Here is a 115,343-nt window from a genome sequence, read left to right on the forward strand (position 1 = left end):
TGTAGGTCCTGTAGGTCCTGTAAATCCTGTAGGTCCTGTAGATCCTGTAGGTCCAGTATCTCCAGTAGGTCCTGTAGATCCTGTAGGTCCTGTAAATCCTGTAGATCCTGTAAATCCTGTAGGTCCTGTAGATCCTGTAGGTCCTGTAGATCCTGTAAATCCTGTAGGTCCTGTAGATCCTGTAGGTCCTGTAGGTCCAGTATCTCCAGTAGGTCCTGTAGATCCTGTAGGTCCTGTAAATCCTGTAGGTCCTGTAAATCCTGTAGGTTCTGAAGAGAATGTAGGACCTATTAAATTAGCATTTAAATTTGAAAAATTATTATTAAACATATGATAATCTCCATTCTAAAAAATATGATGTTTGTTATTGATATTTACAGGAGTAAAATCAGGATATTCGAGTAAAATTAAAATTTGCGATTTTTTAGTTTTAAGGTATTTTCATGTTTTAGCAGTGCAAAAAAGAAACACAGAATTCAATTCCTATGATTTCAAGTTATGAAAATTATAAAAAGAAGATAAAGTTTGTATTAACAAAAATATTGAAGAGAAGATAAGGAAATGGCTGTATATCCTATAACATAAAACTTAATGGAATATTGAAAAAACTAAATAAACAAATTATCGGAAGGAGAAAAATAAGTGGTAAGTGTCAATGGTAAGCGGTTTGGAATGGTTCAGCGATTTATGTTGATCCGTGAAAAGAGTATTAAGAGCCTGTTTATAGTCTCATACATATGTTAAGATGTATGCAAAAACAGGAGATGAGTGTATGTCTTATCCAAGTGATATCAGCCGTAAAAAATTCGAGATTATTCGTGAGGAACTAGAAACGTTTAGTAAACGTACAAGTCCGCGAAAGTATGACCTTTATGATGTGTTCAATGCACTACTCTATGTTCTGAGTACAGGCTGTCAGTGGCGTGCTTTACCAAAAGATTATCCAAAATGGCAAAATGTTTATCGCTACTATGCCAAATGGAGTAAATCCAATGCCGAAGGTAGCAGTCTATTAGAGACATTATTAAAAAAATTGTAACTGCTTAGTCTTTTAATATTGTTGATATTGATAAATTCATAGTTTAGCTTTTGTTAGTTTAGCCCATACTTCTCATAGGAATAGACGAAATGAGAGGTGAGCAGTGGTGACTATGGAACAAATTTGTCAGTCGTATCACATGGGTTTGGAAGCCATACAAAACCTTTTTATGGAGGAACATCTCAAATCAACCGTATACATCCAACAATTAGAAGCGGAAAACAAACAATTAAAGGAAACTGTTGCATCTTTGCAGATGGAAATTCAGAAATTACAAGCAACGTCTCAAAAAAATTCTTCAAATAGCCATAAACCACCTTCTACAGATAGCTGTAAAAAGCCCCTCAAGAAAAGTTTAAGGAAAAAAACAGGACGGAAATCAGGTGGACAAATCGGTCACAAAGGTTATAGGCTGGCACCTGTTGAAAATCCACATCATATTGTGACGCACCCTATTTTCCTATGTTCAAAATGTCAATCTTCTTTAGAACAGGAACAGATTGTCAGTCGAAAAAAACGACAAGTCTTCGACCTACCTTCTACAAAAATAGAGGTGACTCAATATGAATCCGAAGGAAAAGTGTGTTCGAATTGTTTGTCGTTCGAAGAAGGACTGTTTTTACCCCATGTCACCAAATCTGTACAATACAGTTCTCGTATCCAATCTTTAGTTGTTTATCTCATCAATTATCAGATGCTTTCGTATGCCCGTACAGCTGCCTATATTCGTGATCAATTCGGTCATACCATTAGTGAAGGAACACTTGTCCATATGAATCGTGTATTCGGAGAGCGTTTGGACGTATTTGAAGAAAAAGCAAAATCTCATTTGTTACAGTCTCGCATTGTTCATTTTGATGAGACTAGGATTCGTGTAAATCGAGAACGTCAGTGGCTCCATACCATGAGCACAAAAGACATAAACCTTCAAGTTGTACATACAAAACGTGGAAAAGAGGCAATGAATGAAATTGGTGTGTTACCCCGTTTCTCAGGAATTGCTGTTCATGATGGATGGGCCTCTTATTTTGGATATAAACAGTCCCAACATATTTTATGTAATGCTCATCTTTTACGAGATTTACAAGGGATTTTTGAGCAAACCGGTGAAACATGGGCAGAAAATATGAAAAAATTATTATGTGATGCCAAACAACGCAAAGAAGAACAAGAGGGAAAGCTTACATTATGGGATCTTCTAGAAATTGAGCAGGCATACGAAGCCATCCTGCAGGATGGAGTTGCATGTCATCCCCCTCAGGCAGAAAAGAATAAGTCCTAAAAGCGTTCTAAACAATCGCCATCCAAAAATTTATGGGACCGATTTGTCCGAGACAAAGATGCCATTTTAGGTTTTCTCACACATGCGGATATTCCATTTGATAATAACGAAGCGGAGCGAGATATTCGAATGGCAAAAGTAAAACAAAAAGTATCAGGTACGTTTCGTACCGAAGATGGAGCGCGAATATTTTGTTTAACGAGAAGCTTCATCCAAACCGCACAAAAACAAGGTAAACCTGTATTCCACACAATAGAACAACTAATTCGTGAAGGAACGATGGATATTGCCTTTATCAACTAATTGGAGGAGAAATGTATAACAGACATTTCTTCTCTTTATCTTGCCTTTTTAAGTAGGCTAAACAGTTACAAGACTTTTTCAAACTTACCTTATATAAAGTAGATAAAAACGTTTTTAAAATTGAACTCTTACTAAATCCACTTCCTAAACCTGTAATATTATTTATACATGGAATATTTAAAAGCCTACAAGCTAATCCTACGTATAAATTTGGTTTTATCGTATATGTCAATACAACATCTGGTTTTATTTCCTTCAATATTTTAATATAATGCGCGACTAGTTTAAAATCAGTTACTGGGTTTGTACCCCTTCGATCAACATTTGTTTCTACGAATTTACATCCCCATTCAACCATCTTATCTACTTTTTCATCTTTGGGTAAAGATATATATACTTCATAGCCTTGCCCCAACAATTCTTGAATTAGTTCTTTACGAAAATTGTATATTACAAACCCATGGTTACCTAATAATAGTACTTTTTTATTCATAATTTTATGTTCACCTAATTACATACTTATTTTTATAGAAGTTTCAAAATCAACAACGCAATAGTCAAACTTAGGATTTAATTTTTTATCATACGCCTTATTTCCTAATACCTTATTAACAACATTTATCTTTTTTGACATTATCTTTATGACTGGATTAAATGTTTTAATAAAGTGAACTTTCTTGTTCATGTTGATAGCCATAAGATTTATAATATCTTTCGTACTAACATATTCTTTATTTTGCGGGAAAAATATCCCAGCCAACTCTTTATCAATCACAATCTTTAAAAATTCACACAGGTTATCAATGAATATCATACTTCTTTCATTACTTATCTCAGGAAAAATTGGTGATTTTTCTGCTAGCGTTTTTAGCCTAGGAAAATTTCCCCTACAGTTTGGTCCATATACCATTGGTGTTCGCACCATAACCGTTTTAAAATTATTACTATTCATTTTTTGAATAGCTAAATCCGCTTCGAGCTTACTTCTCCCATAAAAATCAACAGGACTTGGCTCAGTTTCTGCAGTAATAATTTTAGATTCACCTAATTTTCCATCTGCACCGTAGATAATCATGCTACTCATGAAAATAAATTGCTTAACATTTTCTTTTTTGGCTTTTTCTGCGATATTAATTGCTAAGTCCCTATTAATTTTATAATACATTTCTTCCATTTTAGGATCAGCTGAAACATGTGCAATTCCAGCTACGTGCAAAACAACATCATATTTAGAAAAGTCCTTTTGTTTCCACCCATCATTTCTAACAGATATTTTTTCAACATCATATTGATTTGACCAATTATTAACCCATTTTTCAAAATTTGTTCCTATGTAACTTTCTTTTCCAGTTATTAAAATTCTTTTCTTATTCATTTATGAACTTGCCTCGTTTCTCTTTTCAGAGTTTCGTTCATTACTATTATTTTTCCCTTCCTTAACACCTTCAGATTTCAAGACACTCTTTATAGTCATAAAAAATACTTTCAAATCAAATAATGGTGATAATTTTTCTACGTATTCACCATCTAATTTTGCCTTTACATCAATAGGAAGTTCATCTCTTCCATTTATTTGTGCCCATCCTGTCAATCCTGGTATAACATCGTTTGCACCGTATTTATCACGTTCTTTAATTAAATCATATTGATTCCAGAGTGCAGGTCGAGGCCCAATTATACTCATTTCACCTTTAATAATATTTATTATTTGTGGAAGTTCATCTAAGCTTGTTTTTCGTAAAAACTTTCCGACTTTTGTTATATACATTTCAGGATCTTCCAAAAGATGAGTTGGCATATCTTTTGGGGTATCAATCCTCATCGTTCTAAACTTTAAAATATAAAATTCTTTTTTCCCTTTACCGATTCGTCGCTGTTTAAATAATACAGGACCTTTTGAATCCAGCTTTATACAAATTATTAATAATAAGAATAAAGGTGATGATACTACTAAACCTACAATTGCAAAAATACAATCTACTATTTGTTTCAAACCCTTTTTATATATCACTTTTATTACCACCTCAATTTTCCTAACATATGAATAAGTGTTCCAAAAACCAAATAACTGTTAATTTAAAACCTTAGTATTAGCAATCTCTAATAATCTTTCTCTTATATCCTCTTTACTCATTTCTTCAAAATCATTCATAAACTGCCTTAAAATTTCTTGCTCCATTAAGACAGCCTTCCCAATATGAATCTTAGGGAATATTTGTTCAGGATGAATTTCTCCTTCGTTTAGCAGCTCTTCATACATTTTTTCTCCTGGTCTTAGCCCAGTAAATTCGATTCCAATTTCTTCAATTGAATATCCTGAAAGAGTAATAAGATTTCTTGCCAGATCAACAATTTTCACTGGATCTCCCATATCAAGAACAAAAAGCTCTCCACCTTTAGCTAGCGTTCCAGCCTGAATAACTAATCGTGAAGCTTCTGGTATTGTCATAAAGTAACGAATCATATCAGGATGAGTAACTGTTACAGGTCCACCTTTTTGAATTTGCTTCTTAAATAGTGGGATTACACTTCCCCTACTTCCAAGAACATTACCAAATCGAACGGCAACGAACCTTGTATTAGTACTTACAGCTGCCAAATGCTGTACAAGCATTTCTGCAAATCGCTTTGTAGCCCCCATTACATTCGTAGGATTTACAGCTTTATCTGTAGAAACCATTACAAATGTATTTACTTTAAATGTATCCGCTGCTTCTGCAACATTTTTTGTACCAAAAATATTATTTTTCACAGCCTCTTCAGGATTACGTTCCATTAAAGGTACATGTTTATGTGCAGCCGCATGATAAACAATATACGGGCGATGCTTATCGATTATTTCAAAAATCTTATTTCGATCTTGTACATCTGCAATTTCTGTCATAATTTCAACTGTATCTTTATATGTAACTCTCATTTCCATTTCGATATTATAAATGCTGTTTTCACCATGTCCTAGAAGAACAATTTTACCCGGTTTGTACTTCATTACTTGACGGCAAATTTCGGATCCAATTGATCCACCCGCACCTGTTACTAAAATTGTTTTACCTGTAATCTTCTCTCCGATACCGGCATCATCTAATTGAATTGGTTCTCTACCCAATAAATCCTCTACTTGTACATCACGCACTTCATTGACAGAAACTGTACCATCTAGAAGATCCTCAAGCATCGGCACAATTTGTGTTTTTGCCTTCGTTTTTCTACACTTCTCAAAAATCTCGTTTATTTGTTTACGATTTAAAGAAGGAATAGCGATAATAATATGTTCTATATCATTATCTTCTACAACTTCTTTAATATGATTTGTTGTACCGATAACCGGCACATTATAAATTTCCAATTTTTGTTTATTTCTATCATCATCGACAAACGCAATTGGATATAAATCTGCTTCTTTATTATGTTGTAATTGACGCACTACCATCGTTCCTGCTGAACCCGCACCAATAATTAATGTTCGCTTTTTATCAGTAGCTTTTGTAATATATGTATCACGGAACATACGCCATACGAAGCGAGAACCACCAATTAATAATAAATGTAACATCCATGCGATTGCTAAAATTCGAACATAAATATCATGATTTATAATCTGTTGAACAATTGCTGTTACTAAAATTGATAGCGTAATCGCCTTAAATATTTGTTTTAATTCACCAATACTCGCATATTCCCACGCCTTATTATAAAGCTTATAAATAGCAGCAAAAACATGATGACTACACAATAATGTAATAGAACTAATAACTACTGTCGTAGGGATTTTGTTTAATACATTTGGATGTATAAACCAATAACTTAAATACACGGCAGTTAATACGATAAATGAATCTAATAAAATTAATAATGAGAGCCGTCTTCGATAACTCAATATACCTGTTCCCTTCTTTATATAATTCTTATCTTATTCATAATAAAAAAGGACATTCTATTATGAATGTACCTCTTCCTTTTTTACAAGTTCCTTCATATACTTCATTAACTCTACATTTAATTCTTTATTTTGTAGTGCCATTTCAATCGTTGTCTTAATAAATCCAAACTTTTCTCCAACGTCATAACGCGTACCTTCAAAGTCATAAGCAAATACACGTTGAACTTCATTTAATCGTTGAATGGCATCTGTTAATTGAATTTCACCGCCTGCACCTGTTTGTTGATTTTCAAGGAACATAAAGATTTCTGGCGTTAATACGTAACGTCCCATAATTGCTAAATTTGATGGTGCCGTTCCTTGAGCTGGCTTCTCCACAAATTGACGTACTTGATAACGACGATCGCTTTTTTCAATCGGATCAATAATACCGTAACGATGTGTTTCGTTTTCAGGCACTGTTTGTACACCAATAACTGACGACTGTGTACCTTCATATTGATCCATTAATTGGCGTAAACATGGTGTTTCTGCTTGCACAATATCATCACCAAGTAGTACCGCAAATGGTTCATTTCCAATAAATTTACGTGCACACCATACTGCGTGTCCTAAACCTTTTGGTTCCTTTTGTCTTATGTAATGAATATTAATTTTTGAAGAAGCTTGTACTTTTTCTAGCATCTCATGCTTCCCTTTTTCTAGTAAGCTTTGCTCTAATTCAAAGGAATGATCAAAATGATCTTCAATGGCACGTTTACCTTTTCCAGTAACAATAATAATATCTTCAATTCCTGATTCTATCGCTTCTTCTACTATGTATTGAATTGTTGGTTTATCAACAATTGGTAACATTTCTTTAGGCATTGCCTTTGTTGCTGGTAAAAACCTTGTCCCCAGTCCCGCAGCTGGAATAATTGCTTTTCTTACTTTTTTCAAATCTAGTACCCCAAACATATTATTATATCCATATGTAACAATAACAAAAACCCTACTTATAGAGTCGTCTTTACAACTCCATAAGTAGAGTTTCTAACATAAATAAATTATGGGCACCTAACCCATCCTCACGTCATACTCCCGACGACAAGCGTCTAAGGTAGGTTCGAAATAAAAATTTCTACCCACAGCACGACCGAGTGCCCCCGTTGATAACGGTTAGGAGACATCACCAACACTCTTCAATTAAAAGATACCAAATAATTTTTTACGACGAATTTGTTCTGGATCTTCTTTATAAATTGTTTTCCCGCTAATTACTAAGTACGGATTTTCTTTCAAATCACTCATAACATTCATTCCAAATTCTTTCTCAATTAGTTCATAGCTTTCTGCTAAATGAAATCCTCTCGATGTTGTGTTATGCGCATCTGATGCGATCATATGTGTTAAATTATGTTCCACAAGCTGTAATGAGAATTTTTTAATCTTTTTACCAAATTTCCCAAGCAAACTACCTGCTGTCACTTGTGTTAATGCACCTTTATTTACAATGTTATATAACTTATCTGGCCGCTCGATTAACTCGGCATTACGTTCCGGATGAACAATAATTGGAATCATTCCTTTTACACGTAATTCGTATAATAATTGTTCGGCATAACGTGGTACGTGATTCGATGGAAATTCAATGAATATGTATTTATTTGTTTCATTTAAAGTAACGATTTTACCAGCTTCATAGTCTTCTAATAAATCACCATATAATCTGACTTCTTGCCCAGGTAAAATGGTAAGTGGAATATTATGTTGTTGTAGTTCATCATTTAGTTGTTTTACGTGATGAATAATTGAGGTACGTTCATTTACATATTTTCCATTTTGATGATGTGGTGTAGCCACAATGGTATGTATTCCTTCTGAAACGGCTTGTTGCGCCATCACTAAACTATCTGTTACTGTCTGCGCACCATCGTCGATACCAGGTAAAATGTGACAATGTAAATCTATCATTTGTTTCATCCTCCCTCTCTCCTATAAAGATCTTTTTTCCCTTGAATATGAGATATCGCTCATATTCAAGGGAAAAAAGGAGATATGTTTCTACCATATCTCACTCTTTTAATTAGTTTGCACCGTAATAATAATATAAGCCTTCTTCACGTTCACGATCGTTCAGAACAACACCTAACAATTTACCTTTAGCCGATTCCAACAATCCTTTTGCTTTTACCGCTGTTTCTTTCTCTGTCGATTCACTACGAACAACAAGAATAGAAGCATCACATACATTTGCCATAATTTGCGCATCTGTTACAGCTAAAATAGGCGGCATATCAAAAATAACTAAGTCGTACATGCTGTATGCTTGTCCAAGAAGTTCTTTCATTGATTTTGAACCTAACAATTCGGCCGGGTTTGGCGGGATTGGGCCACAAGCTAAAAATTGTAGATTGTCTACAGATGTCGTTTGTACACATTTTTCTAAATGTTCACTATGTGTTAATACGTTCGTGAGTCCAAAAATATTATCTACTTGGAACATTTGATGCATTGCTGGTTTACGCATATCTGCATCAATTAATAACACTTTTTTTCCTTGTTGAGCAAAAACAACTGCCATATTCGCTGTCGTTGTCGTTTTCCCTTCACTTGGGTTTGCAGACGTAACCATTAATGAATGTAAATTCGTATCAATAGCTGCAAATTCAATATTCGTTCGAATATTACGATATTGTTCTGAAATTGGTGATTTCGGTTGTTGATGAGCAATTAATTGACGACGTTGACGATGATTTTTTTTCTTTTTAAATAAATTAAGAACCAATTGTTTGTCCCCTCACTTTTCTTGATGATGGAGCGTGTGATTTCACGTTCATTGTTTCTTCATCCATACGAGCTACAATACCTAACACTGGTAAGCCAAGTAGGTTTTCTACATCTTCTTCTTTTTTCACTGTGTTATCTAAGTACTCTAGTAAGAATGCAAGACCAACTGAAGCCATTAAACCAACAACGAAAGCGATTGCCACATTTAACATTGGACGTGGTTTAATTGGAGATAGATTTTCTGCAACTTCTGCTTTAGATAGCACTGTTACGTTATCAACGTTCATAATTTTTGCAACTTCACCTTTAAATACATCTGCAGTTGCATTCGCAATATCGCGAGCTAGTTTTGGATCTTTATCCTCAGCTGTTACAGAGATTACTTGTGAATCCTTTTCATTTGCAACATTAATCTTTCCTGTTAGCGCTTGAGATGTCATATTTAAATTTAATTTTTCATTCACTTGTTCTAAGATTACTGGACTTTTAATAATAACCTTATATGTATTCGTTAATTGAATATTCGTTTGAATTTCACCGGCTTGAATCATTGCCCCTTCTTGCTTCTTCTGATTAACAAGAATTTGCGTCGAAGATTGATAGATTGGTGTCATGAAGAAAAAGCTAATGATAGCACTTACAATAGCTGCACCAAAGGCGATTACGAGGATCATTGCTAAACGTTTTTTTAAGATATGAAATAACTCTTTTAGACTAATTGTTTCTTCCATAGGTTCCTCCAACTTTCTAAAATTTACACATAGGAAAAATTATAACATATAAATATTACATTTTTTATTTTTAATAATTCAGTTCTATATTTGTTCACAAGAAACAAGTTTAATCTTACAAAATAATCTTAAATATGACAACACATTCCAATGATTTCCCAAAAATTTTATCATATCATGCTTTTTACACTGTATAACTTGATAAATAATTTTCAGAAATCAAAAAAAGCCAACAAAATTTTTGTTGGCTTTTTCATATTTTAGTAATAACCATACTGCTCTTTTTCTTCTCTTTTATCGTTTAAAACGACACCGAGTATTTTGCCTGATGCTTTATCTAATATTTGTTTCGCTTTTACGATTTTATCTTTTTCCGTCTTTTCACTTCGTACAACGAGTACGATTCCATCACATTTGTTCGCTAGTATTTGTGCATCCGTAACCGCAAGCACAGGTGGTGTGTCGATTAATATAATATCAAACATATTATACGCTTCTAGCAACGCCTCGTCCATTGCCCGGCTCCCTAATAGTTCTGCTGGGTTTGGGGGGATTGGACCTGCTGCCATTAAGTATACGTTCTCTATATCTGTTTTTTGAATGCATTGCATAAGTTTCGCTTGTCCTGATAATAAGTTCGTTAACCCATTTGAACTATGAATGGCAAATAAGTTTTGTATCGTCGGCTTACGCAAGTCAGCTCCAATTAATAAAACTTTCTTTCCTTGTTGCCCGAAAACAACTGCTAAGTTTGAGATTGTTGTTGTTTTCCCATCACCTGGATCGGCTGAAGTAACAATAATAGAACGAACATGATTATCTACAGATGTAAACTCAATGTTCGTACGAATGTTACGGTATTGTTCTGTAATACGCGATTTAGGCTCTTTATGTGTAATTAATTGTCGTAATGGTTTTCTTCTCTTTCTCCCGAACATATTCATAATCTCCTTTTGTGAAATGTGACATTTCCCTTTTCTCTCTTTTATGCTCGATTTCATACGTCTAATTAATATTTTTGCTGATTTCCCCATATCTCATCATAATCAATAACATTCTACTTTGTCTTACTTAAGTACCTTAACAATATGACAATGCCTTTATTTCTTTATTACCTTTATCACTTATCCTGTTTTTTAGATAAATAATAAAGTAAGTATATGGTAATTACCATCTATTTACAAGATATTTTCTGATTAGTTTGTATATTATCGTTTTATCGTTATATAGCATAAATTTAAAAAATCCCCTTGTCTTTTTCACAAGGAGATTTTTTAGTACTATCTATTCTTTTTTATCACCAATTGCAAATGTAATTTCTGCCTCACATGCAACTTCACCATCTACTGTTGCGATTGCTTTTCCTTTTCCAATTGGGCCGCGTACGCGTGTCATTTCTACTTCTAGACGAAGCTGATCACCTGGGCGTACTTGTTTTTTGAAACGGCAATTGTCGATACCTGCAAAGAAAGCAAGTCTTCCGCGGTTTTCTTCTTTCTTTAATACTGCAACTGCTCCGACTTGTGCTAATGCTTCTACAATAAGTACACCAGGCATAACTGCATAGTCAGGGAAGTGTCCGTTAAAGAATTCTTCGTTTGCGGATACATTTTTAATCCCAACCGCTCTTTTGCCTTCATCTACTTCTAATATTTTATCAACAAGTAAAAATGGATAGCGGTGAGGAATGATTTCTTTAATTTGTTCTATATTTAGCATGTAACAATCGCCCCTTTTGTAATATTGGTCTTACCACTTGGACATATTGCTATTATCCCATTTTGTTTATTGTTTGTCATTACAAAGTAACATTTTATATTTAGCACAACTTCCTAAAAAAAAATGCACACACTCTATTCCATTAAAATAGTTGCACATTTTTGCAACTGACACGGAGGTGGAAAAGAGTGTATGCCCAAATTAGGGAAAGGCAATATGTATTGAAACATTATTTGCCTTAATGTCGTATTCGACTCATTATATTATAAACGTTTTCAATTAAGGAAATATTAAATTTAACCATATATATGAATATTTTACCTGTTTCCTTCACATTTCTCTATTTTCCTTCCATTTTCGCAAAAAATCAAAATAAAAAAATACAAAAACGAAAAAAAGAACTAAGGCGTCAGCCTTAGTTCTTTCAAATTATCTCAAAGCACGCTTTGGTAATCTGTCGATATTCTCTAACATAATGCCTGTACCAACCGCAACGCAGTGCATTGGATTTTCAGCAATTAATACTGGTACTTTTAGTTCTTCTGCTAGAAGCATGTCGATACCGTGTAGTAAAGCTCCACCGCCTGTTAGAATAACACCGCGGTCGATGATATCTGCAGATAGTTCTGGTGGTGTGCGCTCTAATACGCCTTTTGCAGCTTGTACAATAACAGCTGCATTTTCTTTTAATGCTTCTGTAATTTCTTCTGAGCATACTGTAATTGTACGTGGTAAGCCTGTTACCATGTCACGTCCGCGAATTTCAAGCTCTTCGCTACGTGCACCTGGGAATACTGTACCAACTTTAATTTTAATATCTTCTGAAGTACGTTCTCCGATTAATAGCTTATACTTACGTTTAATATAGTTTAAGATCTCCATATCAAACTTATCGCCAGCCATTTTGATAGAGGAAGAGGTAACAATATCACCCATAGATAGTACAGCGATATCTGTTGTACCTCCACCAATATCAACAACCATGTTACCGCTTGGTTGGAAGATTTCCATACCAGCACCAACTGCGGCTACTTTTGGTTCTTCTTCTAAAAATACTGTTTTACCACCTGAACGTTCAGCAGCTTCACGAATTGCTTTTTGTTCTACTGATGTAATATTTGTTGGACAACAAATTAAAATACGAGGTTTTGAAAAGAAGCTCTTTACGTCCAATTTGTTAATGAAATACTTTAACATTGCTTCTGTAATTTCGAAGTCTGCGATTACACCATCTTTAAGCGGACGAATTGCTACAATATTACCAGGCGTACGTCCCACCATGCTTCTCGCTTCTTCACCTACTGCTAATACTTTACCACTATTACGATCGATTGCCACAACAGATGGCTCATTTAATACAATACCCTTACCTTTAACATGAATTAATACGTTAGCCGTACCTAGGTCAATTCCGATATCTCGCGCAAACATTCCCGTTTTTTCCTCCTCGATATTCAAAATCAGGTTACACCCGAATTCTTTTCACCTAATTTCTGATTTTATCATAAATTTAACAGAAACGTAATATTCGCAAAAAGAATTCTTCTGAAAAATATTACCGAATGTGAACGGAATGTTTGCTACTGTAACATTATTGACGTACAGGCTTCTCTACATCTTCTTTTCTATACTTTTGCTTTGTTGCTTCTCCACCTCTTAAATGACGAATAGACTTATGATAATCAAGAATTTCTTTCACTTCATTTGCGAGCTCTGGATTAATTTCTGGTAGACGTTCTGTTAAATCTTTATGGACTGTACTCTTTGATACCCCAAATTCCTTTGCAATGACACGCACTGTCTTTCTTGTCTCCACGATATACTTACCAATCTTGATAGTTCTCTCTTTGATGTAATCGTGCACACCACTCGCCTCCCTAATTTGGATGTGAGAAGGGTGAAATGAGCCTCGCTGCATACGACTAAGAAGTAAGTGTGAGTGCTGTTTGTAAGCGTTAAACATTCTTGGATTTATAATGAAATGATTCACGATTTCTCACCTCAAACACTCTCTTTGCTTTGGTTTATACCATTGTATTGCCCGCACTACTGATATATGCTACATGTTCACTATTTTTGCGGACTAAGTTAAGAAAAATTACGTTTTTTTGTGAGAAATACGTTAACGGTGACTATTTTGACGAAAAAAAAATGACACCTTATATATAAGGCGTCATTCTTCTCTTTCAAACTCTTCTTCTAATAATTGATGGTGGGGAACCTCTTTCTTACCGGCAATATAATAATATAAGGTGAATAAAACAAACAATAAAATAATAGCAGTCGACAGAACAAATAAAAATGACACAGTATCCCCTCCCTTTTGTAATATATATTCGAGAATCTCGTCATTTTTCCTTGTTTTTGCAACTTTTTTCTCGAAATTGAGTATTTTTATATAAAAATAAAAAAATCAGCTCCCCTAGTGAGAACTGATTTTTTCACTTTCTTATTCTTGTGAAGAAGAATCGTTAGATGATTCTGTAGAACCATTTGTTGATTTTTCTTCTTTCTTCGGTTCTTCTTTTTTGTCACTAGTTGAACCGCTTGTTGATTTCTCTTCTTTTTGAGACTTGTCTTCTGTTTTACTTTCAGGTTTCGTGCTCGTTGACTTCTCTTCTTTTTGAGATTTGTCATCAGCTTTTTTACCAGAAGCATTCGTAGCCTTTGCAGCACCTGCATCAGCTTTAATTTCTGTTACTGATTTATTTAAGTAACGTTCAGGGTTCACAGCCACATTGTCTTTACGTACTTCAAAGTGAACGTGAGAGCCTGCCTCTTTATTCATTGCACTTAGACCGGATGTTCCTAATACTTCACCTTGTGCAACTCTTGCACCTTTTTCTACTTTCACACTGCCTAAGCTTTGATAAGATACCGCTACACCATTTCCACTATCAACTGTTACAACATAACCAAGAAGTGAATCTTTTTCAGCTTTCGTTACTGTACCACTTAAAGCAGCAGCAACATTGAATTCTTTTCCATTCTTCGCAGCAATGTCAATTCCTTTGTTTGGGGAATATGTGTTGTTATAAAAGACAAGTGCTTTTTCTTGTTCCGCCTCAGTTGCTGCATCTTCATAGAATTTCTTCTGTACGACTACTTCCGCATTCGCGGCAGCTGGCATTTTCACTACTTCTGAAGATTTCGTTACTGGCACTGCTGGATCTTCCGATTGTGTATACGGTGTTGCTTGATCCTGGTTTGGAGTCTTCTTCGGATTAGCTCCTTGGAACCATAGCGCAACCATTAAGATTACCGCTGCACAAGCAATGTATAGTGCCGGAAACACCCATCTTTTTTGAAATAAATGTACTACCTTTTGCGACTTTTTATTATTTCTTCCTCGCATTCCATCATCACCTCAGCAATCATTTTGAACAATATTCACGTATCCTATACAACGTATAACTAATTACTTTTCGACAAAATCTGTAAAAATATGTATAAGAACTGTAAAATTTCCGAGGAAATGATAGAAAAAAGAAAAAACTGAGCACTTTTAGCTCAGTTTTTAGTCTAATTGTTTCTTTTTGTACACAATAATACAAAGAATGATAAGGCATATAGTCCAAATTGTATTGTTTAAAATATGTTCTTGAATCGCAATAAATCCTTCTCCCTTTATAACTTTTTGCAATGCTTCCATAACATGATTTGTCGGAAGAAGCTTAACTACTTTTATAATAAACTCATTCTTAACCATTTCTTGTAGCATCGGCCCCATTATGAATATTATAAAAATCGGAAGCCCCAATATAGATGTTTGTGCTATATTTTGGGATAGTAAGCCAACTATAGTACCTAAAACGACACATAACAATGTTCCTATTAAAATAATAATAACTAGCATACTAATATTTCCTTTAAAAGTATCTAAAATCACTAAACTAATAAAACTAGATGCTAGTACAAAAAATACAGTTAATACACTTTTACCTAAAATAACTTCTATTGGACTTGCTGGAGACAACATCAATACTCGTAACGTGTGTTTTTCCTTCTCCTCTGCAATAATAATTGCTTGCACATAACTTCCCACCATGGTAATCGTCATTACAATAATAAAACCTGCAAAGAACTCTTTTATAGAATCCATATTACTATAAAATACAGCAAGTAGAATAGGTAATAGCGCCATTAATATAACTTGTGAGTTTTTACCTGCATCACTTATTTCTTTTCTTACAATAGCCGAAAACCGTTTCATTGAAAATGTCATTATAATCCCCTCCCAGTAACTTCAATAAAGATATCGCCTAGCGTTGGTTCGTATGAATGAATAGATAACAGTTCGCCCTTTTTCATCCATTCTGAAATACGATTTGCGCCTAATTCATCTTTTTGCACTACTTCTTTTCGTTTACCTTTTAATACGACCTCTATTTGATCCTTAGCGTATTGTAAGCGCAGGTTCTCTGGCGTATCGAGTGCTACAATTTCTCCGCCACAAAGGAAGGCAATGCGGTCACAAAGCGTTTCTGCTTCATCCATGTTGTGCGTCGTTAAGAAAATCGTCGTTCCTTCTTCATTTAAGTCTTTTAAGATTTTATGAATGTTTTGTACGTTTACTGGATCAAGTGCAGATGTTGGTTCATCTAAGAAGAGGATATCTGGTTTATGAAGGATTGCTCTTGCTAATGTGACGCGTTGCTTCATTCCCTTTGATAGTTTCTTTACTGGTGTTTTTTTATCATCTAATAAATTTACTTGTGCTAGTACTTCATCGATTCGTTCTTTTTTGCAATCGTATAAGTCACAAAATAATAATAAGTTATCATAAATGCTAAGTCTTTCATATAAACCGCTGTTATCTGTTAAAATACCAATTCGTTTGTAATCGATGCTACTTGGTCCTGTAATATCTTTCCCTAATACTCTTACCGTTCCAACACTATGAAGCAATTGAGAAGTTAAAATTTTTACTGTTGTCGTCTTACCAGATCCACTCGGTCCGAGGAATCCAAAAATCTCTCCTTGCTTCACCTCAATATTTACATTTCCAAGTGCCGTTTTTCCGTCGAAACTTTTCATTACATCTTTCATTTCAATTGCCAATGTCATTTCTTCATCTCCTTTGTTTTTCTTCTTTATAGATGAAAGTCGCTTTAGCGCTTTTCGTTCGTTTGTTTCGCTTTTCTTGACTCAATCATATGAAAAACAAAGGGATTACGCAGTAAAATACCGGTAAAAGGAGTATTTTTACCGGTGAATGAATCGCATGTTGAGCTTATTGGAGCACTTTTTATAGCCCAATCACACCTTTTAATTCATCCATGCGTCCTTTTGAAAGTGGAATTGAACTTTTTCTTTCGTCATCCAAAATTAAACTGAAACTGTTACGAGTCCATGTAATCACTTCTCGTACTCTTTGTAAATTTACAAGGTACGAGCGATGACATCTAAAGAAACCAAAACCTGTTAATCTCGCTTCTAGTTCACTTAATGTTAATGCACATACGAAATCGCCTTCACGAACGTGAATATGCGTTACTCCGTTTTGCGTTTCAATGAAATGGATTTCCATCGGATCAAGTAAAATGATTTTATCGTTCACTTTCGCAGGTATTCTTTCTAACTTCATTTGCGGAATCATTTGAATGACTTTTTCTTCACCGACTTCTTCCACTTCCTCTTGCTCAATTTCTATCTTTTTCACACCATCGTTGTTTAATATGTATACATCTTCCGTTAACGAAAGGGCATCCGATAGAAAAGATGACGTAATAAAAACCGCCTTTCCTTGCTCTTTCATTTTCATAATCGCTTTTCGAATAATAATCGTACTCTCTATATCTACATTTTGCTCTGGCTCTTCCAAAATGACTAAATCCGGATTATGAATCATCATTCGTCCAATATGAAGACGGCGTTTCTCTGAAAATGACAATTTTTCTATTTTAACGTTTAGTTTATCTAGGAGACCAACAGACTGCACAACTTCTTCTATACTTATCTTTGATTCATAAAGCCCTATTAAAAACTTAAAGTATTCTTTCACCTTCAAACGACCATATGCCTCATCTTTCAAAAAACAAAAACCGATGCGGGAATAATTTTTCTTTCCAATTGCTTCTCCTTCAAACAGTACATTGCCAGTCGAAGCTTCTTCTTCACCAATAATGATGCGGTGTAACACTTTAGCTGTATGATTATTGCATTGCAAAACAATACATTGTCCTTTTTCAACCTTTAGCTCAATTTCTGGTAACTGGTTCGTCTTCTCTAACTGTTTCAACTCCAGTAGCGCCATTTCGTCTCCTCCAAATATTTTTTATCCTATTATATCAAACAATTAATGGAAAATTATTCTATTCCAAACAAAAAAATAGGCGCCAGAGTTCTGACACCTATTTCTTCACCATCAATTTTCCTTCATAATCATTCATCGTCTTTATTTCAACGCCTTTATAGTAATGAGCGACGATATCTGTATATTTCTTTCCTTCTGCTGCCATGCCGTTCGCCCCGTATTGACTCATACCAACGCCGTGACCGAAGCCTTTCGTCGTAACGATGATTTTATCCCCTTGTTGTTTCCATGTGAAATCAGAAGAACGTAAATCTAACTTTTCACGAACTTCTTTTCCTGTTAATGTTTTTCCTTGAAAAGCTACATCCTTTACGCGCTTTCCTTCCGTAAGGTCTTTAATATTGCCAACCTTTCCGTCTGCTAGCACTTTCACACCGAGACGTTTTTGAAAATCAGCTACTGTAAATATTTGCTCGCTCGTAAACTTTGGAGAGGCTTGATCCCACGGACTATCTACACTTTTCAAGTACGGATAATCATTTCCCCAATAGTCAGCTGCATTTTCTGTTCGGCCATTACTCGTTGAAAAGAAGGATGCTGAAATTGGTTTTCCATCATACGTTAAAACTTGTCCTGCTGTTTTCGAAACGGCTTCTTCGATTTTCTTCAAATTATTTTCGTAGTTATTACCCCATTGCTTCTTCAATTCATCTTTGCTTTTGTACACTTGATCTTTCACCGTATCTGTCACGTCCGCATTATTTTTCTTTCCTCCGCTTAGCATCCGTTGTACTACAAATGTTCTCGCTGCTAATGCCTGCGCCTTTAGTGCCTCTATTTCAAAACTGGCATTCATCTCAGAAGCTACTACACCTGTCACATACTCCTCCACTGGTAATGTTTCTACCTTCTTCTGTTTTTCGCGATATACAGCAACTTGAACAGCTGTATCTACTTTTCCTGGAGCTGGTATGCTTTCTATCGCTGGAGGAGTTTTAGAGGCCGTTTCTTCCCCTACTTTTGCTTTCGCAAATGGAATAACAAGGGCTGCAGGTACAATGATAACGAGCGCTATTAAGAGCGCTACTGTAATAAAAAGTGGCTTTGAAAATTTCATCCTATTTCCCCCAATATAAAAGCTTTACTCCATTCATTCTTATGGAACAACTCTTTCTTTTAGAACATACTTAAGGGGAAGAGTATAAAACAGAAATTTTCTAAATATTTTTACTGGTACGTGCATAAGTATAGAATTTATTGACTATAACAGTAATAACCCAAAAAAATAGCCCCTATGTCAAAAGACATAGAGACTATTTCAATTAAGCGTGAAGATCAGAAACTTCTTGTTCTTTCACTTCTTCTACTTTTTCGTTTACACGTTCAATAGTTGCACCTAATGCAGCTAATTTCTTATGGAAGTTTACATAGCCACGGTCAAGATGTTTTAACTCAGTTACACGAGTATAACCTTCTGATACTAAACCAGCTAAGATTAATGCAGCTGCAGCACGTAAGTCAGTTGCTGCTACTTCAGCACCTTGTAAGCTGTTTGGACCGTTCATAATAACAGAACGACCTTCAATTTTAATATCAGCATTCATACGACGGAATTCTTCAACGTGCATAAAGCGGTTTTCGAATACCGTTTCTGTAATCATGCTTGTTCCATCAGCTTGTAGTAATAATGCCATCATTTGTGATTGCATGTCTGTTGGGAAACCTGGGTGAGGCATAGTTTTAATATCAACCGCTTTTAACTTATCTGGGCCGATAACACGTACACCTTCGTTTTCCTCAATAATTTTAACACCCATTTCTTCCATTTTCGCTGTAATTGAGCGTAAATGTTCAGGTACAGCATTTTCAATTAAGATGTCTCCACCAGTAATTGCTGCTGCAACCATGAATGTTCCCGCTTCAATACGGTCAGGAATAATAGAGTGGTTTGCACCATATAATTTATCAACGCCTTCGATACGAATCGTTCCAGTTCCAGCTCCGCGTACTTTCGCTCCCATCGCATTTAAGAAGTTAGCTAAGTCAACGATTTCTGGTTCTTTCGCTGCGTTTTCAAGAATTGTTGTCCCTTTTGCTAATGTAGCTGCAGACATAATGTTTTCTGTCGCGCCTACGCTTGGGAAGTCTAAGTAGATTTTAGCTCCTTTTAGTTCTCCCTCAACATATGCCTCAACAAAACCGTTACCAACCTGTACTTTTGCTCCCATTGCTTCGAAGCCTTTTAAATGTTGGTCAATTGGACGTGAACCAATTGCACATCCACCAGGAAGTGCAATACGAGCACGACCGTTACGTGCTAATAATGGTCCCATTACTTGAACAGATGCACGCATTTTACGTACATATTCAAATGGTGCTTCAATGTTTAGTTCTTTAGAAGAATCGATTGTTACTTGATTATTTTCAAATACGACTTCAGCATTTAAATGACGTAATACCTCATTAATTGTGTATACATCAGACAAAACTGGTACTTCAGATAGTACATTCTTTCCATCACTCGCTAATAGGGCTGCAGCGATTATAGGTAATACAGCATTTTTTGCGCCCTCAACACGCACTGTGCCGTTTAACCGCTTTCCGCCACGGACGATGATCTTTTCCAAATTATTCCCCTCCGTGTCCTTTTTTCAGTATCTATTCACTCAATACTCAGAAGTTATGATCGGTGTGCCAACCACAATTGTATCTTTGTTGTCTGTAGAACGTATTGCTATTTGCACATTTATTTTCTCTCTATTTGTTGAAAGAGCGTCATCCCACTTTTTATTGTATGCGGAGACTGACACAAATGCTCTTTCTTCTACTTGTTCGATCGCTCTTGCTGAAAGATCTTTCAAAACCTGATTGGTTTTATTTTGCAAAACACCTTCAATCTTATCATTCAGTACACCTTGAACACAAGTGTAAATTATAGGTTTTTCACTAAAAATTTTATTCATGTTTTGAACATACTTCGGGTCCCATTTCGCCCCACTTACTTCAAAGATAATGAAAGTGTTTTCTTTAGTATTTTCTTTACTCCAAGTTACTACTACTCGTTCTTCATAAGAAGAAAGCTTTTTATAGGATGTAGCTTTATATCCATCTGGAGATTGCTCTACTTCCCACTTTTGAATATTTGCCTTTTCCTTCACATCGTTTAACAACTTTTGAAACGTATGTATGTTAGAAATTGTTTTTGTTTCTCTCGCTAACCATGACCATTTTTCTACTTTAGCATCATTTTTCTCTAAAGCCTTGATCATGCTCTCCATTTTCTGTTCATCGCTTATCGGTTTCATCTCTCTATATCCAACCAAAAATAAAACAACACTAAGTGCAACAATAAGAATGGCTTTAAGCTTCAATTTCATCCCCTCCTATCCCCATTGTTAACGGAGATTTGAGGTTCTATACACTTACTTTACTAAATACGTTAAACTCTTCGAATAGCCTAAATAATCAAGGAAAAAGTTACTTACAGATGTCCCAATTGCAATTGTAATTAAGATGAGTAATACTCGCGTCTGCAGCACTTTTCCGGACTTCATTAAACGCTCAATGTGAATGCCTTGTAAGGCCCACCACGTAATGGTAATAAACAATAAATGCGAAACAATGGCAATCAGTGCTTGTTGCCCTAAAAGTTGTGCCAAAAAATCGACCCCTTTTTACTCAGCTACTACTTATGAAAGAATATAAAAACGATACCATAATAAGTAGGAGCTACACTTTTTCAAATGCACATAGACATCTTACATTTTACATCGTGATTTTCTTTCCAAAAACGTATATCTACATTACAAGTTAACACAAAATAAAAAGCGCAGAGTACTGACTCCACACCTTTTATTTTCACTATTGTACCACGTTCCCTAAGAAGAAGAAATCTTTCATTAATGGAAAATATTCATAAAAGAAATTGTACCCAATTATCGGCATAATCCCTAGTATTACAATCGAAATTGCACAAAGACTCATAACAACCTTTATATTTAACGGTAACCGTATTCTCTCTTCTGTCTCTCCGGTGCGGAAAAACATTTGTTGTAAAATACGGAAATAATATACGAATGAAACAACTGTCGTACCCATCATAATCGAAGCTAGTACGTAATGTGCTGGCTCTACATGAAGTGCGCCTAAAAAGATGTTAATCTTTCCAATGAATCCAGCCGTTCCTGGTATCCCAGCCAGCGATAAAATAAAAATTGTCATCATTATCGCTGTAAATGGCGACCTTTTATATAAACCTGTGAAAATTGTTATATTTTCCTCATCATTTTGTAAGATTAAGCCGTGGATAATGGCAAATGCGCCTATATTCATAAGCATGTATGCCAGCATATAAAACCACATGCTATCCATCGTAAATGGTGATAATGCCACAAGTGGAACGAGTAAATATCCTGCATGAGCAATGCCCGAATAAGCAAATAAACGCTTTATATTGTATTGTTTTAATGCGACTACATTCCCAACAATCATCGTAATACTTGCTAGCACTGCAATATATATACTCATATGCCCATATAAAGATTGCATATCTCCTTGTATTAATACACTTGCAAAGATCATAAGGAACAAACGAATAATGAGTAGGAACCCAGCAATTTTAGAAATCGTTCCAAGAAAAGCAGTAACAGGTGTAGTCGCTCCTTCATACACATCAGGTGCCCACATATGAAACGGCACTGTGGCAATTTTAAATGAGAGACCAACTAGCAATAAAAGAAATGCGAGAGCTAACAATAACTGAATACCACTAGCGAGCTCCCCAGTGAGTACCTTTTGCATATCTACAATGTTAGTTGAACCTGTAATACCGTATAAATAACTCATTCCGAAGAGCGTAATCGCCGTTCCAATTCCTCCGCTAATGACATATTTCATTGCCGCTTCATTTGATGCACGGCTCTTTTTTCGTATTCCTACTAAAATATAAGAAGAAAGTGAAAGTAACTCCAAACCAACGAAAAGGGTAATAAAATCAACACTAGAAGCCATGAACATCGCACCAAGAAGCGCCATTAAAAATAAGTAATAATATTCGCCCTTATCTTCGATTGGATTCTTCTTATCATCGCTCATCGCGGTGCATAAAATGAGAGCTGAGGCGCCTAATAGCAACGTTTTAAACCCTTTTGAAAATCCATCTAACACAAACGATCCATTTAAAATATCTCCTGCCGGTTCGCTATATAGAGTAATTAATGACACGATTGCTAATACGATGGCAGCAATCGCACCAAGAGCTACATATCTATGGTTCAGCTTAAAAAACAAATCACATATGGAAAGAAGGATGGCGGCGCCGAGAATAATAAATTCTGGCACCATTAGATGCCACGATAAGCTAAGTAACGTATTCATATCCATCCTACTTCACCCCCAATGTTTTCAATGTATTTTGAAGCGGATCTCCTAGTATCTCTGGCATAACTCCAATTGCAATAATACAAAAGATAAGTAGTAAAACAGGGACATACTCCCATCCGTGTATATCAGATTTTGCTTCCCACTCTTTCTTTCCAAATGTCACTTGAAGTGTCGCCCTTAATACATACACAGCGGTTAAAATGATGCCAATCACACCGACTGCAGCAATGACGGGCTCTCCTTGAAATAAACCGAGAAAGGCAAGAAATTCACTAACAAACCCAGACATCCCTGGTAATCCGAGCGATGCCATTCCTCCTGCTAAGAAGAAGCCGCTAAGTACTGGGACACTTTTTGCGAGTCCACCAAGCGCTGTAATGTCTGATGTTCCGAAACGTTGTTCTATAACACCGAGTAAGAAAAACAGCAAGGCTGCAATTAAACCGTGCGATACAACCTGGAATAACGCTCCTTGTGTACCAGGTGCATTAAGTGACGCAAGTCCCATTAACACAATTCCCATATGCGAAATACTAGAGTAAGCCAGTACTTTCCTAAAGTCTGTTTGGATGAGCGCTAAAAAGGCACCGTATAATAAATTAATTACGCCTAATATCGCAATTAGTGTTGCAACATCGTGAAAATATTCCGGGAATAGCCCTTTCCCGAAGCGAATAATACCGTACGCTCCAATCTTCAGCAAAACACCTGCATGAAGCATAACTACAGCTGGATGCGCTTCTATGTGTACATTGACCATCCAGCGGTGCAACGGAAAAACAGGTAGTTTAATTGCAAAAGCAATCATTATGGCAATAAATACACTAAGCTGCAAACTACTTGGGATGACGAGTGCTCCCTCTGCGTTTACGCTTCTTAATATCTCTTTCAGCTCCACAATATTTGTTGTACCTGTTTTCGCGAACAAAATTGAGAAAACAATGAGCAAAATAGCTGAGCCAATACCGTTATATATTAAATAACTATACGCAGCCTTTTCACTCGACAATTTTCCCCACTTTCCAATTAATAAGAACATTGGTGGCAACGTAATTTCAAAGAAGATAAAAAACAACATTAAGTTTTGAGCAGCAAAGACGCCGAGCATTCCTATTTCTAGCATGAGTAACAGCATATAAAATGCTTTTAAATTTCTTTTAATAGAAAAGGCTGCAATTGCTGCAAGCGTTGCTAGAAGAGCCGTCAGTACCATCATGACAAGCGACAAACCATCAATACCGAGCTCGTAATAAATAGAAAACCACCTTTTATCTACCGCTGTAAAATCGCTGAACTTAATCCATTTCATCTTTTCATCGAATAGTGACAAATTCTTTCCAGAAGCATATGTACAAGCGAGGACGATAGCGATTCCAAATGGAAGTGCCGTCCCAAATAAGCCAAGCGCTCGCACTGTACGCAATTCCTTTTTCGGTGTTAATACAAGCAATAAAATTCCTAAAAGCGGGGAAAAAATGAAGAACGTTAACAACAAATCATTCATCGTAAATCCCCTCCCGTATAGAGCAAAATAATGACGAGTACAGCGAGCGAAACCGCCGTTACAGTACCGTACACTTGTACATTCCCGTTTTGAAGTTTCGATCCAAGATTACTTGTGCCTTTCACTACACTTGCAATTAAAACTGCAATTCCTTCGACTACATACACTTCAAATAAGCGAAGCACATGAGCGATTCCTTTCGTAATAGGGATCACCGTCATGTTGTATAGTTCATCCACATAATATTTTTCTTTCAAAAGATTATAAAGCGATGTTTCCGTACCCCCAGCCCAATTCCTAGAAATTGATTTCTTCCTATATATGAAATATGCAAGAGCGATTCCCGCAAATGAAACGAGTGTCGCAACAATCATAATCCAAACTGGTCCATGCGTTTCTTCAACCTTAAACCCTACATCTTTCGTCAACCAATCTCCGAGAAACGTCCCAAACCATGGTGTATTTATATATCCTGCCACTACTGCGAGAACGCCGAGAACAATCATTGGATACGTCATAACGCGAGGCGATTCATGCACTTCTTCCTTCGTCTTCGTTTCTCCAGTAAAGACAAGAAAGTATAGGCGGAACATATAGAACGCTGTTAAAAACGCCGCAATTACCGCTAAAGTAAATAAAACGTAATTGCCATTCATCCACGTCGCCGCTAAAATTTCATCTTTGCTGAAAAAACCGGAAAGCAGCGGAACACCGCTAATGGCAAGGGTACCTATTAAAAATAGCGTACCAGTTACTTTCATCTTCTTCTGTAAACCGCCCATTTTATTAATGTTTTGCGTATGCACAGCATGAATTACACTTCCTGCCGCCAAAAATAGTAGTGCTTTAAAAAAAGCATGTGTCGTTAAATGGAATATACCAGCTACATAACCGGCAGAACCTAACGCGAGCATCATATACCCGAGCTGGCTAACTGTAGAATAAGCAAGCACCCTCTTTATATCTGTTTGCACAAGACCGATAGAGGCCGCAAAGATTGCAGTGAAAGCTCCAACGATTGCCACTGTCTGCATCGCCACTGTACTTGCTGAAAATAGAGGGAACATCGTCGCTACTAAATATACGCCAGCTGCGACCATCGTCGCCGCGTGAATAAGTGCCGAAACGGGCGTTGGCCCCTCCATTGCATCTGGCAACCACGTATGAAGCGGGAACTGACCTGATTTCCCCATCGCCCCGATAAAAATTAATATCGCTGTTATTGTAATCATGTAAGGAGGTAGATCCCCTGTATAAATCGCCCTAAATATTGCGTCATATTCAAAACTACCTGCGTACCAAAAAATTAAAATCATCCCGATAAATAAACCAACATCCCCAATACGGGTCATAATAAAAGCCTTTTTTGCAGCAGCCTTCGCTTCTTCTTTAAAGAAATAAAAACCGATAAGTAAAAATGAGCCAAGGCCGACTAATTCCCAAAATATATAAAGCTGTAATAAATTCGTTGATATAACAAGCCCTAACATCGCAAATGTAAAGAGTCCTAAATATGCGTAAAAGGTCGGTAATCGTTCATCACCTTTCATATAACCTTTCGAATACACATGTACAAGTAGACTCACAAGCGTCACGATAAATAACATTAAAGCTCCTAATGCAGTCACTTCAAAGCCGAATGATATATCCACATCTCCAGCTCTAAGCCACACCCACTTATGCTTCACGCTGGCTTCTGAAAACCTTTCTATTAACACAAGTACCGCAAGTATAAAGGAGAGAAAGACGAAAAAAATACTAAGTACGCTGCTTCCTTCTCTAATTTTCTTCCCGAATATAATAAGTAACAAAAACGAAACGAGTGGGAAAAGCGGTATGAGCCATGCATAATCGATCATTGTTTCCTTCCCCCTTTTTCGGTCACAATGCTATCCTTTGAGCGTATCCATTTCATCCACCTGAACTGTCGTACGATTACGATATAAAGCAATTAAAATAGCGAGTCCTACCGCCGCTTCCGCTGCCGCTACAGCCATCGTAAACAGTGAGAAAATTTGACCTGTGAAATTCGGAAATAAGCCTAATTTACTAAACGCCACTAAGTTTAAATTGGCAGCATTCAGCATTAATTCGATACAAACTAATACGATTACTGTATTCCGCTTTGTTAAAGCTCCAAATAGACCGATGCAAAACAAAATAATCGCAAGTGTTAAATATGCAGAAGCTGGAACGCTACTCATTGGAATCCTCCTCTTTCTCGTCCTTTTTCGCAAGTATAATTGCGCCAACGAGTGCTACAAGTAAAATAACTGAAGTTAGTTCAAATGGAATAATATATTTTGAATAGAGAAGCGTACCGATTTGAAGTGTGTTGTTTTCATGGAGAGGTAAACTTCCTTGTGTGCTTTCATTTGCAAAATCAACATTATTAACAGCGAAATACATAACCGCTCCAAATGCTACAACTGCAAAGAAGATAATCCATTTTCGAAGAGTAAGACGCGATTCATTTTCCGCGTTATGTTTCGTTAACATAATGCCGAAAATCATAATAATTGTGATTGCACCAGAGTAAAGTAAAATTTGTGCAACGCCTATAAATTCGGCTGACAAAAGAAAATACAAACCTGCAATGCTGAGAAATGTCAGAACGAGAGCTAGCATCATGTGCATAACTTTCGTTAAGTTCAACATAAGAACACCGCCGATAATTGCAGACAAGGATAGTATAAAGAATGCTACAAACTCGCCATTCATGCCTTATTCTCCTTCCTGACGTTTTCGTCGTTTTCGTCAAGCCACTGCAAATTTTTAAATAAGTCATCACGTGAATATTCCGCGAGTTCAAAGTTATTTGTCATGACAATTGCCTCTGTCGGACAAACTTCTGTACATAAATCACAAAGAATACAAATTTCAAAATTAATATCATACGTGTCGATAATTTTTCCTTTTTTCGTAGGATCCGGATGTTTCTTTCCTGTTAACTGAATACAGTCTGTCGGACAAATGTTAGAGCACTGATTACAAACAATACATTTCTCCGGATAAAATTTTTGAATCCCCCGAAAACGGTCTGGCAACGGCAACGGTTGATTTGGATAATCATACGTTACCTTCTTCTTGCTCAAATTACTTAATGTATATTTTAACCCTTTAAATAGTCCTTTCATCTCTTACTGGCACCCCCCTCATAGATTAGAAGAATAACTCCTTAATCAATGCCGTTAAGAAAATATTTGCAAGTGCAATCGGCAATAATACTTTCCATCCAAACTCCATTAACTGGTCACCTCTTATACGCGGGAACGTAACGCGGAACCAAATTAATAGAAAGACTACACTGCTAAATTTCAAAGCAAACCATACGGCACCTGGGATAAATCCAAGAAACATGACTGGATTCCATCCGCCTAAAAAGAGCACTGTAATTAACGATGCCATCCCGAAGAAATATACGTACTCTGAAAGCATGAAAAACGCCCAGCGAAAACCTGAGTATTCCGTATGATATCCAGAAACAAGTTCTGACTCCGCTTCCGGCAAATCGAATGGCGTCCTATTTAACTCTGCAACTGCTGCGATTAAGAAAACGACGAAGCCAATTGGCTGTACGAAAATGTACCAGACCTTCTCCTGCGCCGCTACAATCTCATTTAAATTCAGACTACCAGCTAGCAAAACGATACCAATTACACTCATTACGAGCGGAATCTCATAAGAAATCATTTGCGCCGCCGCACGCATCCCTCCTAAAAGGGAATATTTATTATTCGATGCCCATCCCCCAGTTACAACACCTATCGTCGTAATACCGGAAACAGCAATATAATAAAGTAGCCCGACTCCAATATCTGCAAATTGAAATTTATCAGTGAACGGGATAACCGCAAGCACCATAAATGCTGGTGCAAATGCAATGACAGGCGCTAATATAAACAACGGTTTATCTGCTGCTTTCGGAATACTATCTTCTTTCAATAATAGTTTTAAAACATCAGCTACCGTTTGCAGTAAACCGAATCGGCCTCCAACCTGGTTTGGTCCAATCCGCCCTTGCATAAATCCCATCACTTTCCGTTCTGCCAAGATTCCATATGTAACGAAGCCAAGGACTGCAAATAGTAGAAGTACCGCTAATCCGAAAAAAATGAAGAAATTCGTCCAGCTTGAAGGTGATTGTAAGAGCGTCTCAATCATTAGCCATCAACCTCCCCAAGTACAATATCAACTCCACCTAAAATCGTAATTAAATTAGCGATGTTTTCACCTTTCAATAACTTCGGTAAAATTTGCAAGTTATAAAAAGATGGCCTACGAAACTTCAAACGGTACGGCTCTTTCTTTCCGTCACTTGCGATATAACAACCAATCTCTCCGCGCGGCGATTCGATACGTACAAATGCTTCTCCCTTAGGTGCCTTAATAATTTTCGGTACTTTTGCCAGCACAGCTCCATCTTTCGGGAACTGCTGAACCGCTTGCTCAACAATCTTTAAAGACTCCTCGATTTCTTGCATTCGGCAAACGTAGCGATCCCAAGCATCTCCCACGCTTCCAACAGGAATATCAAAATCAAAACGATCATAAATCGAATACGGCTCATCTTTGCGAAGATCCCAGTTTACTCCAGTGCACCGCAGATTTGCTCCGCTTAAAGAATACGAGATCGCTTCTTCCGCGCTATATATACCAACGCCTTTCACACGATTTAAGAAAATCTCATTACCGCTAACAAGATCATGATAACCTGCTAATTGCTCCCTCATATACGGAACAAACTCTTCCACCTTTTCAATCCAACCATCTGGCGCATCCCACTTCACACCGCCAACTCTCATATAGTTAAAAGTAAGCCGTGCCCCGCATAATTCATTTAATAAATTTATAATCATCTCTCGTTCACGAAACGCGTACAAAAACGGGCTGACCGCTCCTATATCAAGAAGATTCGTCCCCCACCAAACGAGATGGCTCGCAATTCTTCCTAGCTCCATCGCAAGTACTCGCAAGTATTCGGCACGCTCTGGAATTTCAAGCCCCATCATCGTCTCTACAGCATGGCAAATGACGTAATTATTCGTCATGGCTGATAAATAGTCCATTCGATCTGTATAAGGGATAATTTGCGTATACTGTAAGCTCTCAGCGATCTTTTCCGTCCCGCGATGCAAATATCCAATAACAGGTGTAGCTTCTTTAATAATTTCCCCGTCAATCTTAATTACGAGCCTGAACACACCATGTGTACTCGGATGCTGAGGTCCTACATTCAAAAGCATCTCTTCCGTGCGGATCATAGCTACACCTCCACATCATACGGTTCATAGTCTTTTCTAAGCGGATATCCTACCCAATCATCTGGCATTAAAATACGCGTTAAATTCGGATGCCCTTTAAATACAATGCCGAGCAAATCGTATGCTTCTCGCTCCGGCCAATCAGCTCCTTTCCAAAGCGCTGTCACAGATTCGACTTGCGGCGCTTCCCGGTCTAGCTTTACCTTCACCGCTACCGATTGTTTCTTGCCATATGAAAACAAATGAACATACACTTCCATATGTGTCACAAAATCCGTCGCATGTAGCTCTGACATATAATCAAAAGCAAGTCCCTCATGGAATCGCAGTGACTCCATCACTTCATAATACTTTTCGGGATCCACCACAAGAGTTGGCACATCCTTTGACAGTTTATTAATGTAGGAATCTACTAATGCACCCTCTCCTAACTTCTCCCTAATAGCCTCAACATACTGATTTAAATACGGCTGATTTACGGACGGTTCTTCCTGCTTCGGCTCATCCTCTTTCTTACCTTCAGCTCCCTTTGTCTTCGCTCTTGCAGCCGCTGCTGCTTTCGCTTTTGCCGCTGCAATTGCCTTTGCCTTTTCATCTCCCGAATCCCCATCACCTTGCGAGGCTTTCTGCTTCGCCAATGCTGCCGCTTTTGCCTTTGCCGCCGCCACCGCTTTTGCCTTTGCTTTCGCTTTTTCTTCTTCCGTTACTTCTTCGGTTCCTTCTCTTTTCTGTTTCGCTAACGCCGCCGCTTTTGCTTTTGCGGCTGCTGCTGCCTTCGCCTTCGCTTTCGCTTTTTCTTCTTCCGTTACTTCTTCTGTCCCTTCTCTTTTCTGCTTCGCCAATGCTGCCGCTTTTGCGGCTGCTGCTGCCTTCGCCTTCGCTTTTTCTTCTTCCGTTATTTCTTCGGTTCCTTCTCTTTTCTGCTTCGCTAATGCTGCCGCTTTTGCCTTTGCAGCTGCTGCTGCCTTCGCCTTCGCTTTTTCTTCTTCCGTTACTTCTTCGGTTCCTTCTCTTTTCTGCTTCGCTAACGCCGCCGCTTTTGCCTTTGCAGCTGCTGCTGCACGTCGCTTTGCTTCTTCTATAGTAATATCATCATTTTTTGGTAGCGCTTTCTCTTTTTCTCGATCTTCCTCCTCAAGTTCACTTATTTCCGCCTCGTGTTTCGCTACAAGGCGTTTTCTCGCTTCTTCTTTCGCACGCCTAGCTGCTTCTTTTTTCAGATCCTCTAAATCTTTATTTGGATTACTCATTTATTCGTCACCTGCTTTCCGGTCTTTGCCTCGTAACGAATTTTCTCTTTTAATTTATTAATTCCATAGATTAAAGCAGCTGGATTTGGGGGACAACCAGGAATATACACATCAACTGGTACGATTTGGTCTACACCTTTCACAACAGCATATGAATTTACATACGGACCACCTGCTGTCGCACAAGATCCCATCGCAATAACCCATTTCGGTTCGGGCATTTGATCATATAAACGCCGAACAATAGGAGCCATCTTCTTCGTTACTGTTCCCGATACAATCATGACGTCCGATTGCCTTGGTGAAGTTCGAAAAAATGACCCAAATCGATCTAAATCGTAATGTGATGAGCCTACCCCCATCATTTCAATTGCACAGCATGCCAGTCCGAATGTCATCGGCCATAAAGAATTGCTCCTCGCCCACCCTTTCAACTGTTCCAATGTAGAAAAAAAGATATTTCGTTCTAATTCTGCTCGCTCATTTGGATGTAATTCCTCAAAATTTATAACCATTGTAACACCTTCTTTTTCCAAGCATACGCTAATCCAACTAGCAACATTACAACAAAGATGAGCATTTCAATTAATGCAAATAAACCTAGCTTGTCATACGCAACAGCCCAAGGATATAAAAATAAAGTTTCTACATCAAAGATCACAAACAATAAAGCGAAAATATAATAACGAGCATGAAACCGAATATTTGCATCATGAAAAGGCTCAATTCCACTCTCATACGTCGTCGCCTTTGCTGCACTTGGTTTATTTGGGCGCAGCATCCTTCCTAATGTAAGAGCCACTACCGGCAGCAATATACCTAATAGCAAGAAAATCAAAACGATCATATAACTATTTTCATATACACTTGCCATTGTGAAACCCTCCCCCCTAAATTAAGAACAAGTTCACATAGTAAACAATATGTCCTAGTTACAGTAATTATTATTTTTAAATTTTTCTAAATAATGCAACTATTCTAATCATTATAGCAAACTTCAAATTCCTATGTCGATATGTTGAGAGACAGAAACAAGAATTATTAAAATCTATCTTTACAACTTGCTATAATTGTGCAAAATAAATATAAAACTTATATATGCTTTTCAAGAAACCGTAGGTGATATAAATGAAAAAACAAACACATGTAAGTATTCTTATAAGCATTGTATTGCTGTCTATAACGCTTCACTATGTAGCAATGCCTTTTGTATATGAATACTCATTTCCTTTTCAGCTATTAATTGGAACGAGCACCCTATTAATTGATATTATCGCTTGTAGTTATATACTTTATTTTTCAAACATGAAAGAAGGGCTATCTCGTTTATTTTGGATCATATTATCTGTTGGAGCTCTCTCTTATTTTATCGGTGATATAGTCGTTGCCTATCAGCGTTTAATTGTAAAGGACTTCTATACGTTCGTTGATCCATCTGACTTTTTTTACTTACTTTTTTTAGTTAGCTTTACGTTTGCCTTTCTATACGAAATCATTTATAACCGAGATTTATTAGAAAAACTTTTTATGCTATGTGATATTTGTATTATCGTTACAGCCCAATTTACTTTAAGTTACTACTTACTTATTGAACGAACTATTCATATCTTTACAACATCCTATATCGACATATTTGTTCAACTTACCTATCCAATGGCTGATTTACTCTTTCTCTTAATAGGAATCAACCTTTTATTCAAACCACTATCCTTATTACCTAAAAAGGTCGGTGCACTTCTTGGCAGTGCTTTAATTTTATATGCTACTACAGATGCGATTTATGCTTATATAAAATACTTCATACCAGAGTATTCTATGTTTACAGTTACTCCTTTCTATCAAGTAACCTTAGTACTAGTAGCAATCGCCTGTATTCTCCATACAAAAAAGCCTGAAAAACAAGAACAAGTACTACTAACACCTAAAATTGGCGAATCAATCCGATTATCATTACCGTATATTTCGGTAGTAATGCTTATTGTTTTTATATTAGTTGAATACGTTTTTGCGCCTATTATAGTAATCGGACTTATAATAACTTTTTCTTTCGTTCTCATACGTCATAGTTTAGTTCGAAAACAAAATAAAATATTATTGATCGCTCAAATGCAATTCAACTCAGAACTCGAGAAACAAATTAAACTACGTACAGAAGATTTAGTAGAACAGAAAAATGAACTCTATCATAATCAACAAATGTTTAAATCTTTATACGAGCATCATCCAGATCCAATTTTCACATTAGATTTGTACGGTAATTTTCTCAAAGTAAATAACGCTGGTACTACTTTACTCGGTTATCAAACGAATGAATTATTAAACCAGCCTTACTATTCACTCATATACGAAGAAGATTTAGAAGAAATGATTAACGCCTTTCATCGCGTGAAAAAGGGGTATTCTATTTCTTTAGAAATACGGGCTTACCATAAAAACAGAGATATTTACTACTTGCACGTTACCGCCGTACCGATCTTTTTAAAGGAGAAAATTTCTGGGGTTTATTTAATGATTAAAGATATTACGGAAAGCAAACAACAACAAGAACAAATCAACTTCCTAGCATACCATGATACTTTAACAGAGCTTGCAAATCGACGTGCATTTCATCAACATTTAGAACAGGCAATTGCGCGAGCAAAAATATCGAAAAAGCCTTTTGCTGTTATGTTTCTCGACCTAGACCGTTTTAAAGTTATTAATGATACCCTCGGTCATCGAGTAGGAGACCTATTGCTCATCGCAGTAGCAAAAAGGCTCGAAAGAATAGCAACATCAAATATGAAACTCGCGCGGCTAGCTGGGGATGAGTTCACAATCCTTATCGAGAATTACAAAAAAAAGCCAGATGTCCAAAAAATAGCTGATAGGATTGTAGCGGCCATGAATGAGCCATTTAAAATCGAAAATCAACATTTACAAATCTCACCGAGCATCGGAATTGCAATATATCCTGAAGCAGGTGAAGATGCGCTATCCATTTTGCAGCATGCTGATATGGCCATGTACGAGGCAAAGAATAAAGGAAAAAACGGTAGCTCTCTTTACACGAAAGAACTATATAAAAAAATGGAACGAAAAGCTCGAATTGAAAAAGATTTGCCAATCGCTTTAGTAAACAAAGAATTTTATCTCGTTTATCAACCACAAATTGATACGACAACAAATAAAATTATCGGTGCTGAAGCTTTAATACGATGGAAACACCCGCTATTAGGTGACATTTCACCATGTGAGTTTATTCCAATTGTAGAAGAGACGCCACAAGTAGTCCCACTTGGACATTGGGTATTACAAGAAGCTTGTCTCCAATTAAAAATATGGCATACCTTTGGCTACCAAAATTTAAAAATAAGTGTTAATTTATCCGCAAAAGAATTCCGGCAAGATCAATTAATCGAAAACATTTCACAAATATTAAACGACGTGCAAGTCAACCCAAAATATGTAACACTTGAGTTAACAGAAAGAATTGCAATGATTGACGAGAAAGAAACGTTATTGAGACTGAAGCAATTAAAAGAGTACGGTATCCAAACTTCCATTGATGACTTCGGTACTGGGTATTCTTCTCTTGCTTATTTATCAATTTTTCCAATCGACACATTAAAAGTACCGAGAGAATTTACACAATTAGCTGATCATCGTCCTGAAGAACGAGCCATCGTTTCTACAATACTTTCCCTCGCAAATACTTTAAATCTTTCAGTCGTTGCCGAAGGAATTGAAACTGAAAAACAGCTTAAGTTTCTGCAAAAACATAACTGTAAATATATGCAAGGTTACTATTTCAGTAAACCACTTACTAGTAATCAATTTATAAAATTTCTACAAAAAACCCCCAGTATGAACAAATAATTCATACTGGGGGTTTTATAGTGCTAAATTTTTTTCTCATAATATTCTTCTGCAATCTCTTCGTAAAAAGCTGCAGATGTCGTATAGAAATATGGAATTAACCATAAGAATCCAATCCCTAACGTAATACAACTTAATATAAACCAGCCAATAAAACTTAAACATAAAATGAAATACTCCATCTTATGTCCATCCATCATACGACGACTTTCTGTAATAGCTTGGTTCAGTGAATACTCAGGATGATCGTTTATAATAAAGTATGTCATCGCATAAGAAAATGATTTAATAATACCTGGAATAATGAACAATAACGTCCATAAGAAAAGATAAAGATTTACTAATAAATATAATAAAAATGATTTTAGAAATCTCTTTCCCTCTGAAAACCAAATGAATACATTACCAATACTAGCTTGCTTTTCACGAAGGATATTTAAACCAAGGTAATATCCACCTAAAGTTAACGGTCCAGTAACAAAAAATGAAAGAATATTCGTTGAAAGTGAACCATTTGTTTTTTGCCAACCGAAAATTAAAGAAAATCCCCAATCAACACTAAAACTAAAAGCCGTGATAAGAATTGAAATGAGTAGTGTAGCTCCAACAGCTAATCCCCATTTCCCTTCTAATGAATCTAGTGCTTCTCCTTTTAAATCACTAATCATGCGTAGCCTCGCCTCCTATACACAATAATTCTATTAGTATAGCATGTTCCTATTGAAATTCACCTTTTGAAATGTAGCGATAAAAGTGTGCTGTCGTCGTACTCATATACGGACTAAGCCAAAGAAATCCTATTCCAAAAGTAAGCAGCGCTAAAATAGCCCATCCTATGAAGCTCAGCCATAAAAGAAACAAATCTAACTTATGACCCTTCATAAGATTCTTACTTTCCTTCATCGCCTGCGAAACACTATATTCTGGATTTTCAATCATCACATAGTACGTCAGTGCATAAGAAAAATACATCACAATCATACCAACAATTGAAATTGCTAATAGTACGAAGAAAGCTATTGCAAATGACGTATTCCCTTCTTCACCTAACAATGCAAATAAGCCTATTAACAGCATCGGAATCCATGTACCTGTATATAACAAAATCGCAAGCATTGCCCACATTGTTTTCATCATTCTTTTAAAGCCACGAAATCCTTCGAATAAGTAATCTACTTTAGCATCTTCTCGTTTACTAATCTGTAAAAATACATTTGTATAACCATATGACGTAATCCCATACGATGCGTTACTCAAAATTATCATAATGCAATAAAAAATTCCAAAGGTAATACCTGCTCCAATTGACATCGTTTCCTCTTCAAATGATCCAGTTAAGCTTACAACTGAGAGAAATATAATAATTCCTGGAATTAATAGTATAAGCATTGCAGCCAGCGAAACAACATAACTTAAAATAAAATATAAAATTGTTGATCCAACACCTAGTCCCCATTTTCCCTTTAAAGAGTACAATGCTTCTCGCTTCATTTCACCAATCATTGATCCATCCCCTTTATGAAATATAAATTGTTGTACACTTCTACTTATACAAGCATCAATATAATTATACCAGTTTTGTAAAATTATCCATAAAATACACAAAAAAAAATCCGTAAAGGCAAAGCCCTTACGGATTTTTTCACTTCATATCGGAAACGTTCAAACGGTTCACAGCACGTTGTAATGCCATTTCTGCACGTTTAAAGTCAACATGTGCTTGTTTATCTTGCAGACGTTGCTCAGCGCGACGCTTCGCTTCATTTGCGCGATGGATATCGATATGGTTTGCTTCTTCAGCAGATGATGATAATACAGTCACTTTATCTGGACGAACTTCGATAAAGCCACCGCTTACTGCTACATAATCAGTGTGTCCACCATTTTTCAGACGAACTGCACTAATTTTTAATGGTGCAACAGTTGGAATGTGACCTGGTAAGATCCCCATTTCCCCACTCTCTGCTTTTACACTTACCATTTCTACTTCTTTTTCGTAAACCGGTCCATCAGGAGTTACAATACTGACTGGAAATGTCTTCATACTTCGTCCCTCCTAAGGCCTTACGCCATCATTTTCTTCGCGTTTTCAATAACTTCTTCAATGCCACCTACTAAGCGGAATGCATCTTCTGGAAGGTCATCATATTTTCCTTCTAGAATTTCTTTGAAACCACTAACTGTATTCTTTACAGGTACGTAAGAACCTTTTTGACCTGTAAACTGCTCAGCTACGTGGAAGTTTTGAGATAAGAAGAATTGAATACGACGAGCACGATGTACAACTAACTTATCTTCTTCAGATAACTCATCCATACCTAAGATAGCGATGATATCTTGAAGCTCTTTATAACGTTGTAAAGTTTGCTGTACTTGACGAGCTACTTCATAATGTTCTTCTCCTACGATTTCTGGAGAAAGTGCACGAGATGTAGATGCTAATGGATCTACGGCTGGGTAAATACCCATTTGCGTTAAACGACGCTCTAAGTTTGTTGTTGCATCTAAGTGAGCGAACGTTGTAGCTGGTGCTGGGTCAGTATAGTCATCGGCTGGTACATATACCGCTTGGATAGACGTGATAGACCCTTTATTTGTAGATGTAATACGCTCTTGTAATTGACCCATTTCTGTTGCAAGTGTTGGTTGGTAACCTACCGCAGATGGCATACGACCAAGAAGGGCAGATACTTCAGAACCCGCTTGCGTGAAACGGAAGATGTTATCGATGAACAGAAGTACGTCTTGTCCTTGCTCATCACGGAAATGCTCAGCCATTGTTAAGCCTGTTAATGCAACACGTTGACGTGCTCCAGGTGGCTCGTTCATTTGTCCGAATACCATCGCAGTTTTCTTGATTACGCCAGAATCGCTCATTTCGTGGTATAAGTCATTACCCTCACGAGTACGCTCACCTACACCAGCGAATACAGAGATACCACCGTGCTCTTGTGCGATGTTGTTAATTAATTCCTGAATTAATACTGTTTTACCTACGCCGGCACCACCGAATAGGCCGATCTTACCACCCTTAATGTAAGGAGCAAGTAAGTCTACTACTTTAATACCAGTTTCAAGAATTTCTACTTTAGTAGATAATTCTTCGAATGCAGGTGCTTGACGGTGAATTGGATCACGATGTACATCTGCAGGAACCTCACCATCTAAGTCAATTGCATCACCTAATACGTTAAATACGCGACCAAGTGTTACATCACCAACTGGTACAGAGATTGGTTTACCAGTATCTTCTACTTCTGTGCCACGAACAAGTCCATCTGTGGAAGACATTGCAACTGTACGAACTGTATCATCACCTAAATGAAGTGCAACTTCAAATGTTAAGTTAATACTTCCGTTTTCGTTGCTTTGTTTTACCGTAAGGGCGTTGTAGATTTCTGGTAGCTTTCCGCCATCAAACTTAACGTCTACAACCGGACCCATGATTTGCGTAACGCGCCCTTTATTCATCGGGTTCCCTCCTAGCTTTCTTTTAATTAGCCAACTTTCTACGAGCAGCTAGCTTTTAATTTTTTATTGGTTTATAGCTTACGCGACTCTTTTGACAGAGCCGCTTCCGCTTTTTAATACTATTCTAACGCTGCTGCTCCACCAACGATTTCCGTAATTTCTTGCGTAATCGCTGCCTGACGCGCACGGTTGAATGAAAGTGTAAGTGAATCGATAACTTCCATTGCGTTGTCTGTAGCACTCTTCATTGCTGTCATACGCGCTGCGTGTTCACTTGCTTTACCGTCTAGTAATGCACCGTACACTAAGCTTTCTGCGTATTGTGGCAATAGTACTTTTAAAATTTCTTCTTCAGAAGGTTCGAATTCATAAGCTGTCGTCGGTTTGTCAGACGCCACATCAGTAAGCGGCAAAATTTTATTTTCCGTTACCTCTTGTGAAATTTTACTTACGTAATGGTTGTAGTAAATGTACAGCTCATCATAAGCACCATCTGCAAACATCGCAATTGCTCGAGAAGCAAGGTCTTTAATATCAGTAAATGATGGGTGGTCAGATAATCCAACTACTTCATCAATAATGTTAAAGCCGCGACGTTTTAAATAATCACGTCCTAGTCGTCCAAGCACAATAATAGAATATTGGTTTGAATCCATATTATGACGTTCACGAATTACGTTACTTACTGTACGTAATACGTTACTGTTATAACCACCTGCTAGTCCGCGATCAGACGTAATAACGATGTATCCTGTACGCTTTACAGGACGCGCATTTAGCATTGGATGATTAATCCCTTTGCTTCCTTGCGCAATGCTCGCTACTACTTCTTGAATCTTTTCCATATACGGAACGAAAGATTTAGCATTTTGCTCTGCACGGTTTAACTTAGATGCAGATACCATCTCCATCGCTTTCGTAATTTGACTCGTTTTCTTTGTCGAGTTAATCTTCGCTTTTATATCGCGTAAAGATGCCACAGGTTTTCACCACCTTTTTTCCGGAAGTTGGCACGATTAGTAAGAATCCTCTTCCTAATCTACGTTGCAAGATATTCTTGCTCATGATTGAAGGAAAAGAATAGGTGCACCTACTCTTTTCCTTTACATGACCTTTAGCAATCTCAGAGCCCGAGATGCCTTTTATATATACTATCTAGCTCCAGCGGCTTGAATGCTCGGTGGCTTCACTTCTTCCTACGAGGCAAACACCGCCTCTTCGTCAGAAGCTCCATCCCCCTCACATTCAGAACGAGCCGCTTCCGCTTTTATTAATCTAGTTCCGCCTCCTAGCCCCTTTCGTCTAAGAACCTTCCCCACAAGAAGGTAAAAAGCACCTTCTGTGAGAAAGAACCTTAGCCGATGGGGCTGAACAGTCGGCTTCACTTTTTATTATTATTCAGAAGCTACGAATACTTTTTTAAATCCATTGATTGCTGCTGCAAATTTGTCGTCATCCGCAAGTTTCTTAGTTGTGCGGATTTCTTCTAATAAGTCAGTCGCATTAGAATCTAACCAAGCATGGAATTCTTCTTCAAAACGAGTGATATCTACTACTGGGATATCATCTAGGAATCCACGTGTTAAAGCGTAAAGAATGATAACTTGTTTCTCTACACGTAATGGTTTGTGTAATCCTTGTTTTAATACCTCAACAGTACGAGCACCACGGTTTAATTTCGCTTGAGTTGCTTTATCAAGGTCAGAACCGAACTGAGCGAACGCTTCTAACTCACGGTAAGATGCAAGGTCAAGACGAAGTGTACCTGATACTTTACTCATTGCTTTAATCTGAGCAGATCCACCTACACGAGATACAGAAGTACCCGCATCGATCGCTGGACGTACGCCAGAGAAGAATAGGTCAGATTGTAAGAAGATTTGTCCATCCGTAATAGAAATTACGTTTGTTGGGATGTATGCTGATACGTCCCCTGCTTGTGTTTCGATGAAAGGTAGTGCAGTTAAAGAACCGCCGCCTTTTGCATCACTTAATTTTGCTGCACGCTCTAATAAGCGAGAATGTAAGTAGAATACATCCCCTGGGTAAGCTTCACGACCTGGAGGACGACGTAATAGTAATGACAGCTCACGGTAAGCCGCTGCTTGTTTTGATAAGTCATCATATACTACTAATACGTGTTTACCATTGTACATGAACTCTTCACCCATTGTTACACCAGCGTAAGGAGCTAGGTATAATAATGGAGCTGGTTGAGAAGCAGATGCAGTTACAACGATTGTGTACTCTAATGCACCGTGCTTACGTAGTGTTTCTACTACGTTACGTACAGTTGATTCTTTTTGTCCAATTGCTACGTAGATACAAATCATGTCTTCATCTTTTTGGTTAATGATTGTATCAAGTGCAACTGCTGTTTTACCAGTTTGACGGTCACCAATGATTAACTCACGTTGACCACGGCCAATTGGTACAAGAGCATCGATCGCTTTAATACCTGTTTGAAGTGGCTCATGAACAGATTTACGATCCATTACACCTGGTGCTGGACTTTCGATTGGACGAGTGTTTGTTGTATTGATTGGGCCTAAACCATCAACTGGTTGACCTAATGGGTTTACAACACGACCAATTAGTTCTTTTCCTACCGGTACTTGCATGATGCGACCAGTACGACGAACTTCGTCACCTTCACGAATTTCTGTGTAAGGTCCTAAAATGATAATACCTACGTTGTTTTCCTCTAAGTTTTGTGCTAGTCCCATAACGCCGTTAGAGAACTCTACAAGTTCACCAGCCATAACGTTATCAAGACCATGAGCACGCGCGATACCGTCACCAACTTGGATAACTGTACCAACATCACTAACTTCGATTTCAGACTGATAGTTCTCGATTTGTTGCTTTATCAGTGCGCTAATTTCTTCAGCTCTGATGCTCATGTGCTTCACCCCTATCTATTCTTCATTAATTCACGCTGAATACGTGCTAATTTTCCTTGTAAACTTCCGTCATAAATGCGATTTCCAATACGTACTTTAATTCCGCCTAGTAAATCTTCATCTACAACATTTTTCACGCGAATTGCATCTTTTCCCGTTCTCTTTGCAAATGCTTCAGCAATGTTAAGCTTCTCTTCTTCTGATAGAAGACGAGTAGAATATACAGTTGCATCCGCTACGTTACGTTCTTCATTAGCAAGAACAACATATTCATCTGCAATTTCAGGTAAGATATCAATGCGTTTGTTATCAATTAAAATATATAACGTATTTAAAATGGATTCAGAAACAGATCCGAATACGTTTGCAAGAAACGTTTTCTTTTGTTCCTTTGAAATGTTCGGTTGCGTTAAAAAGCTATGTAGTTCTCCGTTCTTTACATAAACGTTTTGTACAAGGCGTAATTCCTCTTCAAACATTTCTAATACGTGTTTTTCTTTAGCAATTTTAAAAAGAGCGACAGCATAACGTTTTGCTACAATCCCATTGCTCATCGCGCTTCTCCTACTTCTTTAATATAATCGCGAATTAACTTCACTTGATCTTCTTCTTTTAACTCTTTTTCAATTACTTTAGAAGCAATTTGAACAGATAAAGAAGCAACTTGTTCTTGTAAAGCAGCAATTGCTTGCTCTTTTTCGCGTTGAATTTCTTGTACAGCAGATGCTTTAATTGATTCTGCTTCTTCTTTCGCAGCAGCAACAATAACATCTTTTTGATCTACAGCTTGCTTTTTCGCTCTTTCGATTAACTCTTGTGCTTCAACACGTGATTGTTTTAACATTTCACGTTGTTCTTCTACTAATTTCTTCGCCTCAGCATTACTTCTTTCTGCAGCGTCGATTTCATTAGTAACATGCTCTTCACGTTCTTTCATAATTCCCATTAAAGGACCCCACGCAAATTTGCGTAGCATTACTAATAGAAGTAAGAAAATGAACAATGTATAAGCAATCGTTCCAAATGGAATGGCAGCACCTAATAATAAAGTTGGCACAAGGATTCACTCCCTTCAAAATATCTAAATTGATCATATGAAAAAAAAAGACATACGTTTCATTCATAAAGCAATGGCGAAGAAAGTTCGGAAAAACACTCTTCGCCATCTATGTAAGGGGAGTCTCCCTTATTTGTTCATTACGATGAATGCAATAACTACACCGATGATTGGAAGTGCCTCAACTAAAGCAACCCCGATGAACATAATTGTTTGAAGTGCGCCTTTTAATTCTGGTTGACGAGCAACACCTTCGATTGTACGTGATACGATAAGACCGTTACCAATACCTGCACCTAATGCTGATAAACCAATTGCAATTGCAGCTGCGATTACACCTAAACTCATTTAATTTGTCCTCCTTTGTATTATAAAAAAATAATTTTTTTCTTACTTAAATTATATTAATGGTCATGGCTTACTTTATGAGCCATATAAACCATCGTTAACATAACGAAAATAAATGCTTGGATTGATCCAACGAATACACTGAATCCCATCCATGCTAACATTGGTACAAGCGCACCTAATGCCCCAAGGACTGATGCTCCGCCCAACTTAGCAAGTAATCCTAATAAGATCTCACCTGCATAAATGTTACCAAATAAACGAAGACCTAACGTTAATGTGTTAGCAAACTCCTCAATAACCTTTAATGGGAATAAGAATTTCATAGGTTGGAAATAACCTTTTACGTACTCTTTCGTACCCTTCATCTTAATTCCATAATAATGGGTGAGGGTAACTACCATCACGGCTAATGTTAATGTAACTGCTGGATCAGACGTTGGTGATCTCCACCATGCAATATGTTCGCCAGCTTCAGTTGCTGAATACATGAATGGTAAACCAAGGAAGTTCGATACGATGATAAACATGATAAGCGTAACGCCAAGCGTTAAGAAACGTCCACCTGTTTTCCAGTCCATCGTACTATTGATAATCCCTTTCACGAAGTCAAACACCCATTCCATGAAGTTTTGCATCCCGGTTGGGCGAAGAGCTAAGCTGCGAGTTCCGATAACAGCGATTAAGAAAACAATAACTGCTGCTACAGTAACCATCATAACTGATGACAAATCGAACGTTAAACCTAGAAATTCAACTAATTTACCGTGTTCCACTAGTAATTCACCTCTCTTCCCTGCTCTTATACTCTAAATAAAGAAAATCTATGATCATGACAAGGTATCCTGTCAGCAATCCTACACCTAGGCCCCACATCGCGATTAACTCTTGATATTTGGCTGCAAATAAAATTAATAACCCAATCGTGGCGAATCTTGAATATGTACTTACCGCTGTTGCCTTGAACTTCACGTTTTCTCCATTTGTTACGCGATCTAGCAGCTTGTCTGTTCTACGTGCAATGATGCGCAAACTAAGAAAACTGAAAATCGTCCCGATAATCAGTCCAAGAAATACATCCTTGTAAGAGGTAAATCCCCATCCTAGCACTAGAAGCGCAAGCAAGTAGTACATATATTTCTTTTGTCTTTGGACAAGTCCATGTACGTCTATCATCATTGCTCTCCCGAATAGTAATGTCGAATGAGTCGAATCATTGCGTATACCCCTGTTCCTAGTCCGAGTAATAACCCTATAATAAGAAACAACGGAAACGTTCCAACCTTATTATCAATCCACTGCCCACCAAAGATTCCAACAAGAATAGAACCGACTAATTGAGCAAGAATACCTGACATTAAAGCATAAGCTTTTATATGGCTGCGATCGTTTTTTTGCAAGGATTCATCCCTCCAATATGTAACCCTCATTCACGATGTGTTAATAATAACTCATTTTTTTGCATAAATCCTATACAAAACAAAAAGTTTACATTTTCGTCACGGAATAGATGTAATTTTGTCACTGAAAGCCCTACCATCTATCCCCGTTGTTAGCATACAATAGGGTATTAACAGTGTCAACGAGAAATCGTAAAAAATCTAAAAATTTGAGTATTAGGCATTTCCTCCCAAAAATGAAAACGTTCCCCTTCTAAATACTGGTTACATATATGCAATTTCTAACAGTTTTCTCTTTATAATAGAAGGAAATGTTCACAAGTTTGTCACTATTATATTTTCGAGATATAACGCTTTTCTTCCATAATACAGTGTTCCTCAGACGTAAGACTTCTATATTATATGTGAGGTGTATGCAACTTATGTTGTATATACGATGTATATTTATCCTCTCCCCCTCCCCTACTTGCTTACAGCAAAAAAGACGAGCTGGGGAATCTCCCCTGCTCGTCAGTTGTCTTACTTCGTTCCGAATAAACGGTCACCAGCATCACCAAGACCTGGTACTACATATCCGTGGTCATTTAATTTCTCATCTAATGCTGCTACATAAATATCAACATCAGGATGTTCTTCTTGTATTACTTTTACCCCTTCTGGAGCTGCAACGATACACATTAATTTAATTTGTTTCGCACCGCGCTTTTTCAGAGAGTTAATTGCTTCAGCCGCAGAACCACCTGTTGCTAGCATCGGATCTAGTACGATAAAGTCACGCTCTTCTACATCCGTTGGAAGTTTCACATAGTATTCTACCGGTTGCAATGTTTTAGGGTCACGGTATAAACCAACGTGTCCTACTTTTGCTGCTGGAATTAATTTCAGAATTCCATCAACCATTCCTAAACCTGCACGTAAAATCGGAATTAAACCAAGTTTTTTACCAGCGATCACTTTTGTTGTCGCTTTGCTTACAGGTGTTTCAATTTCAATGTCCTTAAGTGGAAGGTCGCGAGTAATTTCGAAAGCCATTAAGCTTGCTACTTCGTCCACTAATTCACGAAAATCTTTCGTACCTGTATTCTTATCGCGAATATATGTAATCTTATGTTGAATTAACGGGTGATCAAATACATACAGTTTTCCCATGTGAATCTCTCCTTTAGATGATATTCATGCGTTTGCACGCTTTTTTACACTATTTACGATTGTAAAGAAAACGCTACTAATATTCAAGGGCAAATTTGGCAAAATCATGATTTTACAATGAATCTATCTAGTATCTTTACCAATTATGGGAGCTGTATCCTTCATTATATCGCCAAAATTTATTCATCATTTGTATACATACTTTAAAAATAATATATGTCCAAAAAAAAGACCGCCAAAACAATTAAGTCTCGGCAGTCTTCTTCAATCTATTATAGATTTGGATACATTGGGAATTTGCTAGTTAACGCTTCTACACGCTTACGTACTTCTTCTAACGCAGCTTCATTTTCATGATTTTTTAATGTATAAGCAATAAGTGACGCAATTTCATCCATTTCTTCTAAACCGAAACCACGAGATGTTACAGCTGCTGTACCGATACGTACACCACTTGTTACAAATGGGCTTGCTGTTTCAAATGGAATTGTATTTTTGTTCACTGTAATACCAACTTCATCTAATACGTGCTCTGCTACTTTACCTGTGATTTCTAAGTTACGAACATCAATCAAGATTAAGTGATTGTCTGTTCCGCCAGAAACAAGTGTAAGTCCTTCTTTTTGAAGACCTTCAGCTAAGCGGTTCGCATTGTTAATGATATTTTGTGCATATGTTTTGAAATCATCTTGAAGTGCTTCACCAAATGCAACAGCTTTTGCAGCGATTACGTGCATAAGTGGACCACCTTGAATACCAGGGAAGATTGATTTATCAATTTGTTTTGCAAATTGCTCTTCACATAAAATCATACCACCACGTGGACCACGTAACGTTTTATGTGTTGTCGTTGTAACGAAATGTGCATGTGGTACTGGATTTGGATGTAAACCAGCAGCTACTAAACCTGCGATATGTGCCATATCAACCATTAAATAAGCGCCCACTTCATCTGCAATCTCACGGAATCGCTTGAAATCGATAACACGAGGGTATGCACTTGCACCTGCAACGATTAATTTTGGTTTATGTTCTTTCGCTTTTGCTAATACATCATCGTAATTAATACGGTGAGAGTCAGCATCCACGCCATATTCTACGAAATTATATTGTACTCCACTGAAGTTAACAGGGCTTCCGTGTGTTAAGTGACCACCATGAGATAAGTTCATACCAAGTACTGTATCGCCTTGCTCTAAAATCGTGAAGTATACTGCCATGTTCGCTTGTGCACCAGAGTGTGGTTGAACATTTACGTGCTCTGCGCCGAAAATTTCTTTCACGCGATCACGTGCGATATCTTCTACTACGTCTACGTGTTCACAGCCACCATAGTAACGTTTTCCAGGATATCCTTCAGCATACTTATTCGTTAAAACAGAACCTTGTGCCTCCATTACTGCTTCACTTACGAAGTTTTCCGAAGCAATTAACTCAATCTTTGAACGCTGTCTTCCTAGTTCTGCCTCAATTGCAGCAAATACCTTTTCATCTTGACGTTTTAAATGATCCACCAAAATCCCCCTTTTCTGAACGAATTACATCGATTCCCAACAGTTTTTTCTTATTTATTCAGAAAAAACGAAAATTCAGGTTGTAATTCTTTCGAACCTTCATGTTTTCAACTACATTCTAACATGACTTTCTATATCATAAAAGAAAAAAAAGACCGAAAATCGGTCTTTTCTTTCTTCTATTATAAAGTCAGACAACATACCTTTTACCTTATGATAAACAGGTACTATATGACTTCCTAATTTCTCATATTTAACGGCAAGTGGTAGTCTCTTCCACTGCCGCATAGACAGCACGTGCTCCACCAATTAGTTTTCCACGTGTTTTGGCCATCGTTACATGCGCACTTCCAATTTCCTTCACACTTGTACGAACCGGAACAGCTACATGCTTTAAATGCATACCGATAAATGTATCACCAATATCCATTCCTGCATCAGCTTTAATAAACTCAACTACTACCGGATCTTTCAAATTGTGATACGCGTATGTCCCCAATGCACCACCTGCTGATCTAACAGGCGTAACTGTTACAATTTCAAATTGATATTTTATCGCTACTTCTCTCTCAACTACTAAAGCACGGTTTAAATGCTCACAACATTGAAACGCTAATTCAATACCTGTTTGCTCTTGAAATTGTTTTAACTCAGAGAAAATCGCCTCTGCTACTTCCATCGTTCCTGATGTTCCAATTCTTTCGCCTAGCACTTCGCTCGTGCTACAACCCACTACAAAAACTTGACCGCTTTGTAATGAAGCTTGTTCTTGGAAATCAGAAAGCGACATTTGTAGCTGTTCTCTTACCTTTACGATTTCTGTCATTACGCCTCTTCCTTTCACAGGTTGGTTCACCAAATTATATTTCACACTACTGATAGTTAGAATCTATTACTTTGTTTCGTATGTTTTAATTTTTCCTACGCGGTTTTCGTGACGACCACCTTCATAATCAGTTGTTAACCAGATTTTCGCGATATCACGCGCTAGACCAGCACCAATTACACGCTCTCCCATTGCTAGCATGTTAGTGTCATTATGCTCTCTCGTCGCTTTCGCGCTGAAAGTATCATGAACTAACGCACAACGGATACCATTTACTTTGTTTGCTGCGATTGACATACCAATGCCTGTCCCACAAACTAAAATACCACGATCTACTTCACCATTCGCTACCATTTCAGCTGCTGGAAACGCAAAGTCAGGGTAATCAACAGAACCAGCTTCACATTCACAACCTAAATCAATATATTCAATATTTAACTCTTCTAATAAACTTACAAGTTCTTTGCGGATATTCATACCGCCGTGATCAGATGCTATTACTACTTTCATTTTTACCCCTCCAAAGTTTCAATCAATTATCTTCATTTCACACTCGCTACCTCATATAGGAAGAAGTGATCTCCAATATCGTATTATACACGAAACATCAACCTACTGAATGTTTTTTCAGTAAAGTTTGTACAAGTTTTTCCATCTCATCTAACGTTTCTTTATAAATAGAAAGCGAGCCTCCAAATGGATCTGAAATGTCCTTGCCTATACCTTCAGTTAATCCATATAACGTATTTAATTTCTTTTCAACGCTCGGATAATGCCCAAGTACAATTTGCTTATGGTTTTCTGTCATCGTTACGACAATATCAGCCCAATCAAGCAAAGTTTCATTTACTTGCTGCGCCGCATGATCAATTGAAATTCCTTTTTCAGCTAAAGCTTCCTTCGCATGTACCGATGCATCGCTCCCAGGATAGGCGAAAACACCAGCAGATTGCACTTCAAACTTATCTCCTCCGTGATGACGAAGCAACGCCTCAGCCATTGGACTACGACATGTATTGCCAGTACAAACAAATAACACTCGTTTCATTCAAACCCACCCCTATATTCGATTTCTTATCATTCATCATAACTTACATTAGAATAGAACAAAAGAAATGTGAATATACAAAAGGCGCATTTCTCTTATATTTTTTCTAAGAAAAATGCGCCTTATCCACATATATGTGAAACCCTATTTCCAAGTGCCTAGAGTATTTTAACATACATACTGAACACGCAACAAAAATAAGGAATCCATTTCATACGAAACGGATTCCTCTTATATTGCAATTATTTCATTGTAACTTTCATTACTTCTGTTGAACCTTTTGTAGCTGCTACGCCTACAGTTGTCTTAATAGACTCAGCTGCATCTGTGTTTGTAATAACAATTGGAGTAATTGTGCTTTTCGCTTTTTCACGGATTAATTCTAAGTCGAATGAGATTAATTTATCTCCAGCTTTTACAGCTTGGCCTTCAGAAACGTGAGCTTCGAAACCTTCACCTTCCATTTTTACAGTTTCTAATCCAACGTGGATTAAAATTTCTGTACCGTTTTTCGCTTTAATTCCGATAGCATGTTTTGTGTGGAATAATTGTACGATTTCACCATCAACTGGAGATACAACTACACCTTCAGTAGGATCAATTGCAACACCGTCACCCATCATACGACCAGCAAATACTGGATCTGGTACTTCTTCAATATTTTTCACTGCTCCAGTTAATGGAGCTACGATTGTTTCTTCATTTGTTTTTGAACCAAGACCGAATAATTTTTTAAACATAGGATAGTCCTCCTTATAATTTACCTAAAAGTTTATAGGGCAATCCCTAGTAAAACTCGGGATACATGTAAGACTTCATACTTCGAATATTATACTGTAAAAACGCTTTCGAAATAAATTATGTCATTACTAATAGACTCTTATTGTAGCGCTTCACAAAATTCCAGTCAATTCTGATTGTCTGAATAACAATTAGAAGTTAACTTCTATTTATATTTTCTCTTTTTTTTTCCAACTTGTCTAGAGGTCTTTACTACATTTTATTTTTTGTTGTTAATTTGTAAAATTTAATTCAAACTTTTTTCAAAATCCACTTGACTATAGTAAGCAACTATTTTATTATTACTTACGTAAGGTAAGTTAATAACTTTTAGGAGGTTTTTAAAAATGATGGATTTCGGTCTACTTATTATTCGTCTTATTATAGGAATTACATTCATGGGTCATGGCGCTCAAAAATTATTTGGTTGGTTTGGCGGTTACGGTTTAAAAGGAACAGGTGGCTGGATGGAGTCAATCGGTTTACGTCCTGGTGTATTTATGGCATTTATGGCTGGCGCAACTGAATTACTAGGTGGTTTCTTATTCGCATCAGGTATTTTCATTGTAGTTGGTTCATTATTTATCGTTGGAACAATGTTAATGGCTATCTTCACTGTTCACGGAAAAAATGGTTACTGGGTAACACAAAATGGATATGAATATAACTTAATGTTAATCGCTGTTGCTGTTGGTGTAGCTTTAATCGGACCTGGCGCATACGTTTTACTTTAATTTTTATCTCAAATTTGAGATTCTTGAAAAAGAACTTACTTCATTACAATTGAAGTAAGTTCTTTTTATGAAACAAAATATTATTTCCAGCAGGATTTTCTCATCGTTATCTTGTAAACAAACAATAAGTATTCATATTTAGAAAGGGGATTACAAGCATGTTATCCATTAATCCAAATGAACAAACTGAAAAAGATAATTACAAATTACTTACTGGAAGTATCATCCCTCGCCCTGTCGCATTCGTTACTTCTGTAACAAAAGACGGTGTATTAAACGGCGCACCATATAGTTATTTTAATATTGTCGCTGCTAATCCACCACTTATCTCAGTATCTGTACAACGAAAAGCCGGAGAAAGAAAGGACACTTCCCGAAACGCAATTGAAAAAGGTGAATTTGTCGTACATATTTCTGACGAATCATATGTAGCAGCAATTAATGAAACAGCAGCTAATCTCCCGCCAAATGAAAGTGAAATTGAACTAGCAAAACTAACACCAATTGAAAGTGAAGTCATCTCCGTTCCAGGTGTAAAAGAAGCAAATATTCGAATGGAATGCGTATTAGAACGTGCAATTCCACTTGGTGGAACAGAAGACTCACCAGCTTGTGATCTACTAATTGGACGCGTCGTTCGTTTCCACGTTGCCGAACATCTATATGAAAAAGGGCGCATTCACGCCGAAGGACTCAAACCAATAAGCCGCCTAGCAGGACATAACTATGCAAAATTAGGAGAACAATTTGAATTGGTTAGGCCAGTTTAAAAGTGGAAGTGGCTCGCTCAGAATCGCAGGGCATTGGAGCTCTCGCATGAAGCGCTTTTTGCTTCATGCGAGAGAGCGAAATGACCGGAGATTCTAGCCGCTGAAGCTGGATAATATCTAAAAGTGGAAGTGGCCCGTTTAGCTCTGACCAGCTAAGGTTCTCTCGCACAAAAGGTGCTTTTTACCTTTCGTGCGGGAGGTTCTTAGATGCGAAGAGCTGGCCACTGGAACTGGATAATATCTAAAAGCGGAAGCGGCTCGCTCAGAATGGGAGGGGGATGGAGCTTCTGACGTAGAGGCGCTTTTTGCCTCGCAGGAAGACGCGAAGCCACCGACCATTCTAGCCGCTGGAGCTAGATATATCTAAAAGCGGAAGCGGCTCGCTCAGAATCGCAGGGCACTTCAAGCTCTCGACCTTGAAGCGCTTTTTGCTTCATGCGAAGAGCTAGCCGCTGGAACTGGATATATTTAAAAGCAATGGGGCTAGATTCCTCCCATCACTCAAATATAAAATCCCCTGCTTTTTAGCAGGGGATTTTATCATTGTAATTCTTCCTTCTTTTCCTCTAAAGTAGGCATTTTCTCTTTTTTCGGCTTCCCTAGCTTAATTACGAAGAAGTATAGGGAAAGCAATGTAATAAGAAAAACAATTAAAAACGGGTACGGAGAGTAAAAGGCACGCGCCGCCTCAGTCTTTCCCGCAACAAATTTCAATGACTCAATATCTAAAAACTCAGCAAACATTTGTACACCGAGCATACTAAACCAAAAAACAAAAAAACTAATAATAATACCAAAAACTTGCTTCAATCTCGTCATTCATCTCATCCTTTCTATATCTGTAATTTTTAGCGTAATAAATATAGTACAAACAAAATATTCACAGAAAGGAACTATCTCACCATTCACGAATTAACTTAATCCAACCTAACATCGAAATTTGCAAAATAATACCCCAAATTATAAGTCTTCTTAGCCATCGAGGAAAGAAGGTTAAAAATTTAACATACCATTCCAATAGCTTGTTCATAATTCCCTCCTACATAAAATTATATAGGAAAAAGGATATATAATCCAAACCCAACCAAAATGATACCACCTACTATCTCACCGTATGTACCGAGCATATCTTTCGCATGTCTCCCAATTAATAAACCAATCCACGCTAATAACATGCTAACAAATCCAAACAATAAAATCGTAATAATTGTCTGTGCCCCATAAATACCAAGACTAAGCCCTACTGAGAAACTATCTATACTGACGCCAAATGCAAATACGAATAAACTAATTCCAATAGGGGCAGTTCTAGTCTCTTCATTTTGTAAAATGGTCGAATATACGATATAAAACCCTAGTCCGATTAATAAAATAGCACCCGCAAAATGTGCGATATCTCCATATTTCTCTGATAAAAAACGACCTAGTACCATTCCTATAAACGGCATAATAATATGAAATATCCCTATCGTCATACCAATATACAGGATTTGTCTTAACTTTAGGGGCATCATCCCCATACCAAGACTCACCGAGAACGCATCCATCCCTAAGGCGAATGCCATAATTATTAAAGGTATTAGCTGTTCAAACGTCATTCATGCCCCTCCTTGGACGTGCTACTTCACAATATGCTTATCCAAGGAGAAATATTCTGTTTGCTAACCTTACCTTATCATTCAATAATAATATGATGTCCTGCCGCTTTTGTTAAACGATTCATAATTGCATTCCCTATTCCTTCATTAGGGAATGACTCACTAAAAATAACATCCACTTCACTTGCATCAAATGTTCTAAGTACATCATATAATTTAGTCGCAACGCTAGCTAAGTCACTTCTAACACCACAAGATAATATAACATCTGCACTATATATATACTGGTACTCTTCTGTCGTTAATACGCCTACTTTAAATCCTTTTTTCTTTTTCTCATCCACAAGATGCTGAATAAACTCACGTGAGCCCTCAACAATACTAAGTGGTGCTTTCGGCGCATAATGTGTGTATTTCATTCCAGGCGATTTCGGTTTTTCCTTCTCATCCTTTAAAGCTGGATCTAAAGAAACAGTACCTATCACCGCTTCTAATTGTTCTTTCGTAATCCCACCTGGACGTAATATTGTTGGAACCGTGCTTGTACAATCAATTACAGTTGATTCAACGCCTACTCCAGTTGCACCACCATCAACAATACCTGCAATCTTCCCATTCAAATCTTCATATACGTGAGAAGCTAATGTTGGACTTGGACGCCCTGAACGATTCGCACTTGGTGCCGCAACAGGTACATTCGCCTCTTCAATAAGAGCAAGTGCAATTGGATGATCAGGCATTCTTACTCCAACCGTATTAAGTCCTGCCGTCACCTTCTCTGAAATTCCTTCTTTTCTCGGCAAAATAATTGTTAATGGTCCTGGCCAAAAATGCGCCATTAACTTCTCTGCAACTGGTGGAATTTCTTTCACAATCCCATCTAACTGAGATTTTGTACCTATGTGGACAATGAGTGGATTATCACTCGGTCTTCCTTTCGCTTCGAAAATTTTCGCGATTGCTTCATCATCCATCGCGTTTGCCCCTAACCCATATACTGTTTCCGTAGGGAAAGCAACCGCCTCATTTTCTCTTAATAATTTTGCTGCTTCTTGTAACTGTGGATAATATTTTTTTCTTTCCACAACATTATCCACAACCCACATATTTGTATGCATTTTTTTCCACGTCCTTTTCTAGCCTTAAATACTTGTCTATTTTTAGTTTACTATGAGATTTATCCAAAAGACAAACAAGGTTTATCCACAAAATGTGGATAAACCTAATTAATCCGTGGATAACTTTGTGAATAGCTGACAATTTAGTATTATTGCATTCTGCTCTTTTATATTTTTACAAAAATGTTCTAGCTGTTGAATTCCCTCTGGAACCTCATCCTTTTCTATAGTAAAAAAGTCAAAGAACTGAAAGATCGGTACAGATTGTGGATGATTTGTTAGTAAGTACAATTGTTGAACACTTTTTTCTTTCATATACTGCAAAAACATTTCAAAAAAATATAAGAAAGTCTGTTTATCCACATGAGGTGTGAATAAACAAGAACGAATAAGTACATCTTCCCCACTTTGTTCATAACCAATTACAGCTCGTATTTCTTCCGCCTCTTCCAAAATCATAAATTGTGCGTACAACTCATTTATTTTATCATCTTTTTTATTAGCTTGTCCGAAAAAAGAATGTAATCTTTCCACATCTGCTTTCGTAGCAAAATACACTTTCTTCATAATAAATCCCTCCTCATTTTTATATATGAGGAGGGATTTATTAATAGTACTATTTAGAGAATAAAGATGTAAAAGCTTCTACAATAAACAATTTAACTTCTGGCTTTTCTTCTTCCTCTTCTACTTTTACATACTCATTTTGCTGTTCTTGTTTTTTCTCCACAGGTTTCTCCACTTTTTCCACATTTTTTGTTTCTTCTTTACTTACAGGCTGCTCTTCGACTTTTGTTTCATTTTTCACTACTTTCTTTTCAGAAGCTGTTACTTTTTTTACTGCTTCCCGCTTTACAACTTTCGTTTCTTTTACCTCATCCACTTTATTCTCTTCTGTATCTACTACTTCCTCATCTAGTTGTACCTGCTCCTCTTCAGGAGATTCCGCCTTCACAACGTGCTCTTCTTTTCTTACAGCTGTCCCGCTCGAAAAATCTAAGAAACACATTGGTGGAAATAATACACACCACCAGTTCGCCCCTTCACCTTCTCCAATTGTAATCAATACCGCTTCATATTCTCCTGCTGGATAAATAAAATTCCCATATACCTTTGTAGGAAACTTTACATTCTTACTAAATTTCACTTGAAATGATTCTTTACTTCCTTCTCTTTTTAACGTATTTTCCACCGTTTTCTCGATTTCTGGAATATGACTTTGAATTACTTTGCGCGCCTCTTCAAATGAAGTTAAATCCGCTACCCATCCATCAATTTGTGCTTTTACTTCATCACGCACTTTACGCTTTAATGCCTGGTCTTTATCTGAATCACTATTTGCTAAAATTCGTAATCGAACGGCCTCTTTCGGAATAACTGAAGGCCCTTTCGCATCAGCTTTCATATATCCAAACTGCACAAGTAACTGTGCACCAATTAATAGTATAAGAAGATAAGCAATAACTTGTTTTTTCATTTCCTCCACCGTCCCTTCTACAAACAGTGTGGACAGACTTTCATCTTTCTAAACTATTAAATTCAAAATCTATATGAATTTTTCCACAAAAAAATAGAGTAAGGTGTGAACCTTACTCCATCTCTGCAAATACCATACGATCTTTTCCGTTAATATCGAAAACAACCTCAACATGAGCATGTGGAAAAGCTTGTTGTAACAATCTTTTTACATCCTCACCTTGTCCTACTCCAATTTCAAACGCCACAATCGCTTTCTTCTGCAACACATTCGGCAATTCTTCCATAAAACGGCGATAGAAATCTAATCCGTCTTCACCACCAACAAGTGCTCTCTTCGGCTCATGCTCTTTCACAACAGGAGAAAGACCACGCCAATCCTCTTCCGGTATATATGGAGGATTTGAAACAACAACATCTAGCTTTTGACCCGTTTTATGAAATGGTGACAATAAATCACCGTGATAGAACGTTACTTCTGCACCTAAAGCTTTTGCATTTTCTTTTGCAACTTCAATCGACTCTTGTGCAATATCTACTGTATACACATGAAGATTTTTATTTTCTAAAGCAAGCGTAATAGAAATCGCTCCACTACCTGTACCTATATCTGCTACATGTAGTTTCGCATCACCAAAATGGCGCTCGATTCTTTCTAATACTCCCACTATAAGCTCTTCTGTTTCCGGCCTTGGTATTAATACTTCTTCATTCACAAAGAAAGACCGTCCATAAAACATTTCATAACCAATCATATATTGAATAGGAATACCTTCTACATGCTTATGGATAAACTCCGTAAAGCTTTTCTCTTGTTCCTCAGTTATTTCTTCACGCATATTCATAAGTAATCCTGTTCTATTCACCTTTAATACATGACAAAGGACAATTTCTCCCGCATTTTCATCTCGTCCATTTTCCTGTAAAAAAGAAGAAGCCCATTTCAGGGCTTCATAGACACGCATTACTCAGCTGCCTCCATCTTTTGAGCCTGATCTTCCATCACTAAGGCATTGATGAAATCATCTAACTTACCTTGTAAGATTTGATCTAGCTTTTGAATCGTTAAACCGATTCGATGGTCTGTAACACGGTTTTGCGGGAAGTTATACGTACGAATACGCTCTGAACGATCTCCCGTACCAACAGCTTGTTTACGGTTTTGATCATACTCAGCTTGCGCTTCTTGTCTAAACTTATCATAAACACGTGCGCGTAATACTTTCATCGCTTTTTCTTTATTCTTGATCTGTGATTTCTCATCCTGACAAGATACAACTACACCAGTCGGTAAATGCGTTAAACGCACCGCTGACATCGTTGTATTAACGCTCTGTCCACCAGGTCCACTAGAAGCGAATGTATCAACACGAACATCTTTCTCATGAATATCAATTTCTACTTCTTCTGCCTCTGGTAATACAGCTACAGTGGCTGTAGATGTATGAATACGTCCACCAGATTCCGTTTCAGGAACACGTTGTACACGGTGAGCGCCATTCTCGAATTTCAGCTTCGCGAAAGCACCTTTACCATTAATCATAAAGATAATCTCTTTATATCCACCTAACTCTGTATAGCTAGCCTCAATAATCTCCGTTTTCCAGCCCTGTACCTCAGCGTAACGGCTATACATACGGTATAAGTCACCAGCAAATAAAGCTGCCTCGTCTCCACCAGCAGCTCCACGAACCTCAACGATAACGTTCTTATCATCATTAGGGTCTTTTGGAACAAGTAAAATTTTCAGACGCTCTGATAATGTTTTATCTTGTGATTCTAACTCAGAAACTTCTTCTTTTACCATTTCACGCATTTCTGCGTCTAACTTATCTTCTAACATTGCTTTCGCATCTTTTAATTGCTCACGAACATCCTTATACTCACGATACACCTCTACCGTTTCCTGTATATCAGACTGTTCCTTTGAATATTCACGAAGCTTATTTGAATCACTAATAATCGCTGGATCACTTAACAATTCATTTAACTTCTCATAACGATTTTCTACAGCTTGCAAACGATCTAACACATCATTCACCTCTACATCCTAGTATCTAATACAAATAGTATATGGTACTTACTCAAAAAAACGCAAATTATATTTAAAAGTGGTGGTGGCTTGTTCAGCTCTGACCAACTAAGGTTCTTTCGACCTAAAGGTGCTTTTTACCTTTCGGGCGGAAGGTTCTTAGATGCGAAGAGCTAGCCACCGGAACTAGATATATTTAAAAGCGTAAGCGGCTCACACCGCTCATTCTCTCTATTTTGAAAAAAACCCGCCTTGCGCAGCGAGTTTTACTTATCTTTGTTTGCAGGTACTGCATGACAATGACGACAACGTGGTTCATACGATTCTGAAGCTCCAACTAAAATAATTGGATCATCAAATGCCGCTGGTTCTCCATCAATTAATCGTTGTGTACGACTTGCTGGAGATCCACATACAGAACATACTGCTTGTAGTTTTGTCACATGTTCAGCAATCGCCATCAGCTGAGGAACTTGTCCAAATGGTAGACCACGGAAATCTTGGTCTAAACCAGCTACAATGACACGATAGCCACGATTTGCCAATACTTGCACCACTTCCACAATGTCCCCATCAAAAAATTGCACCTCATCGATTGCAATAACATCCAGCTCTTCTGTAATATGTTCAAATATATCCTTTGAAGCTGAAACAGGAACTGCTTTTACCTTTAATCCGTTATGTGATACAACATCTTCTTCACTATATCGATTATCAATACAAGGTTTAAATACAATTGCATGTTGTTTTGCAAATTGCGTACGGCGCACACGGCGGATTAGCTCTTCTGACTTGCCAGAAAACATACTACCGCAAATCACTTCAATCCAGCCATTTTGATTTATTAAGTACATGAAGCTCTCCTTTCATCTACTTTTCAGTTAAAAGTAGGGTAAAGGTATAATATTTTCGCAAAAAAAACAGACAAGCGAATACATACACTTGCCTGTTTTATGTTTTTATTACTTAAGACCGTATTTCTTATTGAAGCGGTCAACGCGTCCGTCTGCAGTAGCAAACTTCTGACGTCCAGTGTAGAATGGGTGAGAATCAGAACTGATCTCAACTTTTAGTAATGGATAAGTGTTACCATCTTCCCACTCAACAGTTTCGTTAGATCCTTTAGTAGATCCGCTTAAGAATTTGAAGCCTGTGTTTGTGTCCATGAATACAACTTTCTTGTAATCTGGGTGAATTCCTGCTTTCATTCTTTTCATCTCCTTCCGCCCTGAATCATTTTCGAAACAGAGTTTTTCATCTTCAGCTGCATACACAACTATATTGATGAAACACATATGATGAAATTATAACAAGGCTAACTTCATTTTGCAACTACCTGTTTTTGTCTTTTGAAATTAAAAGTGTAGACGGCTCGTTTAGCTCTGACTGGCTAAGGTTCTCTCGCACAAAAGGTGCTTTTTACCTTTAGTGCGGGAGGTTCTTAGACACGAAGAGCTAGCCGTCGGAACTAGATACAATTTAAAAGCAGAAGCGGCTCGCTCAGAATGGGAGGGGGATGGAGCTTCTGACGTAGAGGTGCTTTTTACCTCGTAGGAAGACGCGAAGCCACCGACCATTCTAGCCGCTGGAGCTGGTATTATCTTAAAAGTGGAGGTGGCTCGCTCAGCTCTGACCAGTTAAGGTTCTTTCGCCCTAAAGGTGCTTTTTACCTTTCGGGCGGAAGGTTCTTAGATGCGAAGAGCTAGCCACCGGAACTGGATATCATTTAAAAGCAGAAGCGGCTCGTTCAGAATCCAGGACACTTCGAACTCTCGACCTTGAAGCGCTTTTTGCTTCATGCGAGAGAGTGAAATGACCGGAGATTTTAGCCGCTGGAGGGAGCTCATCCAGCTCTGACTGGCTAAGGTTCTTTCACTTATCTCTCTCTTTAATATCACCTAAACAGCATAAAAAACTCGCTTACTATAAAATAAGCGAGTCCTGATTTTTTTCCCTTTACTTAGTTGTTACATACCTTTTCGAGTCTGCAACAATGTTTTGTAAAAACTCTTCATTTGTCTTCGTTTGACGAAGCTTACGTAAGAAACTTTCAACAAAGTCTGGTGTATCACGCATTGTCTTACGAATGCCCCATAACTTGTCTAAATGTTCTTTTGGAATTAATAGATCTTCTTTACGTGTACCAGAACGACGAATATCAATCGCTGGGAAGATACGACGTTCAGCTAATGAACGATCTAAGTGAAGTTCCATATTTCCAGTTCCTTTAAATTCCTCGTAAATAACATCGTCCATACGTGATCCTGTATCAACAAGGGCTGTTGCTAAAATTGTTAAGCTACCGCCTTCTTCAATATTACGTGCAGCTCCAAAGAAACGCTTCGGTCTATGGAAGGCAGCTGGATCGATACCACCTGATAATGTTCTACCACTTGGTGGAATAACGAGGTTGTAAGCTCGAGCTAAACGGGTAATACTATCCATTAAAATGATAACATCTTTCTTGTGCTCTACAAGACGCATCGCACGTTCTAACACAAGCTCAGCTACTTTAATATGATTTTCTGGTACTTCATCAAAAGTAGAACTTACAACATCTCCTTTAACAGAACGTTCAATGTCTGTTACTTCCTCTGGACGCTCATCAATTAAAAGTACAATTAGTTCTGCTTCCGGATGATTTGTTGTAACACTGTGCGCGATTTCTTTTAATAGACTTGTTTTACCAGCCTTTGGAGGCGCAACAATTAAACCACGTTGTCCAAATCCAACTGGTGCGATTAAATCCATGATGCGTGTCGGTAACTTTTTCGGTTCCGTTTCCAATTTCATTTGGCGATCTGGGTATAATGGTGTTAATGCAGGGAAATGCACACGCTCTTTTGCTGAATCTGGATCATCTCCGTTTACAGCTTCAACTTGTAATAACCCAAAATAGCGTTCATTTTCTTTCGGAGGTCGTACTTTACCAGAAACCTTATCTCCATTACGTAAATCGAAACGACGAATTTGCGAAGCTGAGATATAAATATCTTCTGAGCTTGGAGAATAGTTGATAGGACGTAGGAATCCAAATCCTTCTGATTGAATAATTTCTAATACGCCTTCCATGAAAAAGAAACCTTCTTTTTCTGCTCGAGCTTTCAAAATAGAAAAAATCAGCTCTTTTTTCGTTAACTTGCTATAATACGAAATCTTAAATTCTTTCGCAAGCTCGTATAACTCTTTTAATTTCATGTTTTCTAATGCTGCAATTGACAAATTCATTCAGACACCACACTTTAACGTTATTCTCTTTTTTCATGGGTAAAGGGAAAAAATACGGAAGGCAAATAATTAATAATGAAAGGCAATAAGTTCAAGTAGGGTAATATTCACTATTGTAACCCTTTTATCTAGTTTTAATCAATACGTTGGAACACAAATACAAGAAGCGAAGACAAGAAAATTTGTCTTCGCTTCTTATTTAATTTAGTTCCAGCTCCGATAGTTAGAAAGATCGACCATTTTAACCTTTCTGAAGGAGCTGCTTACGCTTTTTATTTAATCTAGCTTCAGCAGCTAGAATGGTCGATGGCTTCACTTCTTCCTACGAGGCAAAAAGCGCCTCTACGTCAGAAGCTCCATCCCCCTCCCATTCTGAACGAGCTGCTTACGCTTTTTATTTAATAACCAAGTTTGGTTTTTTATTTAAGCTATGACGACCATCTACGAAGCGAACTGTGCCTGATTTTGCGCGCATAACAAGGGATTGCGTTGTTCCTACGCTACCTTTAAATTGAACACCGCGTAATAGTTCTCCATCTGTTACGCCTGTTGCTGCAAAGATTGCATCGTCACCTTTTACTAAGTCCTCCATGCGAAGGATACGATTAATGTCTTCTATGCCCATTTTTTTACAACGTGCTAATTCAGCTTCGTTTTGTGGCAATAGTTTTCCGTGAATTTCTCCACCTAAACATTTTAAAGCAACTGCTGCTAATACACCTTCAGGTGCTCCACCAGACCCAAATAAAATATCTACACCTGTACGATCAAACGCTGTATTAATCGCTCCAGCTACATCTCCATCATTAATCAATTTAATGCGCGCACCAGCTTTACGAATTTCTTCGATAATTTCTTGATGACGTGGACGATTTAAAACTGTCGCTACAACATCTTCAATATCTTTATTTTTCGCTTTCGCAACTGCACGTAAGTTATCAATAATAGGCGCATCAATGTCGACCGCCCCAACTGCTTCTGGGCCAACCGCGATTTTATCCATGTACATGTCAGGGGCATGTAACAAATTACCGTGGTCTGCAATTGCAATGACAGCAAGAGCATTCCAGCCACCAGCTGCTACGATGTTTGTCCCTTCTAAAGGATCAACCGCAACGTCTACACGTGGTCCATATCCTGTACCTAATTTCTCTCCGATATATAGCATTGGTGCTTCATCCATCTCACCTTCACCAATTACAACTGTACCTTTCATCGGAATTGTATCAAATACATCACGCATAGCTGATGTTGCTGCACCGTCTGCCTCATCCTTTTTCCCGCGCCCCATCCAACGCGCTGATGATAAAGCTGCAGCCTCTGTTACACGTACTAACTCCATAGATAAACTTCTTTCCACGATAATCCCTCTCCTTTAAGCCTTTATATTTCTGCCGTATTTTGTGAACCGTGTTTTTCTATAAAGTGTACTTCCGCAAGTAGTGATGCTTCGCTTCCCCCTTGCGGAAGTATCACTTATGCGTTCTTCATTTCTTCAATTTCTTGCTTTGTCATTTGTTCTCGCCAAATGTTTGCACCAAGCCCTTTAAGCTTGTCCACTATATTCTCATAACCTCGATCAATATGCTCAAGTCCTGTTACTTCTGTAATTCCATCTGCCATTAACCCTGCAATAACAAGTGCCGCTCCTGCTCGTAAATCACTCGCCTTCACTTTTGCACCTTGCAGTAACACAGGACCAGTTACAATTGCCGAACGACCCTCTACTTTAATTTGAGCATTCATACGACGTAGTTCATCAATGTGTTTGAAACGGGCACCGTAAATTGTATCTGTTACAACTCCCGTCCCGTGTGCCTTTGTTAAAAGCGTCGTAAACGGCTGTTGTAAATCCGTTGGAAAACCTGGATATACAAGCGTTTTGATATCAACTACTTTTAACTTTCTATTACCGTTCACCGTAATTTGATCATCGTTCGTTTCAACTTGAACACCAGCTTCTCTTAGCTTTGCAGTAACTGATTCTAAATGCTGAGGAATAACGTTATCAACCGTTACTTCTCCTCCTGATGCAGCTCCTAGAATCATATACGTACCAGCTTCAATACGATCTGGAATGATAGTATGGTGACAACCATGTAAAGAGTCAACACCATCTATTCGGATTACATCAGTACCAGCACCTTTAATACGTGCTCCCATGCTTGTTAACAATGTAGCTACATCAATGATCTCAGGCTCTTTCGCTGCATTTTCAATAACAGTTCTACCTTTCGCTCGTACAGCTGCTAGCATAATATTAATCGTAGCTCCTACACTAACAACATCTAAATAAATACGTGCCCCGCGTAGCTCATCTGCTCTTAAATAGATGGCACCTTGTTCATTCGTAACATGTGCACCTAGCGCTTCAAACCCTTTAATATGCTGATCAATCGGCCTCGGTCCTAAATGACATCCACCCGGAAGCCCAATAACAGCTTTTTTAAAACGGCCAAGCATTGCACCCATTAAATAATAAGAAGCGCGCAATTTTTTCACTTTTCCATTTGGCAAAGGCATTGCAACCATGTTAGAAGGATCGACTACCATCTCTTCCTCCTGTCCATAAGTTACTTTCCCTCCAATTTCCTCTAGTAAGTCTCCTAACATTTTCACGTCCGAAATATTAGGGACACCACCAATAGTTACTGGAGTATCTGCTAAAATTGTCGCTGGAATTAATGCAACGGCACTGTTCTTTGCACCACTTACTCGAATTGTTCCATTTAAAGCTCTTCCGCCTTCAATTAGCAATTTTTCCATATTGAGCTCCCTTCTTGTGAATGTATTTACTTTCTATCTTTTTATAGAAAGCTCCCCTTAAGAATCTCAATTACTCTTTCCATCCCAAAACTCAATAAATAGGAAACCATTATCTTCATTTCTCCTGTAGCACGAATAGATAAAGATCAACTATTCATCGAATTCACTTTATCAATTTAGATACGTTATCACATTTATTAATAGGACTATGCACATTATTTTCTATTTAAAAACCAAAAATGATAAAATCTTTAGACTTGTTCACGCTTTCATTATACAACGAAAGGAAACCGTCTAAAAGACTAGACGGTTTCCAAAACGGAATTTTATTCTTACGCTTTACCGTTAGAACCGAATTCGCGAATTTTACCAATAACAGTTGCTTTGATAGCGTCGCGGCCAGGTCCGATAAATTTACGAGGATCGTAAACTTCTTGGTCTTTGTTTAATACTTCACGAACAGCTTTTGTAAACTCGATTTGGTTCTCAGTGTTTACGTTGATTTTTGAAGTACCTAAAGAGATAGCTTTTTCGATATCAGCAGTTGGGATACCAGTACCACCATGTAATACTAAAGGTACGCCAGTGAAGTCACGAACTTGTTCCATTTCAGCGAATCCTAAGTTAGGCTCACCTTTGTAAGGACCGTGTACAGAACCTAAAGCTGGAGCTAGGCAATCGATACCTGTTGCTTCAACAAGGTGCTTACACTCTGCTGGGTCAGCGTAAATTACGCCTTCAGCGATTACGTCGTCTTCTTGTCCGCCAACTGTTCCAAGCTCAGCTTCAACAGATACGTTACGAGCGTGTGCGTATTCTACTACTTGTTTAGTAGTTTCAACGTTTTCTTCGAATGGGTGGTGAGAAGCGTCGATCATTACAGATGTGAAACCTGCATCAATTGCTTCTTTACATTTTTCGAAGCTTGAACCATGGTCAAGGTGAATCGCTACAGGAACAGTGATGTTCATTTCTTCGATTAAAGCTTTAACCATAGCTACAACTGTTTTGAAACCAGTCATATGACGAGCTGCACCCTCAGATACACCTAGGATTACAGGAGATTTTTCTTCTTCCGCAGCAGCTAAGATAGCTTGAGTCCACTCTAAGTTGTTCATGTTGAATTGACCAACTGCGTATTTTCCTTCTAGTGCTTTGTTTAGCATTTCTTTCATAGAAACTAAAGGCATGGTGAATCCTCCTAAAAAACGTTTTTTGTATCCGATAAGTTCTTATCGCTGGTAGTATGACCAGAATAAGGTAAAATATGTATATCTACATACCGGACTTTTTTCTACACTCAATAGGATAACAACTTGTACTCAAAAACTCAACCGTATTCACCTGCACAATAGTCCATGTAAACGCTTTTTTCCATATTTTTTATAAAAAATTCATTTTTACGCCTCTACAGCGAGCTCATTTCTCACAGCTTGACGAATTTCATCAATATCAAATGGTTTAGCAAAATGCATTAAAGCTCCTAAATCTTTTGCTTCTTGGATCATATCAAGCTCTCCATAAGCAGTCATTAAAATTACTTTAATACTCTCATCAATTTCTTTTACATGCTTTAAAATCTCTATACCATCCATGCCTGGAATTTTCATATCTAACACTACTAAATCTGGATTATCTTTTTTCACGATATCTAAAGCTTGAAATCCATTCGCTGCTTGGAATGTCTGATAACCTTCTTTTTGGAACACTTCATGTAATAACACACGAATCCCATATTGATCATCAACGATTAAAATTTTACCTTCCATAATTCCCAACCTTTCTGTGTAAGTACAAGATTTAAAGCTTCTTATATCTTAACGATTTATTTTCGCTATTCTTTGGCAAATTCCTTCCTATTCTTTCTTATTTTACCGTTTCCTATTTTGTTATGCTACCCTACGATTTCACCTTTCTAAAAAAATAAATTATAATGAAAGCCGGCAAACACGTATGAAGGGAGTAACATTATGTTAAAAATTTTTTCAACTCAATTAAGTGGTTATTTCTCCAGAGTTTCTCAAAAAGAAGAAATGAATATAGAAGATAGCGCTCGTTTACTTGCTCAAGCACTAGTTGGCGATGGTTTCATTTATTTACATGGTACAAATGAAATGGAGGGCGTTGTTGCCGAGGCACTATTCGGTGCTGAACCAATGAAGCAAGCAAAACGCTTATTTGAAAATGGTAAAGAAGTAGAAGTAACTTCTGCAGATCGTGTACTTCTTATTAGCCGTTTTTCAACAGATGAAGCGGTTGTAGAAATTGCAAAAAAACTACAAGAAGAGGGACACTCTATTGTCGGCATTTCTGCTCTTCAAGAAGGTACGGAATCACTCGAACGATATACAGACGTACATATTGATACAAAACTGTTAAAAGGTCTTATTCCAGACGATGAAGGTAATCGCTACGGATTCCCAAGTTTAATAGTAGCTTTATTTGCTTATCACGGAATCAAATTTACAATCGATGAAATGTTAAATGAATATTAAAAAAAGCGCCTTATTTCAGGCGCTTTTTTTATTACTTGCTCTCTTTATTCGTAATAGAAGCTCTTACGAAGTCATGGAACAATGGTTGTGGACGGTTTGGACGAGAAACAAGTTCTGGGTGGAACTGTGCTGCCACGAACCAAGGGTGGTCTTTTAATTCAATGATTTCAACTAGACGGCCGTCTGGGCTTGTACCAGAGAATACAAATCCTTCTTTTTCCATATCAGGACGGAACTGGTTGTTGAACTCATAACGATGACGATGACGCTCATATACAACCGGCTCATTATAAGCATTGTAAGCATTTGTTTCTTCAGCAAGCTTACATGGGTATAGACCAAGACGAAGTGTACCACCTAGGTCCTCTACATCTTTTTGTTCTGGTAATAAGTCGATGATTGCATATGGTGTGTCAGGGTTGATTTCAGAAGAGTTAGCACCTTCTAAACCTAATACATTACGTGCGAATTCGATTGATGCAAGTTGCATACCTAAGCAAATTCCTAAGAATGGAACTTTGTTTTCACGAGCATATTGAATCGCAACGATTTTACCTTCTACACCACGATCGCCGAAGCCACCTGGTACAAGGATACCATCTGTATCGCCAACTAATTCTTTTACGTTTTCTGCTGTTACATGCTCAGCATTTACCCATTTTACTTCTACATCTGTGTCGAATGAGTAACCAGCATGACGAAGTGCTTCTACAACAGAAATATAAGCATCTTGAAGTTCTACATATTTACCAACAAGAGCGATTTTTGTTTTCTTAGAAAGATTACGCACTTTGTTAACTAGCGCAGTCCACTCTGTCATATCTGCAGCTGGATTGTCTAATTTTAAGTGATCACAAACGATTTGGTCCATGTTTTGTTCTTGAAGAGATAATGGAACCGCATATAAAGTATCTGCATCGCGAGCTTCGATAACTGCTTTTGTATCGATGTCACAGAATAATGCAAGCTTGTCTTTCATATCTTGAGAAACAGGCATTTCTGTACGAACAACGATAATGTTTGGTTGAATACCTAAGCTACGAAGTTCTTTAACACTATGTTGTGTTGGTTTTGTCTTCATTTCACCCGCTGCTTTTAAGTACGGGATTAACGTACAGTGAATGTACATTACATTGTCACGACCGATGTCGCTCTTAATTTGACGGATTGCTTCTAAGAATGGTAGAGACTCGATATCACCAACAGTTCCACCGATTTCTGTAATAACAACATCCGCATTTGTTTCACGGCCAGAACGATATACGCGCTCTTTAATTTCGTTAGTAATGTGAGGAATAACTTGAACTGTTCCTCCTAAATATTCACCGCGACGCTCTTTTTGAAGAACTGAAGAGTAAATTTTACCTGTTGTTACGTTGCTGTATTTGTTTAAGTTAATGTCGATGAAACGCTCATAGTGACCAAGGTCTAAGTCAGTTTCAGCGCCATCATCTGTTACGAATACCTCACCGTGTTGGTATGGGCTCATAGTCCCTGGGTCTACGTTAATGTATGGATCAAACTTTTGAATCGTTACGTTTAAACCACGATTTTTTAAAAGTCTTCCAAGAGATGCTGCTGTAATACCTTTTCCTAAAGACGATACTACACCGCCTGTTACAAAAATATACTTAGTCATGAAAAAGCTCCCTTCTATTTTGCTGTTATATAATCACCGTTGCAAAGCGCAACGTATGTAGATAACACTGTATCCATCTTATTGTTAGACTCTTTTTATTTTCTAAACAAAAAACAAAAAAGAAAATTGCTCCCCTCATCACAAAAAGTAATAAGTAGGGAGCAATTTTCTTTTATATTTACACTTTAAAAGTATTATCGTCCTTTTTTAAAGAGCCCAAAAATGATTCTACATGGACGATAATGAAAAGTCAAGAACTACAGTTCTTCCTCTTCTTCTTCTTCAGTTTCATCATACTCAAGTTCTTCTTCAGCGAAGTCGTCGTCATCTTCGTCTAAATCATCAAGATCGTCGTCATCTCCGTCTTCTTCTTCAAGAACCTTGTCCAAATCTTCTACATCGTCTTCATCTTCACTTACGTCTGCATCGTCGAAGTCATCTTCGTCTTCTTCAATGTAGTCGTCAAAACCGTCTTCTTCAACTTTACGTTTCTTCTTCGGTTTTGGTTGAGGCAAGATTTCTTCATCAATTTGCTCATATGGGTACCAGCTGCGTAGTCCCCAACGATTTTCTCCTAAATTAATGAAACGTCCATCGATGTTTAAGTCTGTATAAAATTGTGCGATTTTCGCATTAACTTGCTCTTGAGATAGTCCCAGCACTTGAGCGATTTCTTGAACCAACTCGTTGAATGTCGTTGCTTGTTTTTTATCCCCTAAAACGCTATGTACAACTTCAATCATTGAACATTCTTTTAGCTCTTCTGGTGAATATTGCTTAAAATCCACTTATGCGGCACTTCCTTTCATCAAATATAACCTTATATATAACGGCCTGCTTAAAAAAATCCATACTATTCATTATAAACAAAAGTCGCACAAATATGCTACAAAAAAAACGGGAAACTTTTATAGGGTAGTAAAATTATAATTTGTCTGTTCCTTATTTCGGAAGCATATGGGCCCCTTGCAATACATACCTAATTTGCATTTCTGTATATTCTTCGAGCGTATACAGTTTTTGCAGCGCCCAGCGTCTAAATCCCCACATCTGTCCTTGTATAAAAATATTATGCGCAAGAAGCTGTATTTCTTTTTTATTTAATGTAAATGTTCCATTTTCCGTACACTGTTCTAAAATATTCTCGAACATTCCTACCATTTGAAACTCCTTTTCTAATACATACGGAAGTGATTCTTTCGGTAAAAAGCGTACCTCTTGATACATTATCAATACTTCTTCCTGTAATTCGTCCATCACTTTAAAGTAATTCGTTATTGCTATCTTTAAACTTTCTATACTCCCTTTTTCTGTACACACTACTTCCTCTAATCTTTCTTTTACATGTTCATATATACTATCACAAACTAAATATAAAACATCATCTTTGGTACGAATGTACTCATAAAGTGTCCCTATACTAAACCCAGCCGCTTTTGCAATCTCTCTCGTTGTTGTACGCGGAAATCCTTTTTGTTTAAACAGTTGCACCGCACCTTTAATCATTTGTTCACGTCTTAACGCAACTAATTTTTCATCTTTCACCGATGCATGCACATTATGTTTAACCATTCCCTTCACCTCTCTCTATTATTTTTCGGAAGGAAAAAGCGTAGGAAAATACCTACGCTTTCGTTCCTACTTCGTTAACATACGAGAAATTACAAGCCTCTGAATCTCTTGTGTTCCTTCATATATTTGTGTAATCTTTGCATCTCGCATATAACGCTCTACTGGATAATCTTTCGTATAACCGTAACCACCAAATACTTGCACCGCTTCAGTCGTCACCTTCATCGCTGCATCGCCTGCAAATACTTTTGACATCGCTGATTCTTTTCCATACGGAAGCCCTTCTGATTCAAGCCAAGCCGCTTGATATGTTAAAAGGCGTGCTGCTTCTACATCTGTTGCCATATCCGCAAGTTTAAAGCCAATCCCTTGCTGCGCCGCAATTGGTTTTCCAAACTGATGGCGCTCCCTTGCATATTCTACAGAAGCATCTAAAGCTCCTTGTGCAATCCCAACAGCTTGCGCCGCAATACCGTTACGACCTCCATCTAATGTTTGCATCGCAACTTTAAACCCTTGCCCCTCTCCTCCAAGTAGATTCTCTACAGGAATACGGCAATCTTCAAACATAATTTCAGTCGTTGGTGAAGAGCGAATCCCTAGCTTGCTCTCCTTCTTCCCAACTGAAAATCCCGGTGTATCACTTTCTACAATAAATGCACTCGTACCGCGCTGCTTCGATTCAGGATCAGTTAGCGCAAAAACAACATAAATATCAGCAATACCGCCATTTGTAATGAAAATTTTTGATCCATTTAAAATATAATGATCGCCATCTCTCTTTGCGATTGTCTTCATTCCACCAGCATCCGATCCAGATCCTGGTTCCGTTAAGCCGTATGCACCAATTTTCTTCCCTTCAGCCATCGGCCGTAAAAACTTTTGCTTTTGCTCTTCCGTCCCAAATTTAAAAATTGGCCATCCCGCAAGTGAAGTATGCGCAGACAGTGTTACACCTGTTGAAGCACAAACGCGAGATAATTCTTCAATAGCGATTACGTATGCTAAGTAATCGCTTCCAATTCCACCGTACTCTTCAGGCCATGGAATACCAGTTAAACCAAGCTCTGCCATTTGATCAAATAACTCTCGATCAAATCGCTCTTCTTCATCACGCTCAGCTGCTGTTGGTGCCACTTCATTTTTAGCAAAATCTCGAACCATTTTTCTTATCATTTCATGTTCTTCTGATAGTTTAAAATGCATCTCCGTCTCCCCCTCGCCCTTTTATAAAGCACGGCTAATAACAAGTTTCTGTATTTCACTTGTTCCTTCATATATTTGCGTAATTTTCGCATCACGGAAAAATCGTTCTACTGGATAGTCTTTCGTATAACCGTAACCACCAAATACTTGCACCGCCTCAATCGCGACTTCAACCGCTGTCTTAGAAGCAAATAATTTCGCAATAGATGCTTCTTTACCGCATGGTAATCCTTGTGCCCTAAGAGATGCCGCTCTATATACGAGTAACCTTGCTGCCTCGACACTTGTTGCCATATCTGCAAGCTTGAAGCCAATCCCTTGCTGCGCCGCAATTGGCTTCCCGAATTGCTCTCTTTCTTTTGCATAATCAATTGCACAGCCAAGCGCCGCTTCAGCAATTCCTAAAGCCTGCGCACCGATTCCAATTCGCCCAACATCTAAATTCGCCATCGCCACTTTGAATCCTTGTCCTTCTTCCCCAAGTAAATTCTCAGCTGGCACTTTCATATCTTCAAAAGTAAGTTGTACTGTACGAGAACCGAGAAGTCCCATCTTATGTTCATCTTTTCCAATGATTAAACCAGGTGTATCTTTCTCTACTATAAATGCAGAAATACCACTTTTTCCTGCCTCTGGATTTGTAGAAGCGAATACAATGTATGTACTTGCTTCACCACCATTTGTAATAAACACTTTCGATCCATTAATAATATAATGATCACCTTTTTTCACAGCTCTTGATTTCAAACTCCCTGCATCTGATCCTGCATTTGGCTCTGTTAAAGCAAATGCACCTAAATATTCCCCGGTTGCAAGTTTAGAAACATATTTTTTCTTCTGTTCTTCTGTTCCGAAATATAAAATCGGATTCATTCCAACTGACGTATGTACAGCTAAAATTACACCAACTGTTGCACTTACCTTTGAGATTTCCTCAATTGCTAGAATGTAAGATATAAAGTCCATTTCTGCCCCACCGTATTTTGCAGGCGCTGGAATACCCATTAATCCAAGCTCACCCATCTTTTGCAAAATCTCTTTCGGGAACACCCCTTGTTCCATACTAGGAACAAAGGGAGCTATTTCCTTCTGTGCAAAATCCCGAACCATTTTCCTCATCATTTGCTGCTCTTCATTAAAACGAAAGTTCATATATTCCGCCTCCATTTGCTATATATCCTTTAAATAATTTGGTAAGACCACTATGTTGTAACAAAGGGGGCATTTATTCGTAAACGTAGAATCCACGACCTGTTTTACGCCCTAACCATCCTGCATTCACATACTTACGTAATAACGGACATGGGCGATATTTACTATCTCCTAATCCTTCATGCAACACTTCCATAATGTATAAACACGTATCTAAACCGATAAAATCGGCGAGTGTCAAAGGCCCCATCGGATGGTTCATACCAAGCTTCATGACTTCATCAATTGCTTCTTTCGTCGCTACACCTTCATATAACGTATAAATTGCTTCGTTAATCATCGGTAGCAAAATGCGATTTGATACAAAACCTGGGAAATCATTCACTTCAACTGGTACTTTCCCAATTTTTTTCGTAATATCTTCAATTGCTTCATATACCGCATCATCGGTAGCCAAACCACGAATAATTTCAACAAGCTTCATAACTGGAACTGGATTCATAAAGTGCATACCGATTACTTTTTCCGGACGCTTCGTTACCGCTGCAATTTCTGTAATTGGCAGAGATGACGTATTCGTCGCTAAAATTGCGTGTTCTGGAGCAATTTCATCTAGATTCGCAAAGATTTTCTTTTTAATATCCATTTTCTCAACAGCTGCTTCAATAATAAGATCCGCTTCTTTCACACAATCTAAATCAAGCGTTACTGTAAGACGATTTAATGTCGCTTCCTTCTCTTCTTCCTTCATGCGTCCTTTTTCTACTTGGCGCGCTAAGTTTTTCGTAATGATAGCCATTCCTCTATCTAATTGCTCTTGCTTTAAATCTTGTACCTTCACGTCATATCCTGCCATTGCACATACTTGTGCAATTCCTGATCCCATTTGCCCTGCACCAATTACAACAATGTTTTGTACACCCATTTTTTCTTCCCCCTTAATTGTTAATAAATTTTATACCCTCGAACTTTAATTAGTGGACTTCAATCATCACTGCGTCCCCTTGACCGCCACCGCTACAAATCGAAGCAATTCCAATTCCGCCGCCGCGCTGCTTAAGTGCATGGATTAGTGTAACGATAATGCGCGCTCCGCTTGCTCCAATTGGATGTCCCATCGCTACCGCGCCGCCATTTACATTCAATTTTTCCGGATCAATTCCTGCGATTTCTGTACTTGCAATTGCTACCGCTGCAAATGCTTCATTAATCTCGAATAAATCGATGTCTTCAATTTTCTTGCCTGTTTTTTCAAGCAATGCGTTAATTGCATAACCTGGCGTTCTTGGGAAATCTTTAGATTCCACTGCAATTGCTGTATGCGCCAAAATTGTCGCTAATGGCTTTCTTCCTTCTTGCTTCGCTCTGTCTTCGCTCATTAATACAAGTGCGGCACCACCATCATTTAGTCCCGGCGCATTACCAGCTGTCACCGTCGCTGTCTTATCAAATACAGGTTTTAACTTTGCTAACTTTTCAATCGTTGTATCTTCACGTGGCGCCTCATCCTTTGCAACGACAATAGGATCGCCTTTTCTTTGCGGAATCGTTACTGGCACGATTTCCTCTTCAAAACGCCCTTCTTTATGCGCTGAAACCGCACGCTGATGGCTACGATATGCCCATTCATCTTGCGCTTCGCGAGAAATTCCATCTTCCTTCGCAACTTCTCCGCCATAAACGCCCATGTGTGTACCTGAAAATGCACATGTTAAACCGTCAGCAACGTTTAAATCAACAACTTCGTTATTGCCCATTCTGTATCCCCATCTTGCTCCGCGTAAAATGTAAGGACTGTTACTCATCGACTCCATACCGCCAGCTACAATTAGTGATTGATCGCCAGTACGAATAATCTGATCCGCCAACGTAACCGCACGAAGTCCTGATGCACAAACTTTATTCACTGTTTCCGTCTGCACTTCCCATGGGATTCCAGCAGCCCTTGCAGCTTGGCGCGATGGAATTTGCCCCTGTCCACCTTGAATAACCGTTCCAAATATAACTTCTTCAACATCACTAGCCGCAACATTTGCTCTTTCAAGCGCTGCTTTAATTGCAATTCCTCCAAGTTCCGCCGCTTTTACATCTTTTAAAGATCCTCCAAATTTTCCAACTGGTGTTCTTGCAGCACTTAAAATAACTGTTTTACTCATGTTTCTTTCCCCCATTTCATTTTTTAACACTGAGCGCTCGCTCGGTATCCCTACGTTGAGAAGAGGTGCAATCATTGCACCTCTTTCTAAAGTTGTATACATTCTTACAAACTACATCGCTTCTTTTTTCTGTCCGATAACAGATCGTTCTAAAATCTCTGTCACATCAAGAGTTTGAACCTTCTCTTCTACCTCTTTCGCTTTCGTTCCATCACTGATCATCGTTAAGCAATATGGACAACCTGTACCGATAATGGATGGCTGTACAGCTAATGCTTGTTCTGTACGAGCAACGTTAATACGTGAACCTGTTGTTTCTTCCATCCACATTAAGCCACCACCTGCGCCACAGCACATTCCCGTTTCACGGTTACGTGCCATTTCTACAAGATTCACTCCAGGAATCGCTTTCAAAATGTCACGTGGCGCTTCATACACTTCGTTGTATCTTCCTAAATAACAGGAATCATGGTACGTAACTGTTTCTTCAATAGCGTGAACAGGCTTTAAGCGCCCTTCTTTCACCCACTGAGCTAACAATTCTGTATGATGATAGACTTCTGCTTGCAAGCCAAAGTCCGGATACTCATTTTTAAATGTGTTATAAGCATGAGGATCAATCGTAACGATTTTCTTCACTCCTGCCTTTTCAAATTCTTCGATATTCTTTGTCGCCATCTCTTGGAATACAAATTCATTTCCAAGGCGGCGTGGTGTATCTCCAGAATTCTTTTCTTTATTACCGAGAATTGCGAATGAAATGCCTGCTTCGTTCATTAACTTCGCAAACGATATCGCAATCTTCTGACTACGATTGTCGTATGATCCCATTGAACCAACCCAGAATAAATACTCGAATTCCTCCCCAGCTTTTGATTTTTCTTTTACAGTTGGAACTGTTACTTCGTCATCACCTTGGCGCCATGTTTCACGCTCTTTACGGTTCAGCCCCCACGGATTTCCTTGACGCTCGATATTTGTCATCGCGCGTTGTGCTTCCGCGTCCATTTTTCCTTCAGTCAGAACGAGATATCGACGTAAGTCAATAATTTTGTCAACATGCTCATTCATAACTGGGCATTGATCTTCACAGTTACGGCACGTTGTACATGCCCAGATCTCTTCTTCTGTAATAACATCTCCGATTAAACTCGGATCGTAAGCGAGCGTTGTAGACGCTGATTCTTGTTGCCCTTTTCCAGCTGCCATCATCGCTAACTGATTTCCTTGTGTATTATTGAAGGCAACTACTGGAACCCACGGTGCTTTTGATGTTACCGCAGCTCCTTTATCAGTTAAATGATCGCGAAGTTTTAAAATTAAGTCCATCGGTGATAACATTTTTCCTGTTCCTGTTGCCGGACACATATTTGTACAACGGCCACACTCTACACAAGCGTATAAGTCAATAAGTTGATTTTGTCTAAAGTCTTCAATTTTACCAACACCAAATGTTTCTTGCGTTTCATCTTCAAAATCAATCTTTTCAAGCTTCCCTGGGTTTGAAAGACGACCGAAGAATACATTAGCTGGTCCTGCAATTAAATGCGCATGTTTTGATTGTGGAACATACACTAAAAACGTTAACAAAATTAGTAAATGCACCCACCAAGAAAAATAGAACACTGAAATGGCTACGGTTTCATTTATCCCGCTAAAAACGTAAGCGATTGCAGAAGCAATTGGTTCACTCCATGAAAGCTCCTCGCCATGCCATATAAGTCCCATACCGTTACCAAGTAGCACAGAAATCATTAAACCACCGATAAAAATAAGAACAAGACCTGATTTGAAGTTACGTTTTAAACGAACAAGCTTTTCTACATAACGTCTATGAAAAGCCCAAAATACTGCAATTAAAATAACAAGTGTGACAATTTCCTGGAAGAATGTAAATGCAGGGTATAGTGGTCCAAGTGGAAGATGTGATCCTGGTGCGAGTCCTTTCCAAACGAAGTCAATTGCTCCAAATTGGACAAGAATAAATCCGTAAAAGAACATAACGTGAATGATGCCGCTTTTCTTATCTTTCAGCAGCTTTTTCTGACCGAAAACATTGACCTTAAGGAGATCCCAACGCTCTTTAAAACGACGGTCAAATTCAATCTTTTTCCCTAACTGTATGTAGGCCATTCTCGTCCGTATAAGATATACAAACAAATATCCTGCATAAGCAATAACAGCAATGGCAGCCAGCCAATTAATGATCAGTAAGCTATTCATTTTTATGCTACCCCTCTCTTTGTAAGCCTTCTTTCTTTTTTGAATCTTCAAAAATATATAATTTTCTGAATTATATCCCCTATCCCCATTATATAATGAGTGAGCATTCAGTCAACAGTTTTTTGTTATAGAACAACACATTTTTTCATAAAGCTGTTTATTTCGGTGAAACTATAAAGTGAAACTTTAATCAGCAGGGGTGGTTCATCCCCCGCTGATTATTAGTTGAACCAATCGGGCTTTTACGGGCAGTTGATTTCCAAACTAGCTTCTGCTTATTCATCAATTTTTGAAATAGGAAGCTTACTGCCCGTTAAAGCGGGATAAAGTGACACTTTAACCAGTACAAGATCTATCCTCTAAAGAAATTTATAATAACAGCCGTGCTACCCGTATCATTTGTAACACACTGAAGGTGAAAAGAATGCGAAGGAGGGAATTCACTAATGCTCTACTTATCTCTTTTGTTAATATCCGTTGCTCTTTGGATTACAATTGACCTTTCATACGGGAGACTTCTTCATTTAAAACGAGTAAGCTCTCGCACTTTCCCTTTACGTCAAAGTGATTTTCACCTTTATACATACGGGAAAGATTTGTATGACGCTTTATTTACTGATATAAAACAAGCACAGCATCACATTCATATTTTATTCTTCATTGTAAAAAACGATAAAATCAGTCGTGAATTTTTAAAATTGCTGATTGATAAGGCTCAGGAAGGAATTGAAGTACGACTTTTACTTGATCGATTTGGCAGCCATTCTTTATCAAACGAAGCTATTCGCTCCCTGCAAAAACATGGTGTATCTTTTTCATTTTGTCATAAGGTAAAATTTCCTCTGCCTTTCTTTTCTGCCAATCAACGAAATCATAGGAAAATTACAGTGATTGATGGGAAAACCGGCTATATCGGGGGATTTAATATCGGTGAAGAGTATCTAGGGCATAATGAATATTTAGGATTATGGCGAGACTACCATTTACGTCTTACAGGAGAAGGGGTTCAAGATTTACAAAAGCAATTTTTGCATGACTGGTTTGATGATACGAAACAAAATTTATTAGATGCTTCTCTTTATTTTCCAAAACAAAACCCAGGTACCATCCTGCATCAATTTATTCCGACTGATGGGGCTTATTTACAGCATACTTTTTTACATTTAATTAACGCGGCAAAAAAAGAAATCTGTATCGGTACACCATATTTCATTCCTGGAAAAAAAATTATGAATGCCTTATTAAAAGCAAGAGAAAGAGGGGTTCAAATCACAATTCTTGTTCCAGAAAAAGCTGATCACCCTCTTGTTCGAGAAGCCAAATTTCCGTACTGCCGAAAATTAATACAGGCTGGTTGCAATATTTATGCATTTCAACAAGGTTTTTTTCACGCCAAAATTATTATAGTAGACGATGATATTTGCGATATCGGAACAGCAAACTTTGATATGAGAAGTTTATATATTAACCATGAAATAAACTGCCTGTTATATAATAAACATTTCATTCAAACAGTAAAAAAGAAATTCCATGAAGATCTAGAGAATGCATCTGTACTTTCCTATAGCGATGTAAACCCGCCTTCTCTTATCGATAGAGGAAAGGAATGGATTGGAACAATGTTTGCTTTCTTTTTATAGGAAAGACAATGAATAAAAGAGGTGTATCTCATATGCTTATACGGTTTGGATATGTCTCACATGCAATGGCACTCTGGGACTGTTCTCCTGCCAAAACAATGACGTTTACAAGCTTTAAGAAACTCAGCAAGCAAGAGCGAGAAGACAAACTGTACCATGTTATAAGGCAAAATTTAGAGCACACAATACGTATCCTTCATTACAATATAGCGCATGAAATCCCACTATATCGCCTATCGTCTTCCATCGTCCCACTTGCAACACATCCCGAAGTCGAGTTTGACTATATTGGGGTATTCACACCACTTTGGCGTAAAATAGGGGCTTTAATTAAAGAACACAATTTACGAATAAGTTTTCATCCAAATCAATTTACGCTATTTACAAGCGACAAGCCACATATTACTACTAACGCTATTACGGATATGACTTATCATTATAAAATATTGGATGCTATAGGCATTGCAGATTCTTCTTACATTAATATTCATGTAGGTGGAGCCTATGGAAATAAAGAAAAGGCAATTGAGCGCTTCCATGAAAACATAAAAAAACTTCCTACACATATAAAAAAACAAATGACTCTTGAAAATGATGATAAAACCTATACAACCGCTGAAACTTTATCAATTTGCCAAAAAGAAAATATTCCATTTGTATTTGATTATCATCATCATATGGCCAATCTTTGCGAGGAACCACTAGAAGAGTTGCTTCCTGCAATTTTTGAAACTTGGTCACATACAAATATCTCTCCTAAAGTTCACATTTCCTCCCCGAGATCGGAAAAAGAATTTAGGGCTCATGCTGAATATATCGATTTAGAGTTTATTAAGCCTTTCTTACACATTGCAAAAAAACACAATCATAATTTCGATATTATGATTGAAAGTAAACAAAAAGACTTAGCATTATTCCAATTAACAGATGAACTTTCTGCTATAAGAGGAATTAAAAGAATAAGTGGTGCAATGTTACAGTGGTAAATTGTAACTTTGCACCATTTTTTCAAAAAAGTAATTTTTATAGTAAAAAACATCCTATTTTATATGCTATTATTTAAATTAGCATTCCCTCGAGATTCAACTTTATTGAAACGGAGTCATAATATGATTAATCAAAAAAAATATGTACAATTTGTCATAATATACATATCTATATTTGCTCTTTGGATACTCTTTATTCCAAATGAGTCGCATATAAAGGAGATTGGAATTCTTTTCTTATTCTGTTTCGCTGCACTTTTTTCTTGTCACTGTTTATATAAAGCCATTAAGAGAATGAAACGCAGTGATAAACTATTTTGGATTTTATTACTATGTACTTGCCTATGTGGATTAGTTATGGAGATAACCCTATTTCTTAGTTCACTTTCTATACATGATCAATCTATATTTTCATATAAAGCATTACCTTTTTTTATCATACAGAGGGTGTTGCAAAACTCATAAATATCCAAAAATGAATGCATAAAAAAATCCGTTTTCCTGGAAAAATGATAGTAACCGAAACTATCTCCAGAAAGGACGGATTTACTAGTATGATAACCAATTTTGATCAAAATCAATCCATTTTACAAATTTTATTTGCCTACGTAGACAGTTTAACCATTGGAGGCGTTCCGCCTATGACAGGCCGCCCACCCATCTGTAGAAAAGCTTTACTCAAATGTTTTTTTATAAAAACGGTATTCCAGATCAATTCATTACGTAAGTTAACTCGTTTTTTACATCAATATCCTTCATTTCGTGTATCTTGTGGCCTTTCGCTTGTTCCTCATATATCTACTTTTTCACGTGTAGGCACTTGGTTTCGCAACGAAGAAATTCCGTTGCTTCATAAACAAATTCTTCAAGAAAAGAATTTAGGGTTAATTCCGTGCGTTTTAATTGATAGTACAGCCTTACGGAGTAGTTTATATGATTCTCAAGCGAAATGGGGAAAATCTACTCGCTATGGTTGGTATAAGGGATATAAAACTCATGTCTGTTCTACACCAGAAGGTGTTATATTGTCGTATGCATTTACAACCGCAAATGTACATGATAGTAAAATAGCTCCTGCATTGCTTCGGGATATACAAAACCAAAATGTGTTATTTTCCGTTGCAGATGCCGCTTATGATAGTCAGCACATTCATGAAATTGCCGGAGCATGTGATATCTTTGCGATCAATCCAATTAACCCGCGTAATAGCGGACCAATCAAAAGTACACATCGTCGTGTAGTGTCTCATTTTCTACAAACTACCTTTGGCAAACAGTTGATGAAAGAGCGTGGAAAAATTGAACAACAGTTTAGTAAACTCAAAGATAAAGGGTTGGAACAGCCACGTTGGTATGGTCAAAATCGCTATCTATTGCATGTTCAGCTAGTTTTTTGATTCATAACATTGCATGTTTATTTTAGTTTTGCAACACCCTCTTGATCTTTTAACTGCTTTTTCCTCTCAATATCGGAATAAATGAGTACCTCATAAAAATGAATAATGGGAACTTGTAACTTTGCTGCAATACCTTGCAATATATCCATACTTGGGTATACCGCACCCGATTCAATTCTGCTCACTTCCGATTGATGACATATGTTCTCGGATAACTGTTTTTGTGTTAATCCTCTCAACACTCTAATTTTCTTAATTTCACTTCCTAATTTCTCTGCGTGCATACTTACTCACCATCCCATTATAACAATCTAATTTGTTAAGTTGTCATACCACTACAATAATGTGAATTCGACAATTTTTGATATGAAATAATGCATAATATATATAAAATTCGGCAAATTTTTCATACAATTCATCTCACATACAATAATAGATTAGGAGTGTTATAGATGAATTATAGAAAACTTGCTAGTGCTTTCGTTACATTCGGTCTTCTTTGCCCTTTATCAACAGAAGCTATTCATGCTCAAGAATTAGACAAAAGTGCAGTCAAAGTTGAAATTGCTCAGCCTGGTTTAACAATCGGGAAATTAACACAACCTCAAAATGATACGAAAGAAAATATTGCTAAAAAGTATTTAAAAGGTGAGGTAAATGGGGCGAAAGCTCAACAAGAACAAGTCACTACTGAAAAAAATGTAGATTTCCAACCTACCAATAAAGAAACCAAAGAAAATCAAACCGAAGTTCGCCTTGCACAAACATATAAAAACTATAAAGTATATGGCCAAGATCTCATTGTAAAAGTAGATAAAAATGGAGTGATCACAACTGTTAGTGGTAAAGTTATTCAAAATTTAAATCAACAACCTAATCTTACTATAACAAATTTTTTGTCGAAAAATGAAGTAAAATCTAAATTACGCGATATAGTTCAAATTCCAAGCGATGCAGTTGAGACTGAATTCTCTAGCGAAACCGTTGTTTATAAGAAAAAAGATGGCTATTATACATTCGCAACTGTTATTACATTTACTTATGAAAACAATGAACAAATTATAAACGGCAATGCTATCGTTGATTTAAAAACTGGCGAAGTACTTTTTCAAGAAAAATTCATTAAAAACAAAGAGAATAAGACTATAAATCAAGTAACATCACCTAGATTATCCCCTGCAAGTGAGCAAGGAACTGGGAAAAATGCACTTCAAGAAAACATCTCTTTCAATATTGCCAAAGGAACTGATGGAAAATTTTATTTAGCGGATTTATCACGCGGAAATGGTATTTATATTTATAATGCAAACTACGCCGATTCCCTTGGAGGATATAGTCAAGCTGGTTATCCAGGGACACTAATTTCAAGTAGTACTCCTAATTTTGCAGATAAAGAAGCCGCGGGCGCTATGAAGAACATGAGTGATATTTACGATTACTTTAAGAAAGAACATAATCTAAAAAGTTACGACAATAAAGATTCAAAAGTTGTTGCTAGTGTACACGGTTTTGATTCTACTGAAGTTAGTGATGGTGTAAAAGAAGACTATGTAAATGCATTTTGGCATCCCGCTTGGAACCAAATGGTATTTGGTGATGGTTTAGACGGAAAACTAACATCCGCTCTTGATGTAACAGCTCATGAATTTGGACATGCTGTATTCAGTGGCACGACGAAAAATAAAGTTGTGAGATATCCAAGCGCTGAAACATCTGCACTAAACGAGGGATTAGCGGATTTCTGGGGTACACAAATCGAATATTACGTAAAGAAAGATAAAGGAAACTGGATTATGGGCGATACATTAGGTGGCCTAACAATTCGTGATATCCCAAGGGAAATTGGTGACGGCGGTCATAAACTATATACAAATTTACAAGATTTCTATAACGATGGTAATAATCAAGAATCACACGTGAATTCTGGTATTATCAGTCACGTATTATATCAATTAGCTGAAGGTAAAACATATAACGGTATTGCTGTTCAAAAACAAGGAAATGAAAAAGTAAGTAAAGTTGTTATGCGTGCATTGCAAAATTATGCAACTTCCGCTGAAGACTTTGAATCACTTCAATCTCATATCGTACAAGCTTCAAAAGATTTATATGGCACTGCCGTATCAAATGAATTTGCAAAGGCATTTGAAGCACACGGTTACAAACCGTTACAAAAAGTAAATCAAGTAATAGAAGTACAATAATTATAAAAAGAAGGTTACCTCTCATAGATAACCTTCTTTTTATATCCAACCCTTTTCTTCCGCAATTGTAATTGCCTCAATTCTATTTTTCGCATCAAGCTTCGCTAATACTTCAGAAATATAATTACGTACTGTACCCGGCGAAAGATAAAGTGCCTTCGCAATTTCGTTTGCCGTCTTTCCTTCTTTCGCAAGCAACAGTACTTCCTTTTCGCGATCTGACAACGGATTTTGCTCCTGCCATAAGCCAAACATTAAATCTTGGGAGACCTCTCGTTTCCCCTTCATTACATTACGAATTGCTGCCGCTAAATCTTCACTTGGGCTATCCTTTAATAAATAGCCGTGCACACCAGCTTTCATTGCTCTTTCAAAATATCCCGGCCGTGCAAATGTTGTTAAAATCATTACTTTGCATGATGATTTTTCTTTCTTTAAAGTCTCAGCGACATCCAATCCACTTTGAATCGGCATTTCAATATCCATAATACTTACATCTGGCTTTAACGATTCAATTAATTTTAACGCCTCTTCCCCGTTCGCAGCTTGCCCAATTACTTCGATATCATCTTCTAGATCAAGCAGGGCCCCTAATGCACCACGAAGCATCCGCTGGTCTTCTGCAATAATAATTCGACTCATGCCCTCACCTCATCTTTTCCTGTTCTAATAACAACTGGAACTTTTACCGTTAATAACGTCCCTGGATTGATTGTACCTAGTTCAACAAATCCATCAATAAGAGCAATTCGTTCTTTCATACCGCGAATACCATTTCCATCATGATTTTGATCTGTTAAACCGATTCCGTTATCTTCTACTTTCAAAATCAGTTCACCTTGTGATTCTAATACAGAAACTGCGCACCGCGTTGCCTTACTATGTTTTACAACATTTGTAACGGCCTCACGTAAACACATCCCGACAATATTTTGTTCAATTGGTGATAACGAGCTCGATCTTGCTTCTTGCCTCACTTCTAATTCAATATTAGCTGCTTGTAAAATCGCTTTTATTTGCTCTAGCTCTTCTTCTACCGTAATCATACGCATATCAGAAATTAATTCTCTAAGCTGTTTTAAGGCGGTACGAGAAGTTTGTGTAATTTCCTTCGCTTCCGCACTTGCACGCTCTGGATTTTTCACAATTAACTTCTCAACGAGCTGGCTTTTTAAAGTAATAAGAGATAAGGTATGCCCTAATGTGTCATGAAGATCTCTTGCAATTCGCTGCCGTTCTTCACGTTTTACTAAATCTTTAATTTGCTCGTTCGCCTCATCTAATTGATTTCTTAACATCTTTTTCTGATTAAAATTACGCATACCAAATGGCGTAAGAAGCATTAAGATAAACATCGGAACGATATTTACTAAACTTGTAGTTGTTAGTTGATTCATATTTACAAATAAAAATGCTCCAAGCATTATAACTAACGAGCATAACAGCACTCGAAATACTTTCTTATTTGGCGCAAATCCCATCGCACTTGCTGTGAAAAAGCCAAAAAATATCATAAAAGGATTATAAAATAAAGCAAATAAAAAGATGAGTATCATTTGAATGCATGCCCATAAAATAAACGTCTTCTGAACAAAATATAGCTGACGGTATGTGATAATAAAAAGTATCAACATACTGCTTCCTAGCACAAGCTTCCATCCTGATGCTTGTGCTAAGTGATAAATTGGAAATAATAGATAAACAAACCACATGTACGGAAAAAATCCCATATGTTTCGGAAAAATCTCAATCCTCTTCTTCTCTATCATTTATACCGCTTCCTGTCTTTTTCTTATATATATTGATACTACAACAAATATAAGGAAATAACCTCCTAATACCGCGATATTTTCCCATCCAATTGATTTTCCAGCTACAATATCCCACGCACCACTTCCGAAATGGTATGTCGGTGTCCATTCACCAATCGTTCTTAATATTTTTGGGAACACTTCAATCGGCATCCACAACCCGCCAACTATAGCTAAACTCATATTTAAAATATTTGCTAAGCCAGCAGCTGCGTCCGCCTTCTTAATGGAACCTATTACTGTTCCTAACGCTAAAAATGGTGTTACCCCTAACAATAACCATAACCCCGCACCTATCCATTGCCCTACCGTTAACTCAACATGATTAATTAGTATCCCTGCAATAAAGATAACTAATATTGAAAAAGCATTTACTACTGTTTGAGCGATAATTTTTGCTGTTAAATATGCTCCCTCTGGAAGCGGTGTAATTTTTAGAAGATGTGTCCATCCTTGCCCTCTTTCCTGAGAAAGTCTCACACCGAAACTAAAGAGTGCAGTCCCTACAATACTGAAAGTTGCCATCGAAATTAAATAGTGTGCTTTCCACGCATCTCCGTTTTGTGGTACTTGAACAACATTTGTGAAAATGTAGTAAAACATAACAGGCATTAATAATGAGAAAAAGATAAATAATTTATTGCGGAATGTACGTAAAATTTCTATTTTGCACTGCATCCATAACGCTCTCATGCGATTTCCTCCTTCTGATTTGCAACGAATTGTTCAAATGCCTCATCAAGACTTCCACGTTCAACTGAAACATCTGTTACAGGTAAACTCCTTTGATAAATGGCTTTTAAAGTTGCATCCGTATCCTCCGTTGTTAAAATGAAGCGTCCTTCGTTTGACTTTACTTCTGTTACATTTGGTAATTCCTTTAGTAATTTTGTAGGAATGCTTTCCTTTGAGTAAAATGTGATTGTTTTTCTCGAAATTGTTGCTTTCATTTCGTCTGGTGTACCATCTGCGATAATCTTTCCGTTCGCAAATAATAAGATACAATTTGCTAAAGCATCTGCTTCTTCTAAATAATGCGTCGTTAAAATAATCGTTTTCCCTTCACTTGCTAACTTTCGAATCGTTTCCCAAAACGTTCTTCGAGACGTAATATCCATTCCGACTGTCGGCTCATCTAAAAATAACAAATCTGGATTTCCCGCAAGTGCAAGCGCAAAGTTTAACCTTCTTTTTTGCCCACCTGATAACTTCTCACATCTTTGCTTTCGCTCTGATTCTAAATTTAATAACTGCAGTAACGTTTCTTTCGCTATAGGATTCGTATAATAACTACGGAATAACTCAATTGCCTCTTCCACCGTAATACTATCAATGACACTTACTTCTTGCAGCATCGCACCGAGGCTATTACGAACATCTCTATGCTTTGGACTCTTTCCAAATATAAAGACCTTACCTTCTGTTGGGTCCTTTAATCCAAGCATCATCGACATCGTCGTTGTTTTCCCCGCACCATTCGGACCAAGTAACGCTACTATTTCCCCTTTATTTACATGAAATGAAACATTATTTACTGCGTTTTTATGTTTAAATGTTTTAGAAACACCATTTACTTCAATAATCTTTTCCATCTCTCCACCCCCGCTGTTTCTTATATTTACATTGTATTACTTGGAAAACTTAGGAAACAGTATGATGCGTCATGACATCGATATGACAATTGTCATGTATTCTTTATGAGAGGAATCAACCCGCATACCGCAAGCGAGTAGCAGGACGAAAATAAACATGATACAATCGGATAAGATATATATTCGAGGAAGGACAGTGGTTTTCATGATTATTCGTAATGAACAAGATTTAGAAGGCTTACGAAAAATCGGCCGCATCGTTGCGCTTGCACGTGAAGAAATGAAAAAACAAGCGAAGCCAGGTATGACAACGAAAGAGCTTGATTTGATCGGTAAAAAAGTATTAGATGAGCACGGTGCTATTTCTGCACCTGAAAAAGAATATGATTTCCCAGGTGTAACTTGCATTAGTGTAAATGAGGAAGTTGCTCATGGTATTCCAGGAGATCGCGTATTAAAAGAAGGCGACTTAGTAAACGTCGATGTATCTGCTGCACTTGATGGCTATTATGCAGATACAGGCATTTCATTTGTTCTTGGAGAAGACGAGGCAAAAGAAAAACTTTGCCAAGCAGCAGTTGATGCATTTTGGGCAGCAATGAAAAAGGTTAGAGCTGGCTCAAAACAAAATCAAATTGGTCGTGCTGTTTCAAACTTCGCACATAAAAGTGGATACAATGTTATTCAAAACTTAACTGGTCACGGCATTGGTCTTAGCTTACATGAAGCACCAAATCACATTTTAAGTTACTATGATCCAATGGATAATGCGCTTCTAAAAGACGGTCTTGTTATCGCTGTAGAACCGTTCATCTCTATGAAAGCTGATCATATTATTGAACGTGGTGACGACGGTTGGACATTCGTTACACCTGATAAAAGTCTTGTTGCACAATGTGAACATACTGTTGTCGTAACACGCGGCGAGCCAATAATCTTAACAGAAATCTAATACCAAAAACGGCTGTTTTGTAGATTTATTCCACATAAAACAGCCGTTTTTATTTTTGGGAAAATATGTGAACCATTGTTGAACTCTTTATCATTTAAGTATATAATCTTTAGCGGAGGTTACTTAAGCTTATCTTTACTAAAAAGATATTGTAACTAAGGAGTAAAACACCTTCTTTCTTATTGTTTAAACAGGCTCAAAAATGACCGTAGTAACGTGTTAGTCGAATATTCTGTAATCCTTATATTTCTCTAACAATGTAAGAAACTATCACCTTTCAACTTCGGTCCACTAGTCGCACAACTCTCTTTAGACAAAATAAATGACTATTTTCAAAGTACATATTGTCTTCATTCTGACCAAAACCAACCCTATCTAGATTTTTATTTCCACATAACTTTAAGGCAAAAATAAGCCTTCACAAAGGGATACACTACCTTGGTTAGTATGTATCGTAAAACTTACCTTTATAACCATTCTTTTTTACTAGATATACATGAAAACTATCTCACATATAAAGGTCTGATATCATTATTTATATCAGTATTTTTTTCGACATTTTTTGTCGAATTGTGTATATTTCCATAAAACTGTGTAAATATACATTTTGTTTTACGTTAAATAATATTGCTTTGAACATAATTCTGTTTGTCTGAGAACGCGTATAGAAACGGAGGGATAACAAAAATAAATAGCTTATAACAAATACTTTTAATATTCCATTTGTTCATGTGGAATAAGTCCCCAATGGACAAATGAATGTTCAGAGGAGGAAAAATGAAAAAACTTTTTAATGTATGTTGAATTGTATTCGTACTATTTTCGCAACTTGCTAGTTTTCCATACAATCAAGTAAGAGCGGAAACCTTAACAGGAGATTCCTTATTTGACACTGTTGAAATGAAAGATGCAACGAATCATATTATTGACGAATCAAAAAATCCTAACAATTTAATAAAGATAGGATCAACCATTCAAGTAGAATACGCTTGGTCAATAAAAGATCAACAAGTTGCACACGCAAATGATACAGCAGTAGTTCAAATACCACTTGCATTAAAAGTATCTAAAGATTTGCAAGGGGATTTAGTAACAGATCAAAAAAATATTGGTCAATATTTTATAACAGCTAAAGATAATAAATTAAAATTAATATTTAATGATCAAGTAGAAAATTTGAAAGACGCTAAAGGAAAAATTAAAATTGATACCGTGTTTAACTCAACTTTAAAACCTGGGGAAAAATCAGTTCAAATCGCTTTTCCTTTAGGAACAATGGTTCAGCCTATATCAGTTCCTGTTCAAGTAGAAAACTCTAAAGAAGATGGCACCAAACAGGATACTAATAAACAAGCGCAAGATCCAGTAACTAAACCTGTTACTGACAATCCGGAGCAAGATCCAGCAACTAAAACTGTTACTGATAATCCGGAACAAAACCCAGCAGCTAAAACTGCCACTGATAATCCGGAACAAAACCCAGCAACTAAAACTGTTACCGATAATCCGGAACAAAACCCAGCAGCTAAAACTGCCACTGATAATCCGGAACAAAACCCAGCAGCTAAAATTGCTACTGACAATCCAGAACAAAAGCTATCAAGCGACCCTGCTGAGAATACAAATTCAGGTCCAAAGCAAATAACAACAAACATTTTAACCAGTGTAAAATTGACGGATAAAGACGGAAAACCATTTACAGAGGATAACCGTCCAAGTACAGATTCCCCTGCCAATATTGAGTTTACATGGGAACTTTTAAAATCAATGAATGTGAAAAATGGAGATTACTATATTTTTGATCTTCCTAAACATTTTAAGATTTACAATACAATTAACAGTCCTTTATATGATAGTGAAAACCATCAAATTGGTAATTTTACTGTTACAAAAGATGGAAAAGTCACGATGACATTCAACGATTATGTTGAAGAGCATCCAGATGTTGCTGGTAACCTACAATTAAAGACAGAATTTAATAAAGCTGAAATTAAAGGTACAACAACACAAGAAATTCCTTTCCCGATTAAAGATAAGGATGTTTCTATTACAGTTGACTTTAAGCCTAATGTACAAACAGCTACGAATAAAAAGGGTTTACCTGATAGACCAATTAATACAAATGAAATTAATTGGAAAGTAGAGATGAACAAAACGAAAGACACCCTTAAAAACGCTGTTTTTAAAGATAACATTCCACAGGGTACAAGCTTAAATAAAGATTCTATTAAAGTTTATTATTTAGAAGTTGATGTTAATGGGAATGTAACGCGTGGTGCAGAAGCTGAGCCAACAGATTACAATATTATTTCATCAGATGGCTCAAAATTGGAGATTGCTTTCAAAGATTCTATCAATAAAGCATATCAAATCGAATATGCCACAAAAATTACTGATGAAAATATTAAAAGTTTCCGAAATAACGTTACGATAACGAGTGATAATCAAAAGCAACAAAACGCAAGTTCTACTGTAACGGTTTCTCGTGGTACACACTTAAATAAAACAAGTAAATATGATCCAAAGACGCAAACAATTGAGTGGACAATTACTTACAATGGTGATCAAAGAGAGATCAAAAAAGCAGATGCGATTTTAAAAGATATTTTTGACGATACACACGAACTAGATGCAAATTCTATTGTTGTAAAAAACGCTTCATATAATGAAAAAGGAACGCTTGTAACAGGAGACGCTGTTAATAATTACACTGTAAGTAACAAGAAGAATGGATTCGATTTACAGTTTAATGATGATATTAATAGTGCTTATGTGATTACCTATAAAACCAAGCCAACTAATAAAGTTATAGAAGATGGAAAAGTAAAAAATAAAGTTACAGCTGATAATGATTCAAGTAAAGAAAATGAAGCTAGCTTCAAGCAGCAAAATATTATTAAATCTAATAATAAAGCTGAAACAAATTATAAAGACAAAACAACAACTTGGACAATTATAGTAAATAATAACAACTATCCATTAAGCAACGCGATTATTACGGACACCTTTGATCATGGTGGATTACAATTAAAAGATAAGAAACTAGAAATTAAAGACGGAAATTATACCCTTCAAGCTGGGACTGACTATGTTTTAGATGTAACAGATAAAGGCTTCAAAATTACTCTTATAGGTACGTATCAGTCTAATATGACAAAGACATTAGTCGTAAAATATACGACAGACTTTGATTATACAAAGCTAGAAAGTGGTAAAACTTCATTTAAAAATACAGGTAACCTTTCTTGGATAGATACGGATTCTAATCCACAATCAAATAAAGTTGAAGCTAATTTCGATCCTGATACTTTCACAAAGGCAAATGGTTATAAATACGGTTCTTATAACGCCCAAACGAAGGAAATTACTTGGATAATAGGCTTTAACTATAATAATGTTGAGATTAAAGATCCTTATGTTATAGACGTAATACAAGATAAACAAAAATTAGTGCCTGGATCCATTGAAGTGCGCGATATGATTCTAAATGGAAATCCTGATAATGCACAACCTGGTAATGCTGTACCAACTGAGAAATATGAACTTGAAGAACCTACAGAGAAAAATAAAAACACCCTAAAGGTTCATTTCAAACAATCAATTAATTCACCTTACTATATTATCTTTAAAACAAGCCTTGATGGTGAACTTATCCAAGGCACCTACAAAAACGAGGCAGATTTAAAAGATGGCTCTAAAATCGTAAACACCCTTACAGGTGACACTCAAGTAAATAAAGGTGGTAGCTTCGTTACTAAAAAAGCTGTGCAAGACGACAACTATATTAATTGGAGTATCGCAATTAACGAAAGCCAATCAACCATTGCAGATGCCGTTGTAACAGATGACCCAACCGAAAATCAGGTAATTGTGGAAGATTCATTCCACTTATATCCTACAACTGTTGATCCATATGGAAATTTAACAAAAGATACAGTAAACGAATTAAAAGAAGGAACAGACTATAAACTCAAAATAACAACAGACAATAATACCGGAAAGCAACATTTCGAAATTGCCTTCTTGAAAAAAATTGATCGAGCTTATATTTTAGAATATCGCTCACTTATTAATGCAGACGATAAAGAAAAAGTAAGTAATAAAGCGAAAATCACAGGCAATAAGTTGACAGTTAAAAACACAGAAACTACTGAAACGATTGAAGTGAGAATGTCTTCTGGTTCAGGCGGAGGATCTGCTACTAAAGGCCGTGGAAACCTTGAAATTATAAAGGTAGATAACGACAATAAGAACGCACTATTAGCTGGGGCAGAATTTACTTTATACGATCGTACAGGTAAAACTGTTATCCGTAAAATTACAACAGACAAAGACGGTATCGCTAAATTTAATAATTTAAAACGCGATAAATATTTATTAAAAGAAACAAAGGCTCCTGAAGGCTATGTAATTAGCTGGGATTTAAAACAAGGGAAAATTGTTGAACTTGGTACACAAGAGACTACAACATATAAACTTGCAAATAAGAAGTTTGTCGGTAAAGTAGTTTTAACAAAGTCTGATGACCTGAATAAAAACGTCCCACTGCAAGGTGCCGTTTTCACACTACTTGATAAAGACAAAAAAATAATTTCAGAACACGAAAAATTAACAACAAATGATCAAGGACAAATTACTGTAGATAATTTAAAACCAGGAACTTACTACTTACAAGAAACAACTGCTCCTGAGCATTATAAATTAGACAGTACACCTATTCAATTCACAATCAAAGAAGATCAAACAACAGTAATAAACCGAACTGCAATAAACAGTTTGATTCCAGGATCGGCCATTTTAACAAAATTCGATAAAGATGGAAAAACTTTAGCAGGTGCGGAGTTCAGTGTACGCGATCGATATAACAAAGTAATTCGTGGATATGAAAAATTAACGACAAATGATCAAGGACAAATCGAAGCAAAAGATTTACGCCCTGGAGACTATCAATTTGTCGAAGAAAAAGCACCTAAAGATTACGACATAGATAAAAAACCAATTGAGTTTACAATTATAAAAAGTCAAAAGAAAGCAGTTACTGTTACTGCGACGAATCACCTCATTAAAGGTGGTGTCACTTTAACAAAAGTCGATGATGTCGATGGCACTGCCCTTGAAGGTGCTGTATTTAAAATTGTCGATGCGAATGACGAGAAACAAGTAATTCGTGAAAATATAAAAACAGGTTCAGATGGAAAAGTTACCGTTAAAGATCTAGAGCCTGGTGTTTATAAATTTATCGAAACAGAAGCTCCTAAGGATTATACGTTAAGTACAAACCCTATCGAGTTTACAATTGATAAAAGCCAACAAGCTCTTGCTACTGTTACGGCAAATAACAGCTTAAAAACGGGCGAGGTTGAATTATTAAAAGTTGATGAGTTTGGTGAGAAAAAACCACTAGAAGGTGCTGTCTTCAAACTTGTCGATACAAATAATAATGACGTTTCCCCTCACACTAACTTAACTACTGATAAACACGGTAAAGTTAAAGTTAGTAACCTACGTCCTGGTACGTATAAATTTATTGAAATAGCTGCTCCTGAACATTACGTTTTACGAGCAGAACCTATTGAATTTACAATCGATAGAAGTCAGAAAGAAACTCTACTTGTGAAAGCTGAAAATGCTTTAAAACCAGGAGATGTTGAATTAACAAAAGTTGATGATATCGATGGTACAGCTCTTGAAGGTGCTGTATTTAAAATTGTTGATGCAAATGATGAAAAGAAAGTTATTCGCGAAAATGTAAAAACTGGTGCGGATGGTAAAGCTATCGCTACTGGCTTACGCCCTGGCGATTATAAATTTATCGAAGTAACAGCACCGAAGTATTACGACAAAAATACAAAACCAATTAAATTTACGATTACAGAAAGTCAAACAACTCAGGCTACTGTTACCGCTAAAAACAGCTTAACAAAAGGCGGTATTGAGTTAACAAAAGTGAATGCTGCAGATGAAAAGGAAACACTTGAAGGTGCAGTATTTAAAATCGTTAATAGAGATACTAATGAAGATGTTCGTACGGACCTTGTTACGAATAGTAAAGGAATGCTAGTTGTAGATGACTTACGTCCTGGTAACTATAAACTTATCGAAACAAAGGCTCCAACTTATTACGATGTAAATGTAGAACCAATTGAATTTACAATCGAAAAAGGACAACAAAAACTTCTTCCACTTACATTTAAAAATAGTTTAACGAAAGGAAAAGTTAAACTGATTAAAGAAGATGATGTGGAAAGTAGTAAAGCTCTTGCCGGCGCTGTATTCACATTGCAAGACGCAACTGGCAAAGAAATTATGAAAGATTTAACAACAGATGATCACGGAGTATTAGTTATTCCTGATTTAGCACCAGGGGATTATCAATTTATCGAAACAAAAGCCCCTGAACATTATAAATTAGACAAAACACCTATTAAGTTCACAATTAAAAAAGGTAGTAAGGAAGATCTTCCTATCCCTGTTACTGTAAAAAATAGTTTACTTACAGGTGGCGTCACTTTAACAAAAGTTGATGATATTGATAGCACTACTCTTGAAGGTGCAGAATTTATAATCGTTGACGCTCATGATACTAAAAAGGTAATTCGAAAAGGTTTAACGACTGATAAAAACGGTAAAATTTCTGCTTCTGATTTACGTCCTGGAGACTATCAATTTATTGAAGTAAAAGCTCCAAAAGACTATACCTTAAGCAAAGACCCTATTCCGTTCACTATCGAAAAAAGTCAAAAAGAGAATATTACTGTTACTGCTACTAACAGTTTAAAGAAAGGTGCAGTAACATTAACAAAAATTGATGACATCGATCGTACGATGCTCGAAGGTGCAATTTTTAAGATTGTTGATATGAATGGTAAGGAAGTTCATACGAATCTCGTTACAGATAAAAACGGTAAAATTTCTGTTTCTGATTTACGCCCTGGAGACTATCAGTTCATTGAAACAAAAGCTCCTGAGCACTATGTATTAGATGAAACAACGATTCCATTTACAATTGAAAGAAGTCAAACGAAAGAGATCAATGTTACAAGCAAAAATGCTTTGAAAAACGGTAGCGTTGAACTAACAAAGATTGACGATATTGATATGAATACAAAACTTGCTAACGCCGTATTTAATTTATTAGATGCAGACGGGGAGCTAGTTGAAGAAGGCTTAAAAACAAATGATGAAGGTAAAATTGTTGTTGAAAATCTACGTCCTGGTACGTATCAATTCGTTGAAACAATTGCTCCTGAACATTACGATTTAGATAAAAAACCTATCGTATTTACAATTAAAAAGAGCCAAACTGAAACCCTTCATGTCACTGCTACAAATGCTTTAACAAAGGGTGCAGTTAAACTTTCTAAAGTAGACGATGTTGATGGCACTGTTCTTAAAGATGCAGTATTTAAAATTGTTAATATGAACGGTGATGTAGTTCATAAAAACCTTGTTACAAATGAACAAGGAATAATCGAAATTAACGACCTACGTCCTGGTGATTACCAATTCATCGAAACGAAAGCTCCTAAGCATTACGTTTTAGATGAAACACCAATCAAATTCACTATTGAAAAAGGACAGAAGAAAGATATTTCTTTAACTGCTACAAATAGCTTAAAACAAGGTAGTATCGAATTACTTAAAGTTGATGATTTAAACACTCAAACAAAACTTGCCGATGCGGTATTTAATTTACTAGATCAAGATGGCAAAGTACTTAAAACAGATTTAAAAACAAACAGTGAAGGTAAAATCGTTATCGAAAACTTACGTCCTGGTACGTATCAATTCGTTGAAATAACGGCTCCTGAACACTATGATTTAGACAAAAAACCAATTATATTTACAATTGAAAAAAGCCAAAAAGATATTGCTACCGTTACTATGGAAAATAGTTTAACAAAAGGCGGCGTGGAACTTTCTAAAGTGGATGAAGTCGATGGCACTACTCTTGAAGGCGCAGTATTTAAAATTGTGGATATGAATGGCACTGTAATTCGCAAAGATCTTGTTACGAATCAACAAGGTAAAATTAGCGTTTCTAACCTACGTCCTGGTGATTATCAATTCATCGAGACAACGGCTCCGAAACACTATGATTTAAACAAAGAGCCAATTCCATTCACAATCACAAAGAGCCAAGCTGATCCTATCTCCGTTACAGCTACAAATAGCTTAACGAAAGGCGCTGTGGAACTTTCTAAAGTTGATGATGTAGATGGTACTGCTCTTAAAGATGCGATATTTAAAATTACTGATATGAATGGTAACGACATTCGCACTGAGCTTACAACAGATGTACATGGAAAAATTTCTGTTTCTGACTTACGTCCTGGGGACTATCAGTTTATTGAAACGAAAGCTCCTGAACACTATAAATTAGATAGTACACCTATTAAGTTTACAATTAAGAAAAGCCAAAAAGAAATGCTCCAAGTTACTGCTACAAATAGCTTAACTGAGGGTGCTGTAGAATTAATAAAAGTGGATGATATAAACCCAGATACAAAACTTTCTGATGCAGTGTTTAACATCATCGATGCGAAAGGTAAAATTGTTCGCACTAATTTAACTACTGATAAAGATGGTAAGATTACTGCTACGAACTTACGCCCAGGAGACTATCAATTCATTGAAACGAAAGCTCCGAAAGATTACGATTTAAATAAAACACCTATTAGTTTCACTATCGAGAGAAGTCAACTAACTCACGCTTCTATTACTGCTAAGAATGGCCTAACAAAAGGTGGCGTGGAATTAACGAAAGTTGACTCTATAGATAAGAAAGAAATGCTAGAAGGTGCGGTATTTAAAATTACTGATCTGAACGGTAACGATATTCGTACGAATTTAGTTACCAATAAAGACGGAAAAATAATCGCTAAAGACTTACAACCAGGAGACTACCAATTTATTGAAACGAAAGCTCCTAAACATTACGACTTAAATGAAGAACCTATTAAGTTCACAATCGAAAGAAGTCAAACAAAGCATGTCTTCGTTACAGCTATTAATAGCTTAACGAAAGGTAGTGTGGAGTTAATTAAAGTTGATGATGCCAAGCAAAACACAACACTTGAAGGTGCAGTATTTAAAATTGTTAATAAGGATGGACACGATGTTCGTACCGATTTAACTACTGATAAAAACGGCCGTTTAGTTGTGGATGAATTACCACCAGGAGATTATGAGTTTATTGAAACAAAAGCTCCTGAACACTATGACTTAAACGACACACCTATTAAGTTCACAGTTAAAAAAGGCCAAGAAAAAATCGCCTCTGTTACTGCTACTAACAGCTTAACTAAAGGCGCAGTTGAATTAACTAAAGTTGATGATATCGATGGTACTACTCTTGAAGGGGCTATCTTTAAAATTGTAGATATGGACGGTAAGGATATTCGTTCTGATTTAACTACTGATAAAGATGGGAAGATTTCTGTTTCTGATTTACGTCCAGGAGATTATCAGTTTATTGAAACGAAAGCTCCAACTGGCTATGATTTAAACATTAAACCAATTCCTTTCACAATTACGAAAGGACAATCTCAGGTTACCTCTGTTACAGCTTTAAATAGTTTAACAGCAGGTTCAATTGAGTTAACTAAAGTTGATATTGATCACCATGGAACACTTGAAGGTGCCATTTTCAATATTTTAGACCAAGATGGAAAATTCATCCGAGAAGGTTTAAAAACAGATCAACACGGAAAAGTAATCGTAAATGATTTGAAACCTGGTACTTATCAATTAGTAGAAACAAAGGCTCCTAAAGGCTATCAATTAGATGCATCACCAATAAACTTTACAATTGATAAAGCCCAAGCTACGCCACTACAAATTACAGTTTCAAATAAAAAAATTGAATCTTCTTCAGGTGGGGATGACAAGCCAGTTACTCCTCCAAATAAAGAAGAAAACAAAGGCAATGAAATATCTGAGAAACACGAAAACGGAACTTCCGAAGAAACATCGAATAAAACAGATAACAAACAGCAAGATGATCGAAATACGGATAAACACCTTCCAAATACAGGTCATAAAGAAGACCCTACACAAACAGTAGGTATCCTTCTTCTACTAGCTGGATTATTAAGTATTTTGGCTACAAAACGCAAAAAAAATTATTAATAATTTTTTCACATCCAATCAATTTCTTAATTGATTGGATGTTTTTTTATACAAAAAGGACGATACATAAAGTATCGTCCTTTTAACGGGGTGAGGCTGCCCAAAAGTACGGAAAACCTTTGAACAGCCTCTTATTTTCATATGGATGCCTTACATATATCACTGATAATAATTATGAAATGCGGAAACATAATTACCATCAACTGATTCAAACATGAGAAATGAAACCCTACAGTGATTCCATTCCTCTACATAATCTAAAGTTTGGGTACACTAGATTCATGCAATGTAGGAGCTTTCAGAGTAGAAAGCGAACCTTCGTTTAAAATGATAGCATACATATCTCCCTCAAAAATATGCAAATATGCATATATCGTTTTTATTTCTCAATGTCTGAATATTGAAAAATAAAAGGTGCAAAGGTAAAATAAAGTCATTATCCGTCTTCTTTTGTCAGTCAGAGAGAATAGAAGAATAGGAGAGGAAAAAATGAGAAAATCATTGAAACAAAAAATAGTAAGCTCTTTGCTTGCTGTATCACTCGCTGTTAGCTTAGCTCCAATTGGGCAAGCAAAAGCGGATTCCATGTCAGAGGTTACACAAACTCCATCTATTACAAAACAGATTGATCCAAACCGCGCGATTGAACATGTTCGTTTCTTATCTGAAACAATTGGTCCTCGCCCCGGTGGAACAAAATCCGAAGAATGGGCTTCTCGTTACATTGGTATGCAGCTTAAATCAATGGGCTATGACGTAGAATATCAACCATTTCAGGTGCCCGATCAATACGTTGGATTCATTGAATCACCACTATCAACAAAACGTAATTGGCAAGCTGGTGCTGCTCCTAATGCACTCATTTCTACAGAAGCTGTTACAGCTCCCCTTATCTTTGTTCAAGGTGGGACAAAATTAGAAGATATTCCAAATGAAGTAAACGGTAAAATTGTTTTATTTGAAAGAGGAACGACAGTTACAGACTATAATAAACAAGTTGAAAATGCTGTTAGCAAAGGTGCAAAAGGTGTTCTTTTATACAGTTTAATTGGCGGACGCGGAAATTATGGACAAACCTTCAATCCCCGCCTAACGAAAAAGCAATCTATCCCTGTCTTTGGTCTTGCTTATGCGCAAGGAAATGCATTTAAAGAAGAAATCGCTAAAAAAGGGACAACAATTCTTTCCCTAAAAGCGAGACATGAATCTAAATTAACATCTCTAAATGTTATCGCCAAAAAGAAACCAAAAAAGAGTACAGGTAATGAAAAAGCAGTCGTTGTAAGCTCGCACTATGATAGTGTTGTCGGAGCACCTGGCGCAAATGATAATGCTTCTGGAACTGGATTAGTATTAGAACTAGCTCGTGCTTTTCAAAATGTAGAAACTGATAAAGAAATTCGCTTTATTACCTTTGGTTCTGAAGAGACTGGATTACTTGGTTCGGATTATTACGTGAATAGTCTATCCCAAAAAGAACGCGACCGTATTTTAGGTGTCTTTAACGCCGACATGGTTGCAACAAATTATGATAAAGCAAAGAATTTATACGCTATGACACCTGATGGCTCTACAAACTTTGTAACAGACGCTGCCTTGCAAGCAGGTAAACAACTAAATAATGACCTCGTCCTACAAGGTAAATTCGGTTCTAGTGATCATGTTCCATTTGCTGAAGCTGGTATTCCTGCTGCTCTATTCATTTGGATGGGTGTGGATAGTTGGAATCCATTAATCTATCATATTGAGAAGGTATACCATACACCTCAAGATAACGTATTAGAAAACATTTCACCTGAACGAATGAGAATGGCATTAGACGTTATCGGAACAGGAGTTTATAACTCGCTTCAAAAACCTGTTCCTCAAACTGAACAGAAAGCTGCTTAATCATTTAAAAGACCACTGATTTTATCAGTGGTCTTTTATTGAGAAAAAATATATATGCATAAAAGCATATTTTATCCTACCCATTATCGTATACAATATTAACTGTAACAACACCGATTACAACTAATAAGGAGGCTTTTTCTATTATGAAAAAAATGATTTTAGCAGGTGCATTAACTTTAGCAGGAATTACTGGAGCTACTGCGTTTATTCCTGAAACAAAAGTCGCTGCTGCCGCTCAAGAACAAAGCTTTACAAAATTTTATTCTTTGCAAACTGGAGGTAGTTCTGAACAAGAACCTATTTTCCTTCAAAAAGGACAAGAACTAACAATTCATCCTAACAGCAAAACTCCTAGTTACAGTGTTTATGACTCAAATCATAACCTAATTGGACGTTATTCTGATGGTTACGGCCGAATTTTCACTGCAAAAACAGATGGAAATATGTATGTTCAATTTCATGCACCTTACGTTTACTATAGTCCTGTTAGTTTTTCTGTTACTTATACTATTCAATAAAAAAGAGGTCCTTTATAGGGCCCCTTTTATTTCTCTTGCCAATTCACTTTTACGAATCCATCTTTCACTTTTAATCCACTTATATTCAATACATACTCTTCATTTGCTTTTAAAGTAACTGTAAAACTACCTTTTTTCGATTCACAGATTTCCTTTAACTCCTTTATCCACATAAGAAAGTTGGTGCCTTGATGAAAAAACCTTTATCCACGTCTCTTGAAAAATATCTTCCGCATCTTCTTTCGTTTTCGCTAACTTATAGCATAAGGAATATATTTGCTTCTTATATATATATCAATTAATTCTTCTACCTTTTCTTCCATCATAAGCCTCCTGTCATTTATATAAGACGACGCAAATTCCCTTTTTGTTTGATAAAATTTTATTTTTTTATTATCTCCACATAAAAAGGCAATCACAACATCGTGTGATTGCCTTTTATTTAAAAACGAAAGTCCGCTTCCGCTTTTCTTTATGTCCAGCTCTGCCTCCTAGCCCCTTCTGTCTAAGAACCTTCCCCACTAGAAGATAAAATGCATCTTCTGTGGGAAAGAACCTTAGCCTTCGGGACTAAACAGTCGGCTCCGCTTTTCTTAATTGTCTAGCTCCAGCAGCTAGAATACTCGGTGGCTTCGCGCCTTCCTCCGAGGCAAAGTACACCTCTTTGTCAGGAGCTCCATCCCCCTCCTATTCTAAACGAGCCGCTTCCGCTTTTCTTTATTACATTTTTTCTGGTGCAGATACTCCTACGATTGCTAATGCATTTTGAAGTGTAGTGCGTACTGCTTTCATTAACTCGTAACGAGCTTTACTTAATTCTAAATTATCTTGGTTTAATACTTTTTCTGCATTGTAGAAGCTGTGTAATGTTGCTGCTAATTCAAATGCATAGTTTGTAATACGGTGTGGTAGACGTTTTTGTGCTGCATCCGCAACTACCGCTGGGAATTCACCAAGTTTTTTCAGTAACTCTACTTCTTTTTCAGAAGTAACAAGTTTGTAGTTCACATCTCCGCCTGTAGCTAATCCTAATTCTTCACCTTGGCGAAGGATGCTGCATACGCGAGCGTGAGCGTATTGTGCATAGTATACTGGGTTTTCATTAGATTTTGATACAGCTAAGTCCATATCGAAGTCTAAATGAGAGTCACCGCTACGCATTGCGAAGAAGTAACGCATTGCGTCCACGCCTACTTCTTCCATAAGCTCACGAAGTGTAACTGCTTTACCCGTACGCTTACTCATCTTCATTTTTTCACCATTTTGGTATAGTTGTACCATTTGGATGATTTCTACTTCAAGCGTGTCTTTATCGTAACCAAGTGCTTGAATAGCAGCTTTCATACGTGGAATATAACCGTGATGGTCAGCACCCCAAATGTTAATTAACTTATCGAAACCACGCTCTAATTTATCACGATGATACGCGATATCTGGCGTTAAGTATGTGTAAGAACCATCATTTTTAATTAATACACGGTTTTTATCGTCACCGTAAGTCATTGAACGGAACCAAGTTGCACCGTCTTCTTCAAAGATCTCATCGCGCTCTTTTAATACAGCAAGTGCTTGATCAATTTTCCCGTTTTTGTATAATGATGTTTCTGAGAACCATACATCAAATTTAACGCGGAAGCTTTCTAAGTCTTTTTGAAGTTTTGCTAATTCATATTTTAAACCGTACTCACGGTAGAATTCATAGCTTTCTTTTTCATCAGCTTTCGCATAACGATCACCGAATTCTTCTGCTAAACGTTTACCAATTCCAATGATATCCGCACCATGGTATCCGTCTTCTGGCATTTCTTTTTCTAAGCCTAAAGCTTGCATGTAACGAGCTTCAACAGAAAGAGCTAAGTTATGAATTTGGTTACCAGCGTCATTAATGTAGTACTCACGAGATACATCGTATCCTGCTTTTGCTAATAGGTTACATAAAGTGTCACCTACTGCCGCACCGCGTGCATGTCCTAAGTGAAGGTCACCTGTTGGATTCGCAGATACGAACTCAACTTGTACTTTTTCACCTTTACCAGTATTCGTTTCACCGTAAGCTTCACCAGCGCTTACGATTGTTGGAATTAAATCTGTTAAGTAGCTATTATCCATATAGAAGTTAATAAAACCAGGACCAGCGATTTCGATTTTTTCAATAGAAGCTTTTGCTTTATCGAAGTTTGCAACTAGTTCTTCTGCAATCATACGAGGTGCTTTTTTCGCAATGCGTGCAAGTTGCATTGCCATATTTGTAGAGAAGTCACCATTTGTTTTATCTTTTGGAGATTCTAATACAACGTTTGGAATTTGTTCTTCTGTCGCTAATTCTGCCTTTAATACAGCAGCCTGAATTTCTTCTTTAATCAATCCTTTTACCTGTTCTAAGGAATTCATTATTTTGCCTCCTTCAAATTAATTGTAATAGTATATCTGCCAGCTTCTTGTTCACTTAGAAGCAATGCGTACGTTAAGAAGAGTTGTCCTTTTTTCTTTTCATCCGACCATTTAAAAAGAACGTTATCAGTCTTTGTTTGCAATGCAAACGTACCAAGTTCACTCGTATACGTACCAGTTGTCCATTCACCTTTCACATGCGTCTGACGCATAGAAACAGCACCTGAACGCATAATGAGAACTTGTTCATCTTGAATTTTAATAATTGTTTTCACTTCGCCTTGTTCGTTCGGCTCCTGGAATGTTACATATGTACCTTGACCTTTTACATAGTATTGACCATTTGCTTCAAAAGCAACGGTTTCCTTCCTCGCCCCTTCACGGATTTCTGTTACGAAATGAACGTGTACCGGCAAGCCTGCAAGTTGTTTCTCCACGTCTTGCACACCTTTCAAATGTTATAGATATTAAATACTACTTATAATAAATCACTTTTCCTATCATATCAAAAAAAGACTCTGTCTGTCTGCTGAAAAATCAGGAAAACTCCATTTCAAAAAATAATTCACTTCTACTTTATTTCATATGATAAAATATTTTTTAAATCTAAATATTCTTTCAATTAAAGAGGTGAATGTAGTGATACCAACAAAGTTAAAAAAGGGTGCTGAAATACGAGTGATTTCACCATCGTGTAGTTTAAGTATTGTTTCAAATGAAAATAGAAAACTTGCTATAAAAAGATTAACTGACATGGGCTTTCAAGTTACATTCTCAAAATATGCTGATGAGATAGATCGATTTGCTTCCTCCTCTATTTCTTCCCGCATTCAAGACCTCCATGAAGCATTTCGAGACCCTAATGTAAAAGCTATTTTGACTACACTTGGCGGATACAACTCAAATGGTTTATTGAAACATCTCGATTATGATTTAATTCGTGAAAACCCGAAATTTTTCTGTGGTTATTCTGATATTACTGCCTTAAATAATGCAATTTACGCAAAAACAGGGCTTGTTACATATTCAGGACCCCATTTCTCTTCGTTTGGAATGGAGAAAGGGCTCGGGTATACAACCGATTACTTTTTAAAGTGCTTAACTTCTAATGAGCCTATTGAAGTCCTTCCATCTGAAACATGGAGCGATGATTCTTGGTATATAGATCAGGAAAATCGAGAATTTATTAAAAATGAAGGATATGTTTCAATTCAAGAAGGAGAAGCTACGGGAGATATTATCGGTGGCAATATGAGCACATTTAACTTACTGCAAGGTACACCATATATGCCAAATTTAAAGGAGAAAATTTTATTTATTGAAGAAGATAGTTTAACTGGAACATCTACTCTTAAAACTTTTGATCGTTATTTACATTCCCTTATGCAGCAGCAAGGTTTTGAATACATAAAGGGAATCGTTATAGGAAAGATGCAAAAAGGTGCAGAATGTACGATAGAAGACATTCAAGAAATGATTGCTTCAAAACCTGAACTTGCACATATCCCTATCATTGCAAACGCAAGTTTCGGGCATACAACCCCGATTTTCACTTTTCCAATTGGTGGACGTGCAAAAATTATTTCTCACAAAGAGAAGACATCTATCACTATTTTAACGTACTAAAAAAGGAGCGAATGAGTCGCTCCTTTTATGGTTTTTCTATTTTTTCCAACGCTTTTTGCGGAATGGATTCTTTCGGGATTTCAGCCCATCCTTTTCCTTGCATACCTTTTGCATAAATTTTTATAAACGCCCCCGTATGCAATTCACGGTTCATCATTCTTTTAATAACCTGTAACTTTCCATCTTCTGTATACCCTTTAAAAGTATACAAGTATTCTCCGTCTTTTTTCTCACCTTTATCTATAACCGCATAATAATCTTGTATTTCTTTATTTGAAAAGAAGTTGTCTACAAAAGCATGTACACCTTCTGTTTTTGTGTTCAAATAATACGCTGTTCCACCTAGAATAATGGCGAATACAGCTAAAACTTTAATTACCAATTTCATACATGAACCTCCTGTTTGCACTTCTTTCTCGCTAGTATTATATCTATACTTGTATTATACGGAAAAGAGCATACTATACTCTATCTAAAAGTCTTAGAACCTGTCTGAAATCTATGATATAATCTATACAAAAAAGGATGTTTCCTAATGATACATGATTATACCAGTAATATTACTCGTAAACAGTTTGAACTGATTCGTGAAGATTTAGAAAATGCACGGAAAACGACGCGCCCACGCACAGTTGATTTGTACGAGGTATTCTGCGGTGTACTATATTTGCTTACGACAGGTTGTCAATGGCGTAATCTGCCAAGGGACTTTCCAAACTGGAAAACCGTCTATTCCTACTACCAGATTTGGCGGAAAGTAGACGAGAATGGCATAAGTCTTCTTGAAAAAGTGCATAAAAAAATTGATCGAAACCTATCGTGAACAAGAGGGGCGAAAAAAACAGACAAGCTTCTGCATCGTAGATGCACAAAGTGTAAAAAACACATGGATAGCGAGTGAAAAAGGCTACGATGCGGGAAAGAAAGTATCAGGAATCAAACGACATATCGCTGTAGACACCAATGGTCTCATTCATGCGATTGAAGTAACAACTGCGAATATAACAGATCGAGAAGGTGCTATCCAAATGTGTGAAAAGCATAAAAAATCATTGGACAAAGTGACAAATATACTTTGTGATGGTGGATATACGGGCCCATCATTTGCACAATCGATAAAAGAAACGATTCATTGTTCAGTTGAAATTATCAAACGCTCGGAACTTCACAAGTTTGTTGTGTTACCCAAACGCTGGATCGTAGAGCGAACTTTTGCTTGGTTGGAAAATTACCGCAGACTGTGGAAAAACTGTGAACGAACACTTGAAAACAGTAGACAAAGTTGCTTATTGGCAGGTGTGGCAATTTTATTGAAAAGATTCTAGACAGGTTCTTACACTTTCCTTACATTATTGTAAGGGATTTTTTCTTACAGCCAGTTCCCAAGAAAAAATTTTTCCGTTTCATACACTTTTATATTATTATTGAATGATACGAATTTTTATTACAAAAATCAAAGGAGACAGTTTTCAAATGGCTATCTTGCAAGGTTTAGCACTATTACTTGTTGTACTTTGTCTATTTACACTTTTCAGTTACCGTGCGCCTTACGGAATGAAGGCGATGGGTGCTTTAGCTAATGCAGCAATTGCAAGTTTTCTTATTGAAGCATTTCACCGTTATATAGGTGGAGAAATGTTTCATAATGACTTTTTACAATCAGTAGGAGAAGCTTCCGGTAGTATGAGCGGTGTCGCAGCAGCGATTTTAGTCGCATTAGCAATCGGTGTTTCCCCCGTATATGCTGTTTTAATTGGTATCGCTACTAGTGGATTCGGTATTTTACCAGGATTTTTCGCTGGATACGTTTGTGCCTTCGTCGTGAAATTTCTCGAAAAGAAATTACCAACTGGTGTGGAATTTTTAGCAATCCTATTTATCGCTGCACCAATCTCACGCGGAATGGCAATGCTTATGGATCCGCTCGTTAACGCCACACTTGGTAAAATCGGTTCTATGATTTCAGTTGCAACTACAGAAAGTCCTATCATTATGGGTATTATGCTTGGTGGATTAATAACAGTTATTTCTACCTCTCCACTGAGTTCTATGGCACTAACTGCAATGCTTGGATTAACAGGTTTACCAATGGCAATTGGTAGTCTGGCTGTAGCAGCTTCAGCCCCAATGAACTTTATTTTCTTTAAACGATTAAAAATTTGTTCAAAGAAAGATACAATTGCTGTAGCAATCGAGCCTTTAACACAAGCCGATGTTGTTTCAGCAAATCCGATTCCAATTTATGCGACAAACTTCGTTGGCGGTGCACTTGCTGGTATTATTACCTCTCTGTTCCAGCTCGTTAATAATGCACCAGGAACAGCATCACCAATCCCAGGACTTCTTGTCTTATTCGGATTTAATGACGTTGTAAAAGTAACAATTGCTGCTATATTATGTGGAATCGTTACCACTATTGTCGGATACATCGGATCTATTGTGTTCCGTAAATATCCGATCCGCTCTGCTGATGAAATTCGCGGAGTTACTTCGGAAGAGAAGGTTGCATAAGAAAAAGAGCTATTCCCATCGTTTAGGAATAGCTCTTTTTTGTATCGCGTAACGGCAAATGAAATTATATCGGCGGTTTTTTTAATATATCGGCGCAACTCGAATTATATCAGCGATTTTTTTAATATATCGACTTACCGGCACATAACGACAAAATAAGAGCCCTCTAATCATATAGAGGGCTCTTACTTTATCTAGCTGCAGCGGCTAGAATAATCGGTGGCTTCGCTTCTTCCTTCGAGGCAAAAAGCGCCTTTTGCAGGAAAGAACCTTAGCCACTAGGCCTAAACAGTCGGCTTCACTTTTATTTTATCTAGCTGCATCGGCTAGAATGATCGGTGGCTTCGCTTCTTCCTTCGAGGCAAAAAACGCCTCTATGTCTGAAGCTCCATCCCCCTCACATTCTGGGCGAGCCGATTCCGCTTTTACTTCACCCAACCGAGCAGCATTTCCCGCACGAATTTGCTTGCTGCGACTGGTGTTTGATCACTATGGTCGTAGACTGGAGCTACTTCTACCAAGTCTGCTCCAACTACATTTATATTTGAATTTGCAATTGCTACGATGGAATCTAATAATTCTTTAGATGTGATACCACCAGCTTCTAACGTTCCTGTTCCTGGAGCGTGAGCTGGGTCTAATACATCAATGTCGATTGTGACATAGACTGGGCGGCCAGCAAGTTTCGGTAATACTTCTTTTAACGGTTCTAATACGTCAAATTTGTATAAGTTCATACCTACTTCTTTCGCCCATTCAAATTCTTCCTTCATTCCAGAACGAATTCCGAAAGAATATACGTTTTCCGGACCAATTAAATCACACACTTTACGAATTGGTGTAGAGTGGGATAAAGGCTCCCCTTCATACGATTCACGTAAATCAGTATGAGCATCCATGTGGATGATTGCTAAATCCGGATATTTTTTTGCCATTGCCTTAAAAATTGGCCAAGACACTAGGTGCTCACCGCCGAGACCTAGTGGAAACTTATCGGCATCTAAAAGTTTTGATACATACTCTTCAATCATGTCTAAGCTGCGTTGTGCGTTTCCGAATGGTAATGGGATATCACCCGCATCAAAATATTTTACCTCTTCTAGTTCACGATCTAAATACGGGCTATATTCTTCAAGACCGATTGATACTTCACGAATACGTGCAGGGCCAAAACGAGATCCCGGACGGTAACTTACTGTCCAATCCATAGGCATCCCATAAATAACTACCTTTGACTCTTCAAAACTTGGATGACTTTTAATAAATACTTTACCTGAATAAGCTTCATCAAAACGCATATTCTTTTCCTCCTTATGTGGAACTTAAGGTATCCCAACCTTTCACTATTTCTCAAATTTGGAGCGAATTGCTCCTCTTTCTCGATTTACCGGGTCTTCTTTTTAACAACAAGAAGACGATTTTCTCTACAGAAGTGTAAGTAGCTAGCATGTTCAAGTCTTCTGGACAAACACCTTAAATGAGCTACTTACACTTTATTTGTTTGATACAATTCTCTTACTTAATTAAATCGCCAACAAATTTCGGTAATGCGAATGCTGCATTGTGTAATTCTTTTGTGTAGTATTTCGTTTCGATTTCGTGGAAACGCTCTTCACTTACTTCTAATGGATCATGTTTTTTAGATCCAATTGTGAACGTCCAAAGACCACTTGGGTAAGTTGGAATGTTTGCTGTGTATAAACGAGTGATTGGGAAGATCTCTTTTACGTCTTTAAACACAGTTGTAATTAGTTCTGGTGTAAACCAAGGGTTGTCCGTTTGTGCAACGAAAATACCATCTTCTTTTAACGCTTTTGAAATTCCAGCGTAGAAGCCTTTTGTAAATAGGTTTACCGCTGGTCCTACTGGCTCAGTAGAATCTACCATAATTACATCGTATTCATTTTCGCTTTCTGCGATATGTAGGAAACCGTCTCCTACTTTTACTTCTACACGCTCATTATCTAATGCGCCTGCAATTGATGGTAAGTATTGTTTAGAGTACTCAATTACTTTTCCATCGATTTCAACAAGAGTTGCTTTCTTTACACTTGGGTGTTTTAACACTTCACGAATAACACCACCATCACCGCCACCAACAACTAATACGTTTTCAGGGTTTGGATGTGTAAATAAAGGTACGTGTGCTACCATTTCGTGATAAACGAACTCATCTTTTTCTGTTGTCATAACCATGCCATCTAAAATAAGCATGTTTCCGAACTCTTCCGTTTCGACCATATCAAGTTTTTGGAATTCTGTTTGCTCCGTATGTAATGTGCGGTTAATACGCGCCGTAATCCCAAAATGTTTTGTTTGTTTCTCAGTGAACCATAGTTCCATCGTACAATCACGCCTTTCAATGCAAATTTATAATAGGGACATCATTAATGTCCCCTAACAAAAATAAAACAAAACATCCAAAATGTATAGTTAAAAGTACAAAAATACCGAAAATATATTTTAGTCAGAGGGTTCTAACATATGTGTGGAAAGGGTTTGCACCGTAAAAGGAAAGAAAACCCTTTCTTAAGAAAGGGTTTTTGTCTCTATTTCTAATGGTTTACGAATTGGAATTAGGATCATAATACAACCAACTAACACAACAATTCCACCTACTAAAAACGGACTTTGTGGTGAAACAGTATGACCGATAATTCCTGATAAAATCGGAGCAATCGCACCACCTAACCAACGAACAAAGTTATAAACACCTGACGTAACAGATCTTTCATAAGGTGAAATATCCATTACATAACTTGTATATAATGCATTGTTTAAGCCAGATGCCAACCCTGATAAAACGATAAGAGTAATTTGTAACCACATAATTTTCACAAAGAATAGTGCAATTAAGAAAATCGCAAATACGAGTAAACTACCCATGCCCATCAACTTAAGACTTTTTACTACCCCCAAGTACAAAAAAACGTTATTCTTTCTTAAGCAACTATAAGAACCTGTCTGAAATCTTTGGTATAATCTATGTAAAAAGGATGTTTTCCATGATACACAATTATACAAGTAATATTACTCGTGAACAGTTTGAAGTGATTCGAGAGGATTTAGAAAATGCACGGAAAACGACGCGCCCACGCACAGTAGATTTATACGAAGTATTCTGTGGCGTACTGTACCTGCTCACAGCAGGCTGCCAATGGCGCCATCTACCAAGTGACTTTCCAAACTGGAAAACCGTGTATTCCTACTATCAAATTTGGCGGAAAGTAGAGGAGAATGACACAAGTCTTCTCGAAAAAGTGCATAAAAAAATTGGTCGAAACATATCGTGAGCNAAACAAAAGGAATTAAGTGAATATAAAGCAATTGGAATGATTCAAGATCATCTATTTCTCCTCTATCAAGCCATAGAAAACACCCAAGAGATAACAAAGCTTCTAACCCGCCTGTTCCACCTTCTAGAGAAAAACGGACGGAAATCTCATCGATATGAGAAGAAAACAGTCTTTGATATCATGGGTGTTATCTATGAGTATAGTGGATATAGCAAACAAAAGAAAGCTGCATAAGAAAAAAATGAAACCCGTTAGGGTTTATTTCGTGTGCTTATTTTTAATAACTTGCCCCCATTTGGGGAGACTTTAGTTCAAATGAAGAAAAGTTAATTTTGTATCCATTCTTAAGTTGATGGGCATGAGTAAACTACCCTTCAATAATGTTTTTGGTTCATATTTTCCTTCTAGCTTATGTGCTAAAATTGCAGAACCGTAAGCTAACGCGAGTCCCCATCCGCAAAATACAAAGCCTAATTGAATAGCTGATAAATGCATAATAAGTGGTGAATATGCTAACACGACAAAAAATCCGTAGTAGTATAGCATCCCTGAAATGGCACCTTGCATAAATGGTTTATACTTCACCAGGTTAAGTAATTCCCCTACGCCAGCAGCCTTACGCTTCACTTTTCGTTCTGGTTCTTTTACAAAAAAGAATACTAAAATAAATGCTAAGAAAATTAAAATACTCGTCGCGAAAAACGGATAACGCCAAGAATGACCACCTAATATCCCGCCTAATAACGGTCCGCCAGCCATACCTAAGCCGATAGCTGCTTCGTATAATCCTACTGCTTCATGAACTTCTTTACTTAATGCAATCAATAAAGTCATCGCCGTCGCGAAGAACATCGCATTCCCTAATCCCCATCCAGCGCGGAAAAGAGATAATTGAGCAATCGTTTGCGACATACCACATATAAACGCAAATACAGTCACAATCGCAAGACCAATTGTCATCATCCGTTTATCACCAAATCTCGATGCAAATATACCAGCTGGTAACATCATAATTGCCATCGTTAAAATATAAGCGGTAAATAACATTTCAACTTGCCAATGCGATGCACCAATTTTCTCTGCAATAATCGGCAAAATTGGGTCGACTACTCCTATACCCGAAAAGGCAAGGAAGGTAGCCACCACTGTAATCAATCTCCCTAGTTTTTGTTTGCTCTCCATTTTGATTACTCTCCTTTTGTGCTCTCTAAAAATGTTACTGCACGATGTAAACTATCTTCTAGTTCTGCCTTTACACGTTGCATTTGCTCCATTTTTTCGTCTAACGTTTGCACTTGTTTTTCAAGCATATCTTTAATTTCTTGAATCACTTCACGATCACGAGGGTTTTCGCTATTTCTTCTTTGCTCCATTCTTTCTTTTAGTGATAAGAAATGCTGCATTTCTTGAAGTGTGATTCCTAGCACTTCTTTCGCTTCTACAATTCTTTTAATTCTGGCAATATCCTCATCCGTATACAGACGGATATTTCCCTCACTACGTTCTGGGGGATGAATTAAACCAATTTCCTCATAATAACGAAGTGTACGTTTTGTTAAACCGACTTGCTTTGTTACTTCATCAATTTTATACATGTTTATTCCTCCCTTCACTTGATTATTACATTTTACGTTAACGTTAACTTTTCTGCAACTGTTAGACTTTTGTAAATATTTGTCATATTCAATTGTATTTTCCCTAAAGCAGTTTCATAATAAAAGAAAAGAGATAATAAGGAGAATTTCACATGAGTAAACCACTTATTTTCGCTCACCGCGGAGTAAAAGGAACACATCCCGAAAATACGATGATTGCCTTCCAAGAAGCAGAACGCATTGGTGCTCACGGAATTGAACTCGATGTCCACTTATCAAAAGATGGTGAACTTGTCGTAATTCACGATGAAACCGTCGATCGTACAACAAATGGCGTTGGACCTGTTTCTGAAAAAACGGTAGAGGAACTACAATTATTGGACGCTGGTAGCTATAAAGACCCTTCTTTCCATGAAGCAAAAATCCCAACGTTGCGTGAGGTTTTCATTTGGCTTTCCACAACGAACTTACAACTAAATATTGAATTAAAGACAGATGTTATTCATTACCCAAATATTGAGGAAAAAGCTGTTGCACTTGTGCGTGAATATCATCTTTCTAATCAAATTGTATTTTCATCATTTAACCATGACTCTGTTTCATTATTAGCAGAAATTGCTCCTGAAATCCCAAGAGCAATTTTATATGATACACCACTTGCTGATCCAATTTCCGAAGCAAAACATAGAGAAGCAAGTGGATTACATCCAAACTTCCAGTTATTAACGAAAGAATTTGTGCAGTTAGCACAAGAGCAAGGATATGTTTTCCATCCATATACAATTAATGAATACAAAGATTTACAAACTATGATTGATTATGGTGTAGATGTCATCATTACCGATTGGCCAGCACGTGCCTTTGAGCTCCTTTCTTAATGGAAAGGGCTTTTTTATTTTCGAAATTTCATTGTTTAAAATAAACGAAAACCCTCAATACTAATACAATAACGCTTGTATTAATGAGGGGCTGAAAAAAGATGGATCAAACTATGAATCCAAAACTTAAAAAATATAAACGTCTTTTCTTCACCGCAATGTTTTCGTGCGTCCTTTTCTTCGTTTTTTCTTTTTTTGTTATTATTATAGTTGCAAAAATTATGGGACCTCCTCCTGTTGCGGTCCCGCAAACAAGCGTCTTTTACGCAAACGATGATACTGTTATTGGACAAAGTAACGAAATTCAAAAACGTTACAATGTCTCTCTTAATGAAATTTCACCTTATGTAAAAGAAGCGACCCTTTCTATTGAAGATCAAAGATTTTATAAACATCACGGCTTCGATTTGAAACGGATTGCAGGTGCAATTGTTGCTGATTTAAAAGCGATGGCAAAGGTACAAGGAGCTAGTACAATTACACAACAATACGCGCGTAATCTGTATTTAGATCATGATAAAACGTGGAAACGAAAATTGTTAGAGGCAATGTACACTATCCGCCTTGAAGTAAACTATAATAAAAATCATATTTTAGAAGGATATTTAAATACAATTTATTACGGACATGGCGCTTATGGCATCGAAGCTGCGTCCCGTCTATATTTCGATAAAACGGCAAAAGAGTTAACATTAGCAGAAGCTAGTATGCTGGCAGGTATCCCGAAAGGGCCAAGTGTCTATTCTCCCTTTTTGAAAGAGGATCGTGCTAAAGGACGACAAGCTCTCATATTAGATGAAATGGTAAAGCAAGGATATATTACGAAGCAACAAGCAGCCTTAGCGAAGAAAGAAACACTAACTTTTGCCTCATTAGATACGAAAAAAGTAGCAGAGGTCGCACCATATTTCCAAGATGCTGTACAAGCTTCGCTTCTTCGTGATGTCGGATTAGACGAACAAGCTTTACAACGAGGTGGCTTACGAATTTATACAACGCTAGACCCTAAACTACAAGCTGTAGCAGAACAAGCTGTAAAGGATCATATACCTGACACAACAAACATACAAACTGCTCTCGTCTCTATGAATCCAACGACAGGTGAAGTGGCTGCTCTTGTTGGCGGAACCGATTATACTACGAGTCAATTTAACAGGGCTACACAGGCCATTCGTCAGCCTGGTTCTACATTTAAGCCATTTCTATATTATGCGGCATTAGAACGAGGATTCACGCCTGCTACGCGCTTAAAAAGCGAATATACTGTATTCACCTTAGGTGACGGCGTTTCAAAGTATAAACCGAAGAACTATAAAGATTATTATGCCGATGATTTCGTAACGATGGCACAAGCTCTCGCAGTCTCTGATAACATATATGCTGTGAAAACGAATTTGTTTTTAGGAGATGACGCGCTTGCAAAAACAGCGAAACAATTTGGAATTACAAGTGCATTAAAAGATGTGCCTTCTCTAGCTCTCGGTACATCACCAGTAAAACCAATTGAAATGGTTAACGCTTATAGCATGTTCGCAAACGGTGGAAAAGAAGTAAAACCTACTTTCATTCGCCGCATTATGGATCATGAAGGAAATATATTATACGATGCTCATTTAGAGAGTAAACAAGTTCTCGACAAGAGCAAAGCGTTTGTAATGGAAGAAATGATGACTGGTATGTTTAATAAGAAACTAAGCAGTTATGCTGCTGTAACTGGCCAATCGATGTTATCAAAATTATCAAGAACATATGCCGGCAAATCTGGTTCTACTGAAACGGATAGTTGGATGATCGGATTTACTCCGCAAATCGTAACAGGTGTATGGGTCGGATATGATCAACCTAAATCTATTTCAAACGTAGCAGAACAAGGATATGCGAAGAAAATATGGACTGATACGATGGAGAAAGGCTTAGATGGACAGCCTAAAAAAGAATTTAAACAACCAAGTGACGTCGTAGCGGTTAATATCAATCCAGAGAACGGTAAAATTGCTACAAAAAATTGTCCTATTTCTGTGAAAATGTATTTCGCTAAAGGTACCGAACCGACTGAATATTGTATGGATCACGTCGATGATAAAGAAGAATTTGAAAAAACGACTGAAGAAAAGAAAAAAACAAGTTGGTGGAAAAAATATCTTCCTTGGTAAAAAAAATAGCTGACGGGCACCCGTCAGCTATTTTTTATTCACTTAATAATGCACGGCGCAATTCTTCACTAGATTCGTTCCAAATCGCTTCATTATGTTCTTTCAAGAACGTACCAAGTACCTTTTTAGATGATTCATCCATATGGTCAACCATAATGTGACGCTTCAATGATTTATCCATTTTATTTACGTGTTCTGGAAGTGATTTATATCCGCGGCGAATCTCACGGTCAACTGTCATTTCACAAGCTGTTACACCTGCGTAATACGCACCTGTCGCAGTTCTTTCAATTGTTACCCAAACAAGCCAAAATGGTTTTCCATTTGGAACTTCATCTTTATTTGTTAAAAACTTAATACCTTTTTCTACTGTACTACGCGCATGCATCGCACCGATATCAACGAATGCAGTCTTCTCTAGTACATCAACAAATACAGGTGAAATGTTTTCTAAGCTTAATGCCCCAACACCAAATCCACCATGTCCATCTGTTGAATCATTTTTCACGATATTAAAACCGATTTTTTTCTTTTTCTCTGTCATATGTAAAATCCTCCTCACTTAAAAATTATAAAAGGCCAAAAATAGGCGCAATGATGCTATCTAAAAATACAAATACATGCGGAATAACTACCTGAAAAATAGGTTGAATTGTATAATTACTAAGCGGTGTAATAACGAGAATTAATAACGCAATTGCCCCGTATTTTTCATACTGTGTCATTTTCGCGCGAATATTTGCTGGCGCTAAATCTTCCACAACTCGATATCCATCAAGTGGCGGGATTGGTAATAAGTTAAATACAAGTAAAACGATATTCAGCATAATAAAAATCTGGAAAAATTGAGCTAACGTATCTGCCACTGCAGATGGAATTGAGTATAATACACCAAATTTTAATAAGCTATACCAAATAATTAAACCAATTGCACTTAAAATTAAGTTACTAATCGGCCCTGCAATTGAAACTAATATACCTGCCAGACGCGGTCTTTTAAAGTTATATGGGTTAACAGGAACTGGTCTTGCCCAACCGAATCCAAGAATTAATACTGCAATCAAACCGATAGGGTCTAAATGGGCCATCGGTGATAACGTTAAACGCCCTTGTCTCTTTGCTGTATCGTCCCCAAATTTATATGCAACATATGCATGTGCAAATTCATGAACGGATAGTGCAATAATAATTGCCATTGCTACTAACGGAATTTCGTGCAATGGATATCTAAATAACTGATCCATACTTCATCTCCTCTTCCATATGTCAAAAAAAGAAATTATTTGTTTTTTCGATTGTTCTTCCCCATAATCCGCTATAATAAGAGTGTAACTTACATAAAAGGAGCGATTGTACATGCCATACGTAACAGTGAAAATGCTAGAAGGACGCACAGAAGAACAAAAGAAAGCTCTTGCTGAGAAAGTAACAGCAGCAGTAAGCGAAACAACTGGTGCTCCTGAAGAAAACATCGTTGTTTTCATCGAAGAAATGTCTAAAAACCATTATGCAGTTGGCGGAAAACGCTTAAGCGACAAATAATTTCAAGTTTTTTCATAAGAAGCAGCCATTAGCTGCTTCTTATTTCTTTCCTTCTAACAACTCAATAATTCTCTCTTTATATTTTCCTTTTCTTCCATCTTCATAGATTAAATCATGTGGATAGAATAGCTTTTGATCCGTTCTTTTCTTACCTGTAATCGCCTCAACAATATCCGACTCACGTGAAAGCTCTCTAAGCTCTCCGTTTGGCATAAGAAGTAGGATTGGTAGACGCTCTTCTTCTTCTCCTGCACGATAAAAGTCATACGGTAAGTCTGATGTTGAATCAACTACTAAATAATACTCCGGATCAAGTCCAATCTTTTTAA

105 protein-coding genes and 11 pseudogenes (1 of these 116 running past the window's edge) are annotated in these 115,343 nt (G+C 37.2%); 24 read left to right on the forward strand and 92 right to left on the reverse strand.

What is annotated here, in order from left to right:
- From V6946_RS28205 to tnpC, 3 genes and pseudogenes are all read left to right on the forward strand, one after another.
- Window positions 1-334 (forward strand): hypothetical protein (locus V6946_RS28205; RefSeq protein ID WP_406622177.1); only part of this gene is annotated, 334 nt, incomplete at its 5' end.
- Window positions 335-772: 438 nt separating this feature from the next.
- A pseudogene (locus V6946_RS28210) lies at window positions 773-1,033 on the forward strand (transposase); the annotation flags it as partial.
- Window positions 1,034-1,208: 175 nt separating this feature from the next.
- Window positions 1,209-2,624, forward strand: a pseudogene (gene tnpC, locus V6946_RS28215) (IS66 family transposase).
- On the opposite strand, the gene V6946_RS28220 reads toward tnpC, so the two are convergent.
- The 32 genes from V6946_RS28220 to nuoA form a co-directional block, all read right to left on the reverse strand.
- The gene (locus tag V6946_RS28220; protein ID WP_406622178.1) at window positions 2,617-3,117 is read right to left on the reverse strand and encodes a glycosyltransferase; all 501 of its coding nucleotides are present in this window, start codon (window positions 3,115-3,117) and stop codon (window positions 2,617-2,619) included. The pseudogene tnpC and the gene V6946_RS28220 sit on opposite strands and share 8 nt — an antisense overlap.
- Window positions 3,118-3,135: 18 nt before the next feature.
- On the reverse strand, window positions 3,136-3,999 hold the full coding sequence (locus tag V6946_RS28225) for an NAD-dependent epimerase/dehydratase family protein (RefSeq protein WP_006925787.1): 864 nt from the start codon (window positions 3,997-3,999) through the stop codon (window positions 3,136-3,138).
- A complete protein-coding gene (locus tag V6946_RS28230) occupies window positions 4,000-4,635 on the reverse strand; it encodes a sugar transferase (protein ID WP_006925786.1) in 636 nt (211 codons plus the stop codon).
- A 60-nt stretch (window positions 4,636-4,695) separates the two neighbouring features.
- A complete protein-coding gene (locus V6946_RS28235; protein WP_006925785.1) occupies window positions 4,696-6,501 on the reverse strand; it encodes a nucleoside-diphosphate sugar epimerase/dehydratase in 1,806 nt (601 codons plus the stop codon).
- A 60-nt stretch (window positions 6,502-6,561) separates the two neighbouring features.
- Complete coding sequence (gene bpsC / locus V6946_RS28240; protein WP_006925784.1) at window positions 6,562-7,443, reverse strand: UTP--glucose-1-phosphate uridylyltransferase BpsC; 882 nt, start codon at window positions 7,441-7,443, stop codon at window positions 6,562-6,564.
- Window positions 7,444-7,689: 246 nt separating this feature from the next.
- A complete protein-coding gene (locus V6946_RS28245) occupies window positions 7,690-8,457 on the reverse strand; it encodes a tyrosine-protein phosphatase (protein ID WP_033692723.1) in 768 nt (255 codons plus the stop codon).
- Window positions 8,458-8,569: 112 nt separating this feature from the next.
- The gene (locus V6946_RS28250; RefSeq protein WP_006925782.1) at window positions 8,570-9,271 is read right to left on the reverse strand and encodes a CpsD/CapB family tyrosine-protein kinase; all 702 of its coding nucleotides are present in this window, start codon (window positions 9,269-9,271) and stop codon (window positions 8,570-8,572) included.
- Entirely contained in the window at window positions 9,261-10,004 is a 744-nt protein-coding gene (locus V6946_RS28255) for a YveK family protein (RefSeq protein ID WP_000393142.1), read from the reverse strand. The genes V6946_RS28250 and V6946_RS28255 overlap by 11 nt, the downstream gene beginning before the upstream one ends.
- Before the next feature lie 260 nt (window positions 10,005-10,264).
- Window positions 10,265-10,942 (reverse strand): CpsD/CapB family tyrosine-protein kinase, encoded by a 678-nt coding sequence (locus V6946_RS28260; protein ID WP_033692782.1) that lies wholly within the window; start codon window positions 10,940-10,942, stop codon window positions 10,265-10,267.
- Between the two features lie 346 nt (window positions 10,943-11,288).
- The gene (gene fabZ, locus V6946_RS28265) at window positions 11,289-11,723 is read right to left on the reverse strand and encodes a 3-hydroxyacyl-ACP dehydratase FabZ (RefSeq protein ID WP_000931959.1); all 435 of its coding nucleotides are present in this window, start codon (window positions 11,721-11,723) and stop codon (window positions 11,289-11,291) included.
- Between the two features lie 429 nt (window positions 11,724-12,152).
- Complete coding sequence (locus V6946_RS28270; RefSeq protein ID WP_000457978.1) at window positions 12,153-13,154, reverse strand: rod shape-determining protein; 1,002 nt, start codon at window positions 13,152-13,154, stop codon at window positions 12,153-12,155.
- A 160-nt stretch (window positions 13,155-13,314) separates the two neighbouring features.
- Window positions 13,315-13,587, reverse strand: a complete 273-nt coding sequence (spoIIID, locus tag V6946_RS28275) for a sporulation transcriptional regulator SpoIIID (protein WP_000544012.1) — start codon at window positions 13,585-13,587, stop codon at window positions 13,315-13,317.
- Between the two features lie 309 nt (window positions 13,588-13,896).
- On the reverse strand, window positions 13,897-14,031 hold the full coding sequence (locus tag V6946_RS28280) for a hypothetical protein (RefSeq protein ID WP_000008901.1): 135 nt from the start codon (window positions 14,029-14,031) through the stop codon (window positions 13,897-13,899).
- A gap of 141 nt (window positions 14,032-14,172) precedes the next feature.
- Entirely contained in the window at window positions 14,173-15,078 is a 906-nt protein-coding gene (locus V6946_RS28285; protein WP_001214933.1) for a M23 family metallopeptidase, read from the reverse strand.
- A 162-nt stretch (window positions 15,079-15,240) separates the two neighbouring features.
- Window positions 15,241-15,948, reverse strand: coding sequence for an ABC transporter permease (locus V6946_RS28290; RefSeq protein WP_006926555.1), 708 nt, complete (start codon window positions 15,946-15,948; stop codon window positions 15,241-15,243).
- Complete coding sequence (locus tag V6946_RS28295) at window positions 15,948-16,790, reverse strand: ABC transporter ATP-binding protein (RefSeq protein WP_006926554.1); 843 nt, start codon at window positions 16,788-16,790, stop codon at window positions 15,948-15,950. Before V6946_RS28295 ends, V6946_RS28290 begins: the two co-directional genes overlap by 1 nt.
- A 181-nt stretch (window positions 16,791-16,971) precedes the next feature.
- Window positions 16,972-17,979: a LytTR family transcriptional regulator DNA-binding domain-containing protein gene (locus V6946_RS28300; RefSeq protein WP_366981597.1), complete on the reverse strand. Its 1,008-nt coding sequence runs from the start codon at window positions 17,977-17,979 to the stop codon at window positions 16,972-16,974.
- Window positions 17,980-18,076: 97 nt separating this feature from the next.
- Window positions 18,077-19,096 (reverse strand): stage II sporulation protein D, encoded by a 1,020-nt coding sequence (gene spoIID / locus V6946_RS28305; protein WP_006926552.1) that lies wholly within the window; start codon window positions 19,094-19,096, stop codon window positions 18,077-18,079.
- A gap of 205 nt (window positions 19,097-19,301) precedes the next feature.
- Window positions 19,302-20,606 (reverse strand): UDP-N-acetylglucosamine 1-carboxyvinyltransferase, encoded by a 1,305-nt coding sequence (murA, locus tag V6946_RS28310; RefSeq protein ID WP_000411274.1) that lies wholly within the window; start codon window positions 20,604-20,606, stop codon window positions 19,302-19,304.
- A 39-nt stretch (window positions 20,607-20,645) separates the two neighbouring features.
- A complete protein-coding gene (locus V6946_RS28315) occupies window positions 20,646-21,350 on the reverse strand; it encodes a YwmB family TATA-box binding protein (RefSeq protein ID WP_000767916.1) in 705 nt (234 codons plus the stop codon).
- 51 nt (window positions 21,351-21,401) lie between these two features.
- Complete coding sequence (locus V6946_RS28320; RefSeq protein WP_000057889.1) at window positions 21,402-21,638, reverse strand: DUF1146 family protein; 237 nt, start codon at window positions 21,636-21,638, stop codon at window positions 21,402-21,404.
- Between the two features lie 202 nt (window positions 21,639-21,840).
- Window positions 21,841-23,355, reverse strand: a complete 1,515-nt coding sequence (gene nuoN / locus V6946_RS28325) for an NADH-quinone oxidoreductase subunit NuoN (RefSeq protein WP_366981604.1) — start codon at window positions 23,353-23,355, stop codon at window positions 21,841-21,843.
- Window positions 23,356-23,362: 7 nt separating this feature from the next.
- Window positions 23,363-24,865: an NADH-quinone oxidoreductase subunit M gene (locus V6946_RS28330; protein WP_366981600.1), complete on the reverse strand. Its 1,503-nt coding sequence runs from the start codon at window positions 24,863-24,865 to the stop codon at window positions 23,363-23,365.
- Complete coding sequence (nuoL, locus tag V6946_RS28335; protein WP_000568229.1) at window positions 24,862-26,724, reverse strand: NADH-quinone oxidoreductase subunit L; 1,863 nt, start codon at window positions 26,722-26,724, stop codon at window positions 24,862-24,864. The genes V6946_RS28330 and nuoL overlap by 4 nt, the downstream gene beginning before the upstream one ends.
- A 30-nt stretch (window positions 26,725-26,754) precedes the next feature.
- Window positions 26,755-27,069, reverse strand: coding sequence for an NADH-quinone oxidoreductase subunit NuoK (nuoK, locus tag V6946_RS28340; RefSeq protein ID WP_366981601.1), 315 nt, complete (start codon window positions 27,067-27,069; stop codon window positions 26,755-26,757).
- Window positions 27,062-27,586: an NADH-quinone oxidoreductase subunit J gene (locus tag V6946_RS28345; RefSeq protein ID WP_001012812.1), complete on the reverse strand. Its 525-nt coding sequence runs from the start codon at window positions 27,584-27,586 to the stop codon at window positions 27,062-27,064. The genes nuoK and V6946_RS28345 overlap by 8 nt, the downstream gene beginning before the upstream one ends.
- Window positions 27,583-28,002 (reverse strand): NADH-quinone oxidoreductase subunit NuoI, encoded by a 420-nt coding sequence (gene nuoI / locus V6946_RS28350; protein WP_000677191.1) that lies wholly within the window; start codon window positions 28,000-28,002, stop codon window positions 27,583-27,585. Before nuoI ends, V6946_RS28345 begins: the two co-directional genes overlap by 4 nt.
- A 25-nt stretch (window positions 28,003-28,027) precedes the next feature.
- Complete coding sequence (gene nuoH / locus V6946_RS28355) at window positions 28,028-29,029, reverse strand: NADH-quinone oxidoreductase subunit NuoH (protein WP_000573426.1); 1,002 nt, start codon at window positions 29,027-29,029, stop codon at window positions 28,028-28,030.
- Complete coding sequence (gene nuoD / locus V6946_RS28360; protein WP_000621434.1) at window positions 29,029-30,129, reverse strand: NADH-quinone oxidoreductase subunit NuoD; 1,101 nt, start codon at window positions 30,127-30,129, stop codon at window positions 29,029-29,031. Before nuoD ends, nuoH begins: the two co-directional genes overlap by 1 nt.
- Window positions 30,130-30,131: 2 nt before the next feature.
- Window positions 30,132-31,379: an NADH-quinone oxidoreductase subunit C gene (locus tag V6946_RS28365; protein WP_366981602.1), complete on the reverse strand. Its 1,248-nt coding sequence runs from the start codon at window positions 31,377-31,379 to the stop codon at window positions 30,132-30,134.
- A complete protein-coding gene (gene nuoB, locus V6946_RS28370) occupies window positions 31,376-31,894 on the reverse strand; it encodes an NADH-quinone oxidoreductase subunit NuoB (RefSeq protein ID WP_000236331.1) in 519 nt (172 codons plus the stop codon). The genes V6946_RS28365 and nuoB overlap by 4 nt, the downstream gene beginning before the upstream one ends.
- Entirely contained in the window at window positions 31,885-32,253 is a 369-nt protein-coding gene (gene nuoA / locus V6946_RS28375) for an NADH-quinone oxidoreductase subunit NuoA (RefSeq protein ID WP_000179273.1), read from the reverse strand. Before nuoA ends, nuoB begins: the two co-directional genes overlap by 10 nt.
- Window positions 32,254-32,507: 254 nt before the next feature.
- Between nuoA and V6946_RS28380 the strand changes: the two genes are divergently transcribed.
- Window positions 32,508-35,237, forward strand: coding sequence for an EAL domain-containing protein (locus V6946_RS28380; RefSeq protein WP_163092840.1), 2,730 nt, complete (start codon window positions 32,508-32,510; stop codon window positions 35,235-35,237).
- Between the two features lie 23 nt (window positions 35,238-35,260).
- On the opposite strand, the gene V6946_RS28385 is transcribed toward V6946_RS28380, so the two are convergent.
- The 19 genes from V6946_RS28385 to V6946_RS28475 form a co-directional block, all read right to left on the reverse strand.
- On the reverse strand, window positions 35,261-35,905 hold the full coding sequence (locus tag V6946_RS28385; RefSeq protein WP_000622462.1) for a DUF975 family protein: 645 nt from the start codon (window positions 35,903-35,905) through the stop codon (window positions 35,261-35,263).
- A gap of 49 nt (window positions 35,906-35,954) precedes the next feature.
- Window positions 35,955-36,740, reverse strand: coding sequence for a DUF975 family protein (locus V6946_RS28390; RefSeq protein WP_000578820.1), 786 nt, complete (start codon window positions 36,738-36,740; stop codon window positions 35,955-35,957).
- Between the two features lie 139 nt (window positions 36,741-36,879).
- Window positions 36,880-37,281 carry a F0F1 ATP synthase subunit epsilon gene (gene atpC / locus V6946_RS28395; RefSeq protein ID WP_000847211.1) on the reverse strand — a complete coding sequence of 134 codons (402 nt, stop codon included), beginning with the start codon at window positions 37,279-37,281 and terminating at the stop codon, window positions 36,880-36,882.
- A gap of 20 nt (window positions 37,282-37,301) precedes the next feature.
- Window positions 37,302-38,708, reverse strand: coding sequence for a F0F1 ATP synthase subunit beta (gene atpD / locus V6946_RS28400; protein ID WP_001032593.1), 1,407 nt, complete (start codon window positions 38,706-38,708; stop codon window positions 37,302-37,304).
- Window positions 38,709-38,827: 119 nt separating this feature from the next.
- The gene (gene atpG, locus V6946_RS28405) at window positions 38,828-39,688 is read right to left on the reverse strand and encodes a F0F1 ATP synthase subunit gamma (RefSeq protein WP_000157696.1); all 861 of its coding nucleotides are present in this window, start codon (window positions 39,686-39,688) and stop codon (window positions 38,828-38,830) included.
- A 414-nt stretch (window positions 39,689-40,102) separates the two neighbouring features.
- Complete coding sequence (gene atpA / locus V6946_RS28410) at window positions 40,103-41,611, reverse strand: F0F1 ATP synthase subunit alpha (RefSeq protein WP_000027518.1); 1,509 nt, start codon at window positions 41,609-41,611, stop codon at window positions 40,103-40,105.
- Window positions 41,612-41,622: 11 nt separating this feature from the next.
- Entirely contained in the window at window positions 41,623-42,165 is a 543-nt protein-coding gene (atpH, locus tag V6946_RS28415) for a F0F1 ATP synthase subunit delta (protein ID WP_000064683.1), read from the reverse strand.
- On the reverse strand, window positions 42,162-42,668 hold the full coding sequence (gene atpF, locus V6946_RS28420; protein WP_001142618.1) for a F0F1 ATP synthase subunit B: 507 nt from the start codon (window positions 42,666-42,668) through the stop codon (window positions 42,162-42,164). Before atpF ends, atpH begins: the two co-directional genes overlap by 4 nt.
- A 129-nt stretch (window positions 42,669-42,797) precedes the next feature.
- Window positions 42,798-43,016, reverse strand: coding sequence for a F0F1 ATP synthase subunit C (gene atpE / locus V6946_RS28425; protein WP_000052064.1), 219 nt, complete (start codon window positions 43,014-43,016; stop codon window positions 42,798-42,800).
- Window positions 43,017-43,072: 56 nt separating this feature from the next.
- Window positions 43,073-43,792, reverse strand: coding sequence for a F0F1 ATP synthase subunit A (gene atpB, locus V6946_RS28430; protein ID WP_000399871.1), 720 nt, complete (start codon window positions 43,790-43,792; stop codon window positions 43,073-43,075).
- A gap of 7 nt (window positions 43,793-43,799) precedes the next feature.
- Window positions 43,800-44,192: an ATP synthase subunit I gene (locus V6946_RS28435; protein WP_000567600.1), complete on the reverse strand. Its 393-nt coding sequence runs from the start codon at window positions 44,190-44,192 to the stop codon at window positions 43,800-43,802.
- On the reverse strand, window positions 44,192-44,416 hold the full coding sequence (locus tag V6946_RS28440; RefSeq protein WP_001171223.1) for an AtpZ/AtpI family protein: 225 nt from the start codon (window positions 44,414-44,416) through the stop codon (window positions 44,192-44,194). Before V6946_RS28440 ends, V6946_RS28435 begins: the two co-directional genes overlap by 1 nt.
- A gap of 26 nt (window positions 44,417-44,442) precedes the next feature.
- The gene (locus V6946_RS28445; RefSeq protein WP_000232962.1) at window positions 44,443-44,556 is read right to left on the reverse strand and encodes a DUF4024 domain-containing protein; all 114 of its coding nucleotides are present in this window, start codon (window positions 44,554-44,556) and stop codon (window positions 44,443-44,445) included.
- Window positions 44,557-44,935: 379 nt separating this feature from the next.
- Window positions 44,936-45,565, reverse strand: a complete 630-nt coding sequence (upp, locus tag V6946_RS28450; protein WP_366981603.1) for a uracil phosphoribosyltransferase — start codon at window positions 45,563-45,565, stop codon at window positions 44,936-44,938.
- A 272-nt stretch (window positions 45,566-45,837) separates the two neighbouring features.
- Window positions 45,838-47,079 (reverse strand): serine hydroxymethyltransferase, encoded by a 1,242-nt coding sequence (gene glyA, locus V6946_RS28455; RefSeq protein WP_000349806.1) that lies wholly within the window; start codon window positions 47,077-47,079, stop codon window positions 45,838-45,840.
- Between the two features lie 253 nt (window positions 47,080-47,332).
- Complete coding sequence (locus V6946_RS28460) at window positions 47,333-47,905, reverse strand: TIGR01440 family protein (RefSeq protein ID WP_000136386.1); 573 nt, start codon at window positions 47,903-47,905, stop codon at window positions 47,333-47,335.
- Between the two features lie 66 nt (window positions 47,906-47,971).
- Window positions 47,972-48,415: a ribose 5-phosphate isomerase B gene (rpiB, locus tag V6946_RS28465; RefSeq protein ID WP_000869542.1), complete on the reverse strand. Its 444-nt coding sequence runs from the start codon at window positions 48,413-48,415 to the stop codon at window positions 47,972-47,974.
- Window positions 48,416-48,512: 97 nt separating this feature from the next.
- A complete protein-coding gene (locus tag V6946_RS28470; protein WP_000832373.1) occupies window positions 48,513-48,953 on the reverse strand; it encodes a low molecular weight protein arginine phosphatase in 441 nt (146 codons plus the stop codon).
- A gap of 242 nt (window positions 48,954-49,195) precedes the next feature.
- Window positions 49,196-49,693 (reverse strand): PTS glucose transporter subunit IIA, encoded by a 498-nt coding sequence (locus tag V6946_RS28475; protein ID WP_000473665.1) that lies wholly within the window; start codon window positions 49,691-49,693, stop codon window positions 49,196-49,198.
- Window positions 49,694-50,080: 387 nt separating this feature from the next.
- On the opposite strand from V6946_RS28475, the gene V6946_RS28480 reads away from it, so the two are divergent.
- Window positions 50,081-50,467 carry a DoxX family protein gene (locus V6946_RS28480; RefSeq protein WP_000968616.1) on the forward strand — a complete coding sequence of 129 codons (387 nt, stop codon included), beginning with the start codon at window positions 50,081-50,083 and terminating at the stop codon, window positions 50,465-50,467.
- Window positions 50,468-50,625: 158 nt separating this feature from the next.
- Window positions 50,626-51,237, forward strand: a complete 612-nt coding sequence (locus V6946_RS28485) for a flavin reductase family protein (protein WP_006925768.1) — start codon at window positions 50,626-50,628, stop codon at window positions 51,235-51,237.
- Window positions 51,238-51,777: 540 nt separating this feature from the next.
- On the opposite strand, the gene V6946_RS28490 is transcribed toward V6946_RS28485, so the two are convergent.
- The 15 genes from V6946_RS28490 to spo0F all read right to left on the reverse strand — a co-directional run bounded on the left by V6946_RS28490 (window position 51,778) and on the right by spo0F (window position 65,224).
- Window positions 51,778-52,056, reverse strand: coding sequence for a DUF3935 domain-containing protein (locus V6946_RS28490; RefSeq protein WP_000197472.1), 279 nt, complete (start codon window positions 52,054-52,056; stop codon window positions 51,778-51,780).
- A gap of 79 nt (window positions 52,057-52,135) precedes the next feature.
- Window positions 52,136-52,267, reverse strand: coding sequence for a hypothetical protein (locus V6946_RS28495; protein WP_001037634.1), 132 nt, complete (start codon window positions 52,265-52,267; stop codon window positions 52,136-52,138).
- Window positions 52,268-52,286: 19 nt separating this feature from the next.
- On the reverse strand, window positions 52,287-52,835 hold the full coding sequence (locus V6946_RS28500) for a manganese efflux pump MntP family protein (RefSeq protein WP_000142475.1): 549 nt from the start codon (window positions 52,833-52,835) through the stop codon (window positions 52,287-52,289).
- Between the two features lie 77 nt (window positions 52,836-52,912).
- Complete coding sequence (locus V6946_RS28505) at window positions 52,913-53,953, reverse strand: L-threonylcarbamoyladenylate synthase (protein WP_006919036.1); 1,041 nt, start codon at window positions 53,951-53,953, stop codon at window positions 52,913-52,915.
- A 108-nt stretch (window positions 53,954-54,061) separates the two neighbouring features.
- Window positions 54,062-54,520: a mechanosensitive ion channel protein gene (locus V6946_RS28510; protein WP_000758437.1), complete on the reverse strand. Its 459-nt coding sequence runs from the start codon at window positions 54,518-54,520 to the stop codon at window positions 54,062-54,064.
- Between the two features lie 49 nt (window positions 54,521-54,569).
- Window positions 54,570-55,430 carry a stage II sporulation protein R gene (gene spoIIR, locus V6946_RS28515; protein WP_033692039.1) on the reverse strand — a complete coding sequence of 287 codons (861 nt, stop codon included), beginning with the start codon at window positions 55,428-55,430 and terminating at the stop codon, window positions 54,570-54,572.
- A 112-nt stretch (window positions 55,431-55,542) separates the two neighbouring features.
- Window positions 55,543-56,394, reverse strand: coding sequence for a peptide chain release factor N(5)-glutamine methyltransferase (prmC, locus tag V6946_RS28520; RefSeq protein WP_006919031.1), 852 nt, complete (start codon window positions 56,392-56,394; stop codon window positions 55,543-55,545).
- Complete coding sequence (prfA, locus tag V6946_RS28525) at window positions 56,394-57,461, reverse strand: peptide chain release factor 1 (RefSeq protein ID WP_000887064.1); 1,068 nt, start codon at window positions 57,459-57,461, stop codon at window positions 56,394-56,396. Before prfA ends, prmC begins: the two co-directional genes overlap by 1 nt.
- Before the next feature lie 266 nt (window positions 57,462-57,727).
- On the reverse strand, window positions 57,728-58,315 hold the full coding sequence (locus V6946_RS28530; protein ID WP_000280859.1) for a thymidine kinase: 588 nt from the start codon (window positions 58,313-58,315) through the stop codon (window positions 57,728-57,730).
- Between the two features lie 108 nt (window positions 58,316-58,423).
- Window positions 58,424-58,669 carry a type B 50S ribosomal protein L31 gene (locus V6946_RS28535; RefSeq protein WP_000643433.1) on the reverse strand — a complete coding sequence of 82 codons (246 nt, stop codon included), beginning with the start codon at window positions 58,667-58,669 and terminating at the stop codon, window positions 58,424-58,426.
- Window positions 58,670-59,417: 748 nt separating this feature from the next.
- Window positions 59,418-60,689 (reverse strand): transcription termination factor Rho, encoded by a 1,272-nt coding sequence (gene rho, locus V6946_RS28540; RefSeq protein ID WP_001053903.1) that lies wholly within the window; start codon window positions 60,687-60,689, stop codon window positions 59,418-59,420.
- Between the two features lie 394 nt (window positions 60,690-61,083).
- The gene (glpX, locus tag V6946_RS28545) at window positions 61,084-62,049 is read right to left on the reverse strand and encodes a class II fructose-bisphosphatase (RefSeq protein ID WP_000442340.1); all 966 of its coding nucleotides are present in this window, start codon (window positions 62,047-62,049) and stop codon (window positions 61,084-61,086) included.
- Between the two features lie 116 nt (window positions 62,050-62,165).
- Window positions 62,166-63,455, reverse strand: coding sequence for a UDP-N-acetylglucosamine 1-carboxyvinyltransferase (murA, locus tag V6946_RS28550; protein WP_000413254.1), 1,290 nt, complete (start codon window positions 63,453-63,455; stop codon window positions 62,166-62,168).
- Window positions 63,456-63,787: 332 nt separating this feature from the next.
- Window positions 63,788-64,645 (reverse strand): class II fructose-bisphosphate aldolase, encoded by an 858-nt coding sequence (locus V6946_RS28555; RefSeq protein WP_001131855.1) that lies wholly within the window; start codon window positions 64,643-64,645, stop codon window positions 63,788-63,790.
- Window positions 64,646-64,855: 210 nt separating this feature from the next.
- A complete protein-coding gene (gene spo0F / locus V6946_RS28560; protein ID WP_000398594.1) occupies window positions 64,856-65,224 on the reverse strand; it encodes a sporulation initiation phosphotransferase Spo0F in 369 nt (122 codons plus the stop codon).
- Window positions 65,225-65,425: 201 nt separating this feature from the next.
- On the opposite strand from spo0F, the gene V6946_RS28565 reads away from it, so the two are divergent.
- A complete protein-coding gene (locus V6946_RS28565) occupies window positions 65,426-65,950 on the forward strand; it encodes a DUF2529 domain-containing protein (protein WP_000912404.1) in 525 nt (174 codons plus the stop codon).
- A gap of 31 nt (window positions 65,951-65,981) precedes the next feature.
- Here V6946_RS28565 and pyrG read toward each other — a convergent pair whose 3' ends face one another.
- From pyrG to V6946_RS28605, 8 genes are all read right to left on the reverse strand, one after another.
- Window positions 65,982-67,589, reverse strand: a complete 1,608-nt coding sequence (gene pyrG, locus V6946_RS28570; protein ID WP_000170460.1) for a CTP synthase — start codon at window positions 67,587-67,589, stop codon at window positions 65,982-65,984.
- Window positions 67,590-67,846: 257 nt separating this feature from the next.
- A complete protein-coding gene (gene rpoE / locus V6946_RS28575) occupies window positions 67,847-68,377 on the reverse strand; it encodes a DNA-directed RNA polymerase subunit delta (RefSeq protein ID WP_000346280.1) in 531 nt (176 codons plus the stop codon).
- A 154-nt stretch (window positions 68,378-68,531) separates the two neighbouring features.
- Entirely contained in the window at window positions 68,532-69,161 is a 630-nt protein-coding gene (locus V6946_RS28580; protein WP_000238599.1) for a TetR/AcrR family transcriptional regulator, read from the reverse strand.
- Between the two features lie 66 nt (window positions 69,162-69,227).
- Entirely contained in the window at window positions 69,228-70,367 is a 1,140-nt protein-coding gene (gene acdA / locus V6946_RS28585) for an acyl-CoA dehydrogenase AcdA (protein ID WP_000545545.1), read from the reverse strand.
- A gap of 21 nt (window positions 70,368-70,388) precedes the next feature.
- Window positions 70,389-71,519, reverse strand: coding sequence for an acyl-CoA dehydrogenase (locus tag V6946_RS28590; RefSeq protein ID WP_001011179.1), 1,131 nt, complete (start codon window positions 71,517-71,519; stop codon window positions 70,389-70,391).
- Between the two features lie 73 nt (window positions 71,520-71,592).
- Window positions 71,593-72,444, reverse strand: coding sequence for a 3-hydroxybutyryl-CoA dehydrogenase (locus V6946_RS28595; protein WP_000538880.1), 852 nt, complete (start codon window positions 72,442-72,444; stop codon window positions 71,593-71,595).
- Between the two features lie 49 nt (window positions 72,445-72,493).
- Entirely contained in the window at window positions 72,494-73,777 is a 1,284-nt protein-coding gene (locus V6946_RS28600; RefSeq protein ID WP_002025101.1) for an acetyl-CoA C-acetyltransferase, read from the reverse strand.
- Between the two features lie 9 nt (window positions 73,778-73,786).
- A complete protein-coding gene (locus V6946_RS28605; RefSeq protein WP_001086776.1) occupies window positions 73,787-75,898 on the reverse strand; it encodes a (Fe-S)-binding protein in 2,112 nt (703 codons plus the stop codon).
- A gap of 446 nt (window positions 75,899-76,344) precedes the next feature.
- On the opposite strand from V6946_RS28605, the gene cls reads away from it, so the two are divergent.
- From cls to V6946_RS28625, 4 genes and pseudogenes are all read left to right on the forward strand, one after another.
- Entirely contained in the window at window positions 76,345-77,538 is a 1,194-nt protein-coding gene (gene cls, locus V6946_RS28610; RefSeq protein WP_000966423.1) for a cardiolipin synthase, read from the forward strand.
- A 32-nt stretch (window positions 77,539-77,570) separates the two neighbouring features.
- Entirely contained in the window at window positions 77,571-78,524 is a 954-nt protein-coding gene (gene uvsE, locus V6946_RS28615) for a UV DNA damage repair endonuclease UvsE (RefSeq protein ID WP_006918997.1), read from the forward strand.
- A gap of 123 nt (window positions 78,525-78,647) precedes the next feature.
- Window positions 78,648-78,977: pseudogene (locus V6946_RS28620) on the forward strand (DUF4084 domain-containing protein); the annotation flags it as partial.
- A gap of 101 nt (window positions 78,978-79,078) precedes the next feature.
- Window positions 79,079-79,947: pseudogene (locus tag V6946_RS28625) on the forward strand (transposase).
- Between the two features lie 15 nt (window positions 79,948-79,962).
- Here V6946_RS28625 and plcR read toward each other — a convergent pair.
- Window positions 79,963-80,205, reverse strand: a pseudogene (plcR, locus tag V6946_RS28630) (transcriptional regulator PlcR); the annotation flags it as partial.
- Between the two features lie 168 nt (window positions 80,206-80,373).
- Between plcR and V6946_RS28635 the strand changes: the two are divergent.
- Window positions 80,374-82,125, forward strand: a complete 1,752-nt coding sequence (locus V6946_RS28635; RefSeq protein ID WP_016123892.1) for a M4 family metallopeptidase — start codon at window positions 80,374-80,376, stop codon at window positions 82,123-82,125.
- A 39-nt stretch (window positions 82,126-82,164) separates the two neighbouring features.
- Here the strand turns inward: V6946_RS28635 and V6946_RS28640 are convergent, their stop codons facing one another.
- Genes V6946_RS28640 through V6946_RS28655 form a run of 4 tightly spaced genes read right to left on the reverse strand, consistent with a single transcriptional unit; the run spans window position 82,165 to window position 85,528 of the window.
- On the reverse strand, window positions 82,165-82,767 hold the full coding sequence (locus tag V6946_RS28640; RefSeq protein ID WP_366982128.1) for a response regulator transcription factor: 603 nt from the start codon (window positions 82,765-82,767) through the stop codon (window positions 82,165-82,167).
- A complete protein-coding gene (locus V6946_RS28645; RefSeq protein ID WP_000570615.1) occupies window positions 82,764-83,894 on the reverse strand; it encodes a sensor histidine kinase in 1,131 nt (376 codons plus the stop codon). The genes V6946_RS28640 and V6946_RS28645 overlap by 4 nt, the downstream gene beginning before the upstream one ends.
- Entirely contained in the window at window positions 83,895-84,629 is a 735-nt protein-coding gene (locus V6946_RS28650; protein WP_001202431.1) for an ABC transporter permease, read from the reverse strand.
- Window positions 84,626-85,528 carry an ABC transporter ATP-binding protein gene (locus tag V6946_RS28655; protein WP_366982127.1) on the reverse strand — a complete coding sequence of 301 codons (903 nt, stop codon included), beginning with the start codon at window positions 85,526-85,528 and terminating at the stop codon, window positions 84,626-84,628. The genes V6946_RS28650 and V6946_RS28655 overlap by 4 nt, the downstream gene beginning before the upstream one ends.
- Window positions 85,529-85,685: 157 nt before the next feature.
- On the opposite strand from V6946_RS28655, the gene map reads away from it, so the two are divergent.
- The 4 genes from map (at window position 85,686) to V6946_RS28675 (ending at window position 99,022) form a co-directional block, all read left to right on the forward strand.
- On the forward strand, window positions 85,686-86,480 hold the full coding sequence (map, locus tag V6946_RS28660; protein ID WP_003313889.1) for a type I methionyl aminopeptidase: 795 nt from the start codon (window positions 85,686-85,688) through the stop codon (window positions 86,478-86,480).
- An 804-nt stretch (window positions 86,481-87,284) separates the two neighbouring features.
- Window positions 87,285-96,611, forward strand: coding sequence for a SpaA isopeptide-forming pilin-related protein (locus V6946_RS28665; protein ID WP_406622358.1), 9,327 nt, complete (start codon window positions 87,285-87,287; stop codon window positions 96,609-96,611).
- A 489-nt stretch (window positions 96,612-97,100) separates the two neighbouring features.
- A complete protein-coding gene (locus tag V6946_RS28670) occupies window positions 97,101-98,501 on the forward strand; it encodes a M28 family metallopeptidase (RefSeq protein WP_366982125.1) in 1,401 nt (466 codons plus the stop codon).
- A gap of 146 nt (window positions 98,502-98,647) precedes the next feature.
- The gene (locus V6946_RS28675) at window positions 98,648-99,022 is read left to right on the forward strand and encodes a hypothetical protein (protein ID WP_000738221.1); all 375 of its coding nucleotides are present in this window, start codon (window positions 98,648-98,650) and stop codon (window positions 99,020-99,022) included.
- Window positions 99,023-99,048: 26 nt separating this feature from the next.
- Here the strand turns inward: V6946_RS28675 and V6946_RS28680 are convergent.
- The 4 genes and pseudogenes from V6946_RS28680 to V6946_RS28695 form a co-directional block, all read right to left on the reverse strand.
- Window positions 99,049-99,189: pseudogene (locus V6946_RS28680) on the reverse strand (anti-sigma factor); the annotation flags it as partial.
- A pseudogene (locus V6946_RS28685) lies at window positions 99,188-99,408 on the reverse strand (sigma factor); the annotation flags it as partial. The pseudogenes V6946_RS28685 and V6946_RS28680, both read right to left, overlap by 2 nt.
- A 334-nt stretch (window positions 99,409-99,742) precedes the next feature.
- Window positions 99,743-101,413 (reverse strand): arginine--tRNA ligase, encoded by a 1,671-nt coding sequence (gene argS / locus V6946_RS28690; protein ID WP_366982122.1) that lies wholly within the window; start codon window positions 101,411-101,413, stop codon window positions 99,743-99,745.
- On the reverse strand, window positions 101,413-101,850 hold the full coding sequence (locus V6946_RS28695; RefSeq protein ID WP_000414867.1) for a DUF1934 domain-containing protein: 438 nt from the start codon (window positions 101,848-101,850) through the stop codon (window positions 101,413-101,415). The genes argS and V6946_RS28695 overlap by 1 nt, the downstream gene beginning before the upstream one ends.
- A gap of 202 nt (window positions 101,851-102,052) precedes the next feature.
- Between V6946_RS28695 and V6946_RS28700 the strand changes: the two genes are divergently transcribed.
- Window positions 102,053-103,039 carry a S66 peptidase family protein gene (locus V6946_RS28700; RefSeq protein ID WP_006922030.1) on the forward strand — a complete coding sequence of 329 codons (987 nt, stop codon included), beginning with the start codon at window positions 102,053-102,055 and terminating at the stop codon, window positions 103,037-103,039.
- A gap of 25 nt (window positions 103,040-103,064) precedes the next feature.
- Here the strand turns inward: V6946_RS28700 and V6946_RS28705 are convergent, their stop codons facing one another.
- The gene (locus V6946_RS28705) at window positions 103,065-103,427 is read right to left on the reverse strand and encodes a YxeA family protein (RefSeq protein ID WP_000779921.1); all 363 of its coding nucleotides are present in this window, start codon (window positions 103,425-103,427) and stop codon (window positions 103,065-103,067) included.
- Window positions 103,428-103,574: 147 nt separating this feature from the next.
- Here V6946_RS28705 and V6946_RS28710 point away from each other — a divergent pair.
- Window positions 103,575-104,364 (forward strand): IS5 family transposase gene (locus V6946_RS28710; protein ID WP_372584424.1). Its coding sequence is split into 2 segments (ribosomal slippage): window positions 103,575-103,832 and window positions 103,834-104,364, totalling 789 coding nucleotides; the frame shifts between segments, so codons are not numbered across the junction.
- Window positions 104,365-104,512: 148 nt separating this feature from the next.
- Window positions 104,513-105,550 (forward strand): PTS sugar transporter subunit IIC, encoded by a 1,038-nt coding sequence (locus V6946_RS28715; RefSeq protein ID WP_366981950.1) that lies wholly within the window; start codon window positions 104,513-104,515, stop codon window positions 105,548-105,550.
- A gap of 425 nt (window positions 105,551-105,975) precedes the next feature.
- Here V6946_RS28715 and speB read toward each other — a convergent pair whose 3' ends face one another.
- The 3 genes and pseudogenes from speB to V6946_RS28730 form a co-directional block, all read right to left on the reverse strand.
- Complete coding sequence (speB, locus tag V6946_RS28720) at window positions 105,976-106,848, reverse strand: agmatinase (RefSeq protein ID WP_001209831.1); 873 nt, start codon at window positions 106,846-106,848, stop codon at window positions 105,976-105,978.
- 217 nt (window positions 106,849-107,065) lie between these two features.
- Window positions 107,066-107,893: a polyamine aminopropyltransferase gene (gene speE, locus V6946_RS28725; RefSeq protein WP_000424696.1), complete on the reverse strand. Its 828-nt coding sequence runs from the start codon at window positions 107,891-107,893 to the stop codon at window positions 107,066-107,068.
- A 186-nt stretch (window positions 107,894-108,079) separates the two neighbouring features.
- Window positions 108,080-108,448, reverse strand: a pseudogene (locus V6946_RS28730) (MFS transporter); the annotation flags it as partial.
- Between the two features lie 107 nt (window positions 108,449-108,555).
- Here V6946_RS28730 and V6946_RS28735 point away from each other — a divergent pair.
- A pseudogene (locus tag V6946_RS28735) lies at window positions 108,556-108,825 on the forward strand (transposase); the annotation flags it as partial.
- 21 nt (window positions 108,826-108,846) lie between these two features.
- Window positions 108,847-109,080 (forward strand): annotated as a pseudogene (locus tag V6946_RS28740) (IS4 family transposase); the annotation flags it as partial.
- Between the two features lie 123 nt (window positions 109,081-109,203).
- On the opposite strand, the pseudogene V6946_RS28745 reads toward V6946_RS28740, so the two are convergent.
- Window positions 109,204-110,028, reverse strand: a pseudogene (locus tag V6946_RS28745) (MFS transporter); the annotation flags it as partial.
- Between the two features lie 5 nt (window positions 110,029-110,033).
- Window positions 110,034-110,441, reverse strand: coding sequence for a MerR family transcriptional regulator (locus tag V6946_RS28750; protein ID WP_000276560.1), 408 nt, complete (start codon window positions 110,439-110,441; stop codon window positions 110,034-110,036).
- A gap of 152 nt (window positions 110,442-110,593) precedes the next feature.
- Between V6946_RS28750 and V6946_RS28755 the strand changes: the two genes are divergently transcribed.
- Window positions 110,594-111,319 carry a glycerophosphodiester phosphodiesterase gene (locus tag V6946_RS28755; RefSeq protein WP_366981949.1) on the forward strand — a complete coding sequence of 242 codons (726 nt, stop codon included), beginning with the start codon at window positions 110,594-110,596 and terminating at the stop codon, window positions 111,317-111,319.
- Between the two features lie 101 nt (window positions 111,320-111,420).
- The gene (locus tag V6946_RS28760; protein ID WP_006922007.1) at window positions 111,421-113,472 is read left to right on the forward strand and encodes a transglycosylase domain-containing protein; all 2,052 of its coding nucleotides are present in this window, start codon (window positions 111,421-111,423) and stop codon (window positions 113,470-113,472) included.
- Window positions 113,473-113,506: 34 nt separating this feature from the next.
- Here V6946_RS28760 and V6946_RS28765 read toward each other — a convergent pair whose 3' ends face one another.
- Window positions 113,507-114,016, reverse strand: a complete 510-nt coding sequence (locus V6946_RS28765; protein WP_000136678.1) for a YwhD family protein — start codon at window positions 114,014-114,016, stop codon at window positions 113,507-113,509.
- A gap of 25 nt (window positions 114,017-114,041) precedes the next feature.
- Entirely contained in the window at window positions 114,042-114,716 is a 675-nt protein-coding gene (locus tag V6946_RS28770) for a site-2 protease family protein (RefSeq protein WP_000372445.1), read from the reverse strand.
- A gap of 112 nt (window positions 114,717-114,828) precedes the next feature.
- On the opposite strand from V6946_RS28770, the gene V6946_RS28775 reads away from it, so the two are divergent.
- On the forward strand, window positions 114,829-115,014 hold the full coding sequence (locus V6946_RS28775; RefSeq protein ID WP_001147171.1) for a 2-hydroxymuconate tautomerase: 186 nt from the start codon (window positions 114,829-114,831) through the stop codon (window positions 115,012-115,014).
- 39 nt (window positions 115,015-115,053) lie between these two features.
- Here V6946_RS28775 and V6946_RS28780 read toward each other — a convergent pair whose 3' ends face one another.
- Window positions 115,054-115,343 carry the 3' end of an HD domain-containing protein gene (locus V6946_RS28780; protein ID WP_000262730.1) on the reverse strand. Its footprint extends 1,015 nt past the window's final position, so only the last 290 of its 1,305 coding nucleotides appear in the window; the start codon falls outside the window, past its right edge; its stop codon occupies window positions 115,054-115,056.

The sequence above is a fragment of the Bacillus sp. PPSBB_2 genome (assembly GCF_045291115.1).
Lineage (GTDB): Bacteria > Bacillota > Bacilli > Bacillales > Bacillaceae_G > Bacillus_A > Bacillus_A cereus.

Bases quoted from the DNA above. Each gene is read 5' to 3' on its own strand.
- V6946_RS28220 (WP_406622178.1), bottom strand. From the start codon at position 3,117: ATGAATAAAAAAGTACTATTATTAGGTAACCATGGGTTTGTAATATAC.
- V6946_RS28225 (WP_006925787.1), bottom strand. From the start codon at position 3,999: ATGAATAAGAAAAGAATTTTAATAACTGGAAAAGAAAGTTACATAGGA.
- V6946_RS28245 (WP_033692723.1), bottom strand. From the start codon at position 8,457: ATGATAGATTTACATTGTCACATTTTACCTGGTATCGACGATGGTGCG.
- V6946_RS28255 (WP_000393142.1), bottom strand. From the start codon at position 10,004: ATGGAAGAAACAATTAGTCTAAAAGAGTTATTTCATATCTTAAAAAAA.
- V6946_RS28260 (WP_033692782.1), bottom strand. From the start codon at position 10,942: ATGTTCGGGAGAAAGAGAAGAAAACCATTACGACAATTAATTACACAT.
- fabZ (WP_000931959.1), bottom strand. From the start codon at position 11,723: ATGCTAAATATAGAACAAATTAAAGAAATCATTCCTCACCGCTATCCA.
- V6946_RS28270 (WP_000457978.1), bottom strand. From the start codon at position 13,154: ATGTTTGCGCGAGATATCGGAATTGACCTAGGTACGGCTAACGTATTA.
- V6946_RS28285 (WP_001214933.1), bottom strand. From the start codon at position 15,078: ATGCGAGGAAGAAATAATAAAAAGTCGCAAAAGGTAGTACATTTATTT.
- V6946_RS28290 (WP_006926555.1), bottom strand. From the start codon at position 15,948: ATGACATTTTCAATGAAACGGTTTTCGGCTATTGTAAGAAAAGAAATA.
- V6946_RS28295 (WP_006926554.1), bottom strand. From the start codon at position 16,790: ATGACATTGGCAATTGAAATGAAAGATGTAATGAAAAGTTTCGACGGA.
- V6946_RS28300 (WP_366981597.1), bottom strand. From the start codon at position 17,979: ATGGCGCTACTGGAGTTGAAACAGTTAGAGAAGACGAACCAGTTACCA.
- spoIID (WP_006926552.1), bottom strand. From the start codon at position 19,096: ATGAAATTTTCAAAGCCACTTTTTATTACAGTAGCGCTCTTAATAGCG.
- nuoN (WP_366981604.1), bottom strand. From the start codon at position 23,355: ATGAATACGTTACTTAGCTTATCGTGGCATCTAATGGTGCCAGAATTT.
- V6946_RS28330 (WP_366981600.1), bottom strand. From the start codon at position 24,865: ATGAATGATTTGTTGTTAACGTTCTTCATTTTTTCCCCGCTTTTAGGA.
- nuoL (WP_000568229.1), bottom strand. From the start codon at position 26,724: ATGATCGATTATGCATGGCTCATACCGCTTTTCCCACTCGTTTCGTTT.
- nuoK (WP_366981601.1), bottom strand. From the start codon at position 27,069: ATGAGTAGCGTTCCAGCTTCTGCATATTTAACACTTGCGATTATTTTG.
- V6946_RS28345 (WP_001012812.1), bottom strand. From the start codon at position 27,586: ATGAATGGCGAGTTTGTAGCATTCTTTATACTATCCTTGTCTGCAATT.
- nuoI (WP_000677191.1), bottom strand. From the start codon at position 28,002: ATGAAAGGACTATTTAAAGGGTTAAAATATACATTAAGTAATTTGAGC.
- nuoH (WP_000573426.1), bottom strand. From the start codon at position 29,029: ATGATTGAGACGCTCTTACAATCACCTTCAAGCTGGACGAATTTCTTC.
- nuoD (WP_000621434.1), bottom strand. From the start codon at position 30,129: ATGATCCGCACGGAAGAGATGCTTTTGAATGTAGGACCTCAGCATCCG.
- V6946_RS28365 (WP_366981602.1), bottom strand. From the start codon at position 31,379: ATGAGTAATCCAAATAAAGATTTAGAGGATCTGAAAAAAGAAGCAGCT.
- nuoB (WP_000236331.1), bottom strand. From the start codon at position 31,894: ATGGTTATAAATTTTGAGGAATTACATCCAAATGAGCGAGCAGAATTA.
- nuoA (WP_000179273.1), bottom strand. From the start codon at position 32,253: ATGGCAAGTGTATATGAAAATAGTTATATGATCGTTTTGATTTTCTTG.
- V6946_RS28380 (WP_163092840.1), top strand. From the start codon at position 32,508: ATGAAAAAACAAACACATGTAAGTATTCTTATAAGCATTGTATTGCTG.
- V6946_RS28385 (WP_000622462.1), bottom strand. From the start codon at position 35,905: ATGATTAGTGATTTAAAAGGAGAAGCACTAGATTCATTAGAAGGGAAA.
- V6946_RS28390 (WP_000578820.1), bottom strand. From the start codon at position 36,740: ATGATTGGTGAAATGAAGCGAGAAGCATTGTACTCTTTAAAGGGAAAA.
- atpC (WP_000847211.1), bottom strand. From the start codon at position 37,281: ATGAAGACATTTCCAGTCAGTATTGTAACTCCTGATGGACCGGTTTAC.
- atpD (WP_001032593.1), bottom strand. From the start codon at position 38,708: ATGAATAAAGGGCGCGTTACGCAAATCATGGGTCCGGTTGTAGACGTT.
- atpA (WP_000027518.1), bottom strand. From the start codon at position 41,611: ATGAGCATCAGAGCTGAAGAAATTAGCGCACTGATAAAGCAACAAATC.
- atpH (WP_000064683.1), bottom strand. From the start codon at position 42,165: ATGAGCAATGGGATTGTAGCAAAACGTTATGCTGTCGCTCTTTTTAAA.
- atpE (WP_000052064.1), bottom strand. From the start codon at position 43,016: ATGAGTTTAGGTGTAATCGCAGCTGCAATTGCAATTGGTTTATCAGCA.
- V6946_RS28435 (WP_000567600.1), bottom strand. From the start codon at position 44,192: ATGATAGACGTACATGGACTTGTCCAAAGACAAAAGAAATATATGTAC.
- V6946_RS28445 (WP_000232962.1), bottom strand. From the start codon at position 44,556: ATGGTAGGGCTTTCAGTGACAAAATTACATCTATTCCGTGACGAAAAT.
- upp (WP_366981603.1), bottom strand. From the start codon at position 45,565: ATGGGAAAACTGTATGTATTTGATCACCCGTTAATTCAACATAAGATT.
- V6946_RS28460 (WP_000136386.1), bottom strand. From the start codon at position 47,905: ATGACAGAAATCGTAAAGGTAAGAGAACAGCTACAAATGTCGCTTTCT.
- rpiB (WP_000869542.1), bottom strand. From the start codon at position 48,415: ATGAAAGTAGTAATAGCATCTGATCACGGCGGTATGAATATCCGCAAA.
- V6946_RS28470 (WP_000832373.1), bottom strand. From the start codon at position 48,953: ATGAAACGAGTGTTATTTGTTTGTACTGGCAATACATGTCGTAGTCCA.
- V6946_RS28475 (WP_000473665.1), bottom strand. From the start codon at position 49,693: ATGTTTAAAAAATTATTCGGTCTTGGTTCAAAAACAAATGAAGAAACA.
- V6946_RS28480 (WP_000968616.1), top strand. From the start codon at position 50,081: ATGATGGATTTCGGTCTACTTATTATTCGTCTTATTATAGGAATTACA.
- V6946_RS28485 (WP_006925768.1), top strand. From the start codon at position 50,626: ATGTTATCCATTAATCCAAATGAACAAACTGAAAAAGATAATTACAAA.
- V6946_RS28490 (WP_000197472.1), bottom strand. From the start codon at position 52,056: ATGACGAGATTGAAGCAAGTTTTTGGTATTATTATTAGTTTTTTTGTT.
- V6946_RS28495 (WP_001037634.1), bottom strand. From the start codon at position 52,267: ATGAACAAGCTATTGGAATGGTATGTTAAATTTTTAACCTTCTTTCCT.
- V6946_RS28500 (WP_000142475.1), bottom strand. From the start codon at position 52,835: ATGACGTTTGAACAGCTAATACCTTTAATAATTATGGCATTCGCCTTA.
- V6946_RS28505 (WP_006919036.1), bottom strand. From the start codon at position 53,953: ATGCATACAAATATGTGGGTTGTGGATAATGTTGTGGAAAGAAAAAAA.
- V6946_RS28510 (WP_000758437.1), bottom strand. From the start codon at position 54,520: ATGAAGAAAGTGTATTTTGCTACGAAAGCAGATGTGGAAAGATTACAT.
- spoIIR (WP_033692039.1), bottom strand. From the start codon at position 55,430: ATGAAAAAACAAGTTATTGCTTATCTTCTTATACTATTAATTGGTGCA.
- prmC (WP_006919031.1), bottom strand. From the start codon at position 56,394: ATGCGTGTCTATGAAGCCCTGAAATGGGCTTCTTCTTTTTTACAGGAA.
- V6946_RS28530 (WP_000280859.1), bottom strand. From the start codon at position 58,315: ATGTACTTAATAAATCAAAATGGCTGGATTGAAGTGATTTGCGGTAGT.
- V6946_RS28535 (WP_000643433.1), bottom strand. From the start codon at position 58,669: ATGAAAGCAGGAATTCACCCAGATTACAAGAAAGTTGTATTCATGGAC.
- rho (WP_001053903.1), bottom strand. From the start codon at position 60,689: ATGAATTTGTCAATTGCAGCATTAGAAAACATGAAATTAAAAGAGTTA.
- murA (WP_000413254.1), bottom strand. From the start codon at position 63,455: ATGGAAAAATTGCTAATTGAAGGCGGAAGAGCTTTAAATGGAACAATT.
- V6946_RS28555 (WP_001131855.1), bottom strand. From the start codon at position 64,645: ATGCCTTTAGTTTCTATGAAAGAAATGCTAAACAAAGCACTAGAAGGA.
- spo0F (WP_000398594.1), bottom strand. From the start codon at position 65,224: ATGGAAGGTAAAATTTTAATCGTTGATGATCAATATGGGATTCGTGTG.
- V6946_RS28565 (WP_000912404.1), top strand. From the start codon at position 65,426: ATGTTAAAAATTTTTTCAACTCAATTAAGTGGTTATTTCTCCAGAGTT.
- pyrG (WP_000170460.1), bottom strand. From the start codon at position 67,589: ATGACTAAGTATATTTTTGTAACAGGCGGTGTAGTATCGTCTTTAGGA.
- V6946_RS28580 (WP_000238599.1), bottom strand. From the start codon at position 69,161: ATGGTTAAACATAATGTGCATGCATCGGTGAAAGATGAAAAATTAGTT.
- acdA (WP_000545545.1), bottom strand. From the start codon at position 70,367: ATGCATTTTAAACTATCAGAAGAACATGAAATGATAAGAAAAATGGTT.
- V6946_RS28590 (WP_001011179.1), bottom strand. From the start codon at position 71,519: ATGAACTTTCGTTTTAATGAAGAGCAGCAAATGATGAGGAAAATGGTT.
- V6946_RS28595 (WP_000538880.1), bottom strand. From the start codon at position 72,444: ATGGGTGTACAAAACATTGTTGTAATTGGTGCAGGGCAAATGGGATCA.
- V6946_RS28600 (WP_002025101.1), bottom strand. From the start codon at position 73,777: ATGTATACAACTTTAGAAAGAGGTGCAATGATTGCACCTCTTCTCAAC.
- V6946_RS28605 (WP_001086776.1), bottom strand. From the start codon at position 75,898: ATGAATAGCTTACTGATCATTAATTGGCTGGCTGCCATTGCTGTTATT.
- cls (WP_000966423.1), top strand. From the start codon at position 76,345: ATGCTCTACTTATCTCTTTTGTTAATATCCGTTGCTCTTTGGATTACA.
- uvsE (WP_006918997.1), top strand. From the start codon at position 77,571: ATGCTTATACGGTTTGGATATGTCTCACATGCAATGGCACTCTGGGAC.
- V6946_RS28635 (WP_016123892.1), top strand. From the start codon at position 80,374: ATGAATTATAGAAAACTTGCTAGTGCTTTCGTTACATTCGGTCTTCTT.
- V6946_RS28640 (WP_366982128.1), bottom strand. From the start codon at position 82,767: ATGAGTCGAATTATTATTGCAGAAGACCAGCGGATGCTTCGTGGTGCA.
- V6946_RS28645 (WP_000570615.1), bottom strand. From the start codon at position 83,894: ATGATAGAGAAGAAGAGGATTGAGATTTTTCCGAAACATATGGGATTT.
- V6946_RS28650 (WP_001202431.1), bottom strand. From the start codon at position 84,629: ATGAGAGCGTTATGGATGCAGTGCAAAATAGAAATTTTACGTACATTC.
- V6946_RS28655 (WP_366982127.1), bottom strand. From the start codon at position 85,528: ATGGAAAAGATTATTGAAGTAAATGGTGTTTCTAAAACATTTAAACAT.
- map (WP_003313889.1), top strand. From the start codon at position 85,686: ATGATACAATCGGATAAGATATATATTCGAGGAAGGACAGTGGTTTTC.
- V6946_RS28670 (WP_366982125.1), top strand. From the start codon at position 97,101: ATGAGAAAATCATTGAAACAAAAAATAGTAAGCTCTTTGCTTGCTGTA.
- V6946_RS28675 (WP_000738221.1), top strand. From the start codon at position 98,648: ATGAAAAAAATGATTTTAGCAGGTGCATTAACTTTAGCAGGAATTACT.
- argS (WP_366982122.1), bottom strand. From the start codon at position 101,413: ATGAATTCCTTAGAACAGGTAAAAGGATTGATTAAAGAAGAAATTCAG.
- V6946_RS28705 (WP_000779921.1), bottom strand. From the start codon at position 103,427: ATGAAATTGGTAATTAAAGTTTTAGCTGTATTCGCCATTATTCTAGGT.
- V6946_RS28715 (WP_366981950.1), top strand. From the start codon at position 104,513: ATGGCTATCTTGCAAGGTTTAGCACTATTACTTGTTGTACTTTGTCTA.
- speB (WP_001209831.1), bottom strand. From the start codon at position 106,848: ATGCGTTTTGATGAAGCTTATTCAGGTAAAGTATTTATTAAAAGTCAT.
- speE (WP_000424696.1), bottom strand. From the start codon at position 107,893: ATGGAACTATGGTTCACTGAGAAACAAACAAAACATTTTGGGATTACG.
- V6946_RS28750 (WP_000276560.1), bottom strand. From the start codon at position 110,441: ATGTATAAAATTGATGAAGTAACAAAGCAAGTCGGTTTAACAAAACGT.
- V6946_RS28755 (WP_366981949.1), top strand. From the start codon at position 110,594: ATGAGTAAACCACTTATTTTCGCTCACCGCGGAGTAAAAGGAACACAT.
- V6946_RS28760 (WP_006922007.1), top strand. From the start codon at position 111,421: ATGGATCAAACTATGAATCCAAAACTTAAAAAATATAAACGTCTTTTC.
- V6946_RS28765 (WP_000136678.1), bottom strand. From the start codon at position 114,016: ATGACAGAGAAAAAGAAAAAAATCGGTTTTAATATCGTGAAAAATGAT.
- V6946_RS28770 (WP_000372445.1), bottom strand. From the start codon at position 114,716: ATGGATCAGTTATTTAGATATCCATTGCACGAAATTCCGTTAGTAGCA.
- V6946_RS28775 (WP_001147171.1), top strand. From the start codon at position 114,829: ATGCCATACGTAACAGTGAAAATGCTAGAAGGACGCACAGAAGAACAA.